Genomic DNA, 115,343 nt, shown 5'->3' with positions numbered 1-115,343 from the left:
TCGATCCGAAGAACCGTCTCGACATCGACCCGGTCCTGCTGGAAAAAGAAGTGGTCCAGGCCTGCCGCAGCTGGCAGGACGACTACGCCAGTCTGGTAGTCGAAAGCTTCGGCGAAGCCCACGGCACCAACGTGCTGGCTGACTTCCCGAAAGGCTTTCCAGCCGGTTACCGCGAGCGTTTCGCTGCCCATTCGGCCGTGGTCGATATGCAGCACCTGCTGAGCCTGACCGAAAAAAATCCGCTGGTGATGAGCTTCTATCAACCACTGGGCCAGGTGTCTGGTCAGCGCGAATTGCACTGCAAGCTGTATCACGCCGATACACCGCTGGCGCTGTCCGACGTGTTGCCGATCCTGGAAAACCTCGGTCTGCGCGTGTTGGGTGAATTCCCGTATCGCCTGCGCCACAACAGTGGCCGCGAGTTCTGGATTCACGACTTCGCGTTCACCGCCGCTGAAGGCCTGGAACTCGACATCCAGCAACTCAACGACACCTTGCAGGACGCCTTCGTCCACATCGTGCGTGGCGATGCCGAGAACGATGCGTTCAACCGCCTGGTGCTGACCGCCGGCCTGCCTTGGCGCGATGTGGCGCTGTTGCGTGCCTACGCCCGTTACATGAAGCAGATTCGACTGGGCTTCGACCTGGGTTACATCGCCAGCACCCTGAACAACCACACCGACATCGCTCGCGAGTTGACCCGGTTGTTCAAGACCCGTTTCTACCTGGCGCGCAAGCTGACCAGCGACGATCTGGAAGACAAGCAGCAACGCCTGGAACACGCGATCATTGCCGCGCTGGACGAAGTTCAGGTGCTCAACGAAGACCGTATCCTGCGTCGCTACCTGGACCTGATCAAGGCCACGCTGCGGACCAACTTCTACCAGACCGATGCGAACGGCAAGAACAAGTCCTACTTCAGCTTCAAGTTCAACCCGCACCAGATTCCAGAGCTGCCCAAGCCAGTACCGAAGTTCGAAATCTTCGTTTACTCGCCACGCGTCGAAGGCGTGCACCTGCGCTTCGGCAACGTCGCTCGCGGTGGTCTGCGCTGGTCTGACCGTGAAGAAGACTTCCGTACCGAAGTGCTGGGCCTGGTAAAAGCCCAGCAAGTGAAGAACTCGGTCATCGTGCCAGTGGGCGCCAAGGGCGGCTTCCTGCCGCGTCGTCTGCCACTGGGCGGTAGCCGAGACGAGATCGCGGCCGAGGGCATCGCCTGCTACCGCATCTTCATTTCGGGCCTGTTGGACATCACCGACAACCTGAAGGACGGTGCGCTGGTTCCGCCGGCCAACGTCGTGCGTCATGACGACGATGACCCGTACCTGGTGGTCGCTGCGGACAAGGGCACTGCCACCTTCTCCGACATCGCCAACGGTATCGCCATCGACTACGGCTTCTGGCTCGGCGATGCATTCGCATCGGGCGGTTCTGCCGGTTACGACCACAAGAAGATGGGCATCACCGCCAAAGGCGCGTGGGTGGGCGTTCAACGTCACTTCCGCGAGCGCGGCATCAATGTCCAGGAAGACAGCATCACCGTGGTGGGCGTCGGCGACATGGCCGGTGACGTGTTCGGTAACGGCTTGTTGATGTCCGACAAGCTGCAACTGGTCGCAGCCTTCAACCACTTGCACATCTTCATTGACCCGAACCCGGAGCCGGCCAACAGCTTCGCCGAACGTCAGCGCCTGTTCGACCTGCCGCGCTCGGCCTGGTCGGATTACGACACCAGCATCATGTCCGAAGGCGGCGGGATCTTCTCCCGCAGCGCGAAAAGCATCGCGATTTCCCCGCAGATGAAAGAGCGCTTCGACATCCAGGCGGACAAACTGACCCCGACCGAACTGCTGAATGCCTTGCTCAAGGCACCGGTAGACCTGTTGTGGAACGGCGGTATCGGCACCTACGTCAAAGCCAGCACCGAAAGCCACGCCGATGTCGGCGACAAGGCCAACGATGCACTGCGCGTGAACGGCAACGAACTGCGCTGCAAAGTGGTGGGCGAGGGCGGTAACCTCGGTATGACCCAACTGGGTCGTGTCGAATTCGGCCTCAATGGCGGCGGTTCCAACACCGACTTCATCGACAACGCCGGTGGCGTGGACTGCTCCGACCACGAAGTGAACATCAAGATCCTGCTGAACGAAGTGGTTCAGGCCGGGGACATGACCGACAAGCAACGTAACCAGTTGCTGGCGAGCATGACCGACGAAGTCGGCAACCTGGTGCTGGGCAACAACTACAAGCAGACCCAGGCCCTGTCCCTGGCGGCGCGTCGTGCCTTGCCGCGGATCGCTGAATACAAGCGCCTGATGAACGATCTGGAAGGTCGCGGCAAGCTGGATCGCGCCATCGAGTTCCTGCCGGCCGAAGAAGCCATCAACGAGCGCGTCGCTGCAGGCCACGGCCTGACCCGTGCCGAGCTGTCGGTGCTGATCTCCTACAGCAAGATCGACCTCAAGGAAGCGCTGCTCAATTCCCAGGTGCCGGACGACGATTACCTGACGCGTGACATGGAAACCGCTTTCCCGCCAAGCCTGGTGAGCAAGTTTTCCCAAGCCATGCGCCGTCACCGTCTGAAGCGCGAAATCGTCAGCACCCAGATCGCCAACGATCTGGTCAACCACATGGGCATCACCTTCGTTCAGCGACTCAAAGAGTCGACCGGCATGAGCCCGGCGAACGTGGCCGGTGCTTATGTGATCGTGCGTGACATCTTCCATCTCCCGCATTGGTTCCGTCAGATCGAATCCCTGGATTATCAGGTTTCCGCCGACGTGCAACTGGAGCTGATGGACGAGCTGATGCGCCTGGGCCGTCGCGCCACGCGCTGGTTCCTGCGTGCCCGTCGCAACGAGCAGAACGCTGCCCGTGACGTTGCGCACTTCGGTCCGCACCTCAAGGAGCTGGGGCTGAAGCTCGACGAACTGCTCAGTGGCGAGATCCGCGACACTTGGCAGGCCCGCTATCAGGCGTACGTCGAAGCCGGTGTGCCGGAGTTGCTCGCACGTATGGTGGCTGGCACTTCGCACTTGTACACCCTGCTGCCGATCATCGAGGCCTCCGACGTGACCGGCCAGAACCCTGCAGACGTGGCCAAGGCCTACTTCGCCGTGGGCAGCGCGCTGGACATCACCTGGTACCTGCAACAGATCAGCGCTCTGCCGGTTGAAAACAACTGGCAGGCCCTGGCCCGTGAAGCGTTCCGTGATGACGTCGACTGGCAGCAACGTGCGATCACCATCTCCGTCCTGCAACAGGGCGACGGCACTCAGGACGTGGAAACCCGCCTGGCGCTGTGGATGGAAGAGCACGAAGGCATGATCGAACGCTGGCGCGCGATGCTGGTGGAAATCCGTGCCGCCAGCGGTACCGATTACGCCATGTACGCGGTGGCCAACCGTGAGTTGCTGGACCTGGCGTTGAGCGGGCAAGCGGTAGTGCCTGCGCCTGTCACAGCAGCTGCGGAGCTGGAACCGGCTGCCTGATCGGCTGTTGAATGAAAAAAACCCGCATTGAGAGATGCGGGTTTTTTTGGGGGTGGACGTGCTCATTTCATTGTGATTAAAGGCAAGATTATGCTGAGCGCTAGTACGACGCTTGAAGTTGTTTTGACTCAATGGCTGATAGTGTCTCTGTGGGTTGCATCACTAAATTGTTGAGCGATTGATCAAACTTTTGCAGTGCCCGAATTTGCACATTCTGTTGCTCGTTAATATCCGCCACAATCTCTTCACTGCGCTTGTAATCGGCCCATAACGGACTCAACGCTTTGGCATCATGCCCTTGAGCAGTGCCGATGTAATTGAAGTTTGAGTCGTAGAACTGCGCACTCACATGCGCTTCGATATCCGAACTGCGCGATGTGATCAATTGGCTGCGGGTGTCGACAATGGCGACCACGTCGGGCTTCGCCGCCCTGAGGCTTTGCATGTCCGGATACACCGTCACCGAGCCGAACTGGCGTTGTAACGATGCCTTGACCCAGTCCACGGCATGGTCCGGTCTGGAGGTGGCCACGTAGGCGTCGTGGATCGATTGCACCAGCAGGCTCTGGCCGAAGCCGGTGCCGGCGTTGGCCTGGTAGTGTTGCAGGTAGTCGCGGTTGGCCTGGGTGTTGCGGCTGTAGACGATACCCAACGAAACCTGGTGGCCGTTGGGGACGTGCGTGGCATTGCTGCGGCCAACCGGTCCAGTAAAAAGGCCTTCCAGCGAAGACCCGGCTTTGGGCGCAGTGGGAACAGAGCAGCCCGCCAGGATGAGGGTCATTGTTAATGTACTGACAAGCGCAAGTTTCATGGTGTTACTCCAGTGAAACAACATGAGTCGGAAGTTGTAATGTCGGAATATCCGGCGAGTTATCCAGACTAAACCTGTCGCTGCACAATGAAATAGCCAGTCGCTGCACTTCTTGGCTGGCCGATAGTTTAATTGGGTTTAAGCGAGGCCCAGTAATCACGCCGGGAAATAAAAAGGCCCGAAATGTTAATTCGCGCCTTTTTATTTATGGCTATCCCTTCAGCTATCAGTTTTCCAAGGGGATCAACACTTTCTCGTCGGGGGACAACACCATGAATACCAATAGTTTGGCAGTCTTGGTTGCACTGGCGTTTTTCGAAACCAAGTGTTCCGAGCCGGCGGGTTCGTACCAATACTGTCCGGCCTTGTAAGTGATTGCTTTCTCACCCTTCACTTGAGAAATAACCGCACCTGACAGCACGTAGGCCATGGCAGTGCCTTCATGCTTATGGGCAATCGACGATTGGCCGGGTTTGTAGTCGACCTCGATCATCATGGCTTTTTTGCCGGGCACGTTTTTCAGCGCTTCATCCTGCAATACCGTGATCTTTTCTGAAGGGCCTTCGTGAGCAATGGCAGTCGCAGAAACGGTCAGGGCGAGGGCAGCCAGGGGAGCAGCAAGGATACGCAAAGCTTTCATGGTCATTCACCTGCGGTTGGTTTAGTTGTCAGAAACAACAGTAGTGCGCAGGTGGGGCCAATCAAACAGCCAATATTCGCGAAGGTGAGGGGACCAATCTGCAGCGGCCCTGTGGCGAGGGGACAAGCCCTCCGCCACAGGGCAGCTACAGGGCGTTCAGCGGATCGGGAAGCTGTTGAAGTCGACGGAGTTCGCCAATCGGTTGTCGATCAGGCCAATAAAGCCTTGTACTTCAGGGCAGTTGAAATGCGATTGCATGGCCGCTTCCGATTGCCAGCGGGCGCTGACGGTCCAGCGGTTGCTGTCCTCTGGGCAGCGGTCGACCATATAGGAATCACAGCCCGGTTGCTGACGCAGGGTGTCGACAATCTTTTGCAGTTGCTTACCCAGTTCTTCCGAGCGGCCGGCGGCGGCCTGCACCTGTACGGTATTGATCACTTCGTTGGACATTGCTCACACTCCTGAATCAGGCCGGACGAATCCTGCTCACTGAGGGATAACGCTTATGCAGGATAGGCCTGCACCTGTGGACCGCCAATAGCCAATCGCTGGATAAAGCCGCAGACCAATCGATCAGGCCACCTGCTGCAAAATGTCGCGCAAACGGTCCAGGGCGATGTCGATGTCCAGGGTTTCGATGGCGCCAAAGCCCAGGAACAGCCCGGCCCGTGGCGCTTGCTGGTAGAAAAAGCTGTCGATAGCGTAGAGGCCGACTTCGACCTTTTTCGCCAGTTCGATCACCAACGGAATATCGATAGGCACTTTGCACATCACCACCATGTGAAACCCGGCCGTGGTGGGCACGGGTTCAAGCCAGGGCGAAAGGTCGCCCGCCATGCGCGACAGGATCCGCTCGCGACGTCCGGCATAGATCGTATGGCAGCGCCGGATATGCTTGAGCAGGCAACCTTCGGCGATGAACTTGGCCAGCGCCCACTGGGGCAGGGTGGAGGTGTGCAGGTCGGTCAGTTGCTTGGCGCGGATGACGGCTTCAAGAATCGCCGGCGGCAACACCGCATAACCGAGGCGCAGCTCCGGCAGCATGGTTTTCGAAAAGGTCCCGACGTAGGCGACGATGCCGCGCTCATCCATGCTTTGCAGTGAATCGGTCGGGCGGCCTTCGTAGCGAAACTCGCTGTCGTAATCGTCCTCGATGATGATTGCGCCCAACTCATAAGCCCGTTCCAGCAGCGCAACCCGGCGTGCCTGACTCATCGGCATGCCCAGCGGAAACTGGTGGGACGGCGTGACGTAAATCAGCCGGGTGCCCAAGGGAATCTTGTCCACCTCAATCCCTTCGGCATCCACCGGCACCCCGATCACCGTGGCCCCATGGGTGCCAAACAACAGGCGAGCCGGCGGATAGCCGGGGTCTTCCATGGCGACAATGCTGCCCGGACGGGTCAGCACCCGGGAGATCAGGTCCAGCGCCTGTTGCGCGCCATTGCACACCACCACGTCTTCGTCCTGGCAATTGACCCCACGGGAAAATGCGATGTGCCGGGCGATCGCGTTGCGCAGCGCCGGCAGGCCTTCGGGCAGGCTGTAGAAGCCCTTGGAACCGGCAATCTGGCGCAACGCGTGAGAGGTGCAGCGCCGCCAATCGTCCTGCGGAAACTGGCCTTTGCTGGTCGCGCCACCGATGAAGTCGTAGCGTAACGAGCCCTCCAGGGTCGGGTGGCGCAGAAACACCGGCAGGTTGCGCCAGGACTCGATCACCTCGAAGCTCGCCAGCTGTGAATGGCTTTGCTTGGGGGCGGCTTTGGCTGTCCGGGCGTTGACGAACGTGCCTTTGCCGATCACCCCGGTGAGGAAGTTCTCATAGGTCAGTTGCGCGTAGGTGTCGGAAATGGTCTTGCGCGAAATGCCCAGCTGTTCGGCCAACAAACGACTGGGTGGCAGTTGCGTCCCGGCTGCCAGGCGGCCGGATTCAATGGCGCTGCGCAGTTGGTTGTACAACTGGCCTGCCAGGTCCTTGCGGCCGTTGATGACAACATGAAGTTCCATACCGGCGAGGCTCCTGGAGCGATTGAGGCGCGTGTGCGTCGCGCCAGATTACCCGCATGAGCCGCCGTGCAGAAGTTGCGTGGGCGAAAAACCCGGGATTGGTCTGCCGCCGAATGGTCCACGGCTTTTTCGCCGAATTGGATCTGTAACGCCGCTGCGTCAGCGCCTACCTTGGGGGTCTTCATTTGATCCAAAAGGGTCACCACATGAGTTCCCGCCTGGATTACTACAGTGCGTCGCCCAAAGCGATGAAAGCGATGATTGCCATGGAGGCCTTGACCAGCAACCTCAGTATCGAGCCAGCCTTGCTGCATTTGATCAAGATCCGCGCCTCGCAACTCAATGGCTGCGCCTTCTGCACCGACATGCATTCAGTGGATGCGCGGCGCCTTGGCGAGACGGATCGGCGCTTGTATTCGATTGTGGTGTGGCGCGACAGCGGCTTCTTCAACCCTCGTGAACGCGCGGCGCTGGCCTGGACCGAAGCGGTGACCTTGCTTTCCGAAAGCCATGTGCCGGATGACGTCTACGCCGTGGCGCGTGAGCAGTTCAACGAAAGCGAAATGGTCGACTTGACCATCGCGGTCACCACCATCAACAGCTGGAATCGCCTGGCGGTGAGTTTTCGGCAAAGCCCCAGCAGCTGAATCGATTTTCCGCCGTAGGTGTCACGTCAGGTTCATAAACGCTGCGCAGGATGAGGGCTTCAAGGATAGATCGACAGGAGTCATTGATGTCATTCATGGAATCCACCCACGCCGCCGGTATCGATCCGGTACTGGCGCAGTCTTTCCGGGTCAGCGCCCGTTGCGGCTGTTTCATGCAAGCGGCCCGCAGCCTCAACATCAAATCAACTCAGTTGCGCAAACACCTCGCGCAGCTCGAAACGCAATTGCAGTGTTCGCTGTTCAATCACCAGGACAATGGCCTGGCCTTGAGCCGTGAAGGGTTGCAGCTTCAGGCGCAATTGATCGCCCTGGCCCATGAACACGACGTACCGGTGATCGAACAGCCGCTGATTCGGCTGGCTGTGGCCGAGTCGATCCTGCACGACATCCTGGGCCGCGATCTGGTCTCGTTGCTGCGACGCAACGCCAGCGTGCGCCTGGACATCATCACGCTGGACAGCGAACTGTCGCTGCGAGCGGTCAGTGCAGATGTGGTGCTGTGGCTGGCAGGCACCGAGTCACCGCTGCCGGGCCCGAGTTTCCCTGTCAGCGAGCCTCAGCCTTTGGCGCGACTGGATTATCTGCCGCATATCGCCAAACGTTATTCACGGGTAGCGGCCCGCCCCGACAGCCTCGATGACCTCGCTGACTTCATGTTGGTGCAATGGCAGCCTGATCGTCAGATCGAGAGTTTTCGGCCGTGGAATGGCGTGGTCGATCAGCGTCTGGCCGGCGTGGTGCAGTTGCATTCTTATGAGCTGATGCTGGAAATGATTCGTTGCAGCGCCTGCATTGGTTTGCTGCCCAATTACATGAGCCAGTTTGACAGGGGGCTGGTCGCGTTATCGGGGTTGTTCGACCAGCCGATGCAGCGCCAGGTGTGGATGGCGGTCAATGCCGAGTCTGCGGGGCAGGCCGAGGTGCAGATGATCGTCGAACTGATTCACAACACCTTCAACGAGCGGCGGGAGTGGTTCGAAGCCTGAACGCCTATCCAACCCTGTAGGAGCGAGCCTGCTCGCGAAGAGGGAATGTCAGTGACATCAATGTCGACAGTCACGCCGTCATCGCGAGCAGGCTCACTCCTACAGGGCTTGTCCTGCAATCGGGTTCTGGTCACATCGCGAGATGGTGTTGTAGAGTAAGCGGCCATGTCTGCATCAAGGATGAGTCAACCATGCCCGCCACCGATTCTGTCATCACCCTCGAACGCTTCAGCGAATCCCACATCGACGGCGTCACCGCGCTCTACAACGAGCCGGCGATTACCCGTCAGGTCCTGCAAATGCCGTTTCAATCCACCGAGATCTGGCGCCAACGCCTGGCTTCGGATAACGAGCGGCTGGTGAAGCTGGTGGCGCTGCATCAGGGCGCGGTCATCGGCAACATTGGTCTGGAGCAGTTCTCGCGGATCCGCCGCAGCCATGCCGGCAATCTCGGCATGGCGGTCGCGGTGCAATGGCAAGGCAAAGGCGTGGGCTCAAAACTGCTGGCAGCGGCGCTGGACGTCGCCGACAACTGGATGAACCTGCAGCGGGTCGAGCTTTCGGTGTACGCCGACAACGAAGCGGCCATCGGGCTGTACCGCAAGTTCGGTTTCGAGACCGAAGGCCTGTTCCGTGACTACGCCGTGCGGGACGGCCGGCTGGTCGATACCCTGAGCATGGCGCGCCTGCGCCGCTCACTCAAGTCCGACTGACTCAGTCGCCCAACGCGAACGCCACTGCCGCCTGCGCATGCAGTTCGGTGGTGTCGAGCAAGGGCAGGGCGCTGTGCTCGGGTTTGATCAGCAGGCCGATTTCCGTGCAGCCGAGAATGATCGCCTGGGCGCCACGCCGAGTCAGCGACTCGATGACCTGCTGATACACCTTGCGTGACGCCTCGCTGATCACCCCGACGCACAACTCGTCATAGATGATCCGGTGCACGGCGTTGCGTTCCTCGGCGTCCGGCACCAGCACCGTCAACCCCATCGCGCTCAGGCGATCCTTGAGAAAGTCCTGTTCCATGGTGAACGCCGTCCCGAGCAACCCGACTTTCAGCGTTCCGGCCTCCACGGCGGCCTGACCGGTCGGGTCGGCGATGTGCAGGAACGGAATACTGATCGCGGCCTGAATCTGCCCGGCCACCTTGTGCATGGTGTTGGTACACAGCACCACGCATTCGGCACCACCGGCCTGCAGTCGCTGCGCCGCATCCACCAGAATCGCCGCCGCGTCGTCCCAGCGCCCGGCATGCTGGGCCTGTTCGACAGGGCCGAAGTCGACGCTGTACATTAGCAATTTCGCCGAACGCAACGGCCCGAGCCGGTCGCGAACCTGTTGGTTGATGAGGCGGTAATACTCGGCGCTGGACTCCCAGCTCATGCCGCCGATAAGGCCGATGGTGCGCATGGCGTGCTCCTGTTGTTGGCAACCCTTTGCGAGAGAGTGTCCAGTGGATCCCGGTTTCGATCTATCAGGAAATTTCACATGCCTGATGTCATGAGTCAGCGTTTGTTCGACGGCAAAGTCTGCCTGCAACTCTTGCCCCGTGCGGCGTACAGTGCGCGTGACGCGGCGCAGTCGCAAACGCTTGGGGTCACGCTGGAGCGTCAGCAGGGTGTGCACGCCATCGATTCCGACCGTCGGGTGGATTTCGATACCTTGCCCGGCGTCTTGGCGTATACGCCGATCGGCGTCGAGGTGTTCTCCGAGTCCGTCACCGGTGGTGAATACCTGCTGATGCGCCTGGACGAACCGTTTGCCGATGAACAGTTACCCTGTGTCACCCGCCGTGTGCAGTCTTCAGGCAATCGACGTGCGCTGACCCTGGCACGAGCGGTGCGGCGTCTGTTGCTCGCGCCGCAGCCCGATCCACTGGCGTTTGAGCAGTGTGCGCTGGGGCTCGTTGGCTTGACCCGGCAGAAAATCGACACCACACAGCGGATCACGTCCATGTCCTTCGTCCGGGTGCTGGAGCAGATCGCCGGGCAGTTCCACCAGCCTCTGACGCTTGCGCAACTGGCCGACACCTACGGGCAGAATCCGCTGCGTTTCCTGCGCGATTTCACCCAGGCCATGGGCCTGACGCCCCATGCTTATCTGGTGGAAGTTCGCCTTCAAGCGGCACGCCGCATGATCGAACGCACAGACCTGAGCCTGGCCAATATCGCCCTGGATTCGGGGTTCGCCCATCAGTCGCACATGGGCAGCGCGTTTCGCAAATACCTGGCCATGACCCCCAGCCAATACCGTTCACGCTTTTAGTCGTACGCCGGCAGCGCGCATCTGCCATGCTCAACGTCCGCAGCACCGCTTCAACCAAAGGAACACCGCAATGGACGACGTACAGCAACTGGGCGAGATGCTTCGCCACTATGCAGAAAGCGAAGCGCACAAGAAGCAAGTGTTTGAGTCGCAATCGGCCGTGTGGGCGACGCGCATTGGTGAACTGTTCGACCAGATCCAGCAATGGCTGGAGCCGATCCAGGTGCCGAACCTGCTGGAAGTGAGTCGCGAGGTGTATGTCGCTTCAGGGCCGAGCGTTCCGGTCGAGTCGTCGACGTTCAAGACCGAGAAACTGAGCATTGTCATTGCCGGCAAACCGGTGGAGTTCGTGCCGGACGTGATGGGCGTCGGTGGTCAGATTTCGTTGGCGGTGATGGGTTTGACGGCCGCGCGGTATGGCAGCATTTCGCTGGTGTGCCTGCCGCCTTCGACGAGCTGGCAATGGCGCAAGACCAATGGTTTGAAAGACCCGGATACGTTTGCCTTCGACGCGAACTTCCTGGCGCAGCAGTTGCAGAGCCTGATCCCCCGCGAACGCGGCTGATTCTCTGACCTTACACATAATCCTGTGGGAGCGAGCCTGTTCACGATGACGGTGTATCAGTCAGCATTAATATCGACTGACACTGCGCCATCGCGAGCAGGCTCGCTCCCACATTTGGATGTGTGGTGTGTCAGATTTCCAGGTTGACCCAACCGGGTTTAGCTTCTTCGGGGGCTACCGCCTTCACAGTCTTCCCCGTCGCCAACTCCACCCGCCGCGCCACCTCAGGGTCATCGGCAAACGGAATCAGGCTCGCGTCCTCCAGGCTCTCGGCCGTCTGGAGTTTCAGGCAATACTCGATTGCCAGCCAAAACCCCACGACCCCGAACAAATTCAGCACTATCTCGGTCATCTCAAACCTCACGCAATCTGCGCTTCACGTTCGGCCATCGCCATGTCCGAAACCCGCACAGTGCGCCACGTGTTGTAGGCCATCAGCAACATGCCGCTGAGGAAGAAAACCCCACCGGCAAAGCGCACCACGAACCCCGGATGGCTGGCCTGCAAGGCCTCGACGAACGAGTAGGTCAGGGTGCCGTCGTCGTTGATCGCACGCCACATCAACCCTTGGGTGATGCCGTTGACCCACATCGAGGCGATATACAACACCGTGCCGATGGTCGCGAGCCAGAAGTGCAAGTTGATCAGCGGCGTACTGAACATCTGCTCACGACCGAAGACTTTCGGCACCATGTGGTAAATGGCCCCGAAGGTGATCATCGCCACCCAACCGAGGGCGCCAGCGTGGACGTGGCCGATGGTCCAGTCGGTGTAATGGGAGAGGGCGTTGACCGTTTTGATGGCCATCATCGGACCTTCGAACGTCGACATCCCGTAGAACGCCAGCGACAGCACCAAAAAGCGCAGGATTGGGTCGGTGCGCAATTTATGCCAGGCGCCCGACAGGGTCATCATGCCGTTAATCATCCCGCCCCAGCTCGGTGCCAGCAGGATCAGCGACATCGCCATGCCCAGCGACTGCGCCCAGTCCGGCAGTGCGGTGTAGTGCAAATGGTGCGGGCCGGCCCAGATGTACAGGGTGATCAGCGCCCAGAAATGCACGATCGACAACCGATACGAATACACCGGCCGCCCGACCTGTTTCGGCACGAAGTAATACATCATCCCCAGGAACCCGGTGGTCAGGAAAAAGCCCACAGCGTTATGCCCGTACCACCACTGCACCATGGCGTCGGTGGCCCCCGAATACACCGGATAGGACTTGAACCAGTCCACCGGAATCGACAGGTGATTGACCACGTGCAGCATCGCGATCACGACGATGAAGGCACCGAAGAACCAGTTGCCGACGTAGATGTGCCTGGTCTTGCGCTGCACCACGGTGGTGAAGAAGACGATGGCGTAGGCGACCCAGACCACGGTCATCCACACCGCGCCGGAGAACTCGATCTCGGCGTATTCCTTGGTGGTGGTGTAGCCCAGCGGCAGGGTGATCAGCATCACCACAATCACCGACTGCCAGCCCCAAAAGGTGAACGCGGCCAGTTTGTCGGAGTACAGCCGTACCTGACACGTGCGCTGCACCGCGTAGTAACTGGCGGCGAATTGCGCGCTGCCGGCAAAGCCGAAAATGACCAGGCTGGTGTGCAGCGGGCGCAAGCGGCCGAAGGTGGTCCACGGCAGGTCGAGGTTCATCTCGGGCCATACCAATTGCGAGGCGATCCACACCCCCATTGCCATCCCCACGACGCCCCAGACGATGGTTGCCACGACGAATTGGCGGACGACCTTGTAGTTATAGGCCTGTCCGATTGTTGCTGTGCTCATGGTCAATGCTTCCACGGTTGCAAAGTCTTGCCAGGCCACCCGGACTGGCATGTCGTCCACTGTAGAAACCCTGCCCGAAACAAAACAGACTCAGAAAAACCGAGTTTATGCGGATCAGATACGAGGCCTGCCTGCGGTGATCTGACGCACTCTGATACGGTTTTTTAGCACTCAGGTGAATCTGTAACGCGCTGCGCCGTAGGTTCATAGTCACTGCCACAAGCACCGCCACCCTGTAGCAGAGCGTGCGATCCACCCTGATGAGGTAGCTACATGTATCAGTACGACGACTATGACCGGGCCTTGGTCTTCGAGCGGGTTGCGCAGTTTCGCGATCAGGTCGAGCGTTTCATGACGGGCGAGTTGAGCGAGGAAGAGTTCCTGCCGTTGCGACTGCAGAACGGCCTGTATATGCAAAAGCACGCCTACATGCTGCGCGTGGCGATTCCTTACGGCACCCTGAGCGCCAGGCAGATGCGCACGCTGGCGAGCATCGCCCGGGACTATGATCGCGGTTACGGCCACTTCACCACTCGGCAGAACATGCAGTTCAACTGGATCGAACTGGCGCAGGTGCCGGATATCCTCGAACGACTTGCCCAGGTCGAGATGCACGCGATCCAGACCTCCGGCAACTGCGTGCGCAACATCACCACCGAAGCGTTTGCCGGTGTGGCGGCGGACGAACTGATGGACCCGCGACCGCTGGCCGAGATCCTGCGCCAGTGGTCGACCATCAACCCGGAATTTCTGTACCTGCCGCGCAAGTTCAAAATTGCCATCTGCTCGGCGGAGCAGGACCGCGCCGCGATCATGATGCATGACATCGGCCTTTATCTTTATCGCGATGACAGTGGGCAGATGCTGCTGCGGGTCATTGTCGGTGGCGGGTTGGGGCGCACGCCGATTCTTGGATTGCAGATTCGCGAGGGTTTGCCCTGGCAGCATTTGCTTTCCTATGTCGAGGCGGTGCTGCGGGTCTACAACCGTCACGGCCGACGCGACAACAAGTACAAGGCGCGGATCAAGATTCTGGTCAAGGCCCTGGGCATCGAAGCTTTCGCCAGGGAAGTGGAGGAAGAATGGCAGTACCTCAAGGACGGTCCGGCGCAGTTGACCGACGTCGAATATGAGCGGGTCGCCAGTGCCTTCGTGGCTCCCGATTACCGTTCACTGTCCGACACGGACCTGAATTTCGGCACGCGCCTGGCCGAGAACCCGGCCTTCGCACGTTGGGTTACGCGCAACGTTCAACCGCACAAGGTCGCGGGTTACACCAGCGTGGTGCTGTCGACCAAACCGGGCTTCGACTCACCACCGGGGGACGTGACGACCGAGCAAATGTTGGCCGTGGCCGAGTGGTCCGAACAGTTCGGGTTCGGCGAAATTCGCATCGCCCATGAACAGAACATCGTGCTGCCGGACGTACCCAAAGCCGATCTCTACGCCCTGTGGTGCCTGGCCTGCGAGCAGGGCCTGGGCTGCGCCAATATCGGTTTGCTGACCGACATCATCGCGTGCCCCGGCGGCGATTTCTGCGCGCTGGCCAACGCCAAATCGATCCCGATTGCCCAAGCGATCCAGGCACGTTTCGAGGACCTGGATTACCTCCACGACCTGGGCGACATCAGCCTTAACATCTCCGGCTGCATGAACGCCTGCGGTCACCACCACATCGGCAACATTGGCATTCTGGGCGTCGATAAGAACGGCAGCGAGTGGTACCAGATCACCCTCGGCGGCAGCCAGGGCAAGAACAGCGCCCTGGGCAAAGTCATCGGCCCGTCCTTCAGCGCGGCTGAGGTGCCCGGGGTGATCGAGCGGATCATCGCCACGTTCGTCGATTACCGCGAGAGCGAAGAACTGTTTGTCGACACCTTGCAGCGCATTGGTCTTGAGCCGTTCAAGGAGCAGGTTTATCCAAAGTTGCTGGAGGTCTCGGCATGAACAATCTGTTGCGACTGGAGGAGGGCGTGGCGCGGATTGTGGCTGACGATCCTTGGGTGCTGGTCAGGGACGCAGAGGGTGAATTGCCGGACGGGTCTGTGATTTTGCCGTTGAGTCGCTGGCTTCAAGCGCCCGCACAGTATGCAGTGTGGCTGGGGCCTGACGACGAGGTGGAAAGTCTCAAGCCGTGGTTTGACTCATTGCCGCTGATTGCCCTGGATTTCCCGAGTTTCCGCGACGGACGCGGTTACAGCCAGGCGTACCTGCTGCGTACTCGTTTGGGCTGGACGGGGGAGTTGCGCGCGGTCGGTGATGTGCTGCGCGATCAGCTCAGCCACATGCGCCAATGCGGGTTCGATAGCTTTGCCGTGCGCGAAGATAAATCCGCTGAGGATGCGCTGAAGGGACTGGCCGGGATGAGTGTGCTCTATGGGCGTTCAGTGATTGAACCGCGGCCGTTATTCAGAAGACGCTGAAACCGACACCGATGTTTGCAGCAACGGTCGAGCCGCACGAGGTTGCGTTCGGCGGCGGAGCCGTCGTAAACCCGGAGCACGCGGTACTCATGACACAACGTGCAAACTGATTTCTCGACTGCTGCGCAGGCGAACGCAGACTCGCAAACTCGACAGCTGCTACGGGCGCGCCCTCGGCATTTTTGCTTGGGCCGCTGATGGCATTTTGGTAGAGTCCACGCCTCATCAGGGAGTCGGTAAAGAAAGGAGTCTGGTTTGAGTGTGGGCAAAAAGGTTTTGGGGCTGATTGCGCTGTTGCTGATGTTGGCGCTGTGGGCCAGTTATTTTTACGTGTTCAAGGAAAACCGTGACGGCCAGTTGGGCGGAGCCTTCGACAGCACGGCCTGGTGCGGCACGCCACCGGCCAGCGATGCCGCGCTATTGGGCAAGGATCAACTGACGCTGCGCATCACCAACACGGTGCGCGGCGAGTTCATGCTCAGTGGTGCCGTGGTGGTGTCCGAGCGCACCTTCAACCGCTATGACCTGGGCCGCAACGAACTGCGCCTGCGCCTGGAACCTTTGCAGTGGTCGTTCGGCGTCACGCCGATTTTCCTTGAGCAGGTCAAGGTCCAGCCGCTGAGCCGCAACCTCGCGTCGGCCAACAAAAGCGCCTACGCCGAACTTGAGCCAAGGCCCATCGGAGTGCAGGGCCGGGCCACGGATTTTCCCTTCGATACCTACCGTTATGGCTACAAACCGGTGCTGTATTACCTCAAGGGCAACGAGCGCATCGACTTGAGGTTCAAAAACATCACCACGCTGATGGAGATGTCGAACACGTTCACGCCGGTCCAGAAGTACAACCGCGTCGACTACATCAACGAACGCAACGCGATGATCCGCGACGAAGACTACAAGGCCTACGGCGCCCACGAGTGTGCGTTCAGCGTAGAGCGCAAAGGCTCGTTCAAGGTGATCGTGCTGCTCTTGTTGCTGGTGCTGTGCCTGCCGCTGCTGCACGTGTTCTATCGCGATGAACCGGGGATCGATTTTCTCGCCACGCTGGTGAGTATCGGTGCGATCCGGGTGTTGCTGGTGGGGCCGATGAAGGACTTCCAGCTGTACACCATCGACTTCTTGTTCGCGGGGGTGATTATCCTGGTGGGCACGGTGTCGCTGATCAAGGCGATGCGGGCGAACAGCCGGCGGGAGTTGGCGTTGAAGAGTGGTTCTTCGTGGTAAATCCGATCTGAAACCGGGTTGACGCCATCGCGGGCAAGCCACGCTCCCACCAGGATTGCATAAACCCTGTAGGAACGAGGCTTGCCCGCGAAGAGGCCTTCGGGTCAACCATCGGTCATTTCAACGCCGGATCGCCCCCGTTCATTTTCTTCCAGCGTTGCAACAGCACCTGCGCCTTCGGTTCCTGCCCGTTATCCAGGTAGTACTGGATCAGCGACAACCGCGCATTGCGGTTGGCCGGTTGCACGTTCAACAACCGCTCCAGCTCTTCGCATGCCTCATCAACCTTGCCGCTGTCGTGCAACGCCACCGCCAGCACGTAGCCGTATTGGGCGTTCTGCGGTTCCAGTTGCGCGGCTTTGCGCAAGGCTGGCATGGCTTGCGCTGACTGGCCCGCACGCACCAGCGCCAAGCCCTGGGTGTGTTGCAGCAGGGCGTTGTCCGGGTGTTCTTTCAGGCTTTGTGCCAACAGCGTCTGCGCTTCCTGGCCGCGTCCATTGGCTTCCAGCCATTGCACCAGCGTGACCAGCGCCGGGTAGAAATCCGGATCACGCTTGAGGGCGGTGCGCAGCAGCGATTCGACTTCGTCGTTGCGCCCGCTGGCCTGGTAGAGCATCGCCAGGTTCAGGTTGGACTCGGCGCGCTCGGCCAGGCTTTTTTGCACCGCTTCGTATTCGGCAATGGCCGCGTTCCAGTTGGCCTGGGCGCTGCCCAATCCGTTACGCGCGACGCTCAGCAAGTCCCGGGCCGCGACGATCCGCACCGCCTTCACCGGATCGTCCAGCAACGGCGTCAGCAGCGGCGCACGCTCCGGTGGCGGCAGGAACGCACTGATTGCCCGCACTGCGCTTTCACGCACCTGCGGTGCAGGGTTGCTCAAGTCCTTGGTCGCGAGTTTCAAGGCCTGTTCGCTCGGGTACAGCGGCAGTTCTGCCAGCAAGGTGGCGCGCTGAATCGCCGGCAGGTTGCTGCGCTGCAACTGTTCGTACAAGGCTTGCGCGGCGCCGGGCTGGCCGTTGCGAATCAGCGACAGGCTTTCGTCGTAGCGTGGCGCCTGCGCCGTGGTGGCGGTGTTCCAGAGTTTGAATTGCTCAGTGACCTTGTCGCCGGCCTTGCCTTCGTGACAGGTCAGGCAGGCGTCCGGCGTGCCGAGTTTTTTTGCCCGCTCCGGGTTGGGAATGCTGAAGCTGTGGTCGTGCCGGAAGTCGTTGCCCATGTAGAACTTGCCGGGCATGTGGCAATCCACGCATTGGGAGCCAGGCTGGCCCGGGGTGTGGCGGGTGTGTTCGATGGAGTCGTAGTTCTTGGCTTGCAAACCCTTGCCGTCGACGCCTGTCACCGAAGTCTTGCCGGCGGTGTTGTGGCATTGCAGGCAAACGCCGTTGCCCGGGGCCTTGAGTTCGGTGCTGTGGGGGTTGTGGCAGTTGCTGCAACGCACGCCCTTGTCGAACATTTTGCTTTGGGCGAAGGAGCCGTGTTCGAACACTTCATCCTTGATCTTGCCGTCCAGCGCGTACAGCTCGCGGGTCAGGGGGCTCGGCAGGTAGTCGTCCATCAAACGCTTGCCAACGGTGTTGCCGTCGCCCAGCGGTGCGCGGCGCGAATGGCAGCGGGCACAGGTTTCGATTTCGACCGTAGCGTCCTTGTCCTTGAGGTCGACCGCAAAGCCGGCGTGGATCAGATCACCTTTCTTCGCCGTCCATTCCAGGTGGTTGGACGCGGGCCCGTGGCACGCCTGACAACCGACACCGAGGCTGTTCCACTGGCTGTCGAAGGTGTTTTTGGCCGCGTCGAAATTGCGCTTGTAGCCAGTGGTGTGGCATTCGACACACATGAAATTGGCGTTCTGGCTGGGCTTGCTCCAGTGCAGCGGGTTCTTGAAATTCACGCCCTGGCCCGGATAGAGGTGGAACCAGCGGTTTTTCTCGGTATCCCAAGCCACGCCCAGCGCTTGCAAGCGACCTTCGCCGACCTCGATCAGGTATTGCTGCAACGGCGCGATGCCAAAGGTGTAGGCCACTTTGAAGTCGGCATTCTTGCCGTCAATCCCGGGCGTGTTGACCCAGAAACCGTCGTCCTTGCGCGAGAAACGGGTGGTTTCGTTTTGCGCCTTGAACGTGACGTTATTGAAATCGCCCAGCATCGTTTCGGCATTGGCCTCCTGCATCGCCAACTGGTGATGGGAGCCTTGCCAATCTTTCATCTGTTCGCTGTGGCAGCCCCGGCATTGTTGCTCATCGACCATCTTCGCCGGTGTCACGACGACGGGTTGCGCTTTGGCCGGCTGAACAGTCGGCGTACTGACGGGTACGGTATTGATCGGCGCTGGCGTGCTGTACAGCAGAAACCAGCCGATTGCCGCCACGGCCACCAGCAAGACGCCGATGGTTATGGGAAACAGGTAACGGTTAATCAATGTCGGTGGTGAATCAGGGGTTGGGGTTGCTGCTTTATTTTTATATTTCGGCATTGCAGCTTCCATAGTCCAGTGCATTGGCCGTCAGGCGTGCGTTGAAGCTTGATGCAGCTTTGCCGGAGGTTCTGTGTCTGTCAAATGGCGCTTGTGAGCCATTGCGCAGCGATAGATAAATAGTGTGCTTTTTGACAACAAAACGCTGTGCGTTGGCTATAACTGTAATTCCCGTATGCAATACCGTTGTCGGCCTTCTGACAGGAGTTACAGCATGAAGCTTGCGTTAATGATGAGCACGTTGTGCATTGCCTCGATCGGGGTGGTGGGCTGTGCCAGCAAAGTCGTAGAGCCGGACCAGTATTCAGGTTTTCTCAAGGACTACAGTCAACTCAAGGAAGCCAATTCACCCTCGGGCGCGACAGTGATGCGCTGGGTCGATCCCAAGCTCGACATCCGTCAATACACCAGCGTCTACATTGAGCCGACCCAGCTCTATCCGAAACCACAACCGACGGTGAAAATCCCCCAGGCGACCCTCAACGGCATCACCGGTTACTACGACCAGGCGCTGAAGCGCGAGGTGGGTAAATCCCTGCCATTGGCCGCAGGTCCTGGCCCGGGCGTGATGGTGGTACGTGCCGCGATTACGGCGGTAAGCAGCAAGACAGAAGGGCTGAAACCTTATGAAGTGATCCCGATTGCGCTGGTGGCTGCGGCGGTCAGCACGGCCAGCGGTATTCGTGATCAGGAGACCGATCTGGCCACCGAAGCGGTGTTCCTCGATGGCGGCAATAACCATGTGTTAGCCCAGGTCGTGCGCAAGGGCACCGGCAAGCCGCTGGAAAACGAGTCTCAGGTGATGAAGGCCGATGACGTGAAGGGCGTGATTGATGGTTGGGCGTCGGATTTGCACCAGTCTTTTCTAAAGCTTAAGTCCAAGTGATGCGTTGACGCTTGATGGTCGCTTCGCGGGCAAGCCTCGCTCCTACGCTATTGAGTCGTTAGTCAACTTTATGAACGACCTGATCCTGTAGGAGCGAGGCTTGCCCGCGAAGGCGGCCTCAAGAACAACACATCACTCAATAATCAGCACGCGCCAGTCGGTTGTAATGGCTGATCAGCGAATCATATCCACGCGTCACCGCATAAAAATCATCACTCAATCGCTGTGGTTCAGCCTTGTTCTTCCAGTCCTTGTGCAGCGCATTCAAGGCATCCAGATACTTCTGAGTCGGCCTGGCGATGTGCGACCAGAGATAACTGGGTGCTTCGTTACGTTTTTGCGTTTCCTGCATATGGCGTTGGCCGAACTGCTGCAGGTAATCCCAGGCCAATTGCAGTTCGGCGATGGCTTTAGCCAGTGCCTGCGGCGTCAGGCTTCGATTGTTCACGCCCTCCGTTACAAGGTTCAGCGTGTCCCTGGCCTGGATCATGTAGGCCAGCAAATACCAGTGAATGTCCTTGCCCAGGCGCGTTTCGATCAGTTTGAGTTGCTCGCGCCGCTGTTCAAGGTCCAGCGCTTCAACCTGCTGCCTCAGTACCGTTGACGCCGTGAGGTAGTCCTCGGCCCTGGGTCTGAATTGATCGGCAAAGGCGGGCTGCACCTCACTGATGGCGGTCGAAAAACGCGCCTGTCGGTAAAAGGTGATTTGCTGCGTAAAGGGCGTCACTTGCTGTAATGCCTGTGCGTAGGCATCGGCTTTCAACGCCAGTGTTGGGTCGTAGTCCAGCAACTTGAGTTTTTCGCTGATTTTCGGCGAACAGATATCCCTTTGAATGGCGGGCGCATCACGGGCACCGTTGTCGTCGAAATCATGCTGGTTGGCGATCCAGTCTCGCACCGGTTCCGCAGGTTGCTTCGGCGATTTGTACAGTGCGTAGGCGACCCGCCAATGCACGTCGACCCGGTTGATGCAATCGATCATCGGGCTCAGGGCATTGGCCTGTGCGGTGAGCGGAGCGTCGTGTTGATCCAGCCACAAATCGATGCGGGCGACGAATTTCGAAGAGCCGGCCAGCCCCATCAGGATCAACATCACAAGGGTCGCCACCGGGAACAGCCATTTCGGGTTCATGGCTGTTTCTCCTGTCCGTACCACTGCTCAACAGTGGCCGGTGCGTTGCATTCGCTGGCGGTGGCCGGCATCCGGCTGCACAAGCGTTCGGTCCACTGTTGCAGGCCCTGGTTGCGGTTGACCGTACTTTGGCTTGAGATCACTTTGAACACGCCGAGTACTAAAACCAGCACCAAAATGCCCGCGCCCATCAGGCTGCGTTTGAGCAAGGGGCTGGCGTGTTGCCAGGAAACGTGCGGTTTGACCTTCCGTCGGCGTATAAGTCCGACACTCATCAGTGTTGTGATGTAAACGATGCTGCCGACCACGCCATACACGGTGCCAATGCCCGCCGCCATCGCAATGCAGGGAATCAGGTCGCGCAGCACTCCAAACGGCAGGGGCATGAGCGAGGGCGAAAGGCGCACACTCAATCGATCGTCCAGCCACCAAAAGCGATGGGCAACGTGCGCCGTCAGCCAGTTGAGTGCCCATCCGACGACCGCGAATATCACCGACCAGAACACCGTGACGCCGATCAATTCGCCCAGGCGCGTGCCCAACGGCGCGAACTGAATAAAGGTGCCGACCAGACAGGCCAGGACAATACCCAGGTAAATCGGCCAGCTGTCATAGGTATGTTCCCAGTCACGCCAGAAGAACGGCGTACCGCCGGGCAGGTCTGCGCAGATGTCGGGGTGGTTGGCGTATAACGCAGAACTCAGCTTTCGACAGTGCACCCAATCGTCTTCGCGCAAGCGTCGGGCCAGGGCTCGGCGCTGACTGAATGGGCCCGGCGCCAGCAGCAAGTGGGCGGCGCGATGCTCTGGCGTGGCAGCGGGTTCTGCGGCGAGGCGTTGTTGCCGGGCCAGAAATATCGGCGCTTCACGACGCTCCGCCAAGCGCTCGCGCTGTTGCGACAGTTCTACGATCAGTTCTTCGTCCAGTTCCAGGCGCTGCCAGAGACTGAACCAGTGAAAGGTTTCCATCGCCCATTCGAGCAGTGTTTCACAGGTCTCGAAGTGTTCGACGCAATGCCTGAGCACGGCGTCTTCCGTCACATCGGCCGCGCCATGTTCGAGGGCGGCGGCATAACGTTGTTCGAGCTCGACACGGCTGACACCGTCCAGCGAACGCGTGACCCGTTGCAGCGTGTCGACTTCCACCACCGACAGCCCGCTCAGGTCCCACGGGGCATCGTTACCCGAGTCATCCTCGCGCAATTGCTCCCATTCCTTGATGCTCAGCGCTTGCTCATACGCCTCACGCAGACGCTGAAAGCCCTCTGGGTCTTCATCCGGGCGCGTCTGTTTGAGCAGGATTGCGTATTGGCGTTTGATACTGCGTGTATCGGCATCGGCCGGGAGGCCAAGGGTGGTCCAGCAACTCATTGCGTGTGCAACTCCATGAAAACCCGGGACGCGTCCACTAGTGGCAATTTGATTTTGCGCACCCTACCTGTTTCGCGTCGAAAAGTCCTCGGGTCTTACCTTCAGGCACCGACAAACGTTTACTGCAGTCCGGCGTAACGCTTTTTTATTGCACTTGCTCGGGAGCGGGCGCATCGAACGGATAGATCTGGCGCCATTCGGATGCCATATCCACAATCGTCCAGCCACGGGTTTTGGCTTCGTCCAGGGCCTTGTCCAGACGCCCGATCTGCGATTGACGGTCATAGGCCCATTCGCGCTTGGCGTCGGTGTGGTGCACCAGCCCCATGAAGCGTTTGCCCGGCCCGGCGGCGGTCCACTGCAGCATTTGCAGGTCGCCATCGGAGTTGCCGAACGCGAGGATCGGCCGGCGCCCGATCACCGCGTCGATGCTTTCCGGTTTGCCCGGGCCGTCGTCGTTGTGGGCCAGTTTCGGGGTGCGCACGATCGAGGCCTTGCCGTCCTTGAACTGGAACGCGGTGACGAAGGTGGTGCCGATCACTTGCTCGGGTGGAATGCCGTAGACCTTCTCGGCAAAAGCGCGCATGAACGCGGTGTCGCCCCCGGAGACGATGTAGGTCTTGAAGTCCTGGCTGCGCAGGTAATCGAGCATTTCCAGCATCGGCTGGAAGATCATCTCGGTGTACGGCTTGCCGGTTTTCGGATGTTTGGCTTGGCTCAGCCATGTCTTGGCGTAGTCATCGAAGGCGTCGGTGGTCATGCCGGTGTGGGTGGCGCCGAAAATCTTCAGGATGCCGTCCATACCGGTGGCAGCCAGGGCCTGGTGATCGTTTTCCAGCACCGCTTTGAAGGGCTGGGTGGTTTTCCATTCCGGGTGTTGCGGTGCGGTGCGCTTGACCTCTTCGAGGGCAAACAGCAACTCGAAATACATCGGCTGTTCGCTCCACAACGTGCCGTCATTGTCGAAGACGGCGATGCGTTCCTCGGGTTTGACGAAGTCCTTGCTGGATTGGTCGGTGACTGCCTGGACGAACTCGATGATGTTTTGCTTCGATGGGCCGTCGTTCCACGAGGGCAGGGGTTCGGCCGCGAAGGCCAGCAGGGGCATGCTCAAGACCAGCGCAAACAGCAGCCTCAGCCCGTGGCGTCGGCGGGTCGACATCAGGTTTGTCATGGGAAGTCCTTCTCGTGAATAGGGTTGAGTGGGCGCAACGCGTCAGCTGCCGGGGGCGGGTGGTGACAGGTCTGACTATGCAGCGTAGCCAAGGATTTCTTCAGTTGGCGCAGCGCCTGATCTTCGGTCGGTTGCCGGCTGCAACAGGCGCGCAACAGGTTTTGCAGGCGCGGGCCGAGGTTGCCCGGTTTCAGACCCAGGCGGCTGCGTCTGCCCCAGAGGTACAGGGCGCTCAGTTGTGCCGGTTTGCCATCGATCTGCACAGGAGTTTTGCACCGGGTGTGTCGGTCGGGGTGCTCCTGCGGTCTATGGGGTGGGAATTCATGGTTTAGCAGGCACGGGGGTTAGCAGCGGCATTTTCCACTGGCCGCTGGCAACTTCGGGTTGTGGCAGGTACAGGCGCAACACCCCAAAGAACGGGCCTTCAGGCGCAGGCAGCCAGTTGCTTTGCAAGTCCTTGGCCGGTGCCTCGTTTTGTAGGTAAAGGGTCAAGCCACCGTCGGCGTCGGGCTTGAGATCGGGCAGCATCCGCGAATTGATCAGGTAGCGATTCAGCGGGTTGGCCACCAGCAACTTGTTCTTGCTGTCGTACATCGTCAGCGACCAGAACGCATCGGCCGGGGGCAGGGCGCCTTTGTCGAAGTGCAGGGTGTAATCGTGTTTCGAGGCGTCGAGCGGCTTGCCGTCCTTGTCGACGAAATAGCCGATGTAATTGGCCTCTTCGGCCGAGTTGCCGAAAATCCCCAGGTTGGCGCCAGCGTAGCGGTACAGGTAATTGCCCTTGAGGTGATCGCGAGTGCCGTAGAAATCGCCGCTGGTGACCTCGTGAGTATCGACTTTGTCTTTCTTGAACCGGGCGAATTCCGCCTTGGCATCACTGATACCGTCTTCCAGGGCCTGGCGTTGTTCTGCGGTGAAGTCGTGCAGGTTGAAAGGCTCGCCGGCCTCGATGCCGATGGTCTTGAAGCGCGCGAGCAAGTCCTTTTCCGCGTCCTGCGCCGGGGCGAAGGCCAGCATGAAGTTAAGGTAGCGGAACAGATCAGGGGTATCGCTCATGGTCGGGGTGGGTTTGGGCCAGGCAATCTTCGGCGCGGCGGGTGGGGCCTTTTGCTTGACGTAGTGGCTCAGCGTTTCGACCTTGTAGCCTTTCTGAATCTTCTTGACCTGGGCCAGGTCCTTTTCATCGAACAGCTGCGTGCGATACAGGGCGTAGGCGATGTCGGTTTCACTGCGCAACAGGCGATCCATTTTTACCGGTTGCTGACCCTGCCAGTTGGGGCCTGCGACCATGAAATGCCCGCCGTTGTTGCCCGTACTGCGGGTGCCCAGGTACGCAAAGTTTTGCGTGTAGGCGTCGATCAATTGCACGGAGTAGTAACGGTGCTCGTCGATGGGCGGCAAGGTCAGCACAACGGGTTCGGCGCGCAGGTCCATCCACACAAAGGAGTAGGGCGTGTCGGCGTTGGGTGTGACGAACGCGGTGTCCTTGGCGGTGAACGCCTTCGCGGTGTTGCCGATCCGATTGAACGGCGCCTTGAAGTTCGCGCTCTTTGTGTCAACCGCTTGGGAGTAAAGGGTTTTGTACATTTCCACCACCGGGAAGCCATACAGGTAGGCCTCCTTGGCGATGCCCCGGGCGTCTTCGGGAGTAGCAGTGAAGTCGGCCCAGGCGCTGTTGCTCAGGGCGAGCGAGAGCGCGGTGAGCAACAGGCGGTTAGTCATAGTGAACCCTTGGGCGTCATTTCACCGCTGTGACGGCGTCGAGTACCGGACGGGATGGGGGGTCGATCGCCATAGAACCCGTGTAGAAACAAAGGATCGCTTCTTGGGCCGGCAGACTGTTTTCCAGCGCAGCCTTGCGGATTTGGGTATCGAGGTCCTGGGCACCGACGCCGCAACTGACGAACATGGTCATCAGGCTGTAGCCGGCCAAGCGAATTGCACAGTGCATACGAGACTCCTATTTACCGAAAGGCAGTTGTGTCGCGGTTGCCACTGCTGCGTAATCTCTTTCCTATCAAGCCTGTATGACATGTTTGTTGAAGTTAGCAGCTAACGTCGGATTCGCCAGCCGGACGGGGGCTTTGGATGTTTGTTCAGTTTTCGGTATTTTTTGTGCATTGAAATTGAATGCAAACCTGAGGCTTGGGTGATGTGGCAGAAAAGCCATCGCGGGCAAGCCTGGCACCTGCAAGAGAGCGCGGTGTGGTGATCGACTTGCCCGAGAAAAGTGTTGATGAGGTGGCGCTGGACGCTTAACCCCCTGCAATGTTCAGCGTTTTTTCATCTGCTCGCGTATCCGCTCTTCCTGCTCGCGTAGCTGCGGCGTGAATTCCTCGCCGAAATCTTCCGCCCCGTATATAGGGCGGATCTCGATCTCCGCTTCGGTGCCCGGCATCGGGTTGGGGCAGCGTTTGACCCACTCGATCGCTTCCTCTTTCGACTTGACCTCCCAAATCCAGTAACCGGCGATCAGCTCCTTGGTTTCGGCGAACGGGCCGTCGATGACCGTGCGTTTTTCGCCGGAGAAACGCACCCGGGCGCCTTTGCTGCTCGGTTGCAGGCCGTCGCAGTCGATGAGGATGCCGGCCTTGGTCAGTTCCTCGTTGTAATTGCCCATCGCTGTCATCAATTCCTCGGTGGGCAGCACACCGGCCTCGGAGTCCGGGCTGGCTTTCACAATGATCATGAATCGCATGGTTTTATCTCCGCTGGAGGGTGGGTGATTCACTGTCTAGTCGAATGGGCGTGAGCCGAATCGACAGGCAATGTGTGAAATATAGAGGCGGTGGCTGCCTTTCATCTTGAACACCGGGTGAAGGCGGGAGAGGGCGGTACGCTGTACACCGGCTGCGCGAACTGTTCGGCTGTCGCTGGTGCGTTGATATGTGCCGGATTTTCGAGGCGCGGCACCAAAATGTGCTGCGGTTGCTGAGACAGTGGGTGCGCATCCGATCCTGTGGGAGCGAGCTTGCTCGCGAAAGCGGTGTACCAATCGACATCCATTTTGAATGTTCGTCTGCTATCGCGAGCAGGCTCGCTCCTACAGGTTTCTGTGTCGTTTGGAAGAGTTGTATCCAGTTTAGGGGGCGACACTTCACAATTTGTATCCGGGCATAGGTCGTCGGGCCATTTCGTGGTTAACTTCGGCCTCTTCAAAATTCTCCACAACAACGTCAGAAGGACTCCGTTCATGGCTCAAGTCACTCTTAAAGGCTCCCCGGTTCAAGTCAACGGCCAACTGCCACAAGCCGGTTCCAAGGCGCCAGCCTTTTCCCTGGTTGCCGGCAATCTGTCCGACGTGACCCTGGCGAACTTCGCCGGCAAGCGCAAAGTGCTGAACATCTTCCCAAGCGTCGACACCCCGACCTGCGCCACTTCGGTACGCAAGTTCAACGCCCAGGCCAACGACATCGCCAACACCGTGGTGCTGTGCATCTCCGCTGACCTGCCGTTCGCTCAAGCTCGCTTCTGCGGCGCCGAAGGCCTGGAAAACGTACAGAACCTGTCGACCCTGCGCGGTGCCGAGTTCATCGAGAACTACGGCGTGGCCATCGCTGACGGCCCGCTCAAAGGCCTGACCGCCCGTGCCGTCGTGGTACTGGACGAAAACGACAACGTTCTGCACAGCGAACTGGTCAAGGAAATTGCTGAAGAACCGAACTACGAAGCGGCACTCGCCGTTCTGAAATAAGGTTACTTTTACAATTGTTAACGGCCTGAGGGGGCGTTCTCAGTTAATTTCCCTCCGCGTTGTCGCCTTAAAGCGGGCCAGGCAAGGCGCAGGCCGCCGGGAATGGTTGTTCCCTTTCCAAGGCCTGCAACGCAGGCTGGCCCGCTTTAAGGCACAACCCGAAGGGCCGGGCCTGCTGTTGTGCAGGGCTGCGTTGCTCGAAGCTTATTTGGAATGACCAAACCACGCTTCTCGCGTCTTGCCCTGCACAACAGCAGATCCGGCGCGGCGGGGTAATTAGCTGAGAACGCCCCCTCTGTCCAGGCCGTTTTCATTTGTGCTTCAGTGTCTTAGATAAATCTCCTGTTACGTAAGCCGAAGGTAAATTGCCGGTAAAGGCGCTTTGCTTAATGCCCACCAGTGCTTATCGTTCAGCCTCCCGTAGAAAGAAGCTCACGCGCCCAATGGTTGATCATTCCATGCAATCCTCCGCTTCCCGTAATCCTCGTCGCTGGCTGCTCGGCCTGCTTGTCCTGTTGGTCATCGCTGGCCTGTGCTGGAAATTCTGGCCCGCCGGCACTGCCAATAAGGACGGTGCTGCGCCGAAAGCCGTGGCCGGCCACACCGGCAAGTCGGGGGGGATGCGTCCTGGCTTCGGCGGGGCGACCGGACCGATCCCGGTGCGCGTGGCGCCGGCGGTCAAGGGTGATTTTCCGCTGTACTACAAGGCACTGGGCACCGTTACCGCACTGAACACCATCAATGTGCGCAGTCGGGTTGGCGGCGAACTGATGAAGATTTCCTTCGAAGAAGGGCAGATGGTCAAGGCCGGCGACCTGCTGGCTGAAATCGATCCGCGCCCTTACCAGAACGCCTTGCTCCAGGCCGAAGGCACGCTGCTGCAGAACCAGGCACAACTGAAAAACGCGCAGGTCGACGTCGAGCGTTATCGCGGCCTGTTCAAGGAAGACAGCATCGCCAAGCAAACCCTGGACACCGCCGAAGCACTGGTCGCCCAGTACCAGGGCACGGTCAAGACCAATCAGGCGGCGGTCAACGACGCCAAGCTCAATCTCGAATTCACCAGGATCCGCGCCCCGATAACCGGGCGCGTGGGTCTGCGGCAGCTGGACGTCGGCAACCTGGTGGCGGCCAACGACACCACGGCGCTGGCGATCATCACCCAGACCCAACCGATCAGCGTCGCCTTCACCTTGCCGGAAAACAGCCTCGACATCGTCCTGGCACGCTACCGCACCGGCGCCAAATTGCCGGCCGAAGCCTGGGACCGTGGTGACACCAAGTTGCAGGCCACCGGTGTGTTGCAGAGCCTGGACAACCAGATCGACGTGACCACCGGCACCCTGAAATTCAAGGCACGCTACGATAACCGTGATCAGGCGCTATTCCCCAATCAGTTCGTCAACGTCCACCTGCTGGCCGACACCTTGAAAGACGTGGTGCTCGCGCCATCGGCGGCGATTCAGTTCGGCACTAACGGCACCTTCGTCTACGCCTTGGACGGTGACAAGAAAGTCGCGATCCGCCAGTTGAAAGTCGGTGCCAGTGACGGTGAAAACACGGTGATTACCGAAGGCCTGGCGCCTGGGGACCGTGTGGTCCTCGAAGGCACCGACCGCCTGAAGGAAGGCAGCGAAGTGGAGGTGGTCAACGACACCAAGGACGTGCCGACCACCCCGACCGGGCACCTGCAAGGCAAGTCGGCAGCCAGCTCGGCTGAGCCGGCGACCACCGACAAGGCGAAAAAGGGCGGCGCATGAACATCTCGCGGCTGTTCATCCTTCGCCCGGTCGCCACCACGCTGAGCATGCTGGCCATTATCCTGGCGGGCGTGATTGCTTATCGGCTGCTGCCGGTGTCGGCATTGCCTCAGGTGGATTACCCGACCATCCGCGTCATGACGCTGTATCCCGGCGCCAGCCCGGATGTCATGACCAGCGCCGTGACCGCGCCGCTGGAGCGTCAGTTCGGGCAGATGCCCGGCCTGACTCAGATGGCGTCGACCAGTTCCGGTGGCGCGTCGGTGCTGACCCTGCGTTTCAGCCTCGACATCAACATGGACGTCGCCGAACAGCAGGTGCAGGCCGCGATCAACGCTGCGACCAATCTGCTGCCCAAGGACCTGCCGGCACCGCCGGTGTACAACAAGGTCAACCCGGCGGACACCCCGGTGCTGACCCTGGCCATCACCTCCAAAACCATGCTGTTGCCCAAGCTTAACGACTTGGTCGATACGCGCATGGCGCAGAAAATCGCCCAGATCAGCGGCGTCGGCATGGTCAGCATTGCCGGCGGCCAGCGCCAGGCGGTGCGGATCAAGGTCAACCCGGAGGCGTTGGCGGCCAATGGCTTGAACCTGTCGGATGTGCGCACCCTGATCGGCGCGTCCAACGTCAACCAGCCCAAGGGCAACTTCGACGGCCCGACCCGGGTCTCGATGCTCGATGCCAACGACCAACTGACCTCGCCGAAGGACTATGCCAACCTGATTTTGGCCTACGCCAACGGCGCGCCGCTGCGCCTCAAGGACGTGGCCGAGATTGTCGACGGCGCCGAGAACGAACGCCTGGCGGCGTGGGCCAATGAAAACCAGGCGGTGTTGCTGAACATTCAGCGTCAGCCCGGCGCGAACGTTATCGAGGTGGTCGACCGTATCAAGGCCTTGCTGCCGAGCATCACCGACAACCTGCCGGCCGGCCTCGACGTCACGGTCCTCACCGACCGCACCCAGACCATCCGCGCCTCCGTCACCGATGTGCAGCACGAATTGCTGATCGCCATCGCGCTGGTGGTCATGGTCACGTTTCTGTTCCTGCGCCGGTTCAGCGCCACGATCATTCCGTCGGTGGCCGTACCGCTGTCGTTGATCGGCACATTCGGCGTGATGTACCTCGCCGGTTTCTCGGTCAACAACCTGACCTTGATGGCCCTGACCATCGCCACCGGTTTCGTGGTGGACGATGCGATCGTGATGTTGGAGAACATTTCCCGGTTTATCGAAGAAGGGGACAGTCCCCTTAATGCGGCGCTGAAGGGCGCCAAGCAGATCGGCTTTACCCTGATTTCCCTGACCCTGTCGTTGATCGCGGTACTGATCCCGCTGTTGTTCATGGCGGACGTGGTGGGGCGCTTGTTCCGCGAATTCGCCATCACCCTGGCGGTGGCGATCCTGATTTCCCTGGTCGTGTCACTGACCCTGACGCCGATGATGTGCGCACGGTTGTTGAAACGTGAACCCAAGGAAGAAGAACAGGGCCGTTTCTACCGGGCCAGCGGCGCGACAATTGATTGGATGATCGCGGCTTACGGCCGCAAGTTAAAGTGGGTTCTCAAGCATCAACCGCTGACGCTGATGGTAGCCATCGGCACCCTGGCGCTGACCGTGTTCCTGTATTTGATCGTGCCCAAGGGCTTTTTCCCGGTGCAGGACACGGGCGTTATCCAGGGCATTTCCGAGGCGCCGCAGTCGATTTCCTTTGCGGCGATGAGCGAGCGGCAGCAGGAACTGGCCAAGGTGATCCTGGCCGATCCGGCGGTGGAGAGCCTGTCGTCCTACATCGGTGTCGACGGCGACAACTCGACGCTCAACAGCGGTCGCCTGCTGATCAACCTCAAGTCCCACAGCAACCGCGACCTGAGCGCCACCGAAGTGATCGCCCGTCTGCAACCGGAACTGGACAAGCTGGTTGGCATTCGCCTGTTCATGCAGCCGGTGCAGGACTTGACCATTGAAGACCGTGTCAGCCGCACGCAATACCAGTTCAGCATGTCGTCGCCAGATTCCGAGTTGCTCAGCCTGTGGAGCGGTCGCCTGGTGGACGCACTGACGCAACGGCCGGAGTTGACCGACGTCGCCAGCGACTTGCAGGACAAGGGCTTGCAGGTCTATCTGGTGATTGACCGCGATGCAGCGTCGCGGGTCGGCGTATCGGTGTCGAACATCACCGATGCGCTGTACGACGCTTTCGGCCAGCGGCAGATTTCCACCATTTACACCCAGGCCAGTCAGTACCGCGTGGTGCTGCAATCGCAGTCCGGCGAGAAGATCGGCCCGGATGCGCTGAACCAGATTCACGTCAAGACCACCGACGGCGGGCAAGTACGCCTGTCCAGCCTGGCGCGCATCGAGGAGCGTCAGGCGCAACTGGCGATCACTCACATCGGCCAATTCCCGGCCGTGATGATGTCCTTTAACCTCGCACCCGGCGTGGCGCTGGGGCACGCGGTGGAAATCATCGAACAAGTGCAGAAAGACATCGGCATGCCGATTGGCGTGCAGACCCAGTTCCAGGGCGCCGCCGAGGCATTCCAGGCATCGTTGTCGAGCACCTTGCTGCTGATTCTGGCGGCGGTGGTGACCATGTACATCGTGCTCGGCGTGCTCTACGAGAGCTACATCCACCCGATCACCATTCTCTCGACCTTGCCCTCGGCGGCGGTCGGCGCCTTGCTGGCCTTGTTGTTGAGCGGCAATGACCTGGGCATGATCGCGATCATCGGCATCATTCTGCTGATCGGCATCGTGAAAAAGAACGCGATCATGATGATCGACTTCGCCCTCGACGCCGAGCGCAATCAGGGCATGGACCCGGAAACCGCGATTTATCAAGCGGCGCTGCTGCGTTTCAGGCCCATTCTGATGACTACCCTGGCGGCATTGTTTGGTGCGGTGCCGTTGATGCTGGCCACCGGTTCCGGCGCTGAATTGCGCCAGCCGTTGGGCCTGGTGATGGTCGGCGGTCTGCTGCTGAGTCAGGTGCTGACGTTGTTCACCACGCCGGTGATCTACCTGTATTTCGACCGTCTCGGTCGGCGCTGGGGTCGCAAGTCTGAAGCCGCGGAAGCGGTAGAGCAGCCATGAACCTGTCCGGACCTTTCATCAAGCGGCCGGTCGCGACCATGCTGCTGAGCCTGGCGATCATGCTGCTGGGCGGCGTGAGCTTCGGCCTGTTGCCGGTGTCGCCGTTGCCGCAGATGGATTTCCCGGTGATCGTGGTCCAGGCCAGCTTGCCCGGTGCCAGCCCTGAGGTTATGGCTTCGACCGTGGCCACGCCGCTGGAACGCTCCTTCGGCGCCATCGCCGGCGTCAACACCATGAGCAGCCGCTCCAGCCAGGGCTCGACCCGGGTGATTTTGCAGTTCGACCTCGACCGCGACATCAACGGTGCGGCCCGGGAAGTGCAAGCGGCCATCAACGCCTCGCGCAACCTGCTGCCGAGCGGGATGCGCAGCATGCCGACCTACAAGAAGGTCAACCCGTCCCAGGCGCCGATCATGGTGCTGTCGCTGACCTCCGACGTGCTGGAAAAAGGCCAGCTCTATGATTTGGCCTCGACGATCCTGTCCCAGAGCCTGTCCCAGGTGCAGGGCGTCGGTGAGGTGCAGATCGGCGGCAGCTCCTTGCCGGCGGTGCGCATCGAACTCGAACCCCAGGCGCTCAACCAGTACGGCGTGGCCCTGGACGATGTGCGCAACACCATCGCCAATGCCAACGTGCGCCGGCCCAAGGGCTCGGTCGAAGACGGCCAGCGGCTGTGGCAGGTGCAGGCCAACGATCAACTGGAAAAGGCCAAGGATTACGAATCGCTGATCATCCACTACGCCGACGGCGCGGCATTGCGCCTGAAAGACGTGGCCAAGGTCAGCGATGGCGTCGAGGACCGTTACAACAGCGGCTTCTTCAACAATGACGCGGCGGTGCTGCTGGTGATCAACCGCCAGGCCGGTGCGAACATCATCGAGACGGTCAACGAAATCAAGGCTCAGCTGCCGGCGTTGCAGGCTGTGCTGCCGGCCAGCGTCAAGCTGAACCTGGCGATGGACCGCTCGCCGGTGATCAAGGCGACGTTGCACGAAGCGGAAATGACCCTGCTGATCGCCGTGGCGCTGGTGATTCTGGTGGTGTTCCTGTTCCTCGGTAACTTCCGCGCCTCGCTGATTCCGACCCTGGCGGTGCCGGTGTCGCTGGTCGGCACGTTTGCGGTGATGTACCTGTACGGGTTCTCCCTGAACAACCTGTCGCTGATGGCGCTGATCCTGGCCACCGGGCTGGTGGTGGACGACGCCATCGTGGTGCTGGAGAACATTTCCCGGCACATCGATGAAGGCGTGCCGCCGATGAAGGCCGCCTACCTCGGGGCTGAGGAAGTCGGCTTCACGTTACTGTCGATGAACGTCTCGCTGGTGGCGGTGTTCCTGTCGATCCTGTTCATGGGCGGGATTGTCGAAAGCCTGTTCCGTGAGTTTTCCATCACCTTGGCGGCGTCCATCGTGGTCTCGCTGGTGGTCTCGCTGACGCTGACGCCGATGCTCTGCGCCCGTTGGCTCAAGCCGCACACGCCGGGGCAGGAAAACCGTTTGCAGCGCTGGAGCCAGCGGGCCAACGAGTGGATGGTCGGAAAATACGCTACCAGCCTGGACTGGGTGCTGCGTCACCGCCGGCTGACCTTGCTCAGCCTGGTCGTGACAGTCGGCGTTAACATTGCGTTGTATGTCGTTGTTCCTAAAACGTTTATGCCGCAACAAGACACCGGCCAGCTCATCGGTTTCGTGCGCGGCGACGACGGTCTGTCGTTCAGCGTCATGCAGCCGAAAATGGAAACGTTCCGCCGTGCCGTGCTCAAGGACGATGCGGTGCAAAGCGTCGCCGGGTTCATCGGCGGCACCAACGGCACCAACAACGCCTTCATGCTGGTGCGCTTGAAGCCGATCAAGGAACGCAACATTTCCGCGCAGAAAGTCATCGAGCGCCTGCGCAAGGAAATGCCCAAAGTCCCTGGTGCGCAGTTGATGCTGATGGCGGACCAGGATTTGCAGTTCGGCGGGGGGCGTGAACAGACCACGGCGCAGTATTCCTACATCTTGCAAAGCGGTGATCTGGGCGCATTGCGCCAGTGGTACCCGAAAGTCGTCGCCGCTTTGAAAGCGTTGCCAGAGTTGACGGCGATCGATGCCCGTGAAGGTCGGGGCGCCCAGCAAGTAACGCTGATCGTCGACCGCGATCAGGCGAAACGCTTGGGGGTCGACATGGACATGGTCACCTCGGTGTTGAACAACGCCTACAGCCAGCGGCAGATCTCGACGATTTACGACAGCCTCAACCAATACCAGGTGGTGATGGAGGTCAATCCGAAATACGCCCAGGACCCGATCACGCTCAAGCAGGTGCAAGTGATCACCGCTGACGGCGCTCGGATTCCGCTGTCGACCATCGCGCACTATGAAAACAGTCTGGAAGATGACCGGGTCAGCCATGAAGGCCAGTTCGCCTCCGAAAGCATTGCCTTCGACATGGCGGAAGGCGTCACGGTGGAGCAGGGCAGCGCCGCCATCGAGCGCGCAGTTGCCAAGGTGGGCCTGCCGGAAGATGTCATTGCGAAAATGGCCGGCACCGCCGATGCCTTCGCCGCCACCCAGAAGAGCCAGCCGTGGATGATTCTCGGCGCGCTGGTGGCGGTCTATCTGGTGCTGGGCGTGCTGTACGAAAGCTACATTCATCCGCTGACCATTTTGTCGACATTGCCGTCGGCCGGGGTTGGCGCGTTGCTGTCGATCTACGCGCTGGGCGGCGAGTTCAGCCTGATTTCGTTGCTCGGGCTGTTCCTGCTGATCGGCGTGGTGAAGAAAAACGCCATCCTGATGATCGACCTCGCGCTGCAACTGGAGCGCCAGCAGGGCCTGGCGCCGCTGGAGTCGATTCGCAGTGCCTGTCTGCAACGTCTGCGGCCGATTCTGATGACCACCCTGGCGGCGATCCTCGGCGCGTTGCCGTTGCTGTTGGGCCGTGCCGAAGGCGCGGAAATGCGTCAGCCGCTGGGCCTGACCATCATCGGCGGGCTGATTTTCAGCCAGGTGCTGACCCTTTACACCACCCCGGTGGTTTACCTCTATCTCGACAAACTGCGCCATCGCTTCAACAAATGGCGTGGCGTGCGTACCGATGCTGCTCTGGAAACTCCGCTATGACTGACCGTTCGCTTATCAATCTGGCCACGCCGCTGGCAGCCGCCCGGGGCTCGCGTTTGTTGAGCCTGGCGCTGTGCGTGGCGATGCTCAGCGCTTGCGCTGTCGGCCCGGACTACCAGCGCCCGCCAGCCGCCGCGCCGGTGCAATACAAGGAAGCCGCCGGCTGGCGTCAGGCCAGCCCGAGTGATTCACTGGCCCGTGGTGCCTGGTGGGAGTTGTATGGCGATCAGCAGCTCAACGGCCTGATCGAAAAACTCAACCGCTCCAACCAGACTGTCGCCCAGTCTGAAGCCCAGTACCGTCAGGCCCAAGCCTTGGTGCGCAGTGCCCGGGGCGCGTTTTTTCCGACGGTGGACCTTACAGTCGGGAAAAATCGTTCCAGCCAGGGCACCGGCAGCAGCAGTTCGAGCCTGACTAGTTCCTCCAGCGGGATTCGCGACACCTACACTGCGCAGGCCGGGGTTAGTTGGGAGGCGGATATCTGGGGCAAATTGCGCCGAGGCCTGGAAGCCGACACTGCCAACGCCGAAGCCAGCTTCGCCGACCTGGCAGCGATGCGCCTGAGCCAGCAATCGGAGCTGGTGCAGAACTACCTGCAATTGCGGGTGATCGACGAACAGAAACGCCTGTTGGAAGCGACCGTCGAGGCCTATCAGCGCTCGCTGAAGATGACCGAAAACCAGTACCGCGCCGGTGTCTCCGGCAAGGACGCGGTGGCCCAGGCGCAGACTCAGCTTAAAAGCACCCAGGCGGACATGGTCGATCTGATCTGGCAGCGTGCCCAGTTCGAGAACGCCATCGCGGTGCTGATCGGGCTACCACCCGCCGAGTTCAGCCTGGCCGAAACCAAGACCATCCCGGCATTGCCTGAAGTGCCGCTGGGCCTGCCGTCGCAGCTGCTCGAGCGTCGCCCGGACATCGCTTCCGCCGAGCGTTCGGTGATGGCGGCCAACGCCAACATCGGCGTGGCCAAGGCCGCCTACTACCCGGACCTGACCCTGAGCCTGAACGGCGGTTACAGCAGCAGCACCTATGCCAACTGGATCAGCGTGCCGAACCGCTTCTGGTCGGTAGGGCCGCAACTGGCCATGACCCTGTTTGATGGCGGCCAGCGTTCGGCCGAGGTCGATCGCAGTGAAGCGGCCTACGACGAAACGGTCGCCAAGTACCGCCAGACCGTGCTCGATGGTTTCCGCGAGGTGGAAAACTATCTGGTGCAGCTCAAGGTGCTGGAAGACGAAGCCGGCGTGCGCCAGGAAGCACTGGATGCTGCGCGTGAATCCCTGCGGTTGACGCGAAATCAATACAAGGCCGGATTGATTGCTTACCTGGACGTGGTGGTGATCCAGGCCACGGCGTTAAATAACGAACGTAACGTGTTGAGTCTGTTACAGAGCCGCTTGATCGCCAGCGTGCAGTTGATTGCAGCGCTGGGCGGTGGTTGGGACGGGGCGCTTCAAGTCAGCGAAAACAAATAGCCCTGACCCCCAACCCCTTTGTTGATCGTTCCCACGCAGAGTTCGGGACCGATCAACTTGAGCCTTTGGGGCGATCAAACAAGCGTTTCATCGGGTTGATGGCCATTTGATTACTTTGTCAGTGCGTTCTTTTGCGCAATCAGTACAATCGCCCGATTTGCCCTGCCGAGAACGGAAGCAGTACGGGGGGCGATCGCGAGAAGTCACATGCTCATCGGTAGCTATTCCCCCACGCTGGTTATCATTTCGCTCTGTGTAGCGATTCTCGCCTCCTATACCGCGCTCGACCTGACCGAACGCATTGCCACCGCCAAGGGCCGTGCCGTGTTCCTTTGGACCGCGGGCGGCGCCTTTGCCATGGGCGTGGGTGTGTGGTCGATGCACTTTATCGGCATGCTCGCGTTCACCTTGCCCATCGATCTGGGTTACGACTTCAGCCTTACGTCCCTGTCGCTGCTGACCGCGATCCTGTCCTGCGGTTTTGCCCTGTGGCTGGTCAGTCAGCCCCGGTTGCCGTCCTGGCAACTGGCGTTCGGCGCGCTGATCATGGGCGCCGGGATCAGTGCCATGCATTACACCGGCATGGCGGCCATGCGCATGCAGCCGGGCATCGATTACGACCCGACGCTGTTTGGTGCATCGCTGCTCATCGCCGTCGGTGCTTCCGGCGCCGCGTTATGGATCGCCTTCCGCCTGCGCCAGCACACGCCGTATGTGGGCCTGTTTCGCGCCGGTGCGGCGGTGATCATGGGCCTGGCCATCGTCGGCATGCATTACACCGGAATGGCGGCGGCACGCTTCCCGGACGGCAGTTTCTGTGGCGCCGCCCTCAGCGGTTTGAACGGCAAAGGCCTCGACAACCTGGTGCTGATCACCACGCTTGCGGTATTGAGCATCGCCTTGTTGACCTCGGTTCTCGATGCGCGTCTGGAAGCCCGTACCGCGGATCTTGCGCGCTCGTTGACGCAAGCCAATCGTGAACTGACCCAACTGGCCCTGCACGACACCCTGACCGGCTTGCCCAATCGCATGTTGCTGGCCGACCGTATCGAACAGGCCATGTCCAAGGTTCAGGAGCAGGGCGGTTGCTTTGCGCTGATGTTTATCGACCTCGACGGCTTCAAACCGGTCAACGATGCCTTCGGCCACCACATGGGCGATCAGTTGCTGCGCGAGGTCGGTTTGCGTCTGCGCGAAGACATGCGCAGTCAGGACACCTTGGCGCGGATCGGCGGCGATGAATTCGTCCTGCTGGTACGCCTCAGCGAGCCAAATGACGCGCTGAACGTCGCCGCGCGGCAGGTCGGGCTGATCGGCAGTTCGTTCCGGGTCGCCGAGCAAGACCTGCAGATTTCCGCCAGCCTTGGCATCGCGCTGTACCCGGGCAACGGCCAGACCGCCCAGGAATTGCTGATGAACGCCGACGCTGCGATGTACCACGCCAAGGGCGCCGGGAAAAACGGCTACAGCTTCTTCGACGCCTCGATGAACAGCAACGCGCGCAAACAGCTGCAACTGCTCCAGGATTTGCGCAATGCTCTCGATCAGCAGCAGTTCAGCCTCTATTACCAACCCAAGTTCGACGCCGGCAATGGTCGTCCGGTGGGTGCTGAGGCGTTGCTGCGTTGGGAGCATCCGACCCAGGGCATGCTGCTGCCGGACAAGTTTATCGAGCTGGCGGAAAGGACCGGGCTGATCATTCCCATTGGTGAATGGGTGCTGAACGAAGCCTGCCGCCAGATGCGCGAGTGGTACGTGCTCGGCTACACCGACTGGCGCATTGCGGTGAATCTCTCGGCGTTGCAGTTCTGCCATACGGGCCTGGTCAAGAGCGTCTCCAACGCCTTGGCCCGGCATCAGTTGCCGGCCAACAGCCTGACCCTTGAAATCACCGAAACCACCGCCATGAGCGATGCCGATGCGAGCATGACGGTGCTTCAGGAACTTTCGGAAATGGGCGTCGATCTGTCCATCGATGACTTCGGCACGGGTTATTCGAGCTTGATGTACCTCAAGCGCCTGCCGGCCAATGAGCTGAAGATCGACCGCGGTTTTGTCCGCGATCTGGAACACGACAGTGACGACGCCGCCATCGTGTCCGCCATCGTCGCGCTCGGCCAGGCGCTGGGCTTGCGCATTGTCGCCGAAGGCGTCGAGACCGGTGTCCAGCAAGACTTCCTGACCAAACTCGGTTGCGATTCGTTGCAGGGCTACCTGCTCGGGCACCCGCTGCCGGCGGATCGCTTCATGGCCGACATCGTCCGTGGTGAACGATGGGTGCCTGTGGCCGCTGTCGAGCCTGCCTGATCGTGAGGGGGGACGGCGTCTACAGAGACCCCAATGCACACAGCGTTGGCGAGTTCAGTTGATGTGAGTCCATGCAAAAGCCGGCAATGGAGGTTATTCTTGCCCCCGATTGCTTACGCGTGAAGGGGAAGTCAACATGGACAAAGTCATTGTCATCACCGGCGGCGGCCGTGGTATCGGCGCGGCAACCGCGCTGTTGGCTGCAGGGCTTGGTTATCGGGTCTGTATCAACTATCAGTCCGACGAATCGGCTGCACAAAGCGTCCTGGAGCAAGTTCGGGCTCTGGGTGCTCAAGCCATTCTCGTGCGTGCCGACGTCAGCATCGAAGACGAAGTGATCAGTCTGTTCCACCGCGTGGACACCGAACTGGGTCGCGTCACGGCGCTGGTGAACAACGCCGGCACTGTGGGTCAAAAATCCCGCGTCGACGAAATGTCCGAGTTCCGCATTCTCAAAACGCTCAAGACCAACGTCCTGGCACCGATCCTCTGCGCCAAGCACGCGATCATGCGCATGTCGCCCAAGCATGGCGGGCAGGGCGGCAGCATCGTCAATGTGTCCTCTGTAGCCTCACGTCTGGGTTCACCCAACGAATACGTGGATTACGCAGCGTCAAAAGGCGCGCTGGACAGTTTCACCATCGGCCTGTCCAAGGAAGTGGCGGGCGAAGGCATTCGCGTCAACGCGGTGCGGCCAGGCTTTATTTACACCGACTTCCATGCACTGAGCGGTGATCCGGATCGGGTCAGCAAGCTGGAATCGGCGATCCCGATGGCCCGCGGTGGACGGCCGGACGAAGTGGCCGAGGCGATTATCTGGTTGCTGTCGGACAAGGCTTCTTATGCGACCGGGACTTTTGTCGACCTGGGCGGTGGGCGTTAATCCGTAAGATTTGTATTGTCCGGCCCGGCCCCTTCGCGAGCAGGCTCGCTCCCACAGTGGATTGATGTGAACACAGTATTTGTGAACGACACTAAATCCCTGTGGGGGCGAGCCTGCTCGCGATGACGGTAGCCCAAACGACATCAACGCTTCAGAACGACCGCACTATCCGCCCCAACGTCTCCATCGCCTTCTCCGAATCCTCGGTCCACGGGCTGCCATAATTCAGCCGGATACAATTCCTGAACCGCTGCGTCGGTGAAAAGATCGGCCCCGGCGCGATGCTGATGCCTTGCGCCAGTGCCATCTGAAACAACTTCAACGAATCCATCTGCGGCGGCAGTTCCAGCCACAGGAAGTAGCCGCCGGCCGGTTGGCTGACACGTGTCTGCGCCGGAAAATAGCGGGCAATGGCGGCGAGCATGGCGCTTTGCTGTTCTTCCAGGGCGTAGCGCAGTTTGCGCAGGTGCCGGTCGTAGCCGCCGTGTTGCAGGTAGTCGGCGATGGCGGCCTGGGCCGGCATCGAGGCGCACAGCGAAGTCATCAGTTTCAGCCGTTCGATCTTCTGCGCATATCGCCCGGCGGCGACCCAGCCGATGCGGTAGCCGGGGGCGAGGCTCTTGGCGAAGGAACCGCAATGCATCACCAGCCCTTCGGTATCAAACGCCTTGGCCGGTTTCGGCGCCTGCTGGCCGTAATAGAGTTCGGCGTAGACGTCGTCCTCGATCAGCGGCACCTGGTGGCTGCGCAACAGCTCGACCAGCTCCTGCTTCTTCGCCTCGGGCATGGTCGCGCCCATCGGGTTCTGGAAACTGGTCATGCACCAGCAGGCCTTGATCGGGTGGCGCTCCAGGGTTTGCGCGAGCACGCCCAGGTCGATACCGTCGCGCGGGTGCACCGGGATCTCGACGGCTTTGAGTTTCAGCCGTTCCAGGATTTGCAGGCAGGCATAGAACGCTGGCGCTTCAATGGCCACCAGGTCACCGGGTTCGGTGACCGCTTGCAGGCACAGGTTCAGGGCTTCCAGCGCGCCGTTGGTAATCAGCAGTTCTTCCATCGGCAACATCAGGCCACCGACCATGTAGCGCAGGGCAATCTGGCGCCGCAGCTGCGGGTTGCCCGGCGACATGTCGGTGACGACCATGCGCGGGTCCATGTCCCGTGCGGCGCTGGCCAGGGAGCGGGACAGGCGCTGCAACGGGAACAGGGTCGGGCTGGGAAAGGCCGAGCCGAAGGGCACGGTGGTCGGGTCCTTGATCGAGTCGAGGACCGAAAACACCAGCTCGCTGACGTCGACTTCGGTGGATTCATTGACCTGGCTGCTGATCACCGGCTCCGAGAACGGACTCGGCGCGTGCGCGTTGACGAAATAGCCGGAACGCGGTCGGGCGCGGATCAGGCCACGGCGTTCGAGCAGGTAGTAGGCCTGGAACACGGTGGACGGGCTGACCCCGTAAGTCTGGCTGGCATAGCGCACCGACGGCACGCGCTGGCCAGGGCCCAAGACGCCGGAGCGAATCAGTTCAGCGATGTCTTCGGCGAATTTTTCGTAGCGTTTCATCGAGTGCCTGGATTGGTGTTTTTCAGTGAAATCGAGGTAACTTCTTCGCGGGCAAGCACCGCTCCTACAGTCAGCACGAAACCGTAGGAGCGAGGCTTGCCCGCGAATGGCAGCACCGCAGTCTAAGGGATCAACGGTTCATCGGCGCAACAAACCGGCTCTTGGCCACGCTATAGATGTCCGGTTCGTCACTGTCGACAATCTTGAAACTGATCGTCTGCGAGCTGCTGCTGGGGCGTTCGGCGGTCATGGCCACTGACACGGGTACATCGACAATCTCACCCGGCGCCAGGCTCAGCTCGGTCTTGCCTTGCAGCACGAAGCCTTCGCCGTCCACCAGGCTCAGCCGATAGTCCTGACGCAGCTGGGTCTTGTTGATGACCTTCAAGCTGTAGATGTTTTCGATCTGCCCCTGGCTGTTCTCTCGGAACAGGCCGCGGTCCTTGCTCACGTCCAGCGACACCATCGACCGCTCGACCAACGCCAGGGCGAGGGCGCCGATCATCACCAGCAGCACCGCGGTGTAACCGATCAGCCGCGGCCGTAGCAGATGAGTCTTGCCCCCTTGCAACTCATGCTCCGAGGTATAGCTGATCAAGCCACGGGCATAGCCCATTTTGTCCATGATCGAATCGCAGGCGTCGATACACGCCGCGCAGCCGATGCACTCCATTTGCAAGCCGTCGCGTATGTCGATCCCGGTCGGACAGACTTGCACGCACAGCTGGCAATCGATGCAATCACCCAGGCCCACCTCGGCCGGGTTCACCTCGCGTTTGCGCGGGCCACGGTTTTCACCACGGGCCACGTCGTAGGAAATGGTCAAGGTGTCCTTGTCGAACATCACGCTCTGGAACCGCGCATACGGGCACATGTGCATGCACACCGCTTCACGCAGCCAGCCGGCATTGATGTAAGTCGCGCCGGTGAAAAACAGCACCCAGAACAGACTGACACCGTCCATCTGCAAGGTCAGCAGCTCTTCGGCCAAGGGCCGGATCGGCGTGAAATACCCCACAAAGGTCAGCCCGGTGAGCAGACTGATGGCCAGCCACAGTGTGTGCTTGGCCGAGCGGCGAATAAGTTTGTTCAGGCCCCACGGCGCGGCTTGCAGCTTGATGCGCTGGTTGCGTTCGCCTTCGGTGATCTTCTCGCACCACATGAAGATCCAGGTCCAGGAACTCTGTGGGCAGGTGTAGCCGCACCAGACCCTGCCGGCGAACACGGTGATTGCGAACAGGCCGAACGCGGCGATGATCAGCAGCGCCGAAAGCAGGATGAAGTCCTGGGGCCAGAAAGTTGCGCCGAAGATGTGGAATTTGCTTTCGGAAAGGTCCCAGAGCACCGCCTGACGGTCACCCCAGTTCAGCCACACGGTGCCGAAGAACAGCAAAAACAGAACGCCCGCACCGCTCAGACGCAATGTGCGGAACAGGCCGGTGAAGCTGCGGGTGTGAATCAGGTTGTCGCTGGACTTGGCCTTTATCTTTGGACGCAAAGGCTCGGTTTTTATAAATGAGGCAGGTTCTACGATTCGGACGGGGATTCTTTCGCTCATGGTCTTTCGCTCATCAGCCTCCATCAGGCATGAGCACTATGACCAGCGATCTGTTTGCATAACAGACTCAGGTATTGCAATAAAAAGCGGATCAGATGGGGATTGGCCCGCTGCCTGCGACAACTTGATGCACCCCGTCACAGCAGGGCGCAGACGCCTATATCAGGCGCCTGCGGAGTTTGTTGATCGGGGTCAGTCAAATCACCGAATCACTGTCGGTAGCCTTCAAATGCTTACGGCCGTCCACTGCGCCTGCTACGGTCAATGCATCGGCTTCTGCTTCGGTGATGTACACGCGCTGGCCGTTGAGTTCCACCGCCGACATGGCTTTTTCCGAGTCGGTGATGATCGTGACGTCGGGGCACAGACGAATTTCTTCGCCGTTCTCGGTGATGAAGAAGCAGGTCTGGCTTTCGATGCGCACAGTCATGGCGATGTCCTTTTTTTAGCGGGTTCTAAACTGTTAGGGCACATCCGGCGGACATCGTTCTGTGCAACCGATTAATGGTCGGCGCGGTCCATCCTCCCATAACGATCAATCACAAGGATTGCACCATGAACGCCTGGTGGCACGAGGTTTGGGTAACGCTGCAAGCGGAATTCGCCGACATCGGCGATGCGTCACAACTGACGCGTATAACCGTGAGATTACTGATGGCTGCGATCCTGGGCGGCATCCTGGGTTTCGAGCGTGAGCAAAAGGGCAAGGCCGCCGGTGTGCGTACGCACATGCTGGTAGCGCTGGGAGCTGCGTTGTTTGTTCTGGTGCCACAGATGTCCGGCTCCCAGGCCGATGCCATGAGCCGGGTGGTGCAAGGCGTAATCGCCGGGATCGGCTTCCTCGGCGCCGGCACCATTTTGAAAAACCAGGAGGGCGATGAAGGCCACGTCAAAGGCCTGACCACCGCCGCCGGTTTATGGCTGACCGCCGCCATCGGTGTCTCGGCCGGGCTGGGCCGCGAGGCGACGGCGGTGTTTAGTACGCTGCTGGCGTTGGCGATTTTCAGCGTGATGCCGAGGATCGTGCAAATGCTCGACAGGGACAAAGACGAGCAGGAACGGCCCTAGATCGCCATCGTCACTCAGGCGAGACGATCACCGGCGGCATCGTGCTCGGTGGTTCTTCCCGGGGTGGTGGCGTAGTGCCAGGCGGTTCCTTCTCAGGCACCGGTTGCGGTTCGGTCGGAGGAATGGTCGGGGTGTCGATGTTCGGATCAGGTGTCTCGGCAGGGATTGGAATACTCATCGTTGAAGCCTCCAGTGGCACATGGCGTAAGTCGTGCTTAAGTGAGTTGACCGTCACGCAAGGGATTTGATTCCGCAGCAAATGGGCGTGAACTTTTCCCCGCGCTTGTCGCTCGGAACCTAAGTGAGTTCATTTCGGGCCCGACGGGTTTCGTGTGAAAGACGACCAGACACAAGAGCGTCCATGGGGCGTTAAGGAGAGATGCTCGATGACTGCTGAAAAACCGACAGAGCTGAACTACAACCCTCATATGCCACTGTCGCAGGCGTTACTGCTGCCGCGCATCGCGATTGAAAACGTGATGCCAACCCTGGATGGCGGGCAGTTCGCGGCCAAGGCCGTGGTGGGCCAGGACGTGGTGGTGACCAGCAAAGTGTTCGCCGACGGCCACGACAAACTGGCTGTGCGCATACGCTGGCGTGCCGACGGCGACGAGGCCTGGCAGAGCGAGGTCATGACCGAACTCGGCAATAACGGCTGGGAAGGACAGTTCCGCGTTGAGGATCAAGGCCGCTACGTCTTTTGTATCGAAGCCTGGATCGATCAGTACGCCAGCTTTCTATACGAGATCGAGAAGAAACACATTGCCGGCGTGCCCATCAGCCTGGAGTTGCAGGAAGGGCGCAACCAGGTGAAACAGGCGGCCGAGCGCTCGGAAGGGCCGCTGAGCGAAGACCTGGCGGCGTTGCACCATGAACTGTCCGGGTTGCTCGAAGCGGAACAAGTCACCTTGTTTCTGCACCAACGCAGTGCGGACCTGATGGCTCAGGCCGATCACCGTGCCTACTTGAGCCTCAGTCCCGAATTTCCGCTGGACGTCGAGCGCGAGCTCGCCCAGTTCGCCAGCTGGTATGAGTTGTTTCCGCGCTCGATCACCGACGATCCAAACCGTCACGGCACGTTCAACGACGTGCATGCCCGGCTGGCGATGATTCAGGACATGGGTTTCGATGTGCTGTACTTCCCGCCCATTCATCCGATCGGGCGCAGCTTCCGCAAGGGCCCGAACAATTCACTGAGCGCCGGCCCCGACGATCCGGGCAGCCCGTATGCCATCGGCAGCGAAGAGGGCGGGCACGAGGCGATTCACTCCGAACTCGGCACCCGCGAAGACTTTCGTCGACTGGTGGCGGCGGCGGCGGATTACGGACTGGAAATTGCCCTCGATTTCGCGATCCAGTGTTCCCAGGATCACCCGTGGCTCAAACAGCACCCGGGCTGGTTCAACTGGCGCCCGGACGGCACGATCAAATACGCCGAGAACCCGCCGAAAAAGTACCAGGACATCGTCAACGTCGATTTCTATGCCAGCGATGCAATTCCCAGCCTGTGGGTCGAGCTGCGGGACATTGTGGTCGGTTGGGTCGAAGAGGGCGTGAAGATCTTTCGTGTCGACAACCCTCACACCAAGCCGCTGCCGTTCTGGCAATGGCTGATCGCCGATGTGCGGGCGTTGTATCCCGAGGTGATCTTCCTGGCGGAGGCCTTTACCACGCCGGCGATGATGGCGCGGCTGGGCAAGGTCGGTTACTCCCAGAGTTACACCTACTTCACCTGGCGCAATACCAAGCGGGAACTGGCGACCTATTTCACCGAACTCAACGAGTCGCCATGGCGCGAATGCTACCGGCCGAATTTCTTCGTCAACACGCCGGACATCAACCCCGCGTTTCTGCATGAATCCGGACGCGCCGGCTTTCTCATCCGCGCGGCGCTGGCGACCATGGGCTCGGGTCTGTGGGGCATGTATTCGGGCTTCGAACTCTGTGAAGCCGCGCCGGTACCGGGCAAAGAGGAATACCTCAATTCCGAGAAATACGAGATCCGCCCACGGGACTTTACCGCGCCGGGCAACATCATCGCCGAGATCGCCCAGCTCAACCGCATCCGCCGGCAAAACCCGGCACTGCACACGCACCTGGGCCTGAAGGTCTACAACGCGTGGAACGACAACATTCTGTACTTCGGCAAACGCAGCGCGGATGGCAGCAACTTCATTCTGGTGGCCGTCAGCCTCGATCCGCATAACGTCCAGGAAGCGAATTTTGAATTGCCTCTTTGGGAAATGGGCTTGCCCGATGACGCCAGCACTCAGGGTGAAGACTTGATGAGCGGCCATCGCTGGACCTGGTACGGCAAGTATCAGTTCATGCGAATCGACCCGGCGCATCAACCGTTCGGTATCTGGCGAATCACAACTTCTTGACGCCCCCCAGATTTGCGATGGGATGAACTTTTGTGGCGAGGGAGCTTGCTCCCGCTGGGGCGCGCAGCGGCCCTGTTTTTTCAGGGTCAACTGATTTACAGGTTTTGCGACTGCTTCGCAGCCGAGCGGGAGCAAGCTCCCTCGCCACAGGTAGGCGTTCGGCTCAGGGGCTGCACTGAATTCAACAGGAGTTTCAAATGGCGAAGAAACCCAAGGCAGCCACCTTTATCAAGGACCCGCTCTGGTACAAGGATGCGGTGATCTACCAGGTTCACGTTAAGTCTTTTTTCGACTCAAACAACGACGGGATCGGCGACTTTCCCGGCCTTATCGCCAAACTCGATTACATCGCCGACCTCGGCGTCAACACCATCTGGCTCTTGCCGTTCTATCCGTCGCCACGGCGCGATGATGGCTACGACATTGCCGAATACCGTGGCGTCCACCCCGATTACGGCACCATGGCCGACGCCAAACGTTTCATCTCCGAGGCCCACAAACGCGGCCTGCGGGTGATTACCGAGCTGGTCATCAACCACACCTCCGACCAGCACGCCTGGTTCCAGCGCGCACGAAAAGCCAAACCCGGTTCGGCGGCGCGGGACTTCTACGTCTGGTCCGACGACGATCACAAATACGACGGCACCCGGATCATCTTCCTCGACACCGAAAAGTCCAACTGGACCTGGGACCCGGTCGCCGGCCAGTACTTCTGGCACCGGTTCTATTCGCACCAGCCAGACCTCAACTTCGACAACCCGCAAGTCATGAAAGCGGTGCTGTCGGTGATGCGCTACTGGCTCGACATGGGCATCGACGGCCTGCGCCTGGACGCGATTCCCTACCTGATCGAGCGCGACGGCACCAACAACGAAAACCTGCCCGAGACCCACGACGTCCTCAAGCAGATCCGTGCCGAGATCGACGCCAACTATCCAGACCGCATGCTTCTGGCCGAGGCCAATCAATGGCCGGAAGACACGCAACTGTACTTCGGTGACACCGATAAAAAAGGCCTCAACGGTGATGAATGCCACATGGCCTTTCACTTCCCGTTGATGCCGCGCATGTACATGGCGCTGGCCCAGGAAGATCGTTTCCCGATCACCGACATCCTGCGCCAGACTCCGGAGATCCCGGCCAACTGTCAGTGGGCGATTTTCCTGCGCAACCACGATGAGTTGACCCTGGAAATGGTCACCGACAAGGAGCGCGATTACCTGTGGAACTACTACGCGGCCGACCGTCGGGCGCGGATCAACCTCGGTATTCGCCGCCGCCTCGCACCGTTGATGGAACGGGATCGCCGTCGGGTGGAACTGCTCAACAGTCTGCTGCTGTCGATGCCGGGCACACCGACGATGTATTACGGCGATGAAATCGGCATGGGCGACAACATCTACCTCGGCGACCGTGACGGCGTACGCACGCCCATGCAATGGTCGATCGACCGCAACGGCGGTTTTTCCCGCGCCGACCCGGCGAGCCTGGTACTGCCGCCGATCATGGACCCGCAATACGGGTACCTGTCGGTCAATGTCGAGACCCAGGCCGGCGACCCGCATTCGCTGCTGAACTGGACCCGGCGCATGCTCGCCGTTCGTAAGCAGTCCAAGGCCTTCGGGCGTGGCACGCTGAAAATGCTCTCGCCGAGCAACCGGCGAATTCTGGCCTACACCCGTGAATACGACGGGCCGGACGGCAAATACGAAATCATCCTGTGTGTGGCCAACGTATCGCGCAGTGCGCAAGCGGCGGAGCTGGACCTGTCGGCTTACGCCGGTATGGTGCCGGTGGAGATGCTCGGGGGTAACGCTTTCCCGCCGATCGGCCAGCTGAATTTCCTCCTGACGCTGGCGCCTTACGGCTTTTATTGGTTTGGACTTGCTGCGGAGAATCAAATGCCCAGCTGGCACGTAGAACCGGCGCAAAGCCTGCCGGACTTCACCACCCTGGTGTTGAAAAAACGCATGGAAGAACTGCTCGAAGCGCCGTCACGCGGCACGCTGGAGCAGGGCATCCTGCCGAACTGGCTGCAAAACCGTCGCTGGTTCGCCGGCAAGGACGCGGCCATCGAGAAGGTCAACCTGGTCTATGGCGTGCGCTTCGGCGATGCGCAGCATCCGGTGCTTTTGAGTGAAATCGAAGTCACCAGCGGCGGCCAGACCAGCCGTTACCAGCTGCCGTTCGGCTTCATTGCCGATGATCAGGTCGGGCCGGCGCTGCCGCAGCAATTGGCGCTGTCTCGGGTTCGACGTGGCCCTCAGGTGGGGTTGATCACCGATGCGTTCAGCCTGGAAAACTTCATCCGCGCGGTGCTGCGAGGCATGCAGGAAAACACCGTGTTGCCTTCCGATGGCGGCGAGATCCGTTTCGAACCGACCGAGGAGTTGGCCAAACTGGGCCTGACGGCCGAATCCGAAGTGCGCTACCTGTCGGCCGAGCAGTCCAACAGTTCGGTGGTGATCGGCAGCAGCCTGGTGCTGAAGCTGATCCGCAAGGTCGCCTCGGGCGTGCACCCGGAACTGGAAATGAGCGCCTATCTGACCAACGCCGGTTTTAGCAATATCTCGCCGCTGCTGGGGTCGGTGGTTCGCCGCGACGCCAAGGGCGAGGACAATCTGCTGATGATTGCCCAAGGCTATTTGAGCAATCAGGGCGATGCCTGGGAATGGACCCAGAACAACCTCGAACGGGCACTGCGTGACGAACTGGCCGACGCCATGTCCGAGCAGGAGCAGCACTACAACGCACTGGGTGAGCTCAAAGACTTCGCCGGCATGCTCGGCCAACGGCTGGGTGAGATGCACCAGGTGCTGGCGGCCCCGACCGATGACCCGGACTTCGCCCCGCAGGTCACCACGCAAAAAGAGGCCCTGGCCTCGGCCAAGGACGTCGCGGCGCAACTGGAGCACTCGCTGAAGTTGCTCAAACAGCATCAAAGCGAACTGAACCCGGCGGACAAAGCGCTGGTCACTCGTTTACTGGACAACAAAAAAGCCATCCTCAGTCATGTCCAGGACCTGGGCGAAAAAGCCGTCGGTGGTTTGCGCATTCGCGTCCACGGCGATTTGCACCTGGGTCAGGTGCTGGTGATCAAGGGCGACGCCTACTTGATCGACTTCGAAGGCGAGCCGGCACGGCCGCTGAGCGAACGACGCGGCAAGCACAGCCCGTACAAAGATGTCAGTGGCGTGTTGCGCTCCTTCGATTACGCCGCGGCGATGGCGATCAACGTGAATAACGTCGACAACACCGCCGAAGCCCGAGCGGCACGGCAACGGGTAGCCGACCGTTATTTGAATGAAGCAAAACAGGCATTTGTCGACGCTTATCGGCTGGCGGCAGCTAGTCTTGCTCATGCGTGGCAAGATCCGGAAGGCGAGGACGCCGCGTTGGCGTTGTTCGGGCTGGAGAAGGCGGCGTATGAGGTGGCCTATGAGGCTGAAAATCGCCCCACGTGGCTGCCGGTGCCATTGCACGGTTTGTATGGATTATTGAGTGGGCTTAAACCCTTTTCCGAGCTTGGTGGAGAGTAGTCATGAGTTTCTCGAACAAGGAACAGGGTCACGCTAAAGAAGCGCTGCTGCCCAGATCGCGGGATATCGACGCGCTGGTACGCGCCGAACATCACGACCCTTTTGCAATTCTCGGCCCCCACGGCGATGACGCCGGCGGGCAATTCATTCGAGCGTATCTGCCAGACGCGCTGAGCGTGCAGGTACTGGCCAGGGACTCCGGGGAAGAACTCGGCAACCTTGAAGCCACCCAGACGCCGGGCCTGTTTGTCGGGCACTTCGATCGGGCGCAGCCGTATCTTTTGCGCACCCGTTGGGCCGGTGGCGAACAGGTTTCCGAGGACCCTTACAGCTTTGGCCCATTACTCGGCGAAATGGACTTGTACCTGTTCGCCGAAGGCAATCATCGCGACCTCAGCGCCTGCCTCGGCGCGCAGTTGAAGACGGTGGACGGCGTTGACGGCGTGCGTTTCGCCGTGTGGGCGCCGAATGCCAAACGGGTGTCGGTGGTCGGTGACTTCAACAACTGGGACGGTCGTCGGCACCCGATGCGTTTGCGCCATCCCACCGGGGTCTGGGAAGTGTTCATCCCGCGTTTGCAGGCAGGGGAAACCTACAAATACGAAATCCTCGGCGCCCACGGGATTCTGCCGCTCAAGGCTGACCCGATGGCATTGGCCACCTCGCTGCCGCCGGATACCGCGTCCAAAGTCGCCTCACCGTTGAACATCGACTGGCAGGATCAGGCGTGGATGGAGTCTCGTGGCGAGCGTCATCTGCCGAGTGCGCCGTTGTCGATCTATGAATTGCACGCCGGCTCGTGGCAATGCGAGCTGGACGATCTGGGTGAAGTGGCGCGCCAGTACACCTGGCACGAACTGGGCGAGCGGCTGATTCCTTATGTGAAGGAACTGGGCTTCACCCACATCGAGCTGATGCCGATCATGGAACACCCGTTCGGCGGTTCCTGGGGTTACCAGTTGCTGTCGCAATTCGCCCCGAGCGCCCGTTATGGTTCGCCGGATGACTTCGCCGCCTTCGTCAACGCCTGTCACCAGGCTGACATCGGCGTGATCCTCGATTGGGTGCCGGCGCATTTCCCCACCGATACCCACGGCCTGGCGCAATTCGATGGCACCGCGTTGTACGAATACGGTAATCCGCAGGAAGGTTTCCATCAGGACTGGGACACGCTGATCTATAACCTGGGCCGCACCGAAGTGCACGGCTACATGCTGGCCTCGGCGCTGCACTGGCTCAAGCATTTCCACGTCGATGGCCTGCGGGTCGATGCCGTGGCGTCGATGCTCTATCGCGATTACTCGCGCAAGGCCGGAGAATGGGTGCCAAACCGTCACGGCGGTCGCGAGAACCTCGAAGCCATCGACTTCCTGCGTCACCTCAACGACGTGGTCAACATCGAAGCGCCCGGTGCGCTGGTGATTGCCGAGGAGTCCACCGCGTGGCCGGGTGTCAGCCAGAGCACGCAACAGGGTGGGCTGGGCTTTGACTACAAGTGGAACATGGGCTGGATGCACGATTCGCTGCATTACATCCAACAGGATCCGGTGTACCGCGCCCATCACCACAACGAGCTGAGTTTCGGCCTGGTGTATGCCTGGTCCGAGCGTTTCATCCTGCCGATCTCCCACGATGAAGTGGTGCACGGCAAGCACTCGCTGATCGACAAGATGCCTGGCGACCGCTGGCAGAAATTTGCCAACCTGCGGGCCTATTTGAGCTTCATGTGGGCGCACCCGGGCAAGAAACTGCTGTTCATGGGCTGCGAGTTCGGCCAGTGGCGCGAGTGGAATCACGATCAGCAACTGGACTGGTACCTGCTGCAATACTCCGAACACAAGGGTGTGCAGAAACTCGTCGGCGACCTCAATCGGCTGTACCGCGAAGAGCCGGCGATGCATGACCAGGATGACGCGCCGCAAGGCTTCCAGTGGTTGATCGGCGATGATGCGATCAACAGCGTTTACGCGTTCCTGCGTTGGAGCAAGGAAGGGCGGCCGGTGTTGGTGGTGGCGAACTTCACGCCGGTGCCGCGTCAGGCCTATCGCATCGGCGTACCGTTCGCCGGGCGCTGGGGCGAGGTGATCAACAGCGACGCGGCGATGTATGCCGGGTCCAATTATGGCAACAGCGGCGGGGCGTTTACCGAGGAAGAGCCGAGCCATGGCCAGAACATTTCACTGGTGTTGAATCTGCCACCGTTGGCGGTGTTGATCCTGAGTCCTGAGGGTTGATCCAGTACGGGGTCTCTCCCATCACGAGCAGGCTCGCTCCGACATGATCGTTCCCCACGCTCCGCGTGGGAATGCAGCCCCGGGACGCAGAGCGTCCCTACGATGTGACGCAGAGCGTCACTGGAGGCATTCCCACGCGGAGCGTGGGAACGATCACTTCACCACCGCATCCGCACACCCAGACTCCCGATCAACCCATTCAAATCATTTTCATCCACATCACTGCTGTAATCGGCGCTGACGTAGAAACTCACCGCGGGCGTGACTCTGGCCACCAGCCCCAACCCCACTTCGACCGTCGATGAGTTGCGGCTGCTGCTGATCTTGTCGACCTGATCGAGGGTCACGGTGTTGCCGGTGTACACGGTGTGCCACAAGTTGGTCCGCACATAGGGTTCGACCCCCAGGCCGTTGATGTCGTAACTACCTTTCAACCTTGCGCCGACCCGGCCGCTCCAGGACGTCAGGTCGCTGGACGATGCATTACTTGAACCGGCATAAGGCGTATCCAGCGTGATGCGCTGATTGATCAACTGCGCTTGCGGTTCGACAACCCAGTTTTCGCTGACCCCAATCGGAAATCCGCCTTCCACCGACAACGTCACCGCACTGCCTTCGGTTGCTATCCGCGCGCCCTGGTCGTTACGGCTGAAACCGGCGACCCGTCCACCACTGGCCGACAGATCCACGTGCCAGCCTTGTGGCCCGGTCAGGCTCCAGTAGGCGCCGAGGCTCTGGCCTTGAAGGTTGAGGGTGTCGGTCTCGGGGGCGGCGAGGGCGCGACTGGTCAACAGGCCGTTGCTGTTGCCTTGTAACTGCGTCATCCCGCCGATCAGGCCGACCCGTTGGGTATGGCCGCTACCGCTTTGCAGGGTCAGGATCGCCGGGCCTTTGAATTCGGTGCTGCCAGGGCTGGAAAACCCTTGGGTCATTACATCGGTCTGTGCTTGTCGCGATGCCTGTCCGTACAACTGGTCCCAGGTCGAAGGCGCGGCATCTTCGATGGTCAGGCGAGAACTTCGTGTATCGGAGGCGGCGCTGAAATGGCCGGGGTAGGGGGCGGTGATGTGTATCGTGGGCAAGGTCATTGCCGGAACATCCTGGCGATACCAGGGGGCGGTTTCATCCTCTGCGTGCCCGGCTTGCACCTCCATGGACGAACACAGCAGCAGAGAACTCGAGACAGTGCAAAAAGTGATTTTGATCTCTTGTTGGGTGAATGAAGTTTTCATGGGGGTCTACCTTGCAATCGCATGCCGTATCTCGCTTTGGCGTCTCTCCTACCCCGAATGAGGGGCGACCGAATGGATTGAGGCAAGCCGCTGGCCGCCCGATTTCGCGGGTGTCTGGAGGTTTGCCCCTGGTGGATTTCCGGGGGTAGTAACGTGAAGCTAAGAAGACCCTTGACAATGCGTCAAGAAAATGGCCGATAGGCGGTAATGGAATTTTAGTGCTCGCAAGTGACTGATTTTTGCCGCGCATCTAAGTACTTGTTTGTTCGAAAAATCGTCAAAAAACCCTCGGGCCAGAGCCTTTGGGTAGTGGGCTACCGGTCTGTCCGGACGGGGTTCAGGGCCTGCTTGCCCGACGATGTCCATGTCTCGATTCTGTCAGTAATGCTGCGCTGAAATGAACGCAAGGGAATCGCTGTCCTCACACCGGTTTGTCTATCTGGCGAACAGGACTGGCCGCAACTAGGCTGAACATTCAGCCACAAGGTTTCGGGCGGCAGCCCGGCGCAGGGACAGGAGCAAAATCGATGAAAACCCAACCCAGTGTTTTCTGCCTGATGTTTCCCCTGCTCCTTGCCCCAGGGGCTCGCGCCGAAGAGGCACCGGCGGCGGACGCCACCCCGATCATCAATCCGCAGGTGGTCGATAAGCTGATCGATATGGGCAACTACCTGCGCAGCCTGTCGAAGTTTCAGGTAGATGCCGAAGTGACCCTGGATACCGTCCTGGAGACCGGGCAGAAGATCAAGTCCGAGGCTTCCACTACCCTGAAAGTGCTGGGGCATGACCGAATGTACGCCCGGACAGAAGGCGATGTCCGAACGCGAGAGTTCTTCTATAACGGCAAGAAACTGACCCAGTACTCACCGTACCTCAAGTACTACACCACGGTGGATGCCCCACCCAGGGTGTCCGAAACCCTGCACATGATCGAAAACCATTACGGGATCCAGATCCCCATGGAAGACTTGTTTCTGTTTGGCAGCGATCAGGCCCAGATCGATGCACTCAAGGAAGCCCTGTACGTGGGACCGTCGACGATCAAGGGCCAACTCTGTGATCACTTGGCCTTTCGGCAGGAGGGCGTCGACTGGCAATTGTGGATCACACGGTCCGAGAAGCCACTGCCGTGCAAACTGGTGATTACCACCACCGATGAGCAAAGCTTTCCGGAATACAGCGCGGTGTATCACTGGAACCTGAAGCCTGGCCTCCAGGAGTCGATGTTCACCTTCAAACCGGCCAAGGGTGATGTGGCGATTGCGCTGAAGAAAGCCGTTGATCAGGGAGGGGAATGACATGAACCGGACAATGTCGTGGAGCCTGTTTGTATCGCTAGCCTCTGCCGCAGTGCTGACTGTCGGCCTGATCGCCGAAGCGGATGCCCGGCCACGGGGCCAGGGGCAGGCAAGGGCGTCAGTCAACCGTGCGCCAGCCCCCAATGCCCAGCGGGCGCAGCGGATCAATACCCCGCCGCGCGCGAGCAACGTCAATGCGGGCAATCGGGTGAACTCAGGCAGCCGGGTCAATGCCGGGAACACTGTCGGCAACCGTACCAACATCAACAACAGCACTCGTAACGTCAACATCAACAACAATCGCGACGTCGACATTGATGTCGACGGGCATGGCCGCTATGGCTACGACGATCACTATCATCCGATCGCCACGGCGGCGGCCGTGACCGCAACGGTCGCGGTGACAGCCGCGGTGGTTGGCTCGATCCTGACGCCGGCACAAATGCCCACCAGTTGCGTGCAGGTCATGCAATACAACACGGTGTACATGCAGTGCGGTTCAACCTGGTACCAGCCGCAGTATCAGGGCAGCAATGTGACCTATGTTGTGGTCAACGCACCTTGATGCATTGATCGCTCAGAGGTGCACTTCCACCGCCAACGGCAAGTGGTCCGACAGGTGCGTCCAGGGTTTATTGCCGAGAATTCGCGGGTTGTGGCTGCTGGCGTTGCGCAGGTAGACCCGGTCCAGGCGCAGCAGCGGAAAGCGCGCCGGGTAGGTTTTCGCCGGGCGGCCATTGTGGCGTTCGAAGGCTTCGTGCAGGTAATTGCGACGGGAGAGGGCGGCGTTGCCTTGCAACTGCCAGTCGTTGAAGTCGCCGGCGATGATGACCGGCGCATCGTCGGGCAGGGATTCGAGCAGTAGGCAGAGCAGTTGCAGCTGCAACTGGCGATGACTTTCCAGCAAGCTCAAGTGCACGCAGATCGCATGGACTTCAGCGTGCCCCGGCACGTCCAGTACGCAGTGCAGCAAGCCGCGGCGTTCGGGGCCGGTGATCGAGACATCGAGATTGCGGTGTTCGCGAATCGGGTATTTCGATAGCAGCGCGTTGCCATGATGGCCGTTGGGGTAAACGGCGTTGCGACCGTAGGCGAAATCGCTCCACATGCTGTCGGCCAGGAACTCGTATTGCGAGGTCTGCGGCCAGTCATTGTAACGGGAGGAATGCCGATCGTGCTCGCCGACCACTTCCTGCAGGAATACAAGATCGGCCGACGTACTGCGCACCGCTTCTCGCAGCTCCGGAAGGATGAAACGCCGATTGAGGGCGGTAAACCCTTTGTGGGTGTTGACCGTCAGCACCCTCAATCGATGAATCGCCGGGGGCGAGTCCAAGGGCACTGATTCAACGGCTCGCTGCTCGGAATCGCTGGTCACGTTCACTCCTCTGAATCTGGGCTGCTTATGCATGCGACTGATGCAGCGGCGGGCAGTTCAGTTTGAGCGACACCCATTCCAAGTGGGAGCGAGCCTGCTCGCGATAGCGGAGTGACATCCAGCATCGATGTCGACTGATCCAACGATATCGCGAGCAGGCTCGCTCCCGCAGGGATTGGGTTGGGTGGGGAATTGGGTCAGACAAAGACAACTTCATAGGGCAAACGCATGCGCTCCAGTATCACCCGGGGCAGCAGTGGCGCGATGCCGATGGCCGGTTCGCCGTCGAGCTGGCTGGCGTAGGCGTGGGTGGCGTGGCTTTTGCGCGCGACGGTCCAGGTGTCGAGGCGTACTTTGCGCGCACGATGCCAGGGAAAGAGTCCTTGATCTCGGGTCGGCCAGTGCCAGGCCCAGACCGGCAGTTCGTTGATCGTCGCGCCAACCATGCTCGCCGCATTGGCGCTGGCGCGGCCGACGGCGTCATGATCGCAGGTGCCGTCCTCGCGCCAGGTAGTGAACACCACATCGCCGGGGCGCAAATAACGGGCGATGAATTGGGTCAATTGGGTTTCATGCTTGGCCAGGGCGTTGTCGGTAAAGCCGCCGCGAATCCACTTCAGACTGTGCATCGGCAAACCGAGCCGGCGCAAGGCTTCGACACTTTCCTGCCCGCGAAACACACTCAGGCGTTTCTCTGACCACTGTTGCGAGCCCGGATGGCTGGCGCTGCCATCGGTGATCGAGATCAATTGCAGGGGATGACCCAACGAGGAAAGGAGCTGAAGCAAGCCTCCACACATGACCACTTCATCGCCAGGATGCGGCGCAATGACCACGGCACGCGCGCCAGTGGGGACCAGGGTCTCGGTGTTGATGACGGGGATGTTGTCCAGTTGCCGGGCGCTGTTCCAGACCTGTCCCGGCAAGCTGCTTTCGATGAGGGAAACGGGTTTCATCGGGCTACGTCCTTGTTCTGTTTGAGAGCAATGTGCAGCGCTCCATACCCTGGATTGCCGCGAGGAGAGTATTGCTCAAGTCTCGCTATTCGTCGCGTGGTGCTGTCATCTGAGACGGTATTTTTTAACCAGGCTGTACCAGGTCTCGCAAATAATCGCCGAAACCACCGCGTGCGCGACTGTCCAGCCGAGCACTGGTCAGCACTTGCGGGCGATGGCTCCAGGCTATGTTTGCGCCACAGCGTTCGAGTTGTCGCACCAGTTGCACATCTTCGTCACAGGCCAGCGGTTCGAAACCGCCGGCGCGCTGATAGGCGTCAGCACTGATGCCCAGATTGGCTCCATGAATGTGCCGATGACCTTCGCGGGCCTGATAGTGCTGGTGATAGCGAATCTGAGCCGACTCATCGAACGCCTCGTGCCACGCCTCCACCGTGACCGTGCCGCACACCGCATCGACGTCGAGGGCCAGTTGCGCCACCAGCCAATCGTGCGCCACACGGCTGTCGGCATCGGAACAGGAAATCCAGCGAGCCCCGCGCTCCAGCAGAAACCGTGCGCCGGCGGCGCGGGCCTGACCGACGTTGCGTGCCTCGATCGCCAGACTGTGCACCGGATAGGCGCTGACGATCTCCGAGGACCGGTCGGTGCAACTGTCGAGCACCACCAGCACCTCGACGGTTTCACCGCCCAGCCGCTCGTGTTGCGCGGCGAGCAGGGCCGCCTCAAGGCAGTCTTCAAGCAAGTCTTCTTCGTTATGCGCGGGGATCAGAATGCCGATCATCGCAAGCCCTCCAGAGCCGCCACGGAGCGTGGTTCACGACTCCAGAGTTCCAGTAGAAAATCCGCTTCCTGATGCAGGGCCAGTCGCGGCAAATGCAAATGTTCGTGGAGCAAGTCATGGACTTGCCGGGCGTTCAACGGACAGCCGTCGATGGGCGGGCGCCAGTGGCAGGCCAGCAGTTGGCCGTCGGCGGTCAGCGATTGTGCGGCCTGTTCGATCAGGCGTTGCAGATCATCGGCGTCGAGGTAGTAGCCGATCTCGCTGAGCACGATCAGGTCGAATTTCTCGTCCGGCCAATCGGCAGGCAAGCGGCTGTGGCGGACTTCGGCGTGGTCGAACGGGCCGAGTCGGGTGCGAGCCAGCGTCACGGCTGCGGCGGCGGTGTCGCAACACAGCAGACGATCGCAGCGGCTGGCCAGCTCAAAGCTCAACTCGCCGTTGGCGCAGCCGGGCTCAAAGATCGCCCGGTAGTGAGGGCGGGGCAGTGCGGCGAGGGTGATTGCGCGTTTGCGCTGTTCGTACCAGCGCTGACGGAACGACCAGGGATCATCGTTGCCGGCAAACAGACCGTCGAAATAGCGGTCGTCGACGCTCATACAAACACCACTTCGAACGGTTGCAGCAGCCGTTCCAGCACATAGGGCGCCAGCACGGGCGGCAAGCCGATGTGCGGGTCGCCCTCCAACTGGCTGGCAAAGGCGTGGATCGCGTGGCGTTTGCGCGCGACCAGGTGCGGGGCCAGGAGGATTTTTCGCGCCCGGTGCCACGGCACGAAACTGTCTTCAGGTGTCGCCCAGTGCCAGGTCCATACGGGCAATTCATAGACGGTCGCACCCGCTCGTCTTGCCGCTGTGGCGCTGGCCCGGCCCACGGCTTCGTGGTCGCAATGGCCGTCCTCGCGCCACGTGGTGAATACCACGTCGTTGGGGTGCAAGTGACGTTCGATGAACTCGCTCAGCTCGCTTTCTCGATCAGCGACCTGGCTGTCCTTGAATCCACCGCGCAGCCATTTCAGGCTATGCAGTGGCACACCGAGACGTCGCAAGGCTTCGACCGATTCCTGTGGCCGCACCGCGCTCAGGCGCTCCACCGGCCAGCGCTCGGAGCCGGGATGGCTGGCGCTGCCATCGGTGACCGAGATCAGTTGCAAGGGCCGACCGGCGGCGGCGAGCAATTGCAGGAAACCGCCGCAGCCCAGCACTTCGTCATCCGGGTGCGGGGCGATGATCACTGCGCGGGCACCTTCCGGCACCAGGCTCAGGATATCGATCACCGGTAACTGCGCCAGGTGGCTGGAGGTCTGCCACCGATGAAGCGGCGTGCCCTGGCCGACGATAGGATTGGTTTTCATAACGTCCATGTTCCGGTAATGACGGTTTGGCCGAGGGCGGCGAGGTCTCGTTCGGCGTGGCTTTGGCGCAGGAACACCGGCAGGTCGGCGATCAATCGGGCGAACTGCCGATCCCTACAGTAGGGACCCGCGCCGAGGGCGTGGCCGACATGCAGCATGACCTGTTCGGCGGTGTGTTCCACCACCGCCCGGGCGCGCCGGGCCAGCAATTCGGCGTCGTCCAGCGGGGCGGCGTCGATCATCAGTGCGCTGACCCGCAAGACCTCGGCGGCGGCATGCAGCGCACTGTCGACGGCACCGAGGTGAGCGAGGGCGTGGGGTTCTTCATGGTGCGCGCAATGGCTGCGCAGGCGTTCGGCAATGCTTTGCGCCGCGCCGTACCAGCAGGCGGCAATGCCGATGCCGCCCTGCCAGAAACCGGGCCGATTCAGGTAATCGCCGGGTGAACCGATGGCTTGGCCCTCGGCGCCTTCGAACAGCACTTCGACGCTGCCGGAGGCGCCCATGCCGACCGCTTGCCAGCCTTGATCGGTCACGGTCACGCCGGGTTGATCCAGCGCCACCGCGACCAATTGCTGGCAGTCCTGTTGATCCCAGGCCGTGAGCAACGCATGACTCAACACCGCCGCGCCCGAGCACCAGGCCTTGCGCCCGTTCAACTCGACCATGTGTCCCTGCGGACGGACGCGCACCCGGGCGTTTGGCGGTTCAGCGGCCCACATCCCCCACGTGCTGCCCGGTGTCGGCGAGCCACCCAACTGCTGGATGATCGCCAGCGCATCGGTATGGCCTTCGTACAACTTGCACAACCCCAGGTCATGCCCACCGACGTCGGCCAATCGCTGGAATCGCTCCAGTGTCCGGCCACTGCCTGGCAGCGGAAGCTGATCAAGCCCGGCCTCCACCAACGCCCGCAGGCACCGGCCTAGCGCCTGAGTATCGGCGTAGTCCGGTGGCTGGCGAGTGAGAAACGCTTGAAGGTCCATTTCACTCTTCTTCCTCATGCTGCAATTCGAACAGCAGCAGCGAACGACCGGTGACGGAGTACTCGTGACCGAACTCGAAGCGTTCCTGCCCGCGAATCGACGGTTGATTGGTGTCGACCATGCACGTCCAGTGATAGCCGTCCGGCACTTCCGGCAAGGTGAAGTTGACGATGTCGTGGTGCGCGTTGACCACCAGCAACAGGGTTGCGTTACCGCCCTTGCGGCGGATACCGGTTTCCTGGGCGCGGCCGTCCATCAACATGCCGAGGCAGCGGCCGTGCGGTTCTTCCCACTGCTCGGTGGACATTTCACTGCCATCCGGGGCGAGCCAGGTCACGTCCTTGACGCCGATGTCCTCGTTGTAATTGCCCACCAGGAAGCGTCCGCGACGCAGGATCGGATAGGCCAGGCGCAACTTGATCAGGCGCTTGACGAACTTGAGCAGGGCCTTGCCGTCTTCGCTCAGGTCCCAATTGACCCAGCCGATGTCGCTGTCCTGGCAATAGGCGTTGTTGTTGCCTTCCTGGGTCCGGGCGAACTCGTCGCCGGCCACCAGCATCGGGGTGCCTTGGGACAGCAGCAGCGTGGCGAAGAAATTGCGCATTTGCCGCTGACGCAGTTCATTGATTTCCGGATCGTCAGTCGGGCCTTCGACGCCGTGGTTCCAGGACAGGTTGTTATTGCTGCCGTCCTGATTGTTCTCGTCGTTGGCTTCGTTGTGCTTGTCGTTGTACGACACCAGGTCATTGAGGGTAAAACCGTCATGGGCGGTGATGAAGTTCAACGAGGCATAGGGCCGTCGGCCGCGCTGATTGAACATCTCGCCGGACGCCGTCATGCGGCTGGCGAAGTCGGCCAGTTGGCCGTCATCGCCTTTCCAGAACGCGCGCACGGTGTCGCGGAACTTGTCGTTCCACTCGACCCAGCCCGGTGGAAAACCGCCGACCTGATAACCGCCGGGGCCGCAATCCCAAGGCTCGGCGATCATCTTCACCTGGCGCAGCACCGGGTCCTGGCGGCAGGCCACAAGGAAGCTGTGACGTTCGTCGAAGCCTTCGTGGTAGCGGCCGAGGATGGTCGCCAGGTCGAAGCGGAAACCGTCCACGTGCATTTCCGTGGCCCAATAGCGCAGGGAATCGGTGACCATCTGCAGCACGCAAGGGTGACTCAAATCGAGGGTGTTGCCGGTGCCGGAATCGTTGATGTAGTAGCGCTTGTCATCAGGCATCAAGCGGTAGTACGAGGCGTTGTCGATGCCGCGCATGGACAGGGTCGGCCCTTGCTCGTTGCCCTCGGCGGTGTGGTTGTAGACCACATCGAGGATCACTTCCAGATTGGCTTCGTGCAGGTGCGCGACCATCTCCTTGAACTCGGCGATTTTGCCGCTGGCCAGGTAACGCGGGTCCGGGGCAAAGAAGGCGATGCTGTTGTAGCCCCAGTAATTGGTCATGCCTTTGTGCAGCAGGTGCTGGTCGTTCACGAAAGCGTGGATCGGCAGCAACTCCACCGACGACACCCCGAGCTTGCGAATGTGTTCCAGCACGTCATCGACCATCAACCCGGCGAAGGTGCCACGCACGTTCTCGGGGACCGAAGGGTGGCGCATGCTGATGCCGCGTACATGGGTTTCATAAATGATCGTCTTGTCCCACGGCACGCTGACGCGATGGTCGTTGCCCCAGGTGTGAGCCGGGTCGATCACCTTGCACTTGGGGACAAACGGTGCGCTGTCGCGTTCATCGAAACTCAAATCGGCGTCAGGATGCCCGATGGTGTAGCCGAACAACGCTTCGGACCATTTCAGCTGGCCGACCAGTTGTTTTGCATAGGGGTCGATCAGCAGTTTGTTGTGGTTGAAACGATGACCGTTGGCCGGGTCGTATGGGCCATAGACACGGTAGCCGTAAATCAGCCCTGGGTGGGCGTCGGGCAAATAGCCGTGGTAGATCTCGTCGGTGTATTCCGGCAGTTCGATACGTTCGAGTTCAACCTCGCCGGCATCGTCGAAGATGCACAGTTCGACTTTGGTGGCGTTGGCGGAAAACAAGGCAAAGTTGACCCCCAGACCATCCCAGGTCGCACCCAGCGGGAAGGGCAAGCCTTCACGGATTCGCGAGGCCTCGGCGTGAGGTTCTGGCGCGGCTTTCTTTGGATTGGACATAGATGCTCCTGCAAAAAGGGGATTCTTTGTAGGAGCGAGGCTTGCCCGCGAAGGCGGTGTTTCAGTCACAGTTGAATCGACTGACATGCCGCCTTCGCGGGCAAGCCTCGCTCCTACAGGTTTTTCGTGGGCGAGCAAGCCCACGGTGGCCAGGGGGCTGGCCACGAGGTCAATCAGGACGCGATAGTGAAGCGTCAGACAGCAGGCGGTTTGCGCGCTGCTTTAGGCTTCTTCTCGGCAGCTTTTTCGCCGGGCGGAATCACCTTTGAAGCCGCTGCAGGCTTGGCCTTGGCTTTCGGCTCGGGCACCTTGCCATTGGCTTTGGCCACAGCAGGCTTGGCAACCGTTTTACTGCCGGCAGCCTTGGGCAATTTTTTGGGGGCCAGGGCTTCGGCTTCAGCCAGCTTGCGCGCCATCTCCCAATGCCGGGCGTCCTGGCCCTCAGGCTTACCTTCCGATTCCCAGATTTGATAGGCAAATTCGCGAACGCGTTTATCGTCGGTACTCATCGCAATACTCCTGAACTGAACTCAAGCTTGGGTAAACGTTTGAATAAAGAGATTGACCGGGAAATCCCCCAGCGCGGCGCTGATGTTCAGCTCCCTGTGGTGTGTGACTGCGGTGCTCGAGAAAAGTCCCTTCAGATTTTCCTCAGAGGCGGTGAACGGTAATTTCACCCGTGTATCGCCCCAGCGCAGCGCGTCAACCCGGGGTTCGGCACTGTTTTCCAGCAGCGGGGCGCATCGAATCGGTACGATCACGATGGCCCGTTTTCCCTGATGTTCGCGAGCAAAGGCCAGCACTCGGTGAGCCTGGCTGCCCACGACCTCAAGGGCTTGATACGTCCCTCGTCGAAACAGCTCCGCATGCTCGGCCCGCAGGTTCAACACCTGCTTGATCAGGGTTTGCTTGATGTGCCCGTCACGCCAGTTGGTCAACAGGTCAGGCAGATTCAACGGCACCTGCATCGCCTGTTGGCGGCTCACGTAATCCACCGGCCGGCGGTTGTCCGGGTCCACCAGCGAGAAGTCCCAGTACTCGTTGCCCTGGTAGAGGTCCGGGATCCCCGGCACGGTCATGCGCAGCAAGGTTTGCGCCAACCCGTTGAGGGCACCGGGGATGGCGATGCTCTTGGCGGCTTTGCTGAGTGCGGTGCACAAGAGCTCGCCTTCAGGGCTGAGCAGCAAGCGTTGCAGGAATTGCTGAACGGCGTTTTCGTAAGCCTCGTTCGGCGCGCTCCAGCTGCTTTGCAATTTGGCTTCGCGCAAGGCTTTTTGTTGCCACTGCCACACCCGTTGAGTGTAGTTCTCCAGCGCCGGTTGATCGTAACCGTGCAAGTCGAGTGGCCAGCTGCCGAGGAGCGCTTGATACAGGATCAATTCATCGCCCGCCGAGGGCATCTGGTCGTCTTCACGCAAGGGCCGGGCAAGTGTCCGCCACAGCGGGACCTGCTCGGCGTACCAGGCGCTGCGTTCACTCAACACCGCCAACCGCGCGCGGGTGTCTTCGCCGCGTTTGTGGTCGTGGGTGGCGGTGGCCAGCAGGTTGTCCGGAAACTGCTCCAGGCGATTGATGCACACGGCATGGAAATCGGCGACCGGCGCACTGAATTGCTCGGTGCTGAAGCCCACATCATTGCGCGACAGCAGCACCGCTGAGCGATAGAACGCGGTGTCTTCCACAGCCTTGGCTGCGGCGGGTGAAGTCAGTTGCTGGAACCGCACACAGGCATGCTTGAGGATCTTGCGCTGACGACCCACCGGGCGTTTGCGCCACGGCTCACCGCCGAGCCAACCGGCCAGGCAATCGAGCACCGGCCAATCGGCCTCGCCGAGGGTCTGCCGGGCACCGTCCATGGCCTGCTGGAAAAACACATCGTCTTCGGCAGAACGGCCACGCGGGCTGATGTAGGTGCGGTACACCGGGAAATGCACGATCAGTTCCTGCAACGCCCGACGGATCGCGCCCAAGGTCAGGTCGCGGGTCATCAGATCGTCCCGAGCCACTTGCAGCAACGCCTGGGCCACACTCTCGAAATCGCCGGCCAAGGAGCCGTTGAGAATCTGCTGGCGCGCCAATTGCGCTTCCTGACGGAAGTCGGCGGGTCGTTCGCTGAAGCGATTCCACAGTTCACCCAGAACCTTTTCACCCTCGGGATCGTGCTGCAGCAACGACAACTGGTTCATGAATTCGTAACCGGTGGTGCCGTCCACCGACCAGTCGCGGTGCAGAGTTTCACCTTCACCGAGAATCTTCTCGACGTAGATTGGCAGGTGCCGGTCGGGCGACAGGGTATCGACCCGACGCCGTAGTTTGCGGCAGTAGCCGCGCGGGTCGGCGAGGCCGTCGATGTGGTCGATGCGCAGACCGTCGACCAGCCCTTCAGCCACCAACTCGAAGATTTTCGCGTGGGTCGCTTCGAACACGGCGGGGCGTTCGACCCGCAGGCCGCCCAATTCGTTGACATCGAAAAAACGCCGCCAATTGATGTCATCCGCCGCCGTGCGCCAACTGGCCAGCCGATAGCTTTGGCGTTCGAGCAGGTTGTGCAGGCGCTTAAAACCATCGGGCGTCAGCGAATCGTAGGCACTGAGATTCTGCTGAATGCACTGCAGGATCGCAGGGTCACTGGCCAGTTCGCGCAGCTCTGCCTTCAGCGGTTGCGCCAGGCTGTGCGAGTCGGTCTGGTAGCTCAAAGCACTGAAACGGTCGGCGAGAAACTTGAGTTGCTCGTCGTCGGTTCGCAGCAGTTCACCGTAGCTCGACGGGCAGATCGGGAAATGATGTTCGTAGTGCTCGACATAAAACGCACCGCGTTGTGCATCAAAGCGCAAGGGCAGGGTGCCGTCTTGCAAGGCGACGCCGTAATCGCTGCCGAGGAAAGGCAGCAGCAACTGGCCCTCCATCAGCGGGTCGGGTGAGTGCCATTGAATGTCGAAAAACTCGCCGTAAGGGCTCAGGCGTCCCCACTCCAGCAAATCCAGCCACCAGGGGTTATCGCCACCCCCGACGGCCATGTGGTTGGAGACGATGTCGAGGATCAGCCCCATTTTGTGTTCGCGCAGGGCCGCAACCAGGCGACGCAGGGCCGCTTCACCGCCCAGCTCAGGGTTGACCGTGGTCGGGTCCACCACGTCGTACCCGTGCATTGAACCGGCGCGGGCGGCAAGCAGTGGTGAGGCATAGACGTGGCTGATGCCCAGGCTGGCAAAGTACGGCACCAACGGCACGGCTTGATCCAGCGTGAAGCCTTTATGGAATTGCAGGCGCAACGACGCGCGAAGCGGCAGCGGTTGTGTTGACTGAAGATTCATTGGTCACGCTCGCCAGCCTGAAGTCGCGCGCAGGCGAGCAATTCCAGGCGCCGCGAGGCGTCCGGGTCATCGAGCAGCGCTTCACTGCTGCCCGGCAAGCGCCGCGACCAGTTGGGGTGCGTGTCGATGGTGCCGGGCAGGTTGGCCTGTTGTTCGATGCCCAGGGCATCTTCCAGTGGCAGCAACACCAGCGGTGCCCGGGTATGCCCGAGAAAGCGTACCGCCGCGTCCAGTATCTGGTCCGTCTCATGGGATTCTTCGCGGAAGTTCTGCGGGTCCTCGCTCAGCACGCGACGCAGGCCTTCACGCTCGCGCTCACGGTGATGGCGCCATTCGATTTCACCCGTGGCATCGACCAGGCCCAATCGGGCGTTCCAGTCGATGTCACGGCCATGCCACCAGCCATTGAGCGTCGGCAGGTCATGGGTGCTGGTGGTCGCGAGGGCGTTGTCCGGCCAGTCGAGAATCGATTTGAAGTGCGCGTTGTCCTGTTCAAACAGCAGCACGCGCATGCCGAGGATCGAGCGGGCGATGAGTTTTTCCCGCAGACCATCGGCCACCGTCCCGAGGTCTTCGCCCAGTACGATCGCCTGATGGCGATGGGATTCAAGGCTGAGCAGGCGCAGCAGGTCGTCCACCGGGTAATACAGGTAGGCGCCGTCGGCGGGCGGTGAGCCATTGGGGATCACCCACAGCCGTTGCAGGCCCATGACGTGATCAATGCGCAAGCCGCCGGCGTGGGCGAAATTGGCCCGGAGCATTTCGATGAAAGCGCGAAAGCCGTTGCGCACCAGGCCTTCAGGAGAGAATGCGGAAATGCCCCAGCCCTGGCCGGTGCGGTTGAGAATGTCCGGTGGCGCTCCCACCGTCAGTGAGGCGAGCAGTTCGTCCTGGCGACTCCACGCCTGACTGCCACCGCCGTCAGCACCCACCGCCAGATCAGCGATCAGCCCAATGCTCATCCCCGCGCTGCGGGCGGCGGTTTGTGCGCGCTCCAGACAACGGGTGATCAGCCATTGGCTGAATGCGAAGAAGCCAATGCGACCGGCGTTCTCTTCGGCAAATTCGGCGAGGGCGGCGCTGCGCGGGTCGCGCCATTGTTCCGGCCACTCGCGCCAGTCGAGGGTTTCACCCTTGGCGGCGCGCGCTTCTTGTATGGCTTCGAAGCGGCAGTGGTTTTCCAGTGCCTCACCGGCCGCGTGGCGGAAACTGCTGAAATCGGCATGCAACGGGTGTTCGCCCTGGACGAAGCCTTCATACAAGGCTTGCAGCAAACGATGCTTGGCTTCGGCGGCCACGGGCCAGTCAATCAGCGGCTGTTCTTCCAGGTGTTGCAGTTCGGCAGCGAGGCCGGTGGCGTCTATCGCGGCACGCCACGCGCGCTCGCCGAGAATAGCGCCCGGCGCAGCGTAGAGGCTGTTGAGAAACAACCGGCTGGACGGTGAATACGGGCTGTAGCGTTGTGTGTCGCTGCCAAACATCGCGTGCAGCGGACTGATCGCCAGCGCCTCGGCACCGCGTTCGCCGGCCACTCGAGCGAGGTCTTCCAGCGCCTGGGTATCGCCGAACCCGCCATCGCCGGCGCGACGCAGCGAGTACAACTGCACGCTGAGGCCCCAGGTGCGCGGGATCGGACTGTCGACGGCATCGCCGACGCTGTAGCAGCGCGCCGGTGCCACGGCCAGGGTAAATGATTGTCCGTCGATGCTGACGTGCTGATACCCGACCGGAACCAGGCCGGGCAGTTGGGCCTCGGCGTCCAGTTTCAGGTTGAGCCGCGAGCCATCTTCAAGGTGGATCTCGCACGGCGATTCCGGCTCAAAGAAATGCGCCAGGTCGAGGCTGACGCCGAAATCGGCGGTAATGAGCGGCGGCAGATGCCGGGTCTGTTGCACCTCCTGCAATTGCAGGAGGCTGGCGTCGATTTCCTGTGCGGTGCTGGCCGGGTGGCCGAGTCCGATCAGGACATTGCGCAATACCGAGGGGGCGACTTTCTGCGGGCGGCCGTTGGCGTCGATCCAGTCGACTGCCAAACCGGCACGGCCGGCCAGTATTTCCAATTGCGCATCACTCATTGGCGCTCTCCATCCGGGGGTAGCAAGGGGGCTGCGGCCGTGAGGCTGACTAGCGCGCAATACGGGGCAAGGGTGCCCTGTTCCAACAGGCCGGCTGACTGAGGCGGCGTTTCGAACAACAACCTGGCGTCGGCCTGTGGGGAGTGGACCACTGGCTTGTCGCTGAGGTTCAGGTCAATGCGCAGCTGTCGGCCATTGCCCAGTCGCCAGCGCGCTGTCACTGCACCTTCGCCCAACACCTCGGCACCCAGGGCTTGAGCGCCCGGCAGGTGGGGGATGATGTGGTCGTGGCGAATCCGCAGCAGTTGGTGATACAGCCCCTGCATGGCCGATTGCCGGGTGGCGGTCAGTTTTGGCCGCGACGCTTCAAAGGTCTGTGGCGCGTTCGGATCGGGGATCTGTTCGCGTCTATGAGGATCGGCAAAGGCGCTGAAGGCCGCGAATTCATTCCGTCGCCCTTCGCGGACCAGCTCCGCCAGTTCACCGTGATGGCTGGTAAAGAACAGGAACGGCTCTTCGGCCGCGAATTCGTCGCCCATGAACATCAGCGGGATCATCGGCGACAGCAGCAACAGCGCGGTCGCCGCTTTCAGGGCTTCGAGGGGAGCCAGTTGATGCAAGCGTTCGCCGAAGGCACGGTTGCCGATTTGGTCATGGTTCTGCAAAAACAGCACGAACGCGCTGGGCGGCAGGTGACCGCTGGGCTCGCCCCGGGTTGTCCCGTGGCGGGTCACGTGGCCTTGAAACACGAAGCCCTGGCTCAGGCAGCGCGCCAGTTTTTCCGTGGGGTTGTCGGCATAGTCAGCGTAGTAGGCGTCGGTTTCACCGGTCAGCAAAACGTGCAAGGCGTTGTGGCCGTCATCGTTCCACTGCGCGTCGAATCCTTCCTCCAGCAGGCTGGCCTGGTTGTGTTCGTTCTCGACCGTCAGCCAGACGTGCCGCGCCGGGTTGGTTTGCTCGCGAACCGTCTGCGCCAGTTCCTGAAGAAAGTCCGGGCTCTCAATGGCGTGCACGGCATCCAGGCGCAGACCATCGAAGCGGTATTCCAGCAACCACATCAGCGCATTGTCGATAAAAAAGTCCCGCACTTCTCGGCGCCGGAAATCGATGGCCGCGCCCCAAGGCGTGTGCTTGTCTTCGCGAAAAAAGCCCTTGGCGTAGTGATGCAGGTAATTGCCGTCCGGGCCGAAGTGGTTGTAGACCACGTCGAGAATCACCGCCAGGCCATGGCCGTGGGCGGTGTCGATCAGGTGTTTAAGTTGTTCGGGAGTGCCATAGGACGATTGGGGCGCGTAGGGCAGAACCCCGTCGTAACCCCAGTTGCGATCGCCGGGGAACTGCGCCAGCGGCATCAGCTCGATCGCGGTGATGCCCAGATCAACGAGGCGCGCCAGGTGCTTCTCGACTTCACTGAAGCCGCCGAGCGCACCGACATGCAATTCGTAGATGACCGCCTCGTTCCAGGGGCGGCCGGTCCAGGCGCTGTTCTGCCATTGATAGGCGAGTGGATCGACCACCACGCTGTGGTCGCCGATATCGCCGGCCTGCGCGCGGGAGGCCGGGTCCGGCACTTCCAGCTCGCCATCGATGTTGTAGCGGTAACGCGTACCCGCCGTGCAACGGGTCTTGATCACGAACCAGCCATCAGCCTGAGGCAGTAGCGGCAAGGATTGTCCATCTTCCAGTTCGACACTGACGTAAAACGCATCTGGCGCCCACAAGGCAAAACGCGTGTGTTCTGCGTCCAGCATGATTGCGCCGTGGGGCCAGGTCTCAAGGGTCCGTAACGGCATCGTTGAAAACCTCTTTTTACTGTTTGCCCGATTTACCCAGGGCTTTGGCGACCAGTCGTTCGTAGAGTTCGGCGTAGGGTTCAACCGCCTTGCACCAGTTGAACGGCGCGGCCATGGCGCGGCACCGCATGGCGCTGAGCAGGCCGGGGAAGGCGAAGACCTTGAACGCGCGGCTCAGGGCTTCTTGATAGCTCTCCACCGTGGATTCGTCGAACAGGAAACCGGTCACGCCGTTTTCGATGGTGTCGGCCAGACCGCCGGTATTGCGGGCCACTGGCAGCGAGCCGAAGCGCTGGGCGTACATCTGGCTCAAGCCGCATGGCTCGTAACGTGATGGCATCAACAGGAAATCACTGCCGGCGAACATGCGACGGGCGTCGGTTTCATTGAAGCCGATGCGCACGCCGATTTGCCCGGGGAAGCGCAGGGCGAGTTCCCGCATGGCTTGTTCTTCTTCGGGCTCGCCACGACCGATGATCGCGATCTGGCCCCCGTTGTTGACGATGTATTCGGAGACCGCTTCGGTCAGGTCCAGGCCTTTCTGATAGACCAGGCGCGAGACCACGGCGAACAGCGGGCCTTCGGAGTCTTCCAGGCCGAACAGGTCGCGGACATGGGCGGCGTTGACTGCTTTGCCGTCCCAGTCGCCGATGCCGAACGGGCAGAACAGGTGCGGGTCGGTGGCGGCGTCCCAGCTTTCATCGATGCCATTGGGAATACCGCTGAGCAGGCCTTGCTGGGTCTTGGCGGCGAGAAAGCCGTCGAGACCGCAGCCGAAGGCCGGCGTGGTGATTTCCTGGGCGTAAGTGGCGCTGACAGTGGTGATGTGGCTCGAATAGGCCATGCCGGCCTTGAGGAACGACATCTTGCCGTAGAACTCCATGCCTTCCTGTTGCAAGGCATGGTTGGGAATACCGAGTTCAGGGCACGAGCCCAGGCTGGTGACGCCTTGATAGGCCAGGTTGTGAATGGTGAAGAGCGTCGGGGTGCGCTGTCCACGCCAGTGCATGTACGCTGGCGCCAGGCCGGCTGGCCAGTCATGGGCATGCACCAGATCCGGGCACCAGTGGATTTGTGCCAGATTGGCGGCGATATCGGCGGCGGCCAGGCCCAGGCGGGCGAAACGAATGTGGTTGTCCGGCCAATCGCGGCCGTTGTTGGCGCCGTAAGGCGAACCTTCGCGCTCGTAGAGTTCGGGGCAGATCAACACGTAAATGACCAGACCGTCCGGCATGTCCATGCGTCCGATCTTGCAGGGTGGCAGTGCGGCGTGCCCACCCAGTTCACCGATGATATGGATCGGGTTTTCACTGTGCAGCACTTGCGGGTAACCGGGGATCAGCACCCGCACATCGTGCAGATGAGACATGGCCCGAGGCAGCGCTGCGGAAACGTCACCCAGGCCGCCGGTCTTGACCAGATCGGCGATCTCGGAGGTGACGAACAATACCTTCTTTCTGTTCGGATTCTGACTGGCAGCCGGTGACAGCGTTTTGGTGCCTGGTACGCTGATCGATTTGGCGCTCGGAGCATTCACGGCGCTTGATTCGCCGACCTGCTGATGAGCACGCTCTCCCTGAATATCTAAAGCCGCACTAATCATATGAATCTCCCGTGTTGTTGATCTAATTCTAGGTCTGGCACCAACGGTGTTCGTGGCCAAATCCTGTGGCCGGGCGCAAACGCGCTTCGCATCGGTGAGCAAATGCTGCCCCATGCGCTAATGCAGAAAGGGTGAAGGGGCCGTTGCAAGGAATGCACCAGTCGCTGAGGCCCTACCTTTAACCTGACCCTTGGGCAGGACCGAAAGTTTCGAGTTTTTTACCACCAGATGACTGACCGGTTTTACCTCGCGAAAATGAGTCTAGGCCAGATCCTAGAGCGGGGCAGGTCAAGTGGCGAAATTGTTCGACAATCGGTGGGGAGAGGGTAAAGGCACAACGCTTGTAGGGGGAAACGCACCGACGAAGGGCAGGTTTATTTTTCGGTATGGGTCAAAACGGGACTGGCAAGTCACGGTAACGGGCGTGGTTTACGGGGTTTTGCACCATTGCAGTGCGAGGTGTGTCAGGTGTGAGGGCCTCATCGCGAGCAGGCTCGCTCCCACAGGATCGCGGTCATCCGTGGACTATTTTCACTGCAAGCCGCTCCCACCTTGAAATGCGGTCCACTGTGGGAGCGAGCCTGCTCGCGAAAAATCTCAAGCCGTGCGCGGTTTGCGCCCTGAAACAAAATGACTCACATCATTGAACCCTGGCGTCGATGAATGCCCCGGCGTGACCAGCGAATCAATAAACGCCTCGTCTTCAGCCGTGATCTTCACTGCCTGCGCCTTGGTGTACGCATCCCATTGCTCCTCGGTGCGCGGTCCGACAATCGCCGATGTCACGGCGCTGTTGTTCAACACCCAGGCAATGGCGAACTCGACAATGCCCACGCCACGTTCCTGCGTGTACCGTTGAATCTGCTGGGCAATACGCAACGACTCCACTCGCCATTCGGTTTCCAGAATGCGTTTGTCAGCGCGACCGGCGCGGCTGTTGGCGTCCGGTTTCACGTCCGGCGCATATTTGCCGCTGAGCACTCCGCGCGCAAGCGGACTGTAAGGCACCACGCCCAAACCATAGTTTTGCGCGGCAGTGATCTGCTCGGTCTCGGCCTGACGGTTGACGATGTTGTACAGCGGCTGACTGATCACCGGCCGATCAACACCCAACTGATCCGCCACCCGGATCACCTCGGCAATCCGCCAGCCACGGTAGTTCGACAGACCCCAGTACCGGATCTTGCCCTGGCGAATCAGATCGCCAATCGCCGACACGGTCACTTCCAGCGGCGTGTTGTGGTCTTCGCGGTGCAGGTAATAGATGTCGAGGTAGTCAGTGCCCAAACGCGTCAGGCTGGCATCAAGGCCATTGAAAATATGCTTGCGGCTCAAACCGCTGCGGTTCGGCACACCGTCCACCGGGCCAAAACCGACCTTGGTCGCCAGCACCTATTCGTGACGGTTGCCGGCAATCGCTTCGCCGACGATCTCTTCGGAACGGCCGCCGGTGTAGACGTCCGCAGTGTCGATGAAATTGATGCCCTGGTCCCAAGCCTTGTCGATGATCCGCAGGGAATCTTCGGTACTGGTCTGTTCGCCGAACATCATGGTGCCCAAGGTCAGGGTCGACACCTGTAAACCCGAATGACCCAGCGTGCGATAACTCATGAGGAAATCCTTTTACCGTGGGAAAGCTTCAATCAAATACCAGAACGCCTGCGCGTCGAAAAGTGAATTTATACGCAAAGTGCATGACAACGTTCTTGCAGAAACGCTTGCAACACCTTGACCCGCTCCGAGACCTGCACCCGATGCGGGCACAGCAAATTGAACGGCACGCTTTCGCCTTGCCAGTCATCAAACAGCGTCACCAGCCGCCCGGCCTGCACATCGGCGGCGACATCCAGCCAGGCTTTATAAGCAATGCCATGCCCGGCCAACGCCCAGCGACGGGCGACTTCGCCGTCGTCGGTGAGGTAGTCGCCGCGCACCTCAACCTCCAACACTTCATGCTGCCGACTGAAACGCCAACAGTTATAAGGCCGGCCTTTACGCAGGTAGAGCAGGGCGCTGTGCTCGCCGAGGTCCGCCGGCGTTTTCGGCGTGCCGTGGCGGGCGAGGTAATCGGGACTGGCGCAGGCCACACGACGATGCCCCGGCAGAATCGGCAACGCCACCAGCGTCGAATCGCTGGGCACGCCGAAACGCAACGCGACGTCGACGGTTTCGCGAAAGAGGTCTGAGTGGCGGTCATTGAGCAGCAGTTGCAGCTGGATATTCGGGTGCCGGCGCTTGAAATCATCCAGCCACGGCAACAACACATTACGCCCGAAGTCTGACGGCGCGGCCAGTTGCAACACGCCGCTCAAGCCTTGGGTTTGAGGCTTGAGGGCCTGTTCACCTTCCGCCAGGGCGGCCAAGGCCAGACGCACGCTTTCCAGATAACGCCGGCCTTCCTCGGTCAGGCGCATGCTGCGCGTGGAGCGCGCGAACAGGCGGATGCCGAGGCGGGTTTCCAGGCGTTTGAGGGCGATGCTGGCAGCGGCGGGGGTGAGCGCCAAGGTGCGGGCGGCGGCGGAAATGCTGCCGGAGTCGGCGGTGCGAACGAAGATCTCCAGGTCGAGGATCGAGCTCATGGGTAAAAATCCTTTAAAGATCCGGCGCTTTTACCGTCATATTTCGTTGATTCGCAAGCACATGCTTGAGATCGAAGCGACGCGTGGCTCCCATACGGGATGTACCACTTGTCGGGAAAGCGCCTCCACCTGTCATTTCTGACAGTAGCCAATCGCCGTGACTCACACTTTAAATAACTCCGTCGCCCAGCCCCCCTCGACAGGAGTCCCCCCATGCTCGTGCAACCCGTCCGTCACCCCGTTTCCAGGCTGCTGCGTGAACCAGAAATCCCCGGTGCCCGTCTACTGGACTCTTCCACTGACGTCTGGGCAATCAACCGCGCCGCGGCCCTGGACAACTTCCCCATCAACGGGCTCAAGGTCTACGTTCCGGCCTGGTCAAGCATGGGCAAAGGCGACAAGGTCGAGCTGCTGTTCAACGGCCAGGTGGTCAATCAGCACATCATCACCGACGACGCCGAAGTCGGTCAGCGAGTGACCTTGTGGGTCGAGCCCAGGCATTGGCTGACCGGGACGCACACGCTGGCGTACCGGGTGACGCGTTTCAATCAGGGCGCCGAGACGTTTACGCCGGCACTCAAGCTCTACGCCAAGCTGGAGATTCCTGCGGGCCAGGACACGGACGACACCCCAGGCAGCCACTCGAACCTGTACCTGTTCATCGATCCGGCCATCGTCGAGAACATCGTCGACAAGGAGATCGCCGCGGCCGGGGTGGACATCATCATTCGGGCCGAGTCCGGGACCGGCGTGCCTTATCCGGATGCGGCGGTGGGCGATGTCATGGTGCTGAGCTGGGGCGGTGTGCTCGTGGAATCCGCGCCGCTGACTGCCGAGCAGATCAGCGACCCGGCCACTCACCCGATCGTGATCCACGTCGACGAAGCCACCATCCTGGCCGCGGGCGACACCGACATCTCCGGGCTGGCGGTCACCTTCCGCGTGCGCGATGTGGTGCACAATTTTTCGGAAGACTGGTGCAAGGCCACGCGGCTGGTGGTCATGACCGGCGTCGATTTTCTGGACGCACCGGTCGTCCAGGAGGCCGTGAACAACGTTCTCGACCTCGATGCGCTGGGCGAAGATGACATCACGGGCGAGGTCTGGGCCAAAGCGCCGGCGTTCGAGCAGGACGACCGCATCATCCTGAAGATGCGCGGCACCACCGTGGACAACGAGGCCGTGGAAGTCATCGCGCCGGCCCAGACGGTCGACAACCTGCCGCATACTTACAAAGTCATCCTGTCCAACGCCGACGTGCGCCAACTGGCCAAAACCCAGGTGACCTTTTCCTATCGCGTAGAGCGCCCGGGCGTGACCGACCCCCTGCCGTCCAAGGGGCAATTTGTCACCTTCATCGGCGAACCGAAACACCTGGCCGCGCCCAAGGCCGAAGATGAGCACAGCGGCGCGATTGATCCGGACCTGCCTTACCCCCGCGTGCGGATTCCGTTCGATCCGATCATGCAGCAGGGCATGGCCATCGACCTCATCTGGGCCGGCACCCGCCCGGATACCGGCAGCTACACCCCTGAGCTGGATTGGTATTTTCCAACCTGGGAAGAGATCGAAGCCCAGCAAGATTTCTTCATCGCGGTGGACGGCAGGCACCTGAAAACCCTGGAAGGCGGCACGCTGGAGCTGTCGTACTACCTGCTCCGCGAAGGCCCGAACGGTGAAGTCATCCGCCGCGAATCGCTGCATGCGGCGCTGCTGCAGGTGGGCGAGCCGCAACTCGAACTGGTCAAACCCATCGTCCTCGGTGAACAGGACGGAGCGCTGGAGCCCGGGGACCTGCCCGGCGGCATCGGCAAACTGACCGCGCCAAGGCCGACCGTCAAACCGACCCAATCCGGTGACATCGTGACCTACACCTGGACGGGTGAAGTCACGGGTACCACGGAAGACTCCGTCACCCTCAACGGGCTGTCCAAAGACAAGGATGTGAATTTCACCCTCAACGCCACGTTTGTCGCCGAACACATCGAGCCGAACCGCGGCAAGAAGGTGACGGTGAGTTACCGGATCTGGCGGGCGGCGACGAGCGAGACGAGTTATTCGAATGTGCTGGAATTTGGGGTTGGCCAGGCGATTGGCCAACTGTTACCCCCGGCCGTGAAAGAAGCGGACGGCGGCACCCGCCTTGATCCGTTGAATGCCCAGACCCATCTGACCGCCGTCGTCAACTACGACGGAATGCTGGTCGGCGACCAGATCACTGCAATCTGGACCGGTGCCGACGGCACGCTGCCCGAGGGTTCGCATACCACCGCACCGTGGCCTGTGACCACGCTCGGGCCGCAGGAGATACCGTTGGAGCCTAAGGTAGTCGCCTTCAGCCTCGGCAAAGCGGTAACGGTGAACTACAAGGTAACTCGCGGCAGCAGCAGCCCCATGCCCTCGGACTCCCTGACGTTATCGGTGCTGCCACTGCCGGAAAACGTGCTCGACAAACCATTGATCCTCCAGGCCGCGGACAACGGTGAAGGGGCCGAATTCGACGTCAGCCAGCTGACCGCCAACGCGGTGATCCAGGTTAACGCCTGGCCGTTCATTGCGCTGAAACAGTTCGTCTGGTTGCGGGTGCAAGGCACCAACAATGACGACAGTCCCTACGCCCAGACATTTTGGCAGCCGCCTTTCTCGCAAACCAACGAAACCTGGATTATCCAGGGCTTTTATACGCATCCGATTCCATTCAATGAGTTGAAAAACCTGAAGGACGGGAGCGAGCTGAAAGTTGAGTTCAAGGCGGGGTTGAGTGGCAGTCAGGATGAAAACAATGCGCTGCTGTTTCAGGTGCGTACCTACACGGTCAAGGCTGTGGAGGATGTGAAGCCTGCGATCATCCGTTTGACCGATTCCAATGGGGATGAGATCGCAGAAGGCGGGAGCACGGTTGATACCAGCATCACGCTGACCGGTACGGCCAGCAAAGGCCAGAAAATCGATGTGCTCGACGGTACGGTCTCCAAAGGTCAGCCGACGGCGGATTCGGGCACGGGGGTCTGGACCTTGCTGGTGTCCGGGTTGAGTGCGGGGGCCCATAGCTTTACCGCGAAGGCGTTGTACGGTTCGGGTCAGAGCTCCGCGCCACGAACCTTGACCGTGGCGGTGGCGGTCACACCGGCCATTGACTCGGTCACCGATTCCAAAGGCCCGGTCGCCCAGGGTGGCATCACCTTTGACCGATCAGTAACCGTCACTGGCAAGGCCAGTCCCAATCAGAAAGTGCGCTTGCTCGATGGCACTACTTCACTGGGGGAACCTACCGCCAATGGCAGCGGCATATGGACTCAGGTGGTAAGTGCATTGACCGTCAAGGCTTACAGCCTCAAGGCACTGGCGCTGTATGGCGAAGGCGAAGAGTCCGCTCCACCATTCACGTTTACCGTGGCGGTGGCGGTCACACCGGCCATTGACTCGGTCACCGACTCCAAAGGCCCGGTCGCCCGGGGTGGCATCACCTTTGACCGATCAGTAACCGTCACTGGCAAGGCCAGTCCCAATCAGAAAGTGCGCTTGCTCGATGGCACTACTTCACTGGGGGAACCTACCGCCAATGGCAGCGGCATCTGGACTCAGGTGGTAAGTGCATTGACCGTCAAGGCTTACAGCCTCAAGGCACTGGCGCTGTATGGCGAAGGCGAAGAGTCCGCTCCACCGTTCACGTTTACCGTGGCGGCGGCGCTCAAACCGGCCATTGACTCGGTCACCGATTCCAAAGGCCCGGTCGCCCAGGGTGGCATCACCTTCGACCGGTCGGTGACCGTCACTGGCAAGGCCAGTCCCAACCAGAAAGTCCGCTTGCTCGATGGCACCACTTCACTGGGGGAACCTACCGCCAATGGCAGCGGCATCTGGACTCAGGTGGTAAGTGCATTGACCGTCAAGGCTTATAGCCTCAAGGCACTGGCGCTGTATGGCGAAGGCGAAGAGTCCGCTCCACCGTTCACGTTTACCGTGGCGGCGGCGCTCAAACCGGCCATTGACTCGGTCACCGATTCCAAAGGCCCGGTCGCCCAGGGTGGCATCACCTTCGACCGGTCGGTGACCGTCACTGGCAAGGCCAGTCCCAACCAGAAAGTCCGCTTGCTCGATGGCACCACTTCACTGGGGGAACCTACCGCCAATGGCAGCGGCATCTGGACTCAGGTGGTAAGTGCATTGACCGTCAAGGCTTATAGCCTCAAGGCACTGGCGCTGTATGGCGAAGGCGAAGAGTCCGCTCCACCGTTCACGTTTACCGTGGCGGCGGCGCTCAAACCGGCCATTGACTCGGTCACCGATTCCAAAGGCCCGGTCGCCCAGGGTGGCATCACCTTTGACCGATCAGTAACCGTCACTGGCAAGGCCAGCCCCAACCAGAAAGTCCGCTTGCTCGATGGCACCACTTCACTGGGGGAACCTACCGCCAATGGTTCGGGTGTCTGGACTCAGGTGGTAAGTGCATTGACCGTCAAGGCTTACAGCCTCAAGGCACTGGCGCTGTATGGCGAGGGCGAAGAGTCCGCTCCACCGTTCACGTTTACCGTGGCGGTGGAGGATAAACCGACCATTGATTCGGTCAAAGGCTCGCCAAGCGGGGTCGAAATTCCCAATAGCGGTACATCGTTCGAGACCAGCGTGACGCTGACCGGCACGGCCAGCAAAGGTCAGAAAGTCCAGGTACTCGACGGTACAACACCGAAGGGCCAACCCACCGCCGATGCGACGACGGGAATCTGGACCTTGACCGACACCGGCCTGGCCTTGGGGCCGCACAGTTTTACGGCGAAGGCGTTGTACGGAAGTGAACAAACGTCAGCTGCACGAACATTTGAAATTAAACCATTTGTTAGCTTTGAGAACTTTCAAAGCCTGCCAACTGGAGACGTTCCTGTAAATGGAACTCCTTTAGAAACGCCTGCACTTTTTCTAAGCGTTTTGCAAGGCGGCTATGTAGTCATTGCCCCAATCGCCCATCCAGTGCCCGGGAAGTTGGAGGGGCAATGTATAGACGGTGTTAATGCAAGAGTCAGACTGGAACTCAAAGCGCCAGTTTCTCAAGTCAGCTTTTGGCACTGGGCGCAATTTACTGCCGTTATCTATGGGGTAGGAGGTGAGATTTTGTACGAAGAAACTGTAGAGCCTATTGATTCGGTTGCACAGAGCACTTTTACGTTTGCCGGGATTAAGCGAATCGAGCTAATTATCCGTGGAAATAGTTTTATAGATACGTTTTCTTTTTCGTTGTAGCCCAAAAGATGTTTGCGGGTGCTGTTTAAGTGCTGTTTAAGGGGGCGGATCTATTTGCTAGAGAAAAGGAGGCTCATCTATTTCCGTTCCCCCAAACACCTGTTGCCATAAATAAAATTGAGGAAATGGGGACGTATTTATTTTATCCGGCGGACATTTATTGATTAGCCCTGAGTGAGGATTAAGCAGGAATGTTTAACAGACATCTCCAGACACTCTCTCAGGCTACACAACCTTGCGCCGTTGCCTACGACTGCGCCAGAATCCGCCGGCTTATGCGCCTTGGGCCTGGGTTTTATCGTTTGTCCCGTCGCTGAATATCAGCGATCGGGTTTGGTAGCCCGGGTCATCTTTAGACGTACAACGTTCGCTCTTCATTTTATGGCGGCTTTGCATGGGGCACTTCGGTGCGCCGGGTTCTAGAGTCCTGGTCTGCTAACCCCGTATAAGCACGCCTACCGCTTGTCAGCCACCTCCGGTTACCTGTTATTTCTGACAGTAGCCAATACCATCGTCTTACGCCTTAATTGACTCCGTCACTCATACCCTCGACAGGAGTCATCATCATGTCTGTTCAATCCGACCGCACCACTTCAACGTCAGAAGCATCCGAAAAAGCCGTGATAGGCTCAGGTCGCCTGAAAGTCATGGGCGCGCGCTCAAATCCCCACCTGTTTGGGCTGTCCGGTACGTCACGTCTACTGCGCGCCTTTGATACCCTTACCGGGGAGCCAGTCGTTGCGCAGTGGAAGTACGCGACTGACAACGACTGGACAACGGCCCACACCTGGCGCGATACCCAGCAACAGGCACTGCATGTTCGCGTCGGCGACGATCAGGTCATCCTGAATTCGGCGAACATTATTGGCAGTTGGGGCGCCTTCGTCGCGCGTACTGATGACGGGGGCCTCGTCGGCTGGGGGCATCCGGATTTGGGTGCAGCGATCCCTGCGGACACTGCGCCCCCGAATGACATCGCTGCTGTCAGCGCCACTTCCAGCGCTTTTGCCGCCCTTCGAGCCGATGGAACGGTGGCGGTTTGGGGCGACGCGGGCGCTGGCGGGAATATGGGCGGTGTCAGTTCTTCGGGTTTTGTTGAGGTCAGCGGTGGCAAAAGCGCGTTCGCCGGTATAAAAAACACCGGGCAAGTGGTGGCCTGGGGGCAGGGTAGCGAAGTGCCCGAGTCCATCGGCGCGCTGAGGGACATTGTGCAGTGCGTGGGCAGCGACGGTGTATTTGTCGCACGACGGGAAACCGGGCATTTGGTGGCTTGGGGCAAACCTGACACCGGTGGAACGCTGCCGCCCGAGATCGCGATGCTTTCCGACTTCAAAACCTTCCTCGGCACCCAATATGCTTTTGCCGCATTGCGCGCAAAGGGCAGTCTCGTCGCCTGGGGCCGGAGTACCGGGGGAACCCTGCCGGCACCCATCGCCTCACTGACCGATGTCAACGAACTGTGCTGCGCCAATCAGTTCGCCTTTGCTGCAACGCGTTCCACCGGCCAGGTTGTGGCCTGGGGGCACCAAATGGGGGGTGGCACCATCGGCAACCCAGAAATAGAGGCCCGGACTGATATTGAAGTAGTTTGCTGCACCTTTTCCGCATTTGCTGCTCTTTGCACTAACGGTCAGGTTGTCGCCTGGGGAGATGGCTCAGCTGGTGGCGAAATACCTGCCGATATTGCACAACGGCGCGACATTGTTCAGGTGGTTGGCTCGTCGGCAGCCTTTGCAGCCCTGTGCAAGGATGGCAGCGTTGTGGCCTGGGGGAATAAAAGCTTGGGGGGCGATACATCTGCGGTGGAAAGCCGGTTGACCGATGTACGAGCCATTTACGCCAATAGTAACGCGTTCACGGCGCTGACCTCGGACGGCCGCGTGGTGACTTGGGGGAGCGCTCAAACGGGCGGCGACAGCAGTCCGGTGCAAGAACTGTTGGATGGCAAGGTTTCCTATCAGGTGCAAGCGGGTTAGTCAGGGCTGTTGCAACAGCCGTGATGAGTAAGTAATAAACGGAGATGTTTAACAGACATCTCCAGACACTCTCTCGGACTACACAACCTTGCGCCGTTGCCTACGGCTGCGCCAGAATCCGCCGGCTTGTGCGTCTTGGGCCTGGGTTTTATCGTTTGTCCCGTCGCTGAATATCAGTGATCGGGTTTGGTAGCCCGGGTTTTTAGACGCAAAGCACCTTCCTTTGCTGAGATTTTTCGTCTCGGTTTTATGGTGGTCATGCGCAGGGCGCCTTCGGGCGCGCCGCTTCCTAAAGCCCGGTCTACCAACCTGCGTATGGCCACCACCCGTTCGTTTGGTAGCGAGGGGTGATGGCTCCTTTTAAGCGCTTTAGGAGTTTCATCCATGTTCAAACCAACACCAAACCCACCCGAAGCGGACGACGTTTCCCCCTACGAATCCACCGATTCCAAAAAACTCAACGACGCCGCCGAACGAGCGCTCGACTTCCACTTCCCATCCAATGCCGACATCAAGGCCACCCCGCGAACCCGCAGCACCCTGTTTTCCGTAGACCCCGAAGCCACGACCGAAACCCTGGCGGTGTATCTGGTCGAGACGCTGGCGTCGGTCGATGTGATGGTTCATCAGTTGGTGGATCATCTGGAGGGTGAGTCGCGTTATGCGCTGTTGGGTATTTCCAACAGCATTATGACGGCGGAGATCACGGCGAATCGCGTGTTGGATAACGTTGGCCCGCAGGGCTAAAGCCAATTTCGAAGAGGGCACATACTCGTGGCGAGGGAGCTTGCTCCCGCTCGGCTGCGCAGCAGTCGTAAATCCGGTATCTGCGGTGTACCTGAAAGGTCGCGGTTGCAGCTTTTGGGGCTGCTTCGCAGCCCAGCGGGTGCAAGCTCCCTCGCCACAACAGCATGAGTGTTCACAAAAGTGTGTCAGGCCACATAAGACCTGTGTGCACACGCGAAATAAGAAACGGCCCGAAAGGGCCTTTTTTTGTTGATCGGAAGGGACGCGGAGCGTCCCGGGCTGCATTCCCACGCGGAGCGTGGGAACGATCATCTGTGATGCCTTACACCCGCAACGTGCGCGTCATGCGCAACGCCAGCATGCTCCCGCACACGATCACGCCCGCCAGCAGATAAAGCGCCGCATCGGTCGAGCCGGTGCTGTCCTTGACCCAGCCCACCAGGTACGGGCTCAGGAAACCCGCCATCTGTCCCATGGAGTTGATCAGCGCCAGACCACCCGCCGCCGCGCCCGCGCTCAACATCGCTGTCGGCACTGGCCAGAACATTGGCAAACCGGTGAGGGCGCCCATGGTGGCGATGGTCAAACCGAGAATCGCGATGGCCGGTGTTGTTGCGAAGTTCACGGCAATCAGCAAGCCCACCGCGCCCATCAACATAGGCACCACCAAGTGCCAGCGACGTTCTTTGCGCAGGTCTGCCGAACGCCCAACCATCAACATGAACAGCGCCGCCAGCAGATACGGAATCGCGCTCAACCAACCAATCACCAGGTTATCGCTGAAGCCCAGGTTCTTGATGATCGACGGCAGCCAGAAGTTGATCGCGTAGACGCCGCTCTGGATGCAGAAGTAAATCAAACCGAAGGCCCAGATCGCCGGGTTCTTGAACACGGCCAGCAGCGAGTCAGTAGCGGTTTTCGGTTTGTTGGCCAGATCGATGGCGTGGTCGGCTTCCAGCACCGAACGCTCGAACGGCGTGAGCCACTTGGCATTGGCGTAACTGTCGCTCAGCAGGAAATAGGCGAGGGCGCCGAGGATCACGGTCGGGATGCCTTGCAACAGGAACATCCACTGCCAGCCCGCCAAACCGCCTTGGCCCGCCGCGAAATGGTTAAGAATCCAACCTGAGAACGGGCTGCCGAGCAGGCCGGACACCGGGATCGCCGACATGAACAGCGCCATGATGCGGCCACGGCGGAAGGTCGGGAACCACTGCGAAAGATACAGCACCACGCCCGGGAAGAACCCGGCTTCGGCCGCGCCGGTGAACAGGCGCAAGGTGTAGAACTCGGTCGGGGTGGTGACGAACAGCAGGCAGGTCGACAGCGTGCCCCAGACGATCATCATCAGCGCGATCCAGCGCCGTGGGCCGAATTTGGTCAGGGCCAGGTTGCTCGGTACGCCGCACAGCACGTAGCCGATGAAGAAGATCCCGGCCCCGAGGCCGTACACGGTTTCGCTGAATTTCAGCGCGTCGAGCATCTGCAGTTTGGCGAATCCAACGTTGACCCGGTCGAGGTAGTTGAACAGGTAGCAGATGAAGATGAAGGGGATCAAACGCAGGGTAATGCGTTTGTAGACGGCGTTTTTGTCGTCAACGATGGCCTGGGTAGCGGCGGCGCTCTGTGACATGGCGGGCTCTCTCTTTATTATGATTTTTTGCGATGCGCAGGGTAACGTTGATCGCCCAGAGAGTCTCGGCCACCCTCGGGGTGGCTGTCTTTGTGCCTGAGCACAGGGTTTGCGACCCAGCCCTGTGCGGGTGAACAACCTGTCCCATCACGCTTTAAAGGATCCCGATATGTTCGAACTCGATCACGACCTGGCCCAGGACATCGTCGACCGGGCGATGGCCATCCTGCCGTACAACGTCAACGTGATGGACAGCCAGGGATTGATTCTCGGCAGCGGCGAGCCGGAGCGCATCAACACCCGCCATGAAGGCGCGCAGTTGGTGTTGGCCAATGGGCGCGTGGTGGAGATCGATGCGCAGACGGCGATTCACCTCAAAGGCGTGCAGCCGGGGATCAACTTGCCGTTGCTGCTCGATCAGCGCCTGATCGGTGTGCTGGGCATTACCGGCGAGCCGGAGCAACTGCGCACCTATGCCGAGCTGGTGCGGATGACCGCCGAAATGTTGGTAGGCCAGCGCAATCAGCAGGCCGAGCAGCAATGGCGGCGTCAGCGTTGCGATGATCTGCTGGCATTGCTGTTGAGCGAGGCCGGGGATTCGCCGCGCTTGCTGGATGAAGCGCAGCAATTGGGCCTGAAACCGCAAATGACGCGGGTGCCTTATCTGTTCGAGTTGGGCATGGAGCACGGTCCCGGGCAGACGGTGGAGGCGCTCAGTGCCTGGCTGACTTCGCGTTACCCGGACAGCTGGTGCGTGAGTTCGGCCAAGTCTTCGTTGCTGTGGTGTCGGCCGGCGAGTCAGGCGATCGAGAATGAACGGCTGCTGGAAAAACTCGATGGCCTGGGCTGGAACATTTTGCGCATTGCCGTGGGGGGGCAGGCGGATGGGTTGTCCGGGCTGCGTCGTTGTTATCGACGGGTTGGCGACTTACTGGCCTATGGGCGCGATGTGCTGCCGCGTTCGCGCTTGCTCACGCTCACCCGTTATCGGTTGCCGGTGATGCTGTGGCGGCATCGCAACGATGACGCGCTGGATGAATTGCTCAAGCCACTGCGCAAAGTCATCGCCAAGGACGGCAACGGCCAACTGCTGACGACCTTGCGCAGTTGGTGCGAGCACGACGGGCAGAGTCAGGCCTGCGCGGATGCGCTGGGGATTCATCGCAACAGCTTGCGCTATCGGATGGAGCGGATTGCCGAGTTGAGCGGGGTTGATCCGCTGAAACTGGACGGCATGCTCGCGCTCTACCTCGGCGTGCAGCTTTTGCCACAAACGGATGTCCCGTAGCGATCTCAAGGACGCCATCGCGAGCAGGGGTTTTGTGAACACCGCAGGACCAATGTGGGAGCGAGCCTGCTCGCGATGGCGGACCAGCAGCCGCACAGATGCTGGATCTGAAAACAGGCGTTTTGTAGAAATGAACAACAAACGCCACCCCCGCTTGTGCAGCGGACCGGCGTTATTGTGCGGGGCTGCTGGCAGCATGGAACGCATTGGAACTGGAGAATTCGCATGAAAATCGTGATCGCCCCCGATTCGTTCAAGGACAGCCTGAGTGCCCAGGGTGTGGCCGACGCCATTGCCCTCGGTCTGGCGCAGGTCTGGCCGGATGCGCAACTGGTCAAATGCCCGATGGCCGACGGCGGCGAAGGCACGGTCGAGTCGATTATGGCGGCGTGCGAAGGCGAATTGCGCAGGACCCAAGTTCGCGGTCCGCTCGGCATCACCGTCGATGCCGCGTGGGGCTGGTTGCCGCAAACCCACACCGCAATCATCGAAATGGCCGAAGCCAGCGGTCTGCAACTGGTGCCGCCGGGGCAGCGCGATGCGTGCATCAGCAGCACCTTTGGCACCGGTGAACTGATTCGTGCGGCGCTGGATGCCGGGGCGCAACGGGTGATCCTGGCCATTGGCGGCAGCGCCACCAATGATGGCGGCGCCGGAGCGATGCAGGCGCTGGGCGTAAAGTTACTGGACGTGCAAGGGCAAGCGCTGGCCCCAGGTGGATTGGCCCTGGCGCAACTGGCTTGCATCGACCTGAGTGCAATTGATCCGCGCCTGACCGACGTGCGTTTCGACATCGCCGCCGACGTCAACAACCCCCTGTGCGGTCCGCACGGCGCTTCCGCGATTTTTGGTCCGCAGAAAGGTGCGTCGCCCGAGCAAGTCCTGCAATTGGACGCTGCCCTGGGGCACTTCGCCGAGCTGTGCGCCCAGGCGTTGGGCAAGGACGTCCAGCACGAGCCGGGCAGCGGCGCGGCGGGAGGGTTGGGATTTGCGGCCAAGGCGTTTCTGGAGGCGCAATTCAAGGCCGGGGTTGAAGTGGTGGCCGAACTGGTCGGGCTGGCCGAGGCGGTGAAGGACGCTGATCTGGTCATCACCGGCGAAGGCCGTTTTGACGCCCAGACCTTGCGCGGCAAAACCCCATTCGGCGTCGCACGCATTGCCCGGGAGCAGGGCGTGCCAGTGATTGTGATTGCGGGGACGTTGGGTGAGGGTTATCAAGCGTTGTATGAACATGGCATTGATGCCGCGTTTGCTTTGGCCAGTGGGCCGATGACGCTGGAACAGGCCTGTGCCGAGGCTCCACGGTTGTTGCGCGAGCGAGCGAGTGATATTGCCCGTGTTTGGCGGATCGCCAGCCGCAAACCCTGACCAAAATTGTCTGCACACAGGAATCTTGTGGCGAGGGAGCTTGCTCCCGCTGGGCTGCGAAGCGGCCCCAAAATCTACGGCCGCTACGCAGCCGGACGGGAGCAAGCTCCCTCGCCACAAATGTTCATCAGGGCCGCCACTGTGTTTCAGCGTTGAAACAGATGTCGCCCAGCAAAAATATTTTTCTTCAATCCCCGCAAAAAACCTCATCCCCAGCCGATACAGCCAATAAGCGCACACAAACCTATTACAACAGTGGCGCCCCGCTGACCCTGTGCGCCTCACGCCCGCCACTCAGCCATCACCGCAAGGACGCTCGCCGCCTCAATCACCCGAGTATCGTCCTATGTCCCTGCGTAATCTGAATATCGCACCTCGAGCCTTCCTGGGGTTTGCTTTCATTGCCTTGCTCGTCATCGTGCTCGGTGTGTTTGCGGTGAATCGCATGTCGATCATCCGCCAGGCCTCGATCGACATGGGCAGTACCCAACTGCCCAGCATCGGCTTCCTGGGCAATGTCACCGAAAACATCCTGCGCATGCGCATCTTGTCGTTCCGGATTCTGGTCAACCGCGAGCCGGCCAGTTTGCAGGAAGCTGAAGCGCGGATCGCGGTGCTTATCGACAAGGCGCGCAAGGCCCAGGCCAGTTATGCCGAGTTGCCGATGGAGTCGGACGAAGAGGCGCTGTACAAGGTATTCAGCGCGACGCTGGAAAAATACATGCAAGCGCAACGGGAGATGCTGGACCTGTCGCGCCAGAACAAGGTGGATGAGATGCGCGCCTTGATCAACACGCGGATCAAGGAAGGCACCGACCTGATGGGCGAGCAGCTCAATAAACTGGTGGCTTACAACCAGCAGGGCGCAAAAGCGGCCGGGATGATTGCGCAAGAAAACTACAACACCGCCGTGAACGGCATCATCGTGGTATCGGTGGTCGCGTCGCTCCTGACCGTGCTGCTGGCCTGGCTACTGACCCGCAGCATCGTCACGCCGCTCAATCGCGCAGTGCAGGCCGCAGAAACCATTGCCGGCGGCAACCTGAGCAAAGCCATCGAAATCGACGGCAAGGACGAACCGGCACGCTTGCTCGGAGCCTTGTCCGTCATGCAGGCCAACCTGCGCAAAACCATCGAACAGATCGCCGGGTCCGCGACGCAACTGGGTGCTGCCGCAGAAGAACTCAGCACCGTGACCGAGGAAGCGTCCCGCGGCCTGCAACAACAGAACAACGAAATCGAACAAGCCGCCACGGCGGTCAACGAAATGACCGCTGCCGTGGAAGAAGTCGCGCGCAACGCCGTGTCGACCTCCGAAGCGTCGAGCCAGTCGACCCAGGCCGCCCGTGAAGGCCGCGACCGCGTGGTGGAAACCGTGGACGCGATCCAGACCATGACCCACGACGTGCAAAACACGTCGTTGATGATCGAAGGCCTGGCCGCACAGGGCCGCGACATCGGCAAAGTGCTGGACGTGATCCGCGCCATCGCCGAACAGACCAACCTGCTGGCGCTCAACGCAGCCATTGAAGCGGCCCGTGCCGGTGAAGCCGGACGTGGTTTTGCCGTGGTGGCAGACGAAGTCCGGGCCCTGGCCCATCGCACGGCACAATCGACCCAGGAAATCGAAAAAATGGTCGCCGGCATCCAGAACGGCACGGGCGAAGCCGTCTCGTCGATGCAGCAGAGCAATCAGCGCACCCAGAGCACCTTGGAGATGGCCCGCGCCGCTGGTGTGGCGCTGGAGCAGATCACCCAGTCAATCCACTTGATCAACGAACGCAACCTGGTGATCGCCAGCGCGTCGGAAGAGCAAGCCCAGGTGTCCCGCGAAGTCGACCGCAACCTGGTGAACATCCGCGACCTCGCCACCCAGTCCGCCGCCGGTGCCAATCAGACCAGCGCCGCGACGCATGAGCTGTCGCGCCTGGCGGTCGATTTGAATGCGATGGTGGCGCGTTTCGTGATTTGAGATAGGGTTGAGACTGGGAGTCCGCGCGCGACAGGAGAAACACATGCGCTATTCAGCCTTGACCCAACGAATCGCCGGCGACGGAGCGGCAGCCTGGCAGATTCATGACCGAGCGCTGGAAATGCGCGAGCAAGGAGTCGATGTACTGCTGTTGTCGATCGGCGATCCTGATTTTGATACGCCGGCGCCCATCGTGCAGGCGGCCATCGACAGTTTGCGGGCCGGCGACACGCATTACCCGGAAGTGCGCGGCAGTCGCGGATTGCGCAGCAGCATTGCGCGGCGCCATCGACAGCGCAGTGGTCAGGCGGTGGACGCCGATCATGTGATCGTGTTTCCGGGCGCGCAGTGTGCGGTGTATTCGGTCGCGCAATGCCTGCTCGATCCCGGCGATGAGGTGATCGTCGCCGAACCGATGTACGTGACCTATGAAGGGGTGTTCGGCGCTTGCGCGGCCAAGGTGGTGCCGGTGGCAGTGCGGCCGGAGAACGGCTTTCGCGTTGACCCGGCGGATGTCGCGGCGCTGATTACGCCGAAGACCCGCGTTCTGTTACTCAACAGTCCAAACAATCCGTCCGGCGCAAGCCTGTCATTGAAGACCTGGCAAGCGCTGGCGGTGTTGTGCGTGCGTCATGATCTGTGGCTGATCAGCGACGAGGTCTACAGCGATCTGTTGTTCGAGGGCGAACACATCAGCCCGGCAAGCCTGCCGGGCATGGCCGAACGCACCGCGACCATCAACAGCCTGTCCAAATCCCACGCCATGAGCGGCTGGCGCGTGGGTTGGTCAATCGGCCCGAAACTGTTGGCCGAGCACCTGGTGCATTTGTCGTTGTGCATGCTGTTCGGCATTCCCGATTTTGTGCAGAAAGCCGCGCAAGTGGCGCTGGATGAAGACCTGCCGGAAGTGGCGCTGATGCGAGAGGAATATCGCCTGCGTCGCGATCTGGTGTGCGCGAGGTTGAGTGGTTGCCCGGGGATCCGCCCGATCCGGCCGGATGGCGGGATGTTCGTGATGGTCGATGTGCGCCCGACCGGGTTGTGCGCCCAAGGGTTTGCCGAGCGTCTGCTGGAGGGTTACGGCGTGTCGGTGCTTGCCGGCGAGGCATTCGGGCCAAGTGCGGCGGGGCATATCCGCATCGGGTTGGTGGTGGATCAAGTGAAACTGGCGGATGCGTGCCGGCGGATTGCATTGTGTGCTGCGGACCTGCTCGAAGCGCGGCGGGCCTGACAGTGTTGTGTGAGTGCCGGCCTCTTCGCGGGCAAACCTTGCTCCTACAGGATCGGCGAAACCCGTAGGAGCGAGGCTTGCCCGCGAAGGCTGACTAACAGACGCCGAAATCCTTACGCCCGGACCACGCCCCGACATTCACCAGGTTCTTCGGCCGTTCTCCAGCCAACGCCATCAGCAGATTATCCACCGCGCACCCAGCCATCGCTTCCCGCGTCTCATGCGTCGCCGACCCCATATGCGGCGTCGCCACCACGTTGTTCAACGTCAACAACGGCGAATCAACATTCAGCGGCTCACGCTCAAACACATCCAGTCCCGCCGCGCGAATCTGTCCGGTGCGCAATGCCTCAATCAGCGCGGCCTCATCGACGACTTTTCCTCGGGAAATGTTGATGAAAATACTCTCCGGGCGCATCAAGGCGAACTCTTCAGCGCCAATCAACCCTTCGGTTTCAGCCGTCAACGGCAAGGTCAGGCAAATGAAATCGGCCTGTTGCAACAGCGCCGTCAGGCTGCGGTACTGAGCATCAAAGCGTTGCTCAACCGCCGGTTTTGGCGAATGGCTGTGATAGATAACCGGCATGCCAAAACCAAAATGCCCGCGCTGGGCCAACGCCTCACCAATACGCCCCATGCCGATGATGCCCAGGGTCTTGCCGTGCACGTCGGTGCCGAAATGCACCGGACCGATGTTGCGGTTCCACTGACCGGCGCGGACCATGTTGGCCAGTTCCACCACCCGCCGGGCCGTCGCCAGAATCAGCGCGAACCCCGTATCCGCCGTGGTTTCCGTCAGCACGTCCGGGGTGTTGCTGAGCAGAATGCGCCGCTCGGTCAGGTAGTCGATGTCATAGTTGTCGACGCCCACCGAGACACTGGCGATCGCTTCAAGATTGGGCGCCAGATCAAGCAATTCGCCGTCCAGCTTCAGACTCGCGCCAAGCAAGCCATGGGCGCGGGGCAGGGCGGCACGCAGTTGTTCGATGCCCTCCGGGTTGAGGTTGTCGATCAGTGTCACGTCGGTGTGCTCATGCAGGCGAGCCATCAACAGCGGCGAGAGTTTCTTGTACAGCACGACCTGCTTTTTCATCGTCATCATCTCAACTTCAAATCAAGGGTGAGCCGGCACTGGCCGTTGCGTATCGGCTTTGGCCACGACCCGGTCACTGGCGCCGGGCTTGAGGAAAATCGTCAAAATCACGGAGAGCATCAACGCGCCGCTCATCAGCAAGTAAGAAGCGCCGGGCGAGCCGGTGGAGCTGTTCAGGTAGCCGACCAGATACGAACCGCCAAACGACCCCAGCGCGCCCATGCTGTTGATCAGCGCCATGGCCCCGCCGGCAACGTTGGCCGGGAGGATTTCCGGAACGATGGCGAAAAACGGCCCATACGGCGCATACATGCAGGCGCCGGCGATCACCAGCAGGGTGTAGGACCACCAGAAATGTTCGGCGCCCAAGGCGTAGGAACCGTAGAACGCAATCGAGGCGATCAGCAGCGGCGGCCAGACGAAGCGTTTGCGCTTCTGCAATTTGTCCGAGCCCCAGGACACCAGCAGCATGCCGATCACCGCGGCCAGGTACGGCAGCGCCGAGAGCCAGCCGGCTTCGATCATGTCCATCTGCGCGCCGGCCTTGAGGATCGACGGCAGCCACAACACGAAACCGTAGACACCAATGCTCCAGCAGAAAAACTGCAGCGCAAGGATGATCACTTTCGGCGAACGGAAGGCTTCGGCGTAGTTTTTCACTGCTTTGATGCCGACCTGTTCGGCGGCGAGAGCGCTTTCCAGGTCGTGCTTTTCCTGGTCGGTCAGCCACTTGGCCTGGGCCGGACGGTCATCGGCCAGACGCCACCAGATAAACGCCCAGAATACCGCCGGCAAACCTTCAATGATGAACATCCAGCGCCAGCTGTAATGCTGCACCAGATAACCTGACACCACTGACATCCACAGCATGGTCACCGGGTTGCCGAGGATCAGGAAAGTATTGGCCCGGGAGCGTTCGGCGCGGGTGAACCAGTGGCACAAGTACACCAGCATCGCTGGCATCACCGCGGCTTCGACCACACCGAGCATGAAACGGATCACGATCAGCCAATAGGCGTTGGAGACGACCCCGGTCAACGTCGCGAGCCCGCCCCAGAGGATCAGGCTGACGAAAATCAGCTTCTTCACGCTGTGCTTCTGCGCATAGATCGCGCCCGGTATCTGGAAGAAAAAGTAACCGAGGAAAAACAGCGCGCCGAGCATTGAAGACAGGCCGGGCGTGATCATCAGGTCGGCGGCCATCCCGGAGGCGGCAGCGAAGCCGTAATTGGCGCGGTCCAGATACGCCAGGCTGTAGGTAATGAAGACGATGGGCATGATGTACCACCAACGGCGGGTGGCGAGTGAGGCGGTTTTCATGGTGGTGCTCCTGAGCTTGTTGTTTTTGTCGCAGCAGGTAACGGGTCAGAAATCTTCAGTGGCTGTGCGGGGCTCTTCGCGGGCAAGCCTCGCTCCTACAAGAGCGCCGCTGTCCTGTAGGCGCGAAGCTTGCCCGCGAACAGCGGTCTCAAATTCGACGGACATCTCAAGTCGGGTCGGCAACCCCTCCATATCCCCGCGACTCTGCACCGCACGGCTGCCAATCCAGTTGGCCCGCTGCACGGCATCGGCGAAGCTGTGGTTTTCGAGCAAGGCGCTGATCATGCCGACGGCAAAGCCATCACCGGCGCCGACGGTATCGACCACCGTTGCCACCGGCACACCCGCGACAAACCCCTGACCTTGCTGCGTGCGGTAATACGCGCCATGAGACCCGAGTTTGATTGCCACCGCTTCTGCACCCTGATCGAGATAAAACGCCGCAATGTCCTCCGGGTCTTCATACCCGGTCAGCAAACGTCCTTCACTCAACCCCGGCAACACCCAGTGGGCGAGGGCGGCGAGACGGTTGATCTCGCTGATCATCAGTTGCTCGCTGGCCCACAGACTTGGGCGCAGGTTCGGGTCGAAGGACACGCTGCGCCCGGCCGCGCGCATGCGGGTCATCAGTTCAAAAGACATTTCCCGGGCCGACGCAGACAGCGCCGGAGGAATGCCGGTAGCGTGCAGATGTCGCGCGTTGAGCAGCGACGGGGAAATCGATTGCACCGACAAATGACTCGCCGCCGAGCCGCGACGGAAATACTCGACCGCCGGATCGCTGCCATTGTCGGTACGAGACTTCAGCTGAAACCCGGTCGGGTGTGCCGGGTCGATGGCGACATGGCTGCAATCCAGGCCTTCCTTTTCCAGCGTATCGACGACAAACCGTCCTAACGAATCGGCACCGACCCGGCTCAGCCACGCCACGTTGAACCCCAGCCGCGACAGGCCGATCGCGACGTTGCTGTCCGCCCCGGCAATGCGCTTGTGGAATTGGCTGACGGCCGCCAGATCACCGTTCTGATCGGCGACGAACATGGCCATGGTTTCGCCGAACGAGAGAATATCGAACTCAGACATGGGCACTCTCCAGACGGGATTGGCCGAGGCGGGCGAGGGTGGCGACGTGGTCGGTGGTCAACTGCACCAGGTCATCGCCTTGCAGCGGATATTCCGCCGCGCGCATCACGCCTTGGGCCATGTGCCGCAGCAGTTGTTCCCACAGGTGCACATCGCTGGCAGCTGGCGGGGTGGCGACCAGTTTGCCGTCAGCCCGGCGCGCAACGGCTTTGCAATGCACGTAGCCGACATGCCGACCGAGCAGCCGAGCGGCATTGACGGCGGACTGGTCCTGCCATTGCCAGTTGCCGATGTCGAAGGTCATTTTGATCGGCAGTCGGTGTTGCTCGACTTCGCCGAAGAAGCGTTGGAACGGCTCGATACGCCCGCCGTGCAAGGTCTGGTCGTTTTCCACCAGCAGCTGCACCGGGCTTCGCGCGAGGATCCGGCTCAAGGTGTGCAGATCGTTGTTGTCGGTGAAGTAGCCCAAGGAAACTTTCAGCCATTTGGCGCCGAACGTTTCAGCGCGCTGGAGGGTGCAAAGCAGTTCAGGGTTGGGTTTCGACTGGCCGGCCAGCCACAGTTCCATCGGTGAGGAATAGATGCTTTCCAGGCCATGTGAGCGAGTGGCGTCGGCCAGTTGCACCGGGTTTTCATGGGTCAGCAATTCTTCGCGCCATTCAATGCGCGTGGCACCGGCAGCCGCCAATACCTCGATAAAACTGCCTTGGCCACGTTGGCGGACCAGATCGGCGCCGTAGCTCGACAGGCTGATGGAAACGGGTGGTTTATTCATTGTTTTGCACCTCTGAAACCGGTTTCATTTTTGTTCAAAAAAAATGGCTTAAGTAATGTGGGGTTCTTTCGGGCCTCATCGCGAGCAGGTGTACGCATTCCAATGTGGGAGCGAGCCTGCTCGCGATAGGGCCATCACATTCACTGAAGATTCCCAAGGGTCGACCCACGCACAATCAACCGCGCCGAAAAATCCATCGTCCGCACCGGTCCGTCATCCCCACGCAACCGCTTGAGCAAACACTCAAACGCGCTCGCGCCAATCTCCGCCGTCGGCTGGGCCAGCGCCGTAATCCCGCTGCCCACCAGCGGATACCAATCCAGATCATCCAAAGCAATCAACCCGACATCCTCGAACAGATTGCACTGCAACTCGCGCAAGGCATGGGTTGCGGCCAACGCCGCAATGCCATTGGCACAGAACAACGCTTTGTGACCAGGGCCGGGGGTTGTAAGGAAGGTTTTCAGTTGCGCAGTCAGCTCGCTACCGGTTTCGACCACCGCGCCGGTCAGCGTCGGACGCTGCCCGATCTGCGCCTTGAAACTGCTGACCCGCTCAATCCGCGAGCTGGTACCGTCAAACGGTTCAGTCACCATCAGCACGTCGCGATAGCCGCGTTCCTGCAAGTGGGCGATGGCCATTTCCACTGCGGCCGGGTTGTCCAGACCGACCAGATCACTTTCAAGCTGCTCAACCTTGCGATCCACCAGCACCATCGGCATCTCCCGATGCAGCTCGCGCAACTCATCGCGGTGGTGGCCCAGGGTATTCACGATCAAACCTTCGATGTTGTATGAGCGCAGCAACGCGAGGTGCTGGCGTTCCTGCTCGTCATCGCGATCGGTGTTGCACACCACCAGGCTGTAGCCGTGCTGACGGCAGGCGGTTTCCACCCCGTGCATCACGGCAATCGAATAAGGGTTACGGATGTCGGCTACCAGCATGCCGATCAGGCGAGTGCGGCCGCGTTTCAGGCCGCGGGCCATCTGGTTGGGGCGATAGCCGAGTTGGGCAATTGCCTGCTCGATGCGCAAGGCAATGGCATCGGAGAGCAGAGCGCGATCATCGCCGATGAAGCGCGAGACGCTGGCCTTGGAGACGCCGGCGTGTTCGGCGACGTCAAGCATGGTGACGCGGCTGCGCTGGGCGGCGGAGAAATCGTTCACGGTCTGAAACCTTCTTATTGGATTTATCAGGTTAAGTGCCAAGCACTGAAACCGGTTTCAGAAGACACCAGAAACGAATCCCCCGTCAAGTAGCGAATGAACGATGAGCCTATAAACGCCGACGGATGGAGGTCACAGCCAGACACTCAGCCAGGCCGATACCAGCAGCAATACGGCCATGCCTCGGTTGAAACGTTGCATCGCCTGCGGCGAGCGTAACCAGCGCATGGAGCCTGCGCCGAGCAGTGCCCATACGCCGAGGCAAGGCAGGGAAATCAGGAAAAATGCCAGCGACAGATACACCACCTGTACCAGCCGATGTTCACCCGTTCCGGCAAAGACGCTGACGACGGCGAGGGCCATCATCCATGTTTTCGGGTTAATCAATTGCAAGCTGGCGGCGCCCACCGCTCCAAGTCGCGCCTTGGTTTCCTGCGCGGCAACGGATTGCGCCGGGGCGCTGAAAATCTGCCACGCGAGGTAACTCAGCCACATCACTCCGATCCATTGCATGGCGGTTTGCACGGCGGGCAACGCGCTCAGCGACGAACCAGCTCCGGTACCCACCACCAAAACAAGGGTGGCGGCGCTGGCACAGGCACCGAGAATGATCGGCAGTGCGGCAGAAAGTCCATATCGGGCGCTGTTACTCAGCACCAGAATGTTGGTGGGTCCGGGCGTGATCGACGCCACGAAAGCAAACAGCAGGAAAGGCAGGAACGTCGGGAAAGAGGGCAGCATCGCGGGCAAACTCCGGTGAAGATCGATGATGACGATCTTCACAATCGGCGTATCACCTGTCTGGAAGATTTGAGCAGCGCTTGCGGTACAGCGCGGGTGTCAGGCCATAGGCTCTTACAAACCAGCGGCCCAGATGACTTTGATCGGAAAACCCCAATTCCATGGCGATTGTGGCCGGTAGTTCTCCGCGGGCCAGCAGGCGGCGCGCGGTGGCCAAGCGTAATTGCACGAGGTAAGCATGAGGTGCGATGCCATAAGCGGCCTTGAACGCGCGGGTCAAACGGAATCGATCTACGCCAGTTGCCGCAGCTAATTGATCGAGACCGATGTCGTAACGGGCGTTGGCATGCAAGTACTCCCGGGCCCTCTGCGCCACCCGGGGCAGGCGCGGGTCTTCCGCATAACGGGTGCGCCAGTGCAAGTGAGTGGTGAGGCGCTCCAGTAACCCGTCAAGAGCGCTCTGGCGCACGATTCTCAATTCCGCCCCGTGCAAGGCTTCAAAGGCGAGGCTGATGGCGTGAGCCAGCCTTGTATCACTGGCCAGGGTGGTGGCGAAACTCAATTGACTATTAAGCGGCGCGTCTTCGAACAGCGCGCTCAACTCACGTTCCAGCCACTGTGGGTCGAGATACAACATGCGGTAGGTGAACCCATCCTCCGTCGGCGCCTCTCCGTCGTGGATGTCTCCCGGTTCGAGCAAGAATACTTTGCCCGGCGTGCTCTGATGCCTGGCGCGCCGGCAATTGAATTGCTGAACGCCTTGCTCGGTCACGCCCACCAGGTAGCTGTCATGCCAATGCGGATCGTAAGCGTGGCCCTTGAAATGCGCGCGCAGGGTTTCGATGCCGGTGTCGGCGTCTTGGGTCAGGTCGATCCAGTTGTGGGTGGTCATGTTGCACCTGCGAAACCGTTTACCGACGTATTTAACGCCGACGCCGGGAACAATGACTAGAACGTTTGTGCAGCGCTCAGCCAAATAACCCGGCTGCGATGTTGATCGAAAAACCGAGAATCGCCGTATTGAACAAAAAACCGATCAGTGATTGCGCCAGCACAATCTTGCGCATGCTCCGAGTCGCCACGCCCACATCCGAAGTCTGCACCGCCACGCCAATGGTGAAAGAGAAGTACAGAAAGTCCCAGTAATTGGGAGTTTCCAGTCCTTCGGCGAAGCGTAGTGCCAGGTCCTTGCCGTTCCAGGTGTAGAACAGGCGAGCGTAATGCACGCTGAAAATCACCCCGATCAGTAGCCATGAGCCGATGACCGTCAGCGCGGTGAAGCCGTAATGCAGAAGCTTGCGGGTGGTTTCCAGGTCTTTGCTGCCGGCCAGCTCGAAGGTGATGGTCGCGAGGCTGGCAATCGCCGCGATGCACACCACAAACAACACCAACCCGGCGTTTTCGTCTTCGATCTCGGCAATACGCCTTACATCAGGCGCCTTGGCGCGGGCGGCGAGCCAGAGCATCAGGATCAAGTACGTCCAGACCCCGACATTCCAGCCAATGAGGATTTTGCTGATGATCGAATCGACTGGAGCCAGAATGCCTGCCGCGAGGCCAAGGGTGGCTGCGGCAGACAGGCGAGGGTGGGTGCGGGCGAGATAGGGCATGGGTGCTCGATGGGCCAGGGTATGCGACCACCTTAGTCCAGTGTGGTCTGTTGTGACCACACCAGAGAAAACAACCCGCTCCCGCAGGGGATATGTTGTGGGTTAGATGTCTTTATGGCGTTTGCGGACCAGCTTCATCACCACCACAAAAAACACCGGCACAAACACCACCGCCAGCGTCGCTGTGATCATCCCGCCGATCACCCCGGTGCCGATTGCTTGCTGACTCGCCGAACTGGCCCCGGTAGCAATTGCCAACGGCACCACACCCAGAATGAACGCCAGCGACGTCATCACAATCGGCCGCAACCGCAAGCGCGCGGCTTGCAGCGTGGCGTCGACCAAGTCATGCCCTTCGTCGTACAGGCTCTTGGCGAATTCGATGATCAGGATCGCGTTCTTCGCCGACAGGCCAATGATGGTGATCAGTCCGACCTTGAAGAACACGTCGTTGGGCATCCCGCGAAAGGTCACGGCCAGCACGGCGCCGAGCACACCCAGCGGCACTACCAGCAGCACCGATGTCGGAATCGACCAGCTTTCATACAGCGCCGCCAGGCAGAGGAACACGATCAACAGCGACAGCCCGAGCAGAATCGGTGCCTGACTGCCGGACAAACGTTCCTGCAAAGACAACCCGGTCCACTCCTGACCCAACCCGGCCGGGCCGAGTGCAACCAGCCGCTCGATTTCCGCCATGGCTTCGCCGGTGCTGTGGCCGGGCGCCGGCTCGCCGGAAATGCTGATCGCCGGGTAGCCGTTGTAACGGGTCAACTGCGCCGGGCCTTGGGTCCATTTCGCCTGGACGAAGGCCGACAACGGCACCATTTTTCCGCCGTCGTTACGCACGTGGATCTTCAGCAGATCGGCCACCTGGCTGCGTTGATCGCCTTCAGCCTGAACCACCACCCGTTGCATCCGCCCCTGATTGGGGAAGTCGTTGATGTAGGCCGAACCGACCGCCGTGGAGAGCACGTTGCCAATGTCGGCAAAGGACACGCCCAAAGCGTTGGCCTGTTTGCGGTCGACTTCCAGCTGCACTTGCGGCGCCTCGGCCAGCGCGCTTTCGCGCACGTTCATCAGGATCGGGCTTTTCTCGGCGGCGGCGAGCAATTCGCTCCGCGCTTTCATCAGCGTGGCATGACCGAGGCCGCCACGGTCCTGCAAGCGGAACTCGAAGCCGCTGGAAGTGCCGAGACCGTCAACCGGCGGCGGCAGCACCGAGAAGGCCACCGCATCCTTTATCTGGCTCAGGGCAATGTTGGCGCGGTCGGCAATCGAACTCGCCGAGTCGTCGCTGCCCCGATCCGACCAATCCTTCAGCGTGGTAAATGCCAGCGCGGCGTTTTGTCCGCTGCCGGAAAAACTGAAACCGAGAATCACTGTGCTGTCGCCGACACCCGGCTCAGTGGCGTTGTGCGCTTCAACTTGTTCCACGACCTTGACCGTGCGGTTTTTGCTCGCACCCGGTGGTAGCTGAATGTCGGTGATGGTGTAACCCTGATCCTCAACCGGCAGAAACGAGGAGGGCAGGCGACTGAAACACAGGCCCAGACCAATCAGCAGCACGCCGTAGATCAGCAGATAACGGCCCGTGCGTTTCAGTGCATACGCCACCCAACCTTGATAACGCTCGGTCAGACGCTCGAAACCACGGTTGAACCAACCAAAGAACCCGCTCTTTTCGTGATGCTCACCCTTGGCAATCGGCTTGAGCAGCGTCGCGCACAGCGCCGGGGTCAGGGTCAGCGCAAGGAAGGCGGAGAACAGGATCGAGGTGGCCATCGACAGCGAGAACTGTCGGTAAATCACCCCGACCGAGCCCTGCATGAACGCCATCGGAATAAACACCGCCACCAGCACCAGGGTGATGCCGATGATTGCCCCGGTAATCTGCTTCATCGCCTTGCGCGTCGCCTCTTTGGGCGACAGGCCCTCGGTGGCCATGATCCGCTCGACGTTTTCCACCACCACGATGGCGTCATCCACCAGAATGCCGATGGCCAGTACCATGCCGAACATGGTCAGCACGTTGATCGAGAAGCCCAGCGCGAGCATGGTCGCAAACGTGCCCATCAGCGCCACCGGCACCACCAGCGTCGGGATCAGCGTGTAGCGGATGTTCTGCAGGAACAGGAACATCACCGCAAACACCAGCAGCATCGCCTCGCCGAGGGTGTAAACCACTTTGGTGATCGAGACTTTGACGAACGGCGAGGTGTCGTAAGGAATCTTGTATTCCACGTTCGCCGGGAAGTAGCGCGCCAGTTCATCCATCTTCGCGCGCACCAGGGTCGCGGTGCTCAGCGCATTGGCGCCCGGCGCCAACTGTACGCTGACGGCGGTGGAAGGCTTGCCGTTCAGGCGCGTGCCGAACTGATATTCCTGGCTGCCGATCTCGACCCGCGCCACGTCCTTGATGCGCACGGTGGAACCGTCAGGATTGGCCTTGAGGACGATGTCGGCGAATTCTTCCGGCGTCGACAATTGGCCTTTTACCAGAATGGTCGCGGTGATTTCCTGGGTGGTGCGCGTCGGCAAATCGCCGATGCTGCCGGCCGAGACCTGGGCGTTCTGCGCGACGATGGCGGCGTTGACGTCGCCCGGGGTCAGGTTGAAACCGATCAGCTTCTGCGGGTCGATCCAGATGCGCATCGCCCGTTCGGCGCCATACAACTGGGCTTTGCCGACGCCGTCCAGGCGCTTGATCTCGTTCATCACGTTGCGCGCCAGGTAATCACTGAGCGCCACATCGTCGAGCTTGCCGTCGCTGGAAGTCAGGGTGATCAACAACAGGAAACCGGCGGAGACTTTCTCCACCTGCAAGCCTTGCTGATTGACCGCTTGGGGCAGCCGCGACTCCACGACTTTCAGCCGGTTTTGCACGTCGACCTGGGCCATTTCCGGGTGGGTGCCCGGCTGGAAAGTGGCCTTGATGGTGGCGCTGCCGAGGCTGCTCTGGGATTCGAAATACAGCAGATGATCAGCGCCGTTGAGCTCTTCCTCGATCAGGCTGACTACGCTCTCGTCGATAGTCTGCGCCGAAGCGCCGGGGTACACGGCGTAGATTTCGATCTGCGGCGGCGCGACGTCGGGGTATTGCGCCACCGGCAACTGAGGAATGGCCAAGGCGCCGGCCAGCAGGATGAACAGGGCAACCACCCAGGCGAACACCGGGCGATCGATAAAGAACTGCGGCATAAAAAGCGTCCTGCTTACTGACCAGAAACCTGGGCAAGTGGAAGAGGGGTGTTGTCGATCTGGACTTTTTCACCGGGCTTGGCGTGTTGCAGGCCTTCGGTGACGATGCGGTCGCCGGGGTTAAGGCCGGCGGTGACGATCCAGCGATCGTTCTGTACCGCGCCCAGTTCTACCGTTTGCTGGCCGATGCGTTGCTCGGCGTCGATCACCAACACCTGGGCAATGCCGGCGCTGTCACGCTGAATGGACCGCTGCGGTACGCTGATGCCTTGCTGATTGACGGCTTGTTCGAGGCGCACCCGCACGAAGCTGCCCGGCAGCAAGTCGAGGTCCGGGTTGGGGAACTCGCTGCGCACGATAATCTGGCCAGTGCCCGGGTCGACAGTGATGTCGGTGAACAGCAGCTTGCCCGGCAGCGGGTAAAGGCTGCCGTCATCCTGAATCAGCGTGGCTTTGGCCTGGCCCTGGCCCACTTCCTTCAACTGCCCGGAACGGAAGGCGCGGCGCAGGTCGTTGAGTTCCCGGGTCGATTGGGTCAGGTCGGCGTGAATCGGGTTCAGCTGCTGGATCAGTGCCAGCGGCGTGGTTTCGTTCTGCCCGACCAGCGCACCTTCGGTCACCAGCGCGCGGCCGATACGCCCGGAAATCGGCGCAGTGACGGTGGCGTAGCCGAGGTTGAGTTTCGCCCGGTCCACGGCGGCCTTGTTGGCGGCGACATCAGCAGCGGTTTGCCGGGCACTGGCCCGGGCGTTGTCGTAATCCTGGCCGCTGATGGCGTTGCCTTCGATCAACTGGGCATAACGCTGTTCCTGCAATTTGGCCTGGAACGCATTGGCTTCAGCCTTGCGCAAGGATGCTTCGGCGCTGTCGAGGTCAGCCTTGAAGGGCGCCGGGTCGATACGGAACAGCACATCGCCTTTTTTGACGTCGCTGCCTTCGCGAAAGGTGCGTTGCAACACGACGCCGGCGACCCGGGCGCGGACTTCGGCAATCCGTGGCGCGGCAATCCGCCCGCTCAGTTCACTGGTGATCGACAGGGGCCGGGCTTCGACAGTTTCGACGCGCACCGTGGCCAGAGGCGCCTGTTCTTCGGCGTTCGAGGACTTGTCACAAGCGCTCAGCGTCAATGCCAGCGCCATCAGGCTGAGCTTGGCAAGCAGGTTCTTTGACATGTAATTACCCCAATAATGACTGCCCGCATCCTACGGGGAGGCGAGGAGAGTAGCGGTGAAGCTTTGTTGGTGCTGTGTGAAATTGTGTAAGGGTTTTGCTCGCGGGCGTGCGGGGGCGTATATCCTTGGCCGCTTGAAACTTTTTGCGCCTGTCAGGCCGCCTTCGCGGGCAAGCCTCGCTCCTACCGTTAATCGCATTCCCTCGTAGGAGCGAGTATTCGCATTTCCCTGTAGGAGCGAGGCTTGCCCGCGAAGAGGCCCCAAAGGTCGCCACTGCACTTTCTGGAAACACCCATGCCCAACATCCTCCTGGTCGAAGACGACACCGCGCTCTCCGAACTGATTGCCAGCTACCTGGAACGCAATGGCTATAGCGTCAGTGTGATCAGCCGTGGCGACCACGTGCGCGAGCGGGCGCGGGTCAATCCGCCGGACCTGGTCATCCTCGACCTGATGCTGCCCGGGCTTGATGGCCTGCAAGTCTGCCGCTTGCTGCGGGCGGATTCGGCCACGCTGCCGATCCTGATGCTGACCGCTCGCGACGACAGCCACGACCAGGTGCTGGGGCTGGAAATGGGCGCCGACGATTACGTCACCAAACCCTGCGAACCCCGCGTCTTGCTGGCCCGCGTGCGCACGCTGCTGCGCCGCAGCAGCCTCAGCGAACCGCAGACCGCCAACGACCGCATCCTCATGGGCAACTTGTGCATCGACTTGTCCGAACGCACCGTGACTTGGCGCGATCAGCTGGTGGAGCTGTCCAGCGGTGAATACAACCTGCTGGTGGTGCTGGCCCGGCACGCCGGCGAAGTACTGAGCCGCGACCAGATCCTGCAACGCCTGCGCGGCATCGAATTCAACGGCACCGACCGCTCGGTGGACGTGGCGATTTCCAAGTTGCGGCGCAAGTTCGACGACCACGCGGGCGAGGCGCGCAAGATCAAGACCGTGTGGGGCAAGGGCTACCTGTTCAGCCGTTCCGAGTGGGAATGCTGAGACGATGTTCAGGATCCTGTTTCGCCTCTATCTGGTGATGATCGTCTCGTACAGCGCGGCGATCTACCTGATGCCGGACTTGGTGATCAAGCTCTTCCATGAACGGTTCGTCACCTACAACCTCGATTATTCGCGCGGGCTGCAAACCCTCATCGTCAAACAGTTCCATGCCGTGCCGGAAGCTCAATGGCCAGCGTTGGCGACTGAAATGGACAAGGAGTTTGCCCCGCTGCGCATCGTTCTGACCCGCCATGACGATCCCGACTTCACCCTCCAGGAGCGCCAGCGTTTGCAGCGTGGCGAGAACGTCGTGCGCATTGGTGACTGGGGCTGGCGCACGCTCGCCGTGGCACCGCTGAATGAGCAGTCCGTTGTCGAAATGGTCGTACCGCCGGACCCGATGGACGTCAGCCTGTTGTACTGGAGCATCAACGTCCTGATCGGCGCGACCATGCTCGCCTGCCTGTTGCTGTGGCTGCGTCCGCACTGGCGCGATCTGGAACGGCTCAAAGGCACCGCCGAACGTTTCGGCAAGGGCCACCTCGGCGAACGCACACAGATCTCCTCGCACTCCAACATCGGTAGCCTGGCCACTGTCTTCGACACCATGGCCGGCGACATCGAAAACCTGCTCAACCAGCAACGCGACTTGCTTAACGCCGTGTCCCACGAACTGCGCACACCGCTGACGCGCCTGGACTTCGGCCTGGCCCTGGCGCTGTCCGACGACTTGCCGGCTGCCAGTCGCGAGCGGCTGCTGGGGCTGGTCGCGCACATACGGGAGCTGGATGAGCTGGTGCTGGAGTTGTTGTCCTACAGCCGACTGCAAAACCCGGCGCGGCTGCCGGAGCAGGTTGAAGTGTCGCTGGACGAGTTCATCGACAGCATTTTGGGCAGCGTCGATGAAGAACTGGAGTCGCCGGACATCGTGATCGATGTGCTGCTGCATGGGCAACTCGAACGCTTCGTGCTGGACCCGCGACTGACGGCTCGCGCGATACAGAACCTGCTGCGCAATGCCATGCGCTATTGCGAAAAGCGTATTCAGATTGGCGTAAAGGTCTGTCCGAAAGGGTGTGAAATCTGGGTCGACGACGACGGCATCGGCATTCCCGACGATGAGCGCGAGCGGATTTTTGAACCGTTCTATCGACTGGATCGCAGCCGGGATCGGGCAACGGGCGGATTTGGCCTGGGGCTGGCGATCAGTCGTCGGGCGCTGGAAGCGCAGGGTGGCACGCTGACCGTTGAGGCATCGCCGCTCGGCGGAGCGCGGTTCAAATTGTGGTTGCCGACGCTGGCCAGCACTTCGGTTTAAGGTCAGGCGCGTTTTCAGACTAAAGGTAGTCATTCAGGTTTTTAAGATGCTGTACCTGTCAGATCTGACAGTAGCGGTCATCGGCCGGGCGGTGTTGAATAAAAAGGACGTGCTCTTTTCTATCCAGCCATCGCAGCCCGGCCTACAGGGACTTTCCCATGAATACGATGACCACATTCACCCTCGACAAACCCCTCATTCCGGGAATGAAAGAACCGATTCCGGGGCCGGACGGCGCCGACGCCGGGCTTCCACTGGCGTTGACTTACCTGTATCCGGAAGGGGTCAAAGTGTTCATCGAGCCTTCGTCCCTCGCACAAGCCGGTGACACCTTCAAGCTGCAGCTCAACGGCGCAACGGTGGCCTCATTCCCCGTGATGGCGGGTGAAGAAGACAAGCGTGCGACTGTTTACGTGCAGACCCGGCACTGGACGGACGGGCTCAATACGCTCGATTGCTTGCTTGATCGCGCAGGCACCGAGATCGACGCTTCGGCGCCGTTGCAAGTGTTATTCCATGCGCAGCGCCCCGGCCTCGTGGATCAGTTTCCTGGCGAGGAAGGTCATTCGGAGCTATCGATTGAAGTCGAGTCAGAAGTGCTGGATCAAGGCGTGGACCCTGAGCGGGCGAGCGAAGGCGTTATCGTCACGCTGTCCTATCCGTTGATGAGGACGTTTGACCAGATTCGGCTCGATTGCAATTCCATTGTGCTCAACCACACGGTGACCCAGCCTGAAGTCGATCAGGGTTGGCTCGAGATGACGGTCGACGAAGCGACATTTGTTGCGGCTGGCGATAATCCGCGTTTTCGCATCAATTACACAGTGATCGATCGCGTAGGTAACGGGCCGGATGTCAACAGCCCGTACTCGGCCAGTCTGTATCTGTACGTCAACCTGAAGGGCACGTGGTATGACCCACCGATCGTCAGTGAAGACCCCGCCGATGCCGAAGACGATCCCGATACCATCGAGCTTGAAAAACTCGCGGGCAAACCGGCCGCGGCGCAGGTTTACGTGCCGCGCGGTTGGTTGAAAGACGACGAAATCCACCTCACTTGCCGCTTCCGCAGCGCCGACGGATCGGAACCGGAAGACGTGTTGACGCTCATTGAAACAATCAAGAATGTCCCTTTCATGTATTCGCTGTCCGTTCCATACGATCGATTCGCCCGAGTTGCGGGCGGGACTGCCGTGTTCAGTTACACCCGCATGAGTCAGGGCAATAGGCTTGATCGTTCCATTGCGTTGAAGGTCGACGTCAAAGGCAAGGCTGTCTCCTTGCTGCAACCGCCAACGCTGGTGGGGGCGGGCACTCCACTGGACCCACTGGACTTTGTTGATGGCGTGACCGCTCGTGTGGAATTTCTTGACGATGTTCCCGGTGATCAGGCCCGACTGTTGGCCGAAGGTACACCCGGTCTCGGCTCGCCGACGTTCGCCGCCATGGCCTTCAACAAAAACCATCGGGCGAACTTTCTGCTCAAGCCACAGATGTTGATGGCCAATCATGGTGCGGTCATGAGCCTGTCCTGGGTGTTGCTCCGCGATACTGCGGCACAAGCCAGCGATTCACTGGATGTGACGATCAATCGAATAAAAGACAAGGATCCGCGCCTGCCAAAGCCGTCGATCCCTCAAGCCATCGGCAATAAGGTGCTGGATCTCGGCTCGTTTGCGGGCCCAGTGCAGGCGCAATGCGCGCCATGGCCCGGGATAGGACTTGGGCAATTGCGTTGGTTTCGCCTGCACGGTGTTGATGTAAATGGCAACGAGTACGTCATCCCTATCGCTCAGGGCGCACCTGTCACGAATGTTGAGATAGGCGGGCTGGACAACACGGTGCCACGGGATCTGCTGCTGAAGTTCAAGCCCGGAAGCCAGCTGCAAATGGTGTTGAAAGTGGGGTTTGACGGCAAGGACGATGAAAGCGCTGCCGTGGTGTTTGCCACACAGGAACTGACAGTATTGAACCTGCCCGCTCAGCCTCTGGAGGACTTTGACGGTGCGCCCACCCAAACGGTGCGGCATGGCGGTGTCATTGATCTGTCCAGCATGCGGATCACGTTCAAGTCGGGAGAAGGCGAGGTTGCCGTCACCCCCCGCACTGAAATTGGCGAATCGTTTCCCGGACAGGTAGAAAACCAGGTGCTGAGCATCGGTCGCGAAGCGTTTGGCGCAGCGGCGGTGAACGTGGAATTGAAACTCAAGAACAGTTATTCACGGATCAGTTTCTGGCACGTCAGCTCCAATTACGACAACAGCACCGTGTCGTATTACACCGCCGCTGGAGCCTTGCTGGGCACACAGAAACTGGGGACATCATACGGTGGTCCGGTGAATGTTTCGTTTGATGCACCGGGTATCGCTCGGCTGGATTTTCACTGCCCTACGCCGGACTGGTTCTCACTCGATAATTTCAGAGTGGCTGATTAGTGTGGGGCCGAAACGGAACAGACTTGGTTATCGGTGAGTGAGCGATTGCAATTTCCAGGTAGCGTCTGCCAAGCCTGCGAAACTGCGTTCGAGTCGTGGCGCACTCGATCGCAGTCCTTGTGGGCAGGTGCCGGGGGTTAACCCGGCACTTGATCCGCTGAAACCAGATCAACGCCAGCCACCTGCATCCGCTCGATCGCAGCCGCTAACGATCCGTCCAGGTCAATCGCCCGGCACGCATCCAACACCACGAACACATTGAACCCCGCCGCCCGCGCATCCAGTGCCGAGAACATCACGCAGAAATCCAGCGCCAGTCCGACCAGGTAGAGCGTGTCGATGCCGCGTTCCTTCAAATAGCCGGCCAGGCCGGTGGTGGTCTTGCGATCCGCTTCCAGAAATGCCGAGTAACTGTCGATGTCCGGGTTGCAGCCCTTGCGGATGATCAGTTGCGCGTGGGGCAGGTTGAGATCCTTGTGTAACTCGGCCCCTGCCGTCGCCCGTACACAATGATCCGGCCACAGTGTTTGCGGGCCGTAAGGCAGCTCGATGACCTCGTAAGGCTCACGGCCGGGATGGCTTGAAGCAAACGAGGCGTGGCCGGGTGGATGCCAGTCCTGGGCAATGATGACCTGTTTGAACCGGTCGCCCAGGCGGTTGATCAAGGGCACGATCAAGTCTCCCTCGGGCACCGGCAGTTGCCCCCCGGGGATGAAGTCGTTCTGTACGTCGATGACCAGCAAGGCTGTGCGAGAAGCGTTTGGCATGGGGAGGTTCCTCCTTGGAAAACAGACGCCAAGCATAGGGCAACTTCGCTCACGCGCTAAGTCGGCTACGCAACGATTTCGCCATGCCTTCCAGTTCCGCCGCCGGGTTATGCCCGATCAGCATCCACGCATGTTCCATGTCTGCCCAATACACCACATTCATCCTGTGCCGAATCTCATGGGAAAAATGCCGGCTGCCACTGTTGGAGCGCTTGGCGCACAAGGCAATCGGACCATGTGCCGGGTCCAGATAAGTAATCTGCGCGATCGGCATGCCGTCGTATTCGAGGATCTGCGCGCGCTTCAATTCGGACCGTGGCAGGGCCAGTTTTGCAGGCGTCAGGCTCAGGCCCAGGCGCGCGTCGATGGTTCGCAGTTGCGCCCGTTGTGAGGCTTCGTCGACGGGCAAGTGTTCCAGGGTTTGTGGCACGTACAGCGACATATAGTCGGCGACCAGGCCCCGCCAGTTGCTTTTCTCCTGGCTCAGTTGCCAGGCAAGGAACAATCGATCCGCCACCACGCCACTCACCACCAGGCCGGCCGCCGCCGCGAGGAATCGGCGTCGATTCAGGGCCGGACGTTCAGGCGAGGGCAAAGTGTCGAGCATCGACTGCAAGCGGTGGACAGGCGCCTGTTGGGTCAGTTCGTCATAAGCCTCTTTGAACGGCAGGCTGCTGCGGGCCAGCCATTGCAGGCGCAAGTTGAGTGTCGAGTCTTCGGCGACGGCCGCGTCGATGCGGGTGCGCTGGTCGGCATCGAGCTGATCGTCGAGGTACGCCACCAGTTCCTCGTCCGAAGGTGTCGCGCGCTCGTTCATCGACGTTCTCCCGTGAAAGGGTTCGGCACTGTGTGCAGTGGCGGATATTCAGCCAGTTTCACCCGTGCGGCGGCGAGGCGGCTCATGACGGTGCCGATGGGCACTTGTAGCACCTCGGCGACTTCGCGATACGACAGGCCTTCGACATACGCCAGGTACACCGTTTCACGTTGGGCCTCGGGCAGGGCGTCGACCCGGCGGATGACCTGGGCGGCGAGCACATGGGTCTGCGCTATCGATTCCCCGTCAACCGACAACTGGCTGTCGGCATCGACCAGGCCCTGACCTTGGCGCACCCGTCGGGAGCGCACTTCGTTGAGCCAGATCGAATGCAAAATGCTCAACAGCCAGCGGTCCATGCGGGTGCCAGGTACAAACTGCCCGGCACGCTCAAGTGCCCGAACGCAGGTGGCTTGCACCAGGTCTTCGGCCACATGCCGTTGCCGGGACAGCAGCAGGCCGTAACGCCATAAACGCGCCAAATGCTGGCCCAGTTCTGTTCGTATTGCCTGATCGCTGGCGATGGCGACCTCCGTCTGTTCGGTGTGTCAGGTTTTCGATGAATCATTGATCGCTTCGGCCAGGTCCTGATATTCCTCACACGTACTGCCACAGATCGATTTGATCTGCTGCAACTGCTCTTGCGCCAGGTCCAGCCGACCTTTGATCACGTAAGCCTCGCCGAGGTATTCACGCACTTGCGCATAGTGCGGGTCGAGTTTGACCGATTGCAGGTAATAACCGATGCCTTCGTCGGTACGCCCCAGTTTACGCGTGGCATAGCCGCGGTAGTTCAGAGCCTTGGCCGTATTTGGATTCTTGAGCGTATCGAGCAGGGCCAGGGCTTCTTCGTAGCGACCGTCCTTGGCCAGGCGGTAGGCGTAATCGGTGCGGTCAGCGTCCGGGACCAGGCTGCTGGTTTGCATGACGCACTTCTGCGATTTGGTGTCGAACACCTGGCCTTTGGGGCAGTTGGGTTTGGCCGGAGCGTCATCGTCGCCATCGGCCAGGGCCAGTGAACCGGACAACGCAACGGCGAGCAACAGCGGGGCGGTGAAAACAGCAAAACGGATAGTCATGGAAAATGCTCGGCGAGTTGATTCGATTGAGTGTAAACCACGCCCCGGCCGCAGGCGGCAGCCGCAGGGGCAATTCTCATGGGGCGTTGATTGGAGAACACCGCAGGGTGAACAATTATTCATTTCTTTGGCGGGGAAAGCTCAAATCGAGGCGCTATGCTCGACAGCATTCGTTGTTGTTCAGGAGCACTGCCATGAAAGATCAGGTCCATCATTCTGCGGCTGCGGGTTACAAAACCGGGGCCGATACGTATGTTCGCGGCCGCCCGGACTACCCGCCGCAAGTGGCCGAGTGGCTGAGCGAAACCCTGGGCTTGAACGCGGGCAAAACCGTGATCGATCTGGGCGCGGGCACCGGTAAATTCACTGGGCGCCTGGTCGCGACCGGCGCGCAGGTGATTGCCGTGGAACCGGTGCCGCAGATGCTTGAGAAGTTGTCCGACGCGTTCCCCGATGTGTTGGCGGTGAGCGGCACCGCGATGGATTTGCCGCTGCCGGATGCATCGGTGGACGTGGTGGTCTGCGCCCAGGCCTTTCACTGGTTTGCCAGCACTGAAGCACTGACCGAAATCGCCCGGGTCCTCAAGCCCGGTGGCAGGCTGGGCCTGGTGTGGAACCTGCGCGATACCAAGGTGAGTTGGGTGCCGAAACTGGATGCGATCATCAACGCGCTGGAAGGCGATACGCCGCGCTACTACACGGGAGCCTGGCGTCAGGCCTTTCCTCATCCGGCGTTCGGGCCGTTGCAAGCCCAGTATTTCAGCCATGGGCACACGGGGGCGCCGGAAGATGTGATCTTCAATCGCGTGCGCTCGACCAGTTTTATTGCGGCGTTGCCCGAGGAGCAGCGGGAGAGGGTGGATGAACAGATGCGGGCGTTGATTGCCGGGGAGCCTGACTTGCGCGGCAAGGATGTGGTGACCGTACCTTATGAAACCGTGGCGTTTGTGGCGGTGAAGGGCAGTTAGATCGGCGGTGCTGCCTTCGCGGGCAAGCCTCGCTCCTACAAAGGCACCGTATGCCCGTATGCCCGTATGCCCGTAGGAGCGAGGCTTGCCCGCGAAGAGGTCAGATCAGACACTGGAGAACCCGAGGCAGTCCCGCTTTTGGCCGAACCACTGCCTTACTCCCCCACGCAATGCCTTGTTATAGTCCGGTCCTCATTTTTGCCCGGTAAAAGGATCACTGCCATGTCTCAGTACACCGCGTTCACCGTCGAACTGGCCGATAAAATCGCCCATGTGCAGATCAACCGCCCGGAAAAGATCAATTCGATGAACGCCGCGTTCTGGAGCGAGATCATCGACATTTTCCAGTGGATCGATGACACCGATGAAGCTCGGGTTGTTGTACTCAGTGGCGCCGGCAAGCACTTTTCCTCCGGCATCGACCTGATGATGCTGGCCGGAGTGGCCAATGAACTGGGCAAGGACGTCGGCCGCAATGCACGTCTGCTGCGCCGCAAGATCCTCGCTCTGCAAGCGTCGTTCAACGCCGTCGATAACTGCCGCAAGCCGGTGCTGGCGGCGATTCAGGGTTATTGCCTGGGCGGCGCCATCGACCTGATTGCCGCGTGCGACATGCGTTACGCCGCCGAGGATGCGCAATTTTCGATCAAGGAAATCGACATCGGCATGGCCGCCGACGTTGGCACTTTGCAACGTTTGCCGCGGATCATCGGTGACGGCATGCTGCGTGAACTGGCTTACACTGGTCGCACCTTTGGCGCCGAGGAAGCGCGCAACATCGGCCTGGTCAATCGCGTTTACAGCGACCAGGCCAGCCTGTTGGACGGTGTGATGGGCATTGCCCGGGAAATCGCCAGCAAGTCGCCGATCGCGGTCACCGGCACCAAAGAGATGATCAGCTACATACGCGACCACCGCATCGACGACGGCCTCGAATACGTTGCCACCTGGAACGCCGCCATGCTGCAATCCACCGATTTGCGCGTGGCCATGGCTGCCCATATGAGCAAACAGAAACCCGAATTTCTGGACTGATTAAAATGACTTCACGCTGGACCACCGCAGTACTGGACACCGATCAACCTGGCGGCTGGGCCGTGGCTCGCAGCCCCGAAGGCTTTCTGTTCGACGACAATGGCGCGCTGTTCCCCCGCGAATGGCTCAAACGCCAGGACCTGTCGATCCTGGCCGAACATGGCATCGGTCACCTGGATGGCGAACCGGTCTACCTGCTGGAATTGCGCAGTCACAGCGAAGTACCGGGCTGCAACTGGAAAGGCTTGCGGGCGTTCATGCTCGATGGCGATCACACGGTGTACAAGGTGCTTGGTTATGCCGCGCAGATCGGCACCTGGTACCGCGAGCATCGCTTTTGTGGCAATTGCGGTCAGGCGGCGACGCAAGTTCCTCGTGAGCGTGCGATGTACTGCGAACCGTGTGATTTACGCTATTACCCGCGCATCTCGCCGAGCATGATTGTGCTGGTGACCCGGGGCGACGAGGTGCTGTTGGCCCGTTCGCCACGTTTCGTGACCGGGGTCTACAGCACGTTGGCGGGGTTTGCCGAGCCGGGCGAGTCAGCCGAGGACTGCCTGATTCGCGAAGTGCGCGAGGAGGTGCAGATCGAGGTCAAGAACATCCAGTACCTGGGCAGCCAGTGCTGGCCGTTCCCGCATTCGATGATGCTCGGCTTTCACGCCGAGTACGCCGGTGGCGAGATTGTCTGTCAGGAAGACGAGATTGAAGACGCCCAGTGGTTCAACGTTCATGAGTTGCCACCCTTGCCGGCGTCGCGCTCGATTGCCCGTTACCTCATCGACGTCTACGTGGCGCGGCGCTTAGGCCACGCTGAACCAGTGCTGCCAGGCTAGCCGCACGGTCAAGCCTAGCACCACGGTGATGAACACCGGGCGAATGAACTTCGCGCCGCCGCTGATGGCGGTGCGAGCCCCGAAGAACGCGCCGACCATCACCGACAGGCCCATGCTCAGGCCGATGATCCAGTCCACCTGCCCGGAAAACACGAACACCGACAGCGCCGCGATGTTGCTGACGAAGTTCATGCTGCGCGCCACGCCGCTGGCCTTCACCAGGTCGATGGGATACATCAGCAGACTGCTGACAGTCCAGAACGCGCCGGTTCCCGGACCGGCCACACCGTCGTAGAAACCGAGGCTGAAGCCTTGGGTCGATTGCCACTTTTTCTTGATCGGTGCGTCGCTGTCCAGCGGAGCTTTCGGTGTGCCGCCGAACAACAGGTACAGGCCACAGGCAAACACAATCACCGGCAGCATTTTGTTCAGCCATTCGGCGGGCAGGTAATGCGCGACCACGGCGCCAGTCAGCGCACCGACCAGCGTACCGACAATGGCGTGCACCCACTGCCGGGGATGGAACAGCTTGCGGCGGTAGAAGGTAAAACTGGCGGTGGCGGAGCCGAAGGTCGAACTCAGCTTGTTGGTGCCCAGCACCAGGTGTGGCGGCAGGCCGGCGGTCAACAGCGCCGGGGTAGTCAGCAGACCGCCACCGCCGGCGATGGCGTCGATGAAACCGGCAATGAAGGCGACAATGGCCAGAATGGCCAGGGTGGTGAGGTCAACGCTGAGTTCAAAAGGCATGGAAATCGGCTTATTCGGCGGGGTGCAGCAAGGGGCTGCGGGGAAGGGCCGATATCTTACCTAGATCCAGACTTTGCGGCGACTGGTCTGGCCTTTTCGCGGGCAAGCCTCGCTCCTACGGGATTGTGGTCATCACAAAATGGGCGGACGACATAAATCCCGTAGGAGCGAGGCTTGCCCGCGAAGGCTGATTCACAGTCAACAAATAAGTGGCCTGTTACATCGCCTTCGCGGGCAAACCTCGTTCCTACAGGGGATCAGCGGTTACAGACCGAGGTCGGACAAGCTCGGATGATCATCCGGGCGACGTCCCAGTGGCCAATGGAACTTGCGGTCGCTTTCCTTGATCGGCATGTCGTTGATGCAGGCAAACCGGTTGGCCATCAAACCGTTTTCATCGAACTCCCAGTTTTCGTTGCCGTAGGAACGGAACCAGTTACCCGAGTCGTCGTGCCATTCATAGGCATAACGTACGGCGATGCGGTTGCCGGTGAAGGCCCAGAGTTCCTTGATCAGGCGATAATCCAGTTCCTTGGCCCACTTGCGGGTCAGGAAACCTTTGGCTTCTTCGCGGTTGTAGGCGAACTCGGCGCGGTTACGCCACTTGGTGTCCAGGGTGTAGGCCAGCGACACGCGTTCCGGGTCGCGGGAGTTCCAGCCGTCTTCGGCCAGGCGAACTTTTTCGATGGCTGATTCACGGGTAAACGGCGGCAATGGCGGACGAACTTCGGCGTTAGACATATATAGTCTCCCTTTCAAGTTAGAGTTCGAGCAAGTTGTCAGGCTTGGTTCAAGTGTTACAGGTCCAATAACTTTCGCGCCATGCATTGCGCATTATCGGCGGCACTGTGATCACCCATCACAAGCGCTACGGTAATGGCGCCGTCGATCAGGATCAGCAGCTGTTTGGCCAGCGTCTCCGGGTCGTTAGCCCCATGTTCGGTGCAGAGCTCGCACACGTAGGCGAGCAGCTTTTGTTTGTGATCTTTGGCGACCAGGCGAACCGGGTCTGACGGGTCGCCGGTTTCACCACTGGTATTGATGAACGCACAGCCACGGAAGCCTTCAGAGGCGAACCAGGCCTTGAGCACGGTAAACAGGTTGAGCAGGCGGTCGGCCGGGGTTTCAGCCTGGTCGACTTCACTTCTGTACCAGTGCATCCAGCGCGCGTCGCGGCGTTGCAGGGCGGCGACGGTCAGCTCCTCCTTGTTGGCGAAGTAGCGGTAGATACTTTTTCTGGAGACGCCGGCGGTCTTTACCAGAAGATCCATGCTGGTGGCGGCGATGCCACTTTTATAGATCAACTTTTCGGTGACATCCAGAATGATGTCGCGTGTGTCGTTGCTTGTGATTTCGTTCATGTGGTGAACAGTAGAACGATCGTTCTCCTTGGTCAACGGGTTTTTAGAAAGATCTTTCCCGCGCTCTGCGTGGGAATGCATCCCGTGACGTTCCGCGTCACATTTCGAAGCGGACGCAGAGCGTCCATGGCGGCATTCCCACGCAGAGCGTGGGAACGATCGGTGCCGTGGGAAGACCCAAGCGGATCCATGGTGTAAGCTCTCGGACTCTTCGGAATTGACCCTTTGCGAGCCCTATGCCGTCGCTTTTCAAACGCTCTCTGCTGCCTAAGCTGCGCAGTTTTCCGCTGACCGCCGATGCCGTCACCATTCTTTCCGGCGCTGCCGAGTTCCGGCGTTGCCTGCTGGAAAAAATCGCCAGTGCCACCCAACGCATCTATATCGTTGCGCTGTACTTGCAACAGGACGAGGCCGGTCAGGAAATCCTTGATGCCTTGCACGCCGCCAAACTGAAGCGTCCGGAACTGGACGTGGTCGTGGTGGTTGACTGGCTGCGCGCTCAGCGCGGCTTGATCGGTGCCGGCAAACAGCCGGGCAACTCGGCCTGGTACCAGGAAGCGACGCGCACCCACGAAAGTGTTGTGCCGGTGTACGGCGTGCCGGTGCAGACTCGCGAGTTGTTCGGCGTGCTGCATTTGAAAGGCTTTGTGATCGATGACTGCGTGATCTACAGCGGCGCGAGCCTGAACAACGTTTACCTGCACAAGTTCGACAAGTACCGCTACGACCGTTATCACCTGCTGCAGAACCACGCACTGGCTGATTCCATGCAGCACTTGATCCAGCACGGTCTGATCGCTTCCAAAGCGGTGCATCGCCTCGACCTGCCGAACCTGCCGACCACCCGCAGCCTGCGCAACGACATTGGCGATTTGCGCAGCCGCCTCAAGCACGCCGCGTACGACACCACGGCCGGCAGTACGGCGAAGGGCGGTTTGTCGGTGAGTCCGCTGCTCGGTGTGGGCAAGAACAACCCGTTGAGCCGAGTGATTTGCGAGTTGATCGCCAGCGCTCAGCATCAGTTGACCATCTGTACGCCGTATTTCAACCTGCCATTGGCGGTGACCCGGGAAATCAACCGGGCTCTGGGGCGCGGCGTGAAAATCGACATCGTGGTCGGTGACAAGACCGCCAACGACTTCTTCATCCCGCCGAGCGAGCCGTTCAAGGTGATCGCCGCGTTGCCGTATCTTTACGAGATCAGCCTGCGGCGCTTTGCCAAACGCCATCAACACAGCATCGACAGCGGCAAGCTGAACCTGCATTTGTGGAAGGACGGCGACAACACCTAT

87 protein-coding genes and 3 pseudogenes (2 of these 90 cut by a window edge) are annotated in these 115,343 nt (G+C 60.5%); 38 read left to right on the top strand and 52 right to left on the bottom strand.

What is annotated here, in order from left to right; all coding sequences use genetic code 11:
- Window positions 1-3,491, top strand: partial view of an NAD-glutamate dehydrogenase gene (locus AB4N91_RS13210; RefSeq protein WP_102594849.1) — the 3' portion only. Its footprint begins 1,411 nt before the window's first position; 3,491 of the gene's 4,902 nt are visible here — the last part of the coding sequence; the start codon falls outside the window, past its left edge; its stop codon occupies window positions 3,489-3,491.
- A gap of 100 nt (window positions 3,492-3,591) precedes the next feature.
- Here the strand turns inward: AB4N91_RS13210 and AB4N91_RS13205 are convergent, their stop codons facing one another.
- From AB4N91_RS13205 to pdxR, 4 genes are all read right to left on the bottom strand, one after another.
- On the bottom strand, window positions 3,592-4,302 hold the full coding sequence (locus AB4N91_RS13205; protein WP_010459884.1) for a hypothetical protein: 711 nt from the start codon (window positions 4,300-4,302) through the stop codon (window positions 3,592-3,594).
- 226 nt (window positions 4,303-4,528) lie between these two features.
- Complete coding sequence (locus tag AB4N91_RS13200; RefSeq protein WP_077749662.1) at window positions 4,529-4,942, bottom strand: cupin domain-containing protein; 414 nt, start codon at window positions 4,940-4,942, stop codon at window positions 4,529-4,531.
- A 156-nt stretch (window positions 4,943-5,098) separates the two neighbouring features.
- Window positions 5,099-5,392, bottom strand: coding sequence for an antibiotic biosynthesis monooxygenase family protein (locus AB4N91_RS13195; RefSeq protein WP_010459887.1), 294 nt, complete (start codon window positions 5,390-5,392; stop codon window positions 5,099-5,101).
- A gap of 123 nt (window positions 5,393-5,515) precedes the next feature.
- Window positions 5,516-6,949, bottom strand: coding sequence for a MocR-like pyridoxine biosynthesis transcription factor PdxR (pdxR, locus tag AB4N91_RS13190; RefSeq protein WP_010459888.1), 1,434 nt, complete (start codon window positions 6,947-6,949; stop codon window positions 5,516-5,518).
- A 206-nt stretch (window positions 6,950-7,155) separates the two neighbouring features.
- On the opposite strand from pdxR, the gene AB4N91_RS13185 reads away from it, so the two are divergent.
- From AB4N91_RS13185 to AB4N91_RS13175, 3 genes are all read left to right on the top strand, one after another.
- Window positions 7,156-7,596: a carboxymuconolactone decarboxylase family protein gene (locus AB4N91_RS13185; RefSeq protein ID WP_010459889.1), complete on the top strand. Its 441-nt coding sequence runs from the start codon at window positions 7,156-7,158 to the stop codon at window positions 7,594-7,596.
- Between the two features lie 86 nt (window positions 7,597-7,682).
- On the top strand, window positions 7,683-8,603 hold the full coding sequence (locus tag AB4N91_RS13180; protein WP_169857979.1) for a LysR family transcriptional regulator: 921 nt from the start codon (window positions 7,683-7,685) through the stop codon (window positions 8,601-8,603).
- A 191-nt stretch (window positions 8,604-8,794) separates the two neighbouring features.
- Window positions 8,795-9,316 (top strand): GNAT family N-acetyltransferase, encoded by a 522-nt coding sequence (locus tag AB4N91_RS13175; RefSeq protein ID WP_083376864.1) that lies wholly within the window; start codon window positions 8,795-8,797, stop codon window positions 9,314-9,316.
- Between the two features lies 1 nt (window position 9,317).
- Here AB4N91_RS13175 and AB4N91_RS13170 read toward each other — a convergent pair whose 3' ends face one another.
- On the bottom strand, window positions 9,318-10,010 hold the full coding sequence (locus AB4N91_RS13170) for an aspartate/glutamate racemase family protein (RefSeq protein ID WP_154504501.1): 693 nt from the start codon (window positions 10,008-10,010) through the stop codon (window positions 9,318-9,320).
- A gap of 78 nt (window positions 10,011-10,088) precedes the next feature.
- Here AB4N91_RS13170 and AB4N91_RS13165 point away from each other — a divergent pair, with 78 nt between their 5' ends.
- Both AB4N91_RS13165 and AB4N91_RS13160 read left to right on the top strand, forming a co-directional pair.
- Window positions 10,089-10,865 carry a helix-turn-helix domain-containing protein gene (locus AB4N91_RS13165; protein WP_154911778.1) on the top strand — a complete coding sequence of 259 codons (777 nt, stop codon included), beginning with the start codon at window positions 10,089-10,091 and terminating at the stop codon, window positions 10,863-10,865.
- A 70-nt stretch (window positions 10,866-10,935) separates the two neighbouring features.
- Window positions 10,936-11,430 carry a hypothetical protein gene (locus AB4N91_RS13160; protein WP_010459894.1) on the top strand — a complete coding sequence of 165 codons (495 nt, stop codon included), beginning with the start codon at window positions 10,936-10,938 and terminating at the stop codon, window positions 11,428-11,430.
- A 130-nt stretch (window positions 11,431-11,560) separates the two neighbouring features.
- On the opposite strand, the gene AB4N91_RS13155 is transcribed toward AB4N91_RS13160, so the two are convergent.
- On the bottom strand, window positions 11,561-11,782 hold the full coding sequence (locus AB4N91_RS13155; protein ID WP_102594855.1) for a CcoQ/FixQ family Cbb3-type cytochrome c oxidase assembly chaperone: 222 nt from the start codon (window positions 11,780-11,782) through the stop codon (window positions 11,561-11,563).
- An 8-nt stretch (window positions 11,783-11,790) separates the two neighbouring features.
- Window positions 11,791-13,218: a cytochrome-c oxidase, cbb3-type subunit I gene (gene ccoN / locus AB4N91_RS13150; protein ID WP_010459896.1), complete on the bottom strand. Its 1,428-nt coding sequence runs from the start codon at window positions 13,216-13,218 to the stop codon at window positions 11,791-11,793.
- 273 nt (window positions 13,219-13,491) lie between these two features.
- On the opposite strand from ccoN, the gene AB4N91_RS13145 reads away from it, so the two are divergent.
- The 3 genes from AB4N91_RS13145 to AB4N91_RS13135 all read left to right on the top strand — a co-directional run bounded on the left by AB4N91_RS13145 (window position 13,492) and on the right by AB4N91_RS13135 (window position 16,865).
- Complete coding sequence (locus tag AB4N91_RS13145; RefSeq protein ID WP_102594857.1) at window positions 13,492-15,165, top strand: nitrite/sulfite reductase; 1,674 nt, start codon at window positions 13,492-13,494, stop codon at window positions 15,163-15,165.
- Entirely contained in the window at window positions 15,162-15,641 is a 480-nt protein-coding gene (locus tag AB4N91_RS13140) for a DUF934 domain-containing protein (protein ID WP_154911777.1), read from the top strand. Before AB4N91_RS13145 ends, AB4N91_RS13140 begins: the two co-directional genes overlap by 4 nt.
- 255 nt (window positions 15,642-15,896) lie before the next feature.
- The gene (locus tag AB4N91_RS13135) at window positions 15,897-16,865 is read left to right on the top strand and encodes a hypothetical protein (RefSeq protein ID WP_145307349.1); all 969 of its coding nucleotides are present in this window, start codon (window positions 15,897-15,899) and stop codon (window positions 16,863-16,865) included.
- Between the two features lie 115 nt (window positions 16,866-16,980).
- Here AB4N91_RS13135 and AB4N91_RS13130 read toward each other — a convergent pair whose 3' ends face one another.
- Window positions 16,981-19,335, bottom strand: coding sequence for a tetratricopeptide repeat protein (locus AB4N91_RS13130; RefSeq protein WP_154911775.1), 2,355 nt, complete (start codon window positions 19,333-19,335; stop codon window positions 16,981-16,983).
- 214 nt (window positions 19,336-19,549) lie between these two features.
- Between AB4N91_RS13130 and AB4N91_RS13125 the strand changes: the two genes are divergently transcribed.
- On the top strand, window positions 19,550-20,221 hold the full coding sequence (locus AB4N91_RS13125) for a DUF3313 domain-containing protein (protein WP_460112538.1): 672 nt from the start codon (window positions 19,550-19,552) through the stop codon (window positions 20,219-20,221).
- Between the two features lie 136 nt (window positions 20,222-20,357).
- Here the strand turns inward: AB4N91_RS13125 and AB4N91_RS13120 are convergent, their stop codons facing one another.
- From AB4N91_RS13120 to AB4N91_RS13090, 7 genes and pseudogenes are all read right to left on the bottom strand, one after another.
- The gene (locus AB4N91_RS13120; RefSeq protein WP_154504511.1) at window positions 20,358-21,353 is read right to left on the bottom strand and encodes a DUF3829 domain-containing protein; all 996 of its coding nucleotides are present in this window, start codon (window positions 21,351-21,353) and stop codon (window positions 20,358-20,360) included.
- Window positions 21,350-22,723, bottom strand: coding sequence for a J domain-containing protein (locus AB4N91_RS13115; protein ID WP_460112536.1), 1,374 nt, complete (start codon window positions 22,721-22,723; stop codon window positions 21,350-21,352). The genes AB4N91_RS13120 and AB4N91_RS13115 overlap by 4 nt, the downstream gene beginning before the upstream one ends.
- Before the next feature lie 145 nt (window positions 22,724-22,868).
- Window positions 22,869-23,897 carry an HAD family hydrolase gene (locus AB4N91_RS13110; protein WP_102594863.1) on the bottom strand — a complete coding sequence of 343 codons (1,029 nt, stop codon included), beginning with the start codon at window positions 23,895-23,897 and terminating at the stop codon, window positions 22,869-22,871.
- Window positions 23,894-24,163: pseudogene (locus tag AB4N91_RS13105) on the bottom strand (hypothetical protein); the annotation flags it as partial. The gene AB4N91_RS13110 and the pseudogene AB4N91_RS13105, both read right to left, overlap by 4 nt.
- A gap of 55 nt (window positions 24,164-24,218) precedes the next feature.
- The gene (locus tag AB4N91_RS13100) at window positions 24,219-25,619 is read right to left on the bottom strand and encodes a DUF1254 domain-containing protein (RefSeq protein WP_460112535.1); all 1,401 of its coding nucleotides are present in this window, start codon (window positions 25,617-25,619) and stop codon (window positions 24,219-24,221) included.
- Window positions 25,620-25,635: 16 nt separating this feature from the next.
- Complete coding sequence (locus AB4N91_RS13095; RefSeq protein WP_077749976.1) at window positions 25,636-25,848, bottom strand: hypothetical protein; 213 nt, start codon at window positions 25,846-25,848, stop codon at window positions 25,636-25,638.
- A 321-nt stretch (window positions 25,849-26,169) separates the two neighbouring features.
- Window positions 26,170-26,595 carry a YciI family protein gene (locus tag AB4N91_RS13090; protein ID WP_010459909.1) on the bottom strand — a complete coding sequence of 142 codons (426 nt, stop codon included), beginning with the start codon at window positions 26,593-26,595 and terminating at the stop codon, window positions 26,170-26,172.
- A 495-nt stretch (window positions 26,596-27,090) separates the two neighbouring features.
- On the opposite strand from AB4N91_RS13090, the gene tpx reads away from it, so the two are divergent.
- The 7 genes from tpx to AB4N91_RS13055 all read left to right on the top strand — a co-directional run bounded on the left by tpx (window position 27,091) and on the right by AB4N91_RS13055 (window position 40,224).
- Window positions 27,091-27,591, top strand: a complete 501-nt coding sequence (tpx, locus tag AB4N91_RS13085) for a thiol peroxidase (RefSeq protein ID WP_010459910.1) — start codon at window positions 27,091-27,093, stop codon at window positions 27,589-27,591.
- Window positions 27,592-28,034: 443 nt separating this feature from the next.
- Window positions 28,035-29,351, top strand: a complete 1,317-nt coding sequence (locus AB4N91_RS13080; RefSeq protein ID WP_010459911.1) for an MdtA/MuxA family multidrug efflux RND transporter periplasmic adaptor subunit — start codon at window positions 28,035-28,037, stop codon at window positions 29,349-29,351.
- Window positions 29,348-32,452: an MdtB/MuxB family multidrug efflux RND transporter permease subunit gene (locus AB4N91_RS13075; protein ID WP_010459912.1), complete on the top strand. Its 3,105-nt coding sequence runs from the start codon at window positions 29,348-29,350 to the stop codon at window positions 32,450-32,452. Before AB4N91_RS13080 ends, AB4N91_RS13075 begins: the two co-directional genes overlap by 4 nt.
- The gene (locus AB4N91_RS13070; protein ID WP_460112534.1) at window positions 32,449-35,556 is read left to right on the top strand and encodes an efflux RND transporter permease subunit; all 3,108 of its coding nucleotides are present in this window, start codon (window positions 32,449-32,451) and stop codon (window positions 35,554-35,556) included. The genes AB4N91_RS13075 and AB4N91_RS13070 overlap by 4 nt, the downstream gene beginning before the upstream one ends.
- The gene (locus tag AB4N91_RS13065; RefSeq protein ID WP_010459914.1) at window positions 35,553-37,034 is read left to right on the top strand and encodes an efflux transporter outer membrane subunit; all 1,482 of its coding nucleotides are present in this window, start codon (window positions 35,553-35,555) and stop codon (window positions 37,032-37,034) included. Before AB4N91_RS13070 ends, AB4N91_RS13065 begins: the two co-directional genes overlap by 4 nt.
- A gap of 207 nt (window positions 37,035-37,241) precedes the next feature.
- Window positions 37,242-39,341, top strand: a complete 2,100-nt coding sequence (locus AB4N91_RS13060) for a putative bifunctional diguanylate cyclase/phosphodiesterase (RefSeq protein WP_288113377.1) — start codon at window positions 37,242-37,244, stop codon at window positions 39,339-39,341.
- A 136-nt stretch (window positions 39,342-39,477) separates the two neighbouring features.
- Entirely contained in the window at window positions 39,478-40,224 is a 747-nt protein-coding gene (locus tag AB4N91_RS13055; protein WP_010459916.1) for an SDR family oxidoreductase, read from the top strand.
- A 151-nt stretch (window positions 40,225-40,375) separates the two neighbouring features.
- Here the strand turns inward: AB4N91_RS13055 and mapR are convergent, their stop codons facing one another.
- The 3 genes from mapR to AB4N91_RS13040 all read right to left on the bottom strand — a co-directional run bounded on the left by mapR (window position 40,376) and on the right by AB4N91_RS13040 (window position 43,773).
- Window positions 40,376-41,785, bottom strand: coding sequence for a GntR family transcriptional regulator MpaR (gene mapR / locus AB4N91_RS13050; protein ID WP_010459917.1), 1,410 nt, complete (start codon window positions 41,783-41,785; stop codon window positions 40,376-40,378).
- A 130-nt stretch (window positions 41,786-41,915) separates the two neighbouring features.
- Entirely contained in the window at window positions 41,916-43,343 is a 1,428-nt protein-coding gene (gene ccoG / locus AB4N91_RS13045; RefSeq protein WP_154911769.1) for a cytochrome c oxidase accessory protein CcoG, read from the bottom strand.
- A gap of 196 nt (window positions 43,344-43,539) precedes the next feature.
- Window positions 43,540-43,773 carry a DUF3203 family protein gene (locus tag AB4N91_RS13040; RefSeq protein WP_010459921.1) on the bottom strand — a complete coding sequence of 78 codons (234 nt, stop codon included), beginning with the start codon at window positions 43,771-43,773 and terminating at the stop codon, window positions 43,540-43,542.
- A gap of 125 nt (window positions 43,774-43,898) precedes the next feature.
- Here AB4N91_RS13040 and AB4N91_RS13035 point away from each other — a divergent pair, with 125 nt between their 5' ends.
- Window positions 43,899-44,411: an MgtC/SapB family protein gene (locus tag AB4N91_RS13035; protein ID WP_010459923.1), complete on the top strand. Its 513-nt coding sequence runs from the start codon at window positions 43,899-43,901 to the stop codon at window positions 44,409-44,411.
- A 10-nt stretch (window positions 44,412-44,421) separates the two neighbouring features.
- Here AB4N91_RS13035 and AB4N91_RS13030 read toward each other — a convergent pair whose 3' ends face one another.
- Window positions 44,422-44,589, bottom strand: coding sequence for a hypothetical protein (locus tag AB4N91_RS13030; protein ID WP_167362284.1), 168 nt, complete (start codon window positions 44,587-44,589; stop codon window positions 44,422-44,424).
- Between the two features lie 208 nt (window positions 44,590-44,797).
- Between AB4N91_RS13030 and AB4N91_RS13025 the strand changes: the two genes are divergently transcribed.
- The 3 genes from AB4N91_RS13025 (at window position 44,798) to glgB (ending at window position 52,568) form a co-directional block, all read left to right on the top strand.
- Window positions 44,798-46,795, top strand: a complete 1,998-nt coding sequence (locus AB4N91_RS13025) for an alpha-1,4-glucan--maltose-1-phosphate maltosyltransferase (protein ID WP_010459925.1) — start codon at window positions 44,798-44,800, stop codon at window positions 46,793-46,795.
- Window positions 46,796-46,992: 197 nt separating this feature from the next.
- Window positions 46,993-50,334 carry a maltose alpha-D-glucosyltransferase gene (gene treS, locus AB4N91_RS13020; protein WP_010459927.1) on the top strand — a complete coding sequence of 1,114 codons (3,342 nt, stop codon included), beginning with the start codon at window positions 46,993-46,995 and terminating at the stop codon, window positions 50,332-50,334.
- A gap of 2 nt (window positions 50,335-50,336) precedes the next feature.
- Window positions 50,337-52,568, top strand: a complete 2,232-nt coding sequence (gene glgB, locus AB4N91_RS13015; RefSeq protein ID WP_010459929.1) for a 1,4-alpha-glucan branching protein GlgB — start codon at window positions 50,337-50,339, stop codon at window positions 52,566-52,568.
- Between the two features lie 158 nt (window positions 52,569-52,726).
- Here glgB and AB4N91_RS13010 read toward each other — a convergent pair whose 3' ends face one another.
- Window positions 52,727-53,800, bottom strand: coding sequence for an autotransporter domain-containing protein (locus AB4N91_RS13010; RefSeq protein WP_077749965.1), 1,074 nt, complete (start codon window positions 53,798-53,800; stop codon window positions 52,727-52,729).
- 527 nt (window positions 53,801-54,327) lie between these two features.
- Here AB4N91_RS13010 and AB4N91_RS13005 point away from each other — a divergent pair.
- The gene (locus tag AB4N91_RS13005) at window positions 54,328-55,098 is read left to right on the top strand and encodes a DUF2092 domain-containing protein (protein ID WP_102593615.1); all 771 of its coding nucleotides are present in this window, start codon (window positions 54,328-54,330) and stop codon (window positions 55,096-55,098) included.
- 1 nt (window position 55,099) lies between these two features.
- Entirely contained in the window at window positions 55,100-55,663 is a 564-nt protein-coding gene (locus tag AB4N91_RS13000; RefSeq protein ID WP_102593616.1) for a hypothetical protein, read from the top strand.
- A gap of 12 nt (window positions 55,664-55,675) precedes the next feature.
- Here AB4N91_RS13000 and AB4N91_RS12995 read toward each other — a convergent pair whose 3' ends face one another.
- From AB4N91_RS12995 to AB4N91_RS12930, 14 genes and pseudogenes are all read right to left on the bottom strand, one after another.
- Window positions 55,676-56,476 carry an endonuclease/exonuclease/phosphatase family protein gene (locus AB4N91_RS12995; RefSeq protein ID WP_010459937.1) on the bottom strand — a complete coding sequence of 267 codons (801 nt, stop codon included), beginning with the start codon at window positions 56,474-56,476 and terminating at the stop codon, window positions 55,676-55,678.
- Window positions 56,477-56,673: 197 nt separating this feature from the next.
- Window positions 56,674-57,432, bottom strand: coding sequence for a PIG-L deacetylase family protein (locus AB4N91_RS12990; RefSeq protein ID WP_077749963.1), 759 nt, complete (start codon window positions 57,430-57,432; stop codon window positions 56,674-56,676).
- A gap of 124 nt (window positions 57,433-57,556) precedes the next feature.
- Complete coding sequence (locus AB4N91_RS12985; protein WP_010459942.1) at window positions 57,557-58,216, bottom strand: glycosyltransferase family 2 protein; 660 nt, start codon at window positions 58,214-58,216, stop codon at window positions 57,557-57,559.
- Window positions 58,213-58,812, bottom strand: coding sequence for an SAM-dependent methyltransferase (locus AB4N91_RS12980; protein WP_427701092.1), 600 nt, complete (start codon window positions 58,810-58,812; stop codon window positions 58,213-58,215). The genes AB4N91_RS12985 and AB4N91_RS12980 overlap by 4 nt, the downstream gene beginning before the upstream one ends.
- Window positions 58,809-59,567 carry a PIG-L deacetylase family protein gene (locus tag AB4N91_RS12975; protein ID WP_010459946.1) on the bottom strand — a complete coding sequence of 253 codons (759 nt, stop codon included), beginning with the start codon at window positions 59,565-59,567 and terminating at the stop codon, window positions 58,809-58,811. The genes AB4N91_RS12980 and AB4N91_RS12975 overlap by 4 nt, the downstream gene beginning before the upstream one ends.
- A complete protein-coding gene (locus AB4N91_RS12970; protein WP_460112530.1) occupies window positions 59,564-60,553 on the bottom strand; it encodes an acyl-CoA dehydrogenase family protein in 990 nt (329 codons plus the stop codon). The genes AB4N91_RS12975 and AB4N91_RS12970 overlap by 4 nt, the downstream gene beginning before the upstream one ends.
- A 1-nt stretch (window position 60,554) precedes the next feature.
- Complete coding sequence (gene glgX, locus AB4N91_RS12965) at window positions 60,555-62,714, bottom strand: glycogen debranching protein GlgX (protein ID WP_077749961.1); 2,160 nt, start codon at window positions 62,712-62,714, stop codon at window positions 60,555-60,557.
- Between the two features lie 194 nt (window positions 62,715-62,908).
- Window positions 62,909-63,223 (bottom strand): DUF2934 domain-containing protein, encoded by a 315-nt coding sequence (locus AB4N91_RS12960; RefSeq protein WP_083376845.1) that lies wholly within the window; start codon window positions 63,221-63,223, stop codon window positions 62,909-62,911.
- Window positions 63,224-63,244: 21 nt separating this feature from the next.
- Window positions 63,245-66,028, bottom strand: coding sequence for a malto-oligosyltrehalose synthase (locus AB4N91_RS12955; protein ID WP_460112529.1), 2,784 nt, complete (start codon window positions 66,026-66,028; stop codon window positions 63,245-63,247).
- Window positions 66,025-68,103 carry a 4-alpha-glucanotransferase gene (malQ, locus tag AB4N91_RS12950; protein WP_010459957.1) on the bottom strand — a complete coding sequence of 693 codons (2,079 nt, stop codon included), beginning with the start codon at window positions 68,101-68,103 and terminating at the stop codon, window positions 66,025-66,027. Before malQ ends, AB4N91_RS12955 begins: the two co-directional genes overlap by 4 nt.
- Window positions 68,100-69,896 (bottom strand): malto-oligosyltrehalose trehalohydrolase, encoded by a 1,797-nt coding sequence (gene treZ / locus AB4N91_RS12945; protein ID WP_077749958.1) that lies wholly within the window; start codon window positions 69,894-69,896, stop codon window positions 68,100-68,102. Before treZ ends, malQ begins: the two co-directional genes overlap by 4 nt.
- A gap of 16 nt (window positions 69,897-69,912) precedes the next feature.
- On the bottom strand, window positions 69,913-71,499 hold the full coding sequence (gene glgA, locus AB4N91_RS12940; protein WP_010459959.1) for a glycogen synthase GlgA: 1,587 nt from the start codon (window positions 71,497-71,499) through the stop codon (window positions 69,913-69,915).
- A 597-nt stretch (window positions 71,500-72,096) separates the two neighbouring features.
- Window positions 72,097-73,110: pseudogene (locus AB4N91_RS12935) on the bottom strand (aldo/keto reductase).
- 68 nt (window positions 73,111-73,178) lie between these two features.
- The gene (locus AB4N91_RS12930; protein WP_154911767.1) at window positions 73,179-74,078 is read right to left on the bottom strand and encodes a LysR family transcriptional regulator; all 900 of its coding nucleotides are present in this window, start codon (window positions 74,076-74,078) and stop codon (window positions 73,179-73,181) included.
- Between the two features lie 213 nt (window positions 74,079-74,291).
- Between AB4N91_RS12930 and AB4N91_RS12925 the strand changes: the two genes are divergently transcribed.
- From AB4N91_RS12925 to AB4N91_RS12915, 3 genes are all read left to right on the top strand, one after another.
- Complete coding sequence (locus tag AB4N91_RS12925; protein WP_460112527.1) at window positions 74,292-79,316, top strand: hypothetical protein; 5,025 nt, start codon at window positions 74,292-74,294, stop codon at window positions 79,314-79,316.
- A gap of 566 nt (window positions 79,317-79,882) precedes the next feature.
- Window positions 79,883-81,292: an RCC1 domain-containing protein gene (locus AB4N91_RS12920; protein WP_083376840.1), complete on the top strand. Its 1,410-nt coding sequence runs from the start codon at window positions 79,883-79,885 to the stop codon at window positions 81,290-81,292.
- 384 nt (window positions 81,293-81,676) lie between these two features.
- Window positions 81,677-82,039 carry a DUF6124 family protein gene (locus AB4N91_RS12915; RefSeq protein WP_460112526.1) on the top strand — a complete coding sequence of 121 codons (363 nt, stop codon included), beginning with the start codon at window positions 81,677-81,679 and terminating at the stop codon, window positions 82,037-82,039.
- A gap of 322 nt (window positions 82,040-82,361) precedes the next feature.
- Here AB4N91_RS12915 and AB4N91_RS12910 read toward each other — a convergent pair whose 3' ends face one another.
- Window positions 82,362-83,672, bottom strand: coding sequence for an MFS transporter (locus tag AB4N91_RS12910; protein WP_077750473.1), 1,311 nt, complete (start codon window positions 83,670-83,672; stop codon window positions 82,362-82,364).
- Between the two features lie 169 nt (window positions 83,673-83,841).
- Between AB4N91_RS12910 and AB4N91_RS12905 the strand changes: the two genes are divergently transcribed.
- From AB4N91_RS12905 to AB4N91_RS12885, 5 genes and pseudogenes are all read left to right on the top strand, one after another.
- Window positions 83,842-84,960 (top strand): sugar diacid recognition domain-containing protein, encoded by a 1,119-nt coding sequence (locus AB4N91_RS12905; RefSeq protein WP_083376838.1) that lies wholly within the window; start codon window positions 83,842-83,844, stop codon window positions 84,958-84,960.
- A 225-nt stretch (window positions 84,961-85,185) separates the two neighbouring features.
- Window positions 85,186-86,328 (top strand): glycerate kinase, encoded by a 1,143-nt coding sequence (locus AB4N91_RS12900; RefSeq protein ID WP_427701644.1) that lies wholly within the window; start codon window positions 85,186-85,188, stop codon window positions 86,326-86,328.
- A gap of 346 nt (window positions 86,329-86,674) precedes the next feature.
- Window positions 86,675-87,394, top strand: a pseudogene (locus AB4N91_RS12895) (MCP four helix bundle domain-containing protein); the annotation flags it as partial.
- Between the two features lie 42 nt (window positions 87,395-87,436).
- The gene (locus tag AB4N91_RS12890) at window positions 87,437-88,300 is read left to right on the top strand and encodes a methyl-accepting chemotaxis protein (protein WP_458725952.1); all 864 of its coding nucleotides are present in this window, start codon (window positions 87,437-87,439) and stop codon (window positions 88,298-88,300) included.
- Between the two features lie 43 nt (window positions 88,301-88,343).
- Window positions 88,344-89,531: a pyridoxal phosphate-dependent aminotransferase gene (locus tag AB4N91_RS12885; RefSeq protein WP_077750477.1), complete on the top strand. Its 1,188-nt coding sequence runs from the start codon at window positions 88,344-88,346 to the stop codon at window positions 89,529-89,531.
- 94 nt (window positions 89,532-89,625) lie between these two features.
- Here AB4N91_RS12885 and AB4N91_RS12880 read toward each other — a convergent pair whose 3' ends face one another.
- The 10 genes from AB4N91_RS12880 to AB4N91_RS12835 form a co-directional block, all read right to left on the bottom strand.
- The gene (locus tag AB4N91_RS12880; protein ID WP_010459971.1) at window positions 89,626-90,624 is read right to left on the bottom strand and encodes a bifunctional glyoxylate/hydroxypyruvate reductase B; all 999 of its coding nucleotides are present in this window, start codon (window positions 90,622-90,624) and stop codon (window positions 89,626-89,628) included.
- A 21-nt stretch (window positions 90,625-90,645) separates the two neighbouring features.
- Window positions 90,646-91,944, bottom strand: a complete 1,299-nt coding sequence (locus AB4N91_RS12875) for an MFS transporter (RefSeq protein ID WP_010459972.1) — start codon at window positions 91,942-91,944, stop codon at window positions 90,646-90,648.
- A gap of 45 nt (window positions 91,945-91,989) precedes the next feature.
- The gene (locus tag AB4N91_RS12870; RefSeq protein ID WP_460112525.1) at window positions 91,990-93,027 is read right to left on the bottom strand and encodes a sugar kinase; all 1,038 of its coding nucleotides are present in this window, start codon (window positions 93,025-93,027) and stop codon (window positions 91,990-91,992) included.
- Window positions 93,020-93,802 carry a sugar phosphate isomerase/epimerase family protein gene (locus tag AB4N91_RS12865; protein WP_010459976.1) on the bottom strand — a complete coding sequence of 261 codons (783 nt, stop codon included), beginning with the start codon at window positions 93,800-93,802 and terminating at the stop codon, window positions 93,020-93,022. Before AB4N91_RS12865 ends, AB4N91_RS12870 begins: the two co-directional genes overlap by 8 nt.
- A 140-nt stretch (window positions 93,803-93,942) precedes the next feature.
- The gene (locus tag AB4N91_RS12860; protein WP_145307281.1) at window positions 93,943-94,968 is read right to left on the bottom strand and encodes a LacI family DNA-binding transcriptional regulator; all 1,026 of its coding nucleotides are present in this window, start codon (window positions 94,966-94,968) and stop codon (window positions 93,943-93,945) included.
- 132 nt (window positions 94,969-95,100) lie between these two features.
- The gene (locus tag AB4N91_RS12855) at window positions 95,101-95,709 is read right to left on the bottom strand and encodes a LysE family translocator (protein ID WP_010459979.1); all 609 of its coding nucleotides are present in this window, start codon (window positions 95,707-95,709) and stop codon (window positions 95,101-95,103) included.
- A gap of 52 nt (window positions 95,710-95,761) precedes the next feature.
- The gene (locus tag AB4N91_RS12850; protein ID WP_460112523.1) at window positions 95,762-96,601 is read right to left on the bottom strand and encodes an AraC family ligand binding domain-containing protein; all 840 of its coding nucleotides are present in this window, start codon (window positions 96,599-96,601) and stop codon (window positions 95,762-95,764) included.
- A 76-nt stretch (window positions 96,602-96,677) separates the two neighbouring features.
- Window positions 96,678-97,319 (bottom strand): DUF1345 domain-containing protein, encoded by a 642-nt coding sequence (locus tag AB4N91_RS12845; protein WP_102593760.1) that lies wholly within the window; start codon window positions 97,317-97,319, stop codon window positions 96,678-96,680.
- Between the two features lie 102 nt (window positions 97,320-97,421).
- The gene (locus tag AB4N91_RS12840) at window positions 97,422-100,520 is read right to left on the bottom strand and encodes an efflux RND transporter permease subunit (protein ID WP_077748363.1); all 3,099 of its coding nucleotides are present in this window, start codon (window positions 100,518-100,520) and stop codon (window positions 97,422-97,424) included.
- Between the two features lie 14 nt (window positions 100,521-100,534).
- Window positions 100,535-101,692, bottom strand: coding sequence for an efflux RND transporter periplasmic adaptor subunit (locus AB4N91_RS12835; protein ID WP_102593762.1), 1,158 nt, complete (start codon window positions 101,690-101,692; stop codon window positions 100,535-100,537).
- 294 nt (window positions 101,693-101,986) lie between these two features.
- Between AB4N91_RS12835 and AB4N91_RS12830 the strand changes: the two genes are divergently transcribed.
- The 3 genes from AB4N91_RS12830 to AB4N91_RS12820 all read left to right on the top strand — a co-directional run bounded on the left by AB4N91_RS12830 (window position 101,987) and on the right by AB4N91_RS12820 (window position 106,441).
- Window positions 101,987-102,688 (top strand): response regulator, encoded by a 702-nt coding sequence (locus AB4N91_RS12830; protein ID WP_010459989.1) that lies wholly within the window; start codon window positions 101,987-101,989, stop codon window positions 102,686-102,688.
- 4 nt (window positions 102,689-102,692) lie between these two features.
- Window positions 102,693-104,006: an ATP-binding protein gene (locus AB4N91_RS12825; protein WP_010459991.1), complete on the top strand. Its 1,314-nt coding sequence runs from the start codon at window positions 102,693-102,695 to the stop codon at window positions 104,004-104,006.
- A gap of 158 nt (window positions 104,007-104,164) precedes the next feature.
- Window positions 104,165-106,441: a hypothetical protein gene (locus AB4N91_RS12820; protein ID WP_460112522.1), complete on the top strand. Its 2,277-nt coding sequence runs from the start codon at window positions 104,165-104,167 to the stop codon at window positions 106,439-106,441.
- Between the two features lie 137 nt (window positions 106,442-106,578).
- Here AB4N91_RS12820 and pncA read toward each other — a convergent pair whose 3' ends face one another.
- From pncA to AB4N91_RS12800, 4 genes are all read right to left on the bottom strand, one after another.
- A complete protein-coding gene (pncA, locus tag AB4N91_RS12815; RefSeq protein WP_460112521.1) occupies window positions 106,579-107,208 on the bottom strand; it encodes a bifunctional nicotinamidase/pyrazinamidase in 630 nt (209 codons plus the stop codon).
- A gap of 49 nt (window positions 107,209-107,257) precedes the next feature.
- Window positions 107,258-108,025, bottom strand: coding sequence for an anti-sigma factor family protein (locus AB4N91_RS12810; RefSeq protein WP_010459997.1), 768 nt, complete (start codon window positions 108,023-108,025; stop codon window positions 107,258-107,260).
- A complete protein-coding gene (locus tag AB4N91_RS12805; protein WP_010459999.1) occupies window positions 108,022-108,507 on the bottom strand; it encodes an RNA polymerase sigma factor in 486 nt (161 codons plus the stop codon). The genes AB4N91_RS12810 and AB4N91_RS12805 overlap by 4 nt, the downstream gene beginning before the upstream one ends.
- A 66-nt stretch (window positions 108,508-108,573) precedes the next feature.
- Window positions 108,574-109,104, bottom strand: a complete 531-nt coding sequence (locus AB4N91_RS12800; protein WP_083376824.1) for a tetratricopeptide repeat protein — start codon at window positions 109,102-109,104, stop codon at window positions 108,574-108,576.
- 194 nt (window positions 109,105-109,298) lie between these two features.
- On the opposite strand from AB4N91_RS12800, the gene AB4N91_RS12795 reads away from it, so the two are divergent.
- The 3 genes from AB4N91_RS12795 to nudC all read left to right on the top strand — a co-directional run bounded on the left by AB4N91_RS12795 (window position 109,299) and on the right by nudC (window position 111,943).
- Entirely contained in the window at window positions 109,299-110,072 is a 774-nt protein-coding gene (locus tag AB4N91_RS12795; RefSeq protein ID WP_077748371.1) for a class I SAM-dependent methyltransferase, read from the top strand.
- A gap of 222 nt (window positions 110,073-110,294) precedes the next feature.
- Window positions 110,295-111,107, top strand: a complete 813-nt coding sequence (locus AB4N91_RS12790) for a crotonase/enoyl-CoA hydratase family protein (protein ID WP_154911753.1) — start codon at window positions 110,295-110,297, stop codon at window positions 111,105-111,107.
- 5 nt (window positions 111,108-111,112) lie between these two features.
- The gene (gene nudC, locus AB4N91_RS12785; protein ID WP_010460006.1) at window positions 111,113-111,943 is read left to right on the top strand and encodes an NAD(+) diphosphatase; all 831 of its coding nucleotides are present in this window, start codon (window positions 111,113-111,115) and stop codon (window positions 111,941-111,943) included.
- On the opposite strand, the gene AB4N91_RS12780 is transcribed toward nudC, so the two are convergent.
- The 3 genes from AB4N91_RS12780 to AB4N91_RS12770 form a co-directional block, all read right to left on the bottom strand.
- Window positions 111,911-112,690 (bottom strand): TSUP family transporter, encoded by a 780-nt coding sequence (locus tag AB4N91_RS12780; RefSeq protein WP_102593769.1) that lies wholly within the window; start codon window positions 112,688-112,690, stop codon window positions 111,911-111,913. The genes nudC and AB4N91_RS12780 overlap by 33 nt on opposite strands.
- A 264-nt stretch (window positions 112,691-112,954) precedes the next feature.
- Window positions 112,955-113,431: a nuclear transport factor 2 family protein gene (locus tag AB4N91_RS12775; RefSeq protein WP_010460010.1), complete on the bottom strand. Its 477-nt coding sequence runs from the start codon at window positions 113,429-113,431 to the stop codon at window positions 112,955-112,957.
- Between the two features lie 56 nt (window positions 113,432-113,487).
- Complete coding sequence (locus tag AB4N91_RS12770) at window positions 113,488-114,051, bottom strand: TetR/AcrR family transcriptional regulator (RefSeq protein WP_460112519.1); 564 nt, start codon at window positions 114,049-114,051, stop codon at window positions 113,488-113,490.
- 236 nt (window positions 114,052-114,287) lie between these two features.
- Between AB4N91_RS12770 and pssA the strand changes: the two genes are divergently transcribed.
- Window positions 114,288-115,343, top strand: the 5' portion of a protein-coding gene (gene pssA / locus AB4N91_RS12765; RefSeq protein WP_010460013.1) for a CDP-diacylglycerol--serine O-phosphatidyltransferase. It continues 288 nt past the right edge of the window; 1,056 of the gene's 1,344 nt are visible here — the first part of the coding sequence; its start codon is at window positions 114,288-114,290; its stop codon lies beyond the right edge, outside the window.

It is taken from the genome of Pseudomonas sp. H3_D04, assembly GCF_054669175.1.
The sequence above is the reverse complement of the archived record's forward strand: the minus strand, read 5'-3'. Positions and strand labels throughout refer to the sequence as shown.

Bases quoted from the DNA above. Each gene is read 5' to 3' on its own strand.
- AB4N91_RS13205 (WP_010459884.1), bottom strand. From the start codon at position 4,302: ATGAAACTTGCGCTTGTCAGTACATTAACAATGACCCTCATCCTGGCG.
- AB4N91_RS13200 (WP_077749662.1), bottom strand. From the start codon at position 4,942: ATGAAAGCTTTGCGTATCCTTGCTGCTCCCCTGGCTGCCCTCGCCCTG.
- AB4N91_RS13195 (WP_010459887.1), bottom strand. From the start codon at position 5,392: ATGTCCAACGAAGTGATCAATACCGTACAGGTGCAGGCCGCCGCCGGC.
- pdxR (WP_010459888.1), bottom strand. From the start codon at position 6,949: ATGGAACTTCATGTTGTCATCAACGGCCGCAAGGACCTGGCAGGCCAG.
- AB4N91_RS13185 (WP_010459889.1), top strand. From the start codon at position 7,156: ATGAGTTCCCGCCTGGATTACTACAGTGCGTCGCCCAAAGCGATGAAA.
- AB4N91_RS13180 (WP_169857979.1), top strand. From the start codon at position 7,683: ATGTCATTCATGGAATCCACCCACGCCGCCGGTATCGATCCGGTACTG.
- AB4N91_RS13175 (WP_083376864.1), top strand. From the start codon at position 8,795: ATGCCCGCCACCGATTCTGTCATCACCCTCGAACGCTTCAGCGAATCC.
- AB4N91_RS13170 (WP_154504501.1), bottom strand. From the start codon at position 10,010: ATGCGCACCATCGGCCTTATCGGCGGCATGAGCTGGGAGTCCAGCGCC.
- AB4N91_RS13165 (WP_154911778.1), top strand. From the start codon at position 10,089: ATGCCTGATGTCATGAGTCAGCGTTTGTTCGACGGCAAAGTCTGCCTG.
- AB4N91_RS13160 (WP_010459894.1), top strand. From the start codon at position 10,936: ATGGACGACGTACAGCAACTGGGCGAGATGCTTCGCCACTATGCAGAA.
- AB4N91_RS13155 (WP_102594855.1), bottom strand. From the start codon at position 11,782: ATGACCGAGATAGTGCTGAATTTGTTCGGGGTCGTGGGGTTTTGGCTG.
- ccoN (WP_010459896.1), bottom strand. From the start codon at position 13,218: ATGAGCACAGCAACAATCGGACAGGCCTATAACTACAAGGTCGTCCGC.
- AB4N91_RS13145 (WP_102594857.1), top strand. From the start codon at position 13,492: ATGTATCAGTACGACGACTATGACCGGGCCTTGGTCTTCGAGCGGGTT.
- AB4N91_RS13140 (WP_154911777.1), top strand. From the start codon at position 15,162: ATGAACAATCTGTTGCGACTGGAGGAGGGCGTGGCGCGGATTGTGGCT.
- AB4N91_RS13130 (WP_154911775.1), bottom strand. From the start codon at position 19,335: ATGCCGAAATATAAAAATAAAGCAGCAACCCCAACCCCTGATTCACCA.
- AB4N91_RS13125 (WP_460112538.1), top strand. From the start codon at position 19,550: ATGAAGCTTGCGTTAATGATGAGCACGTTGTGCATTGCCTCGATCGGG.
- AB4N91_RS13120 (WP_154504511.1), bottom strand. From the start codon at position 21,353: ATGAACCCGAAATGGCTGTTCCCGGTGGCGACCCTTGTGATGTTGATC.
- AB4N91_RS13115 (WP_460112536.1), bottom strand. From the start codon at position 22,723: ATGAGTTGCTGGACCACCCTTGGCCTCCCGGCCGATGCCGATACACGC.
- AB4N91_RS13110 (WP_102594863.1), bottom strand. From the start codon at position 23,897: ATGACAAACCTGATGTCGACCCGCCGACGCCACGGGCTGAGGCTGCTG.
- AB4N91_RS13100 (WP_460112535.1), bottom strand. From the start codon at position 25,619: ATGACTAACCGCCTGTTGCTCACCGCGCTCTCGCTCGCCCTGAGCAAC.
- AB4N91_RS13095 (WP_077749976.1), bottom strand. From the start codon at position 25,848: ATGCACTGTGCAATTCGCTTGGCCGGCTACAGCCTGATGACCATGTTC.
- AB4N91_RS13090 (WP_010459909.1), bottom strand. From the start codon at position 26,595: ATGCGATTCATGATCATTGTGAAAGCCAGCCCGGACTCCGAGGCCGGT.
- tpx (WP_010459910.1), top strand. From the start codon at position 27,091: ATGGCTCAAGTCACTCTTAAAGGCTCCCCGGTTCAAGTCAACGGCCAA.
- AB4N91_RS13080 (WP_010459911.1), top strand. From the start codon at position 28,035: ATGGTTGATCATTCCATGCAATCCTCCGCTTCCCGTAATCCTCGTCGC.
- AB4N91_RS13075 (WP_010459912.1), top strand. From the start codon at position 29,348: ATGAACATCTCGCGGCTGTTCATCCTTCGCCCGGTCGCCACCACGCTG.
- AB4N91_RS13070 (WP_460112534.1), top strand. From the start codon at position 32,449: ATGAACCTGTCCGGACCTTTCATCAAGCGGCCGGTCGCGACCATGCTG.
- AB4N91_RS13065 (WP_010459914.1), top strand. From the start codon at position 35,553: ATGACTGACCGTTCGCTTATCAATCTGGCCACGCCGCTGGCAGCCGCC.
- AB4N91_RS13060 (WP_288113377.1), top strand. From the start codon at position 37,242: ATGCTCATCGGTAGCTATTCCCCCACGCTGGTTATCATTTCGCTCTGT.
- AB4N91_RS13055 (WP_010459916.1), top strand. From the start codon at position 39,478: ATGGACAAAGTCATTGTCATCACCGGCGGCGGCCGTGGTATCGGCGCG.
- mapR (WP_010459917.1), bottom strand. From the start codon at position 41,785: ATGAAACGCTACGAAAAATTCGCCGAAGACATCGCTGAACTGATTCGC.
- ccoG (WP_154911769.1), bottom strand. From the start codon at position 43,343: ATGAGCGAAAGAATCCCCGTCCGAATCGTAGAACCTGCCTCATTTATA.
- AB4N91_RS13040 (WP_010459921.1), bottom strand. From the start codon at position 43,773: ATGACTGTGCGCATCGAAAGCCAGACCTGCTTCTTCATCACCGAGAAC.
- AB4N91_RS13035 (WP_010459923.1), top strand. From the start codon at position 43,899: ATGAACGCCTGGTGGCACGAGGTTTGGGTAACGCTGCAAGCGGAATTC.
- AB4N91_RS13030 (WP_167362284.1), bottom strand. From the start codon at position 44,589: ATGAGTATTCCAATCCCTGCCGAGACACCTGATCCGAACATCGACACC.
- AB4N91_RS13025 (WP_010459925.1), top strand. From the start codon at position 44,798: ATGACTGCTGAAAAACCGACAGAGCTGAACTACAACCCTCATATGCCA.
- treS (WP_010459927.1), top strand. From the start codon at position 46,993: ATGGCGAAGAAACCCAAGGCAGCCACCTTTATCAAGGACCCGCTCTGG.
- glgB (WP_010459929.1), top strand. From the start codon at position 50,337: ATGAGTTTCTCGAACAAGGAACAGGGTCACGCTAAAGAAGCGCTGCTG.
- AB4N91_RS13010 (WP_077749965.1), bottom strand. From the start codon at position 53,800: ATGAAAACTTCATTCACCCAACAAGAGATCAAAATCACTTTTTGCACT.
- AB4N91_RS13005 (WP_102593615.1), top strand. From the start codon at position 54,328: ATGAAAACCCAACCCAGTGTTTTCTGCCTGATGTTTCCCCTGCTCCTT.
- AB4N91_RS13000 (WP_102593616.1), top strand. From the start codon at position 55,100: ATGAACCGGACAATGTCGTGGAGCCTGTTTGTATCGCTAGCCTCTGCC.
- AB4N91_RS12990 (WP_077749963.1), bottom strand. From the start codon at position 57,432: ATGAAACCCGTTTCCCTCATCGAAAGCAGCTTGCCGGGACAGGTCTGG.
- AB4N91_RS12985 (WP_010459942.1), bottom strand. From the start codon at position 58,216: ATGATCGGCATTCTGATCCCCGCGCATAACGAAGAAGACTTGCTTGAA.
- AB4N91_RS12980 (WP_427701092.1), bottom strand. From the start codon at position 58,812: ATGAGCGTCGACGACCGCTATTTCGACGGTCTGTTTGCCGGCAACGAT.
- AB4N91_RS12975 (WP_010459946.1), bottom strand. From the start codon at position 59,567: ATGAAAACCAATCCTATCGTCGGCCAGGGCACGCCGCTTCATCGGTGG.
- AB4N91_RS12970 (WP_460112530.1), bottom strand. From the start codon at position 60,553: ATGGACCTTCAAGCGTTTCTCACTCGCCAGCCACCGGACTACGCCGAT.
- glgX (WP_077749961.1), bottom strand. From the start codon at position 62,714: ATGTCCAATCCAAAGAAAGCCGCGCCAGAACCTCACGCCGAGGCCTCG.
- AB4N91_RS12960 (WP_083376845.1), bottom strand. From the start codon at position 63,223: ATGAGTACCGACGATAAACGCGTTCGCGAATTTGCCTATCAAATCTGG.
- AB4N91_RS12955 (WP_460112529.1), bottom strand. From the start codon at position 66,028: ATGAATCTTCAGTCAACACAACCGCTGCCGCTTCGCGCGTCGTTGCGC.
- malQ (WP_010459957.1), bottom strand. From the start codon at position 68,103: ATGAGTGATGCGCAATTGGAAATACTGGCCGGCCGTGCCGGTTTGGCA.
- treZ (WP_077749958.1), bottom strand. From the start codon at position 69,896: ATGCCGTTACGGACCCTTGAGACCTGGCCCCACGGCGCAATCATGCTG.
- glgA (WP_010459959.1), bottom strand. From the start codon at position 71,499: ATGATTAGTGCGGCTTTAGATATTCAGGGAGAGCGTGCTCATCAGCAG.
- AB4N91_RS12930 (WP_154911767.1), bottom strand. From the start codon at position 74,078: ATGAGCTCGATCCTCGACCTGGAGATCTTCGTTCGCACCGCCGACTCC.
- AB4N91_RS12925 (WP_460112527.1), top strand. From the start codon at position 74,292: ATGCTCGTGCAACCCGTCCGTCACCCCGTTTCCAGGCTGCTGCGTGAA.
- AB4N91_RS12920 (WP_083376840.1), top strand. From the start codon at position 79,883: ATGTCTGTTCAATCCGACCGCACCACTTCAACGTCAGAAGCATCCGAA.
- AB4N91_RS12915 (WP_460112526.1), top strand. From the start codon at position 81,677: ATGTTCAAACCAACACCAAACCCACCCGAAGCGGACGACGTTTCCCCC.
- AB4N91_RS12910 (WP_077750473.1), bottom strand. From the start codon at position 83,672: ATGTCACAGAGCGCCGCCGCTACCCAGGCCATCGTTGACGACAAAAAC.
- AB4N91_RS12905 (WP_083376838.1), top strand. From the start codon at position 83,842: ATGTTCGAACTCGATCACGACCTGGCCCAGGACATCGTCGACCGGGCG.
- AB4N91_RS12900 (WP_427701644.1), top strand. From the start codon at position 85,186: ATGAAAATCGTGATCGCCCCCGATTCGTTCAAGGACAGCCTGAGTGCC.
- AB4N91_RS12890 (WP_458725952.1), top strand. From the start codon at position 87,437: ATGCAGGCCAACCTGCGCAAAACCATCGAACAGATCGCCGGGTCCGCG.
- AB4N91_RS12885 (WP_077750477.1), top strand. From the start codon at position 88,344: ATGCGCTATTCAGCCTTGACCCAACGAATCGCCGGCGACGGAGCGGCA.
- AB4N91_RS12880 (WP_010459971.1), bottom strand. From the start codon at position 90,624: ATGAAAAAGCAGGTCGTGCTGTACAAGAAACTCTCGCCGCTGTTGATG.
- AB4N91_RS12875 (WP_010459972.1), bottom strand. From the start codon at position 91,944: ATGAAAACCGCCTCACTCGCCACCCGCCGTTGGTGGTACATCATGCCC.
- AB4N91_RS12870 (WP_460112525.1), bottom strand. From the start codon at position 93,027: ATGTCTGAGTTCGATATTCTCTCGTTCGGCGAAACCATGGCCATGTTC.
- AB4N91_RS12865 (WP_010459976.1), bottom strand. From the start codon at position 93,802: ATGAATAAACCACCCGTTTCCATCAGCCTGTCGAGCTACGGCGCCGAT.
- AB4N91_RS12855 (WP_010459979.1), bottom strand. From the start codon at position 95,709: ATGCTGCCCTCTTTCCCGACGTTCCTGCCTTTCCTGCTGTTTGCTTTC.
- AB4N91_RS12850 (WP_460112523.1), bottom strand. From the start codon at position 96,601: ATGACCACCCACAACTGGATCGACCTGACCCAAGACGCCGACACCGGC.
- AB4N91_RS12845 (WP_102593760.1), bottom strand. From the start codon at position 97,319: ATGCCCTATCTCGCCCGCACCCACCCTCGCCTGTCTGCCGCAGCCACC.
- AB4N91_RS12840 (WP_077748363.1), bottom strand. From the start codon at position 100,520: ATGCCGCAGTTCTTTATCGATCGCCCGGTGTTCGCCTGGGTGGTTGCC.
- AB4N91_RS12835 (WP_102593762.1), bottom strand. From the start codon at position 101,692: ATGTCAAAGAACCTGCTTGCCAAGCTCAGCCTGATGGCGCTGGCATTG.
- AB4N91_RS12830 (WP_010459989.1), top strand. From the start codon at position 101,987: ATGCCCAACATCCTCCTGGTCGAAGACGACACCGCGCTCTCCGAACTG.
- AB4N91_RS12825 (WP_010459991.1), top strand. From the start codon at position 102,693: ATGTTCAGGATCCTGTTTCGCCTCTATCTGGTGATGATCGTCTCGTAC.
- AB4N91_RS12820 (WP_460112522.1), top strand. From the start codon at position 104,165: ATGAATACGATGACCACATTCACCCTCGACAAACCCCTCATTCCGGGA.
- pncA (WP_460112521.1), bottom strand. From the start codon at position 107,208: ATGCCAAACGCTTCTCGCACAGCCTTGCTGGTCATCGACGTACAGAAC.
- AB4N91_RS12810 (WP_010459997.1), bottom strand. From the start codon at position 108,025: ATGAACGAGCGCGCGACACCTTCGGACGAGGAACTGGTGGCGTACCTC.
- AB4N91_RS12800 (WP_083376824.1), bottom strand. From the start codon at position 109,104: ATGACTATCCGTTTTGCTGTTTTCACCGCCCCGCTGTTGCTCGCCGTT.
- AB4N91_RS12795 (WP_077748371.1), top strand. From the start codon at position 109,299: ATGAAAGATCAGGTCCATCATTCTGCGGCTGCGGGTTACAAAACCGGG.
- AB4N91_RS12790 (WP_154911753.1), top strand. From the start codon at position 110,295: ATGTCTCAGTACACCGCGTTCACCGTCGAACTGGCCGATAAAATCGCC.
- nudC (WP_010460006.1), top strand. From the start codon at position 111,113: ATGACTTCACGCTGGACCACCGCAGTACTGGACACCGATCAACCTGGC.
- AB4N91_RS12780 (WP_102593769.1), bottom strand. From the start codon at position 112,690: ATGCCTTTTGAACTCAGCGTTGACCTCACCACCCTGGCCATTCTGGCC.
- AB4N91_RS12775 (WP_010460010.1), bottom strand. From the start codon at position 113,431: ATGTCTAACGCCGAAGTTCGTCCGCCATTGCCGCCGTTTACCCGTGAA.
- AB4N91_RS12770 (WP_460112519.1), bottom strand. From the start codon at position 114,051: ATGAACGAAATCACAAGCAACGACACACGCGACATCATTCTGGATGTC.